The organism is Mammaliicoccus sp. I-M35 (genome assembly GCF_022386455.1).
In the GTDB taxonomy this organism is placed as follows: Bacteria; Bacillota; Bacilli; order Staphylococcales; family Staphylococcaceae; genus Mammaliicoccus; species Mammaliicoccus sciuri_A.
Genome location: NZ_JAJNIL010000009.1, coordinates 57,672 through 148,483 on the forward strand (window position 1 = coordinate 57,672; position 90,812 = coordinate 148,483).

The following is a 90,812-nucleotide window of genomic DNA, read 5'->3' on the forward strand; positions in this document are numbered from 1 at the left end:
TCATTTGAAAAATATTCACAGCTAAATCAAGAAGTAAATTCACATAGAATTATCGGACAAGAGTTTGATAATGTCGCTGTTATATTAGATAGAAGTTTCGAAATTAAGAATAAATCCCTTCAATATAATGGAGGGTATTATCACTACGATCCAGTACAGATGGTATTTCAAAATATAACAAGAACTAGGAAAAAACTAAAATTTATTATTGTAGGTAATATGAATTTATATAAGAATCTAATGAAAATCGTTACAAAAGAGTATTCTTTAGTAATGGATTAGATGTTATGCCTATCTTTAATAAATCCGCATATTATTTATAAACTACTAGTCAAACCCTCTTAATTTATTAGGAGGGTTTTGTCTTTGTGCTTTCAAACGTGTGATATACTTTGTGTGTTGAAATATAGAGTATCTATAGATAGGGTGATTGAGTATGAAATTCACAGAAGTAGAAGTTATCGAACATCTTGTAAAGGCATATAAAGAAGCAGGGAAGCCTACTTACCCTCATGAAAATTTATATCGAGGACGTAATCATAGTATATCAGGTATTGGAGAAGACTTGCTGGGTGCTTATTTGATTAGTAGATTGGAAGGTGTCCAAATCTTTATTGATCAGCCTTTATCTATGATTGATAAATCTTTAAGTACAAGATATCCGGATTTATTAATTTGTGAAGATAATGTAATTAAGAATATACTCGAAGTTAAAATGGATTTAGGATATCAAAGGAAAGATTTTATAAATTATTGTCAAAAGAAAGAAGAGTGGATTTCAAATATCGTAGGAAAACAGTGTGTATTGTCTAGAAAGAGAGAAGACAGAATTCCTATGAATATAGCTGATGATATTAAATTTCATGTCGTGATTTACAGTGAAAACAATGGACCGAAGCGGTTCGATGAAGAAATCAAGCCTATCGTTAATGAAACATGTCCACACATTGAAGTATATGTCTTAACAAGTGGGCAGCACCCTAATTTAGCAGATGTTAATCTCGAAGGTATTAACATTAATAAAGATGAATTTGAAAGACTCGTGAGTGCGTTATAAAAATAGAACATCCATCATAACTCAAAATAAACAGCCTAAGGTTTCGCGACCTTAGGCTGTTTTTTTATATTCTATTCCTACTTATCATTAAATTTTTCTAATATGACTTTAGCTGTTTCACTGACTACTTTGTCGTTTGGTTTATCTGTTTTTCCTTCTTTGTTTGTGAATATAACTAGAACAATTGGTTTTGTTTCACCTTTGGGGTATACAAGAGCAACATCATTTCTTGATGCATAAGTAATCGCTTGTCCGCTCTTATCTGCTACTTTAAAATTCTTTGGTGCACCTTTTTTAATTAAAGTATCCCCACTTTTGTTATTGATCATTAAATCAATTAAGAATGCTTTATTTTCTTTTGATAAACGACCATCGTTGATAAGTTTAATGAGTGTTTTTCCAAAAGCCTTTGGTGTTGATGTATCTTTATTACTCTTTGGGTCATAATTGTTTAATTCAGGTTCCATTCTTGAAGGCTTAGTAGTCTTATCATCTAATGACTGTAGCCTTTTATTGACTTCTTTATAGCCACCTAATTCTTCAATAATCATATTATTAGCAGTATTATCACTGTATAACATCGTTGCTTCGATTAATTTTTTGATCGTGATATCTTTATTGATAAATTTTTCTAGTACAGGTGAGTATGGCACAATGTCTTCTTTACTAACATGAACTTTCTTATTTAATTCATTGTGAGGTGTCTTTTCAAGTAACATCGAACTACTTACGGCTTTGAAAGTTGAAGCATAGGCAAATCTCTTATCTTCATTAAAGGTAATTTCTTCATCAGTTGCAGTATTTAAAGCATAAACACCTACATTAGCATCATATTTATCTTCAACCTTCTTCAAATCTTCCGTTGTCGCATCAGCAGTACTGCAGGCACTGAGCAAAAATATAGATGCGATTATTAATATCAATTTCTTCATTACGTATACCTCCTTAGACTTGGTATATATACTATCATATTAATAATATGATTGTTTTTTCAATCTTCTCTTTTGACTTACACATGCTATACGTGGTATATAATAATCATTGAAACGATTTGTTAAGGAGAGACGACATGGAAGACAAGACGATGGAGGTATTTAAGAGAGGTTCGAAGTTATTAAATATTCTTCAAGACGAGAAGCGTCAACAAATTCTTGTTCTATTATGTAGAGAAGAACAACTAACGGTTAATCAAATTACTGAACGACTTACGATTTCACGTCCTGCTGTATCTCATCATTTGAAATTAATGTATGAAGTGGGCTTGTTGAGTGTCGAGCAAGTTGGATTGGAAAGATATTATCGTTCTGATTTAGACGATGCATTACTGTGGTTGAAAGAACTGACAGCTTCTTTAGAAGAAAATATTAAAAATAAAGAAAAAGCTTAAAAAATTTTAGTCACTATGTTCATATGTTTAAACCTATTGAAATAAGGAATTAATAAATAATAAAAAGGAGCATTCGATATGCAAACAATTTTAGGAAGTAACGGACAAATTGGGCAAGAAATTGCTAAAGAAATTTATAGAAATTATACGAAAGATATACGATTAGTAGGTAGAAAGCCTAAGAAAATTCATGATACAGACGAGTTAGTAGCGGCTGATTTAATGAAATACGAAGATACACTTAAAGCAGTGAAAGGTAGTGAAATAGTCTATTTTGCTGTTGGATTGCCCGCAAATTCAGAAATGTGGGAAGAACGCTTTCCAGTTATTATGGAGAATGTCATTAAAGCATGCCAAGAAACAAACACGAAACTGGCATTCTTTGATAATACGTATATGTATGAGAAAAACGATAACGTACAGGTTGAAGACAGTCCATTTGTACCAGAAGGTCGTAAATCACAAGTACGTGCGGATATAGCTGAAATGTTGTTATCAGCTATGAAAGATCAATCTATTCAGGCTGTTATTGGCCGCGCTCCTGAATTTTATGGACCAGGATTAACGCAAAGCTTTACCAATTCATTAGTATTTAATCGTGTAAAAGCAGGTAAACGTGCATTAGTACCGGTTAATGCATCTGTGTTACGTACACTTATATGGACACCTGATGCAAGTCGTGCCTTAGCATTGCTTGGTAATACACCTGATGCTTATGGAGAAACATGGCATTTACCAACAGACGGTAGTGTGTCTTATAAAGATATTTTGAAAAAAGCAGAGAAAGTCTTAAATAAGAAGATTAAGTATATGACAGTACCAATGTGGGTATTTAAATTAGGTAGTCTATTTAACCAACAAGTTAAAGAACTTACTGAATTATTACCGAGATATAAATATGATAACGTCTTTAAGTCCGATAAATTTAAAGAAAGATTTCCTGATTTTAAAGTGACAACTTATGAAGAAGGCATTAAAAATATTTTAAAAGGAGAATCGTAATATGAAGAAAATCATGATAGTTAATACAAGCGTAGATTATTATGAAGGAACACGTAAACCAACAGGACTGTGGCTAGGTGAACTCGTTCATTTTTATGATTATTTTAATACACAAGATTATCAAATCGATTTATTTAATATAAACGGTGGTGAAACACCCATTGATCCGGTAAGTCTTAATCCACTAATGTTAGATAAAGTAACAAAGGCTTATTATAACGATCATACTTTTATGGAGAAGCTTAAAAACAGTCCATCTATAAGTGAAGCAAATCCTGAAGTATATGATGTCATTTACTTTACCGGCGGACATGGTGTGATGTTTGATTTTCCGCATAATACGTATATTCAAGACGGTGTTAATGAAGTATATCGTCACGGTGGCGTTGTCGCAGCAGTGTGTCATGGCATCGCAGCATTATTAAATGTGAAAGATGAAAACGGCAGATACTTTATCGATCGTAAACAGATCACTGGATTTTCAAATGCAGAAGAAATATTAGCCAATCGTAAACGTCTAGTTCCGTTTATGTTAGAAAGTGAACTTAAAATCCGAGATGCCAAATACAATAAAGCAAAAGTACCATTCAGACCATATGTACAAGTAGACAACAGACTCGTTACAGGACAAAATCCACAATCACCAAAGCAAGTCGCACAAGCCGTTTCACGCATATTGAGTGGAGAAGAGAAGTAGCGCAGGATGACTGAGGTTAGTGTAAGAGTGTGTAGTTGTTGACCATGGTGCAGTGGCAAAAGCGCACGAAGACTGAGAGATATCGTGCGTTAAGGGGTAAAATCAGGCCGTATCGCACGAAGACTACGAGATATCGTGCGCTAAGGGGTAAAATTAGGCTGTATCGCACGAAGACTGAGAGATATCGTGCGCTAAGGGGTAAAATTAGGCTGTATCGCACGAAGACTGCGAGATATCGTGCGTTATGGGGTAAAATCAGGCCGTATCGCACGAAGACTCCAAAGATATCGTGCGTTTATACTACTAAATAAGCTGAGACATTCAACGTGTCTCAGCTTATTTGTATCTGGATTTATTTGTGTATTTTAACGTACTACTTCCACCCCATACCTCCACAAAATTCTTATTGCTTTTCTTAAATACTTGATATAACATATAAAACGTAAATATTACGATTTAGGAAGTTGAGGGAATATAAATGGTGAAAGAATACGATGTATGGTGGCAGAAGGGACAAGAAACAGATGATGACATGGCAAATGATCATGTTGATGGATGGGATAGAACGATTCAATTGATGGATGAAGCTGATGTTAAAGGTAAGACGATATTAGATTTCGGATGTAATCAAGGTGGCTTTCTACGTAGATTATATGACACGATTTCATTTGAATATGGCGTAGGAATGGATTTAGCGAAGTTATCACTTGAGAAAGCGAAAGAATTAAAAGGCAATCGCCCATTGGAATATGTGTTAACAGATAAACCTCAAGATACTAACAGAACTTATGACACAGCAATTAGTACATCTGTACTTTATTTAATTGAGGACATACCTCAACATGCACGTGATTTGAAAGCTGTACTTAAACCCAATGGCGTCTATTATGCGACATTCTCAGATTTAACAAACAATCCGAGTCAGCAATTTATGGAAGACGTGATAAACAAATACGGTGCGACACCGTCTCAAAATCATTCATTAAAACATATTGTAGATAGCTTTGTAGCTGAAGGATTTGAAGTCGCTGTTATTAAGGAACCTGTTCCTGAAGTGATTGATTTAACACATTATAATGACTTTTATTTATCACCAAATGATTATTTACAAACATTATTCCATGAATCATTTTTAGTAAAAGCAACATTGAAAGAAGGCACGAAGTAATGAAGAAGCGGTTATTAATGGTATTGTCAGCAAGTGCTTTACTGACATTAGCGGGATGTTCTAATGAACAGAAAGATAGTAAGCAAGTGACGTTATCACTACCAACAGAAGCGAAAGCAGATAAGTTAGATGCACAAGGATATGAAGCAGCAATGCCTGTTTATAGTGCAGTTTATGAACCTTTAGTAAAGTATGATAAAGACAAAGGCGTAACAGCAGGATTAGCTGAAAAATGGGAAGTAGATAATGAAGGTAAAGTTTATGAATTTCATTTGAAGAAGGATATTAAATTTTCGGATGGTTCTCCTTTTAATGCTGAAGCAGTGAAGTTCTCGATTGAACGTGCAAAAGCAATCAATAAAGATTCGACAGTTGAAACATTAAAGAAATTAGATCAAGTCGTGGTGAAAGATGACCATACCGTGCAAATTAAATTAAAGTCACCATCTAACCAAGTATTGAACGAATTAACGCAAGTACGTCCATTACGTATGATGAGTCCACATGCTGTTGAAGGTGAAAAAGTTGACGGTAAGTTCAAAGAAGCAATTGGTACAGGTGCATTTGTCGTTGATAAGAATGGTAAAGAAAAGACAACATTGAAACCGAATAAACATTTCAACAACGAGCATCCTGTTAAATACAACTTAGCGTTTCAAACAATTGAAGATGGCGATTCTAGAAATTCAGCAGTTCAAAGTGGCACTGTAGATATATCAGGCGGTGCTTTAGGTATGCTGACAGACCAACAAATTAAAGAAGATAAAAAGAATAAATCATTAACGATTGAAGATAAACCGAGTACTGTCAGTCACTTTATGGCATTTAACCCGAATCATAAAGTATTGAAAGAACGTGCGATACGTGAAGCAATCAGCAAAAGCATTAATACGAAAGCTTTATCTGATAAAGAAATGAAAGGTATATTCCAGAAAAATGTTCAATTTGTAAATGATGATAATCAACAAACACATGAATACGATGTTAAATCTGCTGAAAAGTTATTAAAAGATGAAGGATATATTAAAAATAGTGACGGCATGTTTGAAAAAGACGGCAAAGTCTTATCATTGAATTTAGTTATCCAAACGGCAGAGTTCCCGAACTGGAAAGATAAGTCTGAACAAGTACAACAAGATTTGAAGAAAGCCGGCATTAAAGTAAATATTAAAACGTTAGATGCACAAACTTATTACGATACATTATGGACGAAAAAAGATTATGACTTAATCTTCTATAGAACATATTCTGATGCATTAATGCCTTATAACTTTATGAGTTCAGTATTCGAAAATGTTGACGGTAAGTCTGGTGTGTTAGCAAACGATGATACTTTAACAAAACAATTAGATGATTATACAACGAAGATTTCAAGAGATGAACAACAACGCGCATTTGATGATATCTTTAAACATTTTAATCAACAATATTTTGGTGTGCCGATTGCTTATCCAAATGAAACATTTGTCGTAAGTGATAAAGTTAAATCATTTAAATTCACAGGATTAACAGATGCACCAGTTGACTATAAATCGTTGAAAGTGAATGAACAATGATTATAAAGCGAACACTGAAATTACTATCTTATTTAGTAATCAGTTCGTTTATCATCTATGTGTTAGTTGAGAAGACAGCAGGTAATCCGGCCATACTTTATTTACAACGGCATGGTTACACGACAATTACACAAGAGCATATCGAATTAGCGGAGCATAAATTAGGACTAGGACAAAATATATTCTTGAGATATATAGACTGGCTTGGTCATGCACTAACGGGACATCTTGGATATACATTCAGTTCAAACGAACCTGTTACAGATGTCATCTTAGCGTCATTAAGTCCAACATTGATATTAATATCTGTATCAGCCTGTATATTATTATTGTTTGGCTATTCTATTGGATATATTATCGGGTCACATGCAGAAACAAAATATGCTCGAGTAATTCGTGGATTTGCTCAAGTTATGACGTCCATGCCCGAGTATTGGATAGCGATCTTACTCATTTATTATGCAGGCGTGCGTTGGCGATTAGTGCCATTTGTAGGCAGTGATTCTTGGCAACATTTTCTATTACCGATTATAACAATCGTCATAATTGAAGGGTGTCATGTGTTATTAATGACCGCACATCTCATTGAACAAACGTTAGAAAGCGATGCATATCAACTTACAATATTAAGAAAAGTGAAGTTACGTGCACGTATTTATATACAAATAAAAGAAATATTTGCGCCATTAATGACGATATCAGTGAATAGTATGATTCACTTAATCGGTAAAGCCGTTATATTAGAAGTGATATTTAGTATGTCAGGTATCGGTAAGTTGCTGATTACCGCCATTAATCAACGTGATTATCCATTAATTCAAGGTATTGTTGTGATTATTATGGTCTTTATTATGTTGATTAATTATTGGGGAGATTTAATTATTTTGAAAAGTGAACCGAGATTACATATGCAGCGCGTAATGTCTCGTGAAAAGAGGCGTTCATCATGACGAATAAACGATTAAAAATAATAGCGGTTAGTCTAGCAGTAGGTGTTCTCATACTATGCGGTATTTATGTTCAAATGCACGGCAGTGAAACGGATGCACCACTACAATCACCGAGCCTTAAACATTTCTTAGGCACCGATCAATTAGGTAGAGATCTCTTAAATAGGTTAATGCTAGGTTCGGGAGTTACGTTATCTTTATCAGCAGTTGTGATGATTATAAGTGTAAGTATTGGATTAACACTTGGCATGATTGCTGGTATCGAGAGAAAGTGGATGGATAAAGCACTCATGTTTATCGCAGATATGATTTTAGCGATTCCAAGCTTTATTATCGCGCTCGTCGTCTTAAGTTTAATTAGCAATTCAACAGTTGGCCTTATATTGGCGTTAACAATTGCATGGGTAGGGCGCTATTTACGTTACTTTAGAAATTTAACACGTGACATTCAAAAGCGCCCGTTTATTTCTTATGCGGTGTTAAGTGGTAATTCAACCGCACAAACGACCATTACTCATACACTGCCACATTTAATGAGTAATATATTGGCTTTGATAACTGCAGATATCGGTAAAATTATTTTAAGTATTTCAGGTTTAGCGTTTCTTGGTTTAGGCATTAAGCCACCTATACCAGAACTTGGAACGATATTATTTGATGGCAAAGGTTATTTTAACAGTGCACCGTGGCTATTCTTCTTCCCAGGTATGTTGATAGGAGGTTATGCATTATTATTTCAAATGTTGAACAAAAAAATAACTCAGTAAATCGCATTTTAAATGTTCAAGATGTGAGTATTTTTGACGGAGATCATCCGTTAATTCAATCTATTTCACTATCGGTTAATCAAGGTGATTTTCATTGCATAATTGGTGAGAGTGGTAGTGGCAAATCATTGCTGACAAGGACGATATTAAATATGAAACACCGTAAACTTCATTACCTGGGAAATATTGATATTGATTTAAATAAGACGGATGCAGTATTCCAAGATGTGCACAGTAACATGTTTCAAAATATAACTTTGGCGAAACAGTTTAAATATTTATTTGAGGCTAGTCAGTCTAAATTATCAGCTGAAGAACAGTACGAAGAAATTCTAAAGATGATGAAAGTATTTGGTTTAGAAAATGGTGAGGCGTTATGGAATTGTTATCCGTTTGAACTGAGTGGTGGTATGGCACAAAGAGTAGCGTTTATTATGGCACTTATAAGACGTCCGAAGTGTTTAATACTTGATGAACCTACAACGGCACTAGACAAAGAAAACTGTCACAACTTAATGCAATACTTAGGCGATATGTATCGACAAAATGAAATGACAGTCATCTTTGTGACACATGATATTAATTTAGTAAAAGCATATGCGACACATATTAGTATTATGAAGGACGGTCAAATCATTGAGAGTGGCGATAAAGAAACGTTGTTAAATCATCCGAAGCATGAGTATGCTAGAAAGTTAATGTCTATCGCACGTAGGAGAGAAGCGTATGCTTGAAGTAGAGAACTTAACTAAAACGATTAATCATCGGCATATATTAAATGGATTGTCGCTTACTATTGAAGGTCAGAATTTATTGATTAGTGGGAAGAGCGGAAGCGGGAAATCAACGCTCGCTAAAATGATAGCAGGATTAGATTCAAACTATACAGGTTCAATCAAGTTTAATCATCGACCGCAAGAAAGCATACCTCTTAAACAGTGGATGAAGACGATTCAATATGTACCACAATATCAACGAGATACATTAAATCCACGTAAGACAGTTGAATATATTTTAAGAGAGCCACTGAGAAATTATCGTGTTGATAAAGAGGATTATGGGCATAAAATTGAAACCGTACTGGAGCGATGTTTACTACCTAAAAGTATTTTGAAGCAGCGCATTAGTACATTAAGTGGCGGGCAATTCCAGCGAGTATGGATAGCAAAAGCTTTAATCGTAGAACCTGAAGTACTTATATTAGACGAAGCCACGACGAACTTAGACGTTATGAGTGAAGAAACCATTATCCAAATGTTAAAGACATTAGAACAAGTGCAGCTTATCATCATATCTCACGATCCATACGTACTGAATTCATTTGAAGGAATGGAACTTAAGTTAGGTGGGGAATAGTTGGTACTTAAGTAGATGTTATAAGATAGGTATGGGCGCACGAAGACTGAGAGATATCGTGCAGTTGGGGGTCAAAAAGGGCTGTATCGCACGAAGACTGAGAGATATCGTGCGTTATGGGGTGAAAACAGGTCGTATCGCACGAAGACTGAGAGATATCGTGCGTTAAGGGGTGAAATCAGGCAGTATCGCACGAAGACTGAAAGATATCGTGCAGTTGGGGGTCAAATAGGGCTGTAGCGCACGAAGACTGAGAGATATCGTGCGCTAAGGGGTGAAAACAGGTCGTATCGCACGAAGACTGAGAGATATCGTGCAGTTAGGGGTCAAATCAGGCCATATCGCACGAAGACTGCAAAAATATCGTGCGCCAATTTCATACAACCCAGTAATATAGTTAAAAGCCGAGACATCCGTCGTCTCGGCTTTTTAATATTTAAGTATTGATCTCTTCAATTCATTCGACATCAAATTAATAATGATAAATATATATAATATGCCAACTAATGGTGCGTAGAATGTCCACCAGTTTGTTGTTAGCTCATTAGAGTGAAAGCCTAATAAACTGCTTAAGTCATTGATGCTTGGTCGCTCTATTATTTCGCATGCGGGTCCATAGCAAACCTTCGTACCTCCGAAGAATATTTTGAAGAAGGCTAGATGAGTCATGACGAGTAAAGTTTGAAAACATATTCTCAAAAATATGATCAAATATTGAGTTTGTATGTTAGGTAATACATGTTTGATAAATATATGCTTATCGTTAGGACTAATGGTATATGCAGCTTCGATATAATCTTGATTTAATATATATTGGGTTGATTCTTTTATCAGCATAGTTGTTGTCGGTATCATTAAGATTGTCAGAATAGTGATAGTGTAAGTCATTCTAAATTGCATAGTAGTTGTAAAGCCATCTATTGTTTCATATAGCAAAGGTTGCAATAAGATATACGCCAATATAGATTGTGGAATATAAAATAAAGCATTAGAAAAGACACTGTAAATACTTGTTGTCTTCCGATTAAATGCTAAATAAGTTCCAATTACAATTGAACAAAGAACCGATAAACTTGATATGACGATAATAATCAGTAAAGTGATACGATATCCAGATAACACTTCAAATAACATGTTTTTAGAAGCGGCATCCACACCAAACAATGCTTTAAAGCTAGGTGCAAATGGAGAACTTTTCATAATATCCCCATTAGAATTGTATAGAAAGTTCATAGGTTTAGGCGTGATGTTGAGTAAATCAAAATAAATCACACCAACTAGCGTAGGTAAGATAAGTAACGTTAATAGTATATAAAATTTCTTCATGATAACCCTCCCCGTACGCCAGTGAAGGCAAATAATACTTTATGACTCATAAATATGGCGAGAGATACAGGTACATAAATCAATATAAACGTGACAAATAATACTTCTGGAGAGCCATAATCAAATATAAATGATGACAAACCGTGCATGTTAAAGATTCTTTCCAAAAGTAATAAACTTGAAAGCGTGATCCAAATAATGTGTTTAAAATTGATTAGATATGATGCAAACAAATTCCTTAATATGTGTTTAAAATATAACTCTATATTTGATAAACCTTTCGCTCTAGAAAATTCAATATAATCTGCACGAGATACATCATCTAGAATACTACTTAAAAATGTCACACTACTCACTAAAGGTATAATCGATAGCACCAAAATAGGGAATATTAAAGCTTTATCTTCGGAACTATTCGCTACATTAAACAATAGAATATCTGTATATCGATAAAATAATATCACCAATGAAATAGAAAAAGGTATGTAAAAAATATCCGGAATAATAGATAGAACTGTATTAATTTTTAAATACCATTTTTTAATATGATCATTAACATATAGAATGTATGTAAATAATAAAGATACGATAAAAGCTAACAATAGCGCAGCAAACAAAATCACAATAGTATTTATCCAAGGTTCAATAAAGAATGGAAATAAACTACGTTCAACATGTGATATTTTATTTGTAAATATAATATCTTGAGGATGAAATATGTATAAAAACGTCGACTTCAATGCATTAAGATAATTCAAGAAACTAAAACGTTGATCATCAAATAAAGCTGGTAAACACGCTAATAATAAGAACGCAATAATCGTCATGATGAAATTGAATAATTTTCTCATAAGGCATTTACCTACTTTCTAAAATAATATGTATTACTTCTAGTGTAAAATGATACTTATATTTAATTTACATATTTTTGAAGGTAATGACAAGGGTGTATAGAAAGTATTGTTGCTGAGAAGAGAATTAATAAAAGCCACGACGTAATTTGTCATGGCTTTTACTAATCTTCTTTAGACTTTATATACCACGCATCCATAGCGGAGTGGTCTGAACCTGGGAGTGGTTCGTTTAACAGCGTAAATCCAAATTTCTCATATAGGATACATGCTGCTTTTAATTCATGCATTGTTTCTAAATAACATTGTTCATAATGTTCAAAGGCAAAGGATAGTGCTGTTTCCATAAGTTTCTTAGAAAGTCCTAGTCCTTGTGCTTTTGGAATTAAATATAACTTTTGTAATTCGCAAATTTTATCATGTTCGTTAAACGGTGCTATTCCAACGCCACCAACAATTTCTCCGTCAATTTCAGCTACCCAATAGTTCGCATGGTTTAAATTCGCATAATATTGATGAAGATCATTAAGTTGAGGATCATAATAAGCTGACCCAGGAATCGCAAGACCAAGTGATTCTAATGAATTTTGTATAATTTCTTTTACTTTTGCATTATCTTCTTTTTTCATCTCTCGAATAATCATAAAATAACTCCTTCGTTTTGGGCATAATCAGAACTATATTAGGTTAATTTATTTGAAATAATATTAGGACTTATTATATATGAACCCAATCATTTTGCCCAATTATTAGTTGAAATATCTAAATATCAAGACCACAAAAAAGCCGTGACGTTATTTGTCACGGCTTTTGCGTACTTGAGTATTTCTTCTATTTATATAAAGAATAATAACGCCAATTACAACAAAACAATAGATAAGCATTGTATAAATATTTGCCCAACCAACTGTGTTTAGCAGGATAAAACCTAAAGTCATACTCATGTATATTGAGAGGTTTATAAATAACTCTTTAATCTTTTGTCTTCGTGTTATATGAATTTGACTCTCATGAAATTGATATCTTAAATATATACCAACACTGTAGGCAAATAAACATATCATATATGAAATATCATTATGCGTCATATAGACAATTACATCATATATAACATTGATCAAAATAATCCCCAGTACAACCAATATCTCGACCATCTTGTATCACCTAAATATAAGTATAGAATTTGTTAATAGTGTTATTAAGTTAATTATTTGATAATGTTGTATATTGTTAAGCCTAGTACTATAATACTTGCTATTAAAAGTACTATAGATGTGTAGAAATAAAACATGGTACTTTTCATATTGATCACCTCGTGTTATGTTATGATTAGATAAGATTTAGGATAGTACTTATTAGACTAAGTATTGCTGACATTAAGTTGAAAACTTTTATTTCTATGTCTATCCTATCTTGTCTTCTTTTTTTGTTCATTTTTAATATCTACTAACTTACATTTTCTATTAAAATTTATAATGTTATTTGTCACGCCTATCGTGTATTTGAGCATTTCTTCTATTTACATAAAGAATAATAACGCCAACTATGACAAAATAATAAATTATCGTTGTATAAATATTTGCCCAACCAGCTGCATCTAACAGAATATCACCTAAAGATATACTCATGATTATCATGATATTTAAGTATAATTCTTTAACCCTTTGTCTTCGTGTTTTATGTCTTTTACTCTCATGAGTTTGATAGCTTAAATATAAACCTAAGCTAAATAAGATAAGGAGTATCATATATGAAATATCATTATGCGTCATATAGACAATTACATCATAAATGATATTGATTAAAATAATACCCATTACAACCAATAACTCGACCATCTCGTACCACACCCAAATAAAATTTTTGAATTTTTAATAGTTTGTTAGTCTACTTATTTTTATCATCTAATCGATAATATCCTCCTAGTATAAACAATGAGACCGTTAATAAAAGAGTTGGAATTGCAAATAGTAATAAACTTATATAACCTTCCTGAAAACCAACCATTACTGCTACAAAATATAAAATCATTGATATGCTAAAACTAAATGTAAAGTCGAAATATTTCATATTTTTTCTCCTTTTTTTTCCTATATTACCTATATTAACCATAAGTCTTAAAAAGTGTAAACCTATTTTAAAAAGAATATCTTTTAAAATTTTCGGATTTACTCATAAGACATATCCCTATAAAAATATCCTGAACACAACTATCAGTGTTCAGGATTATTAGAAGTATTTATTTTTCTTTAACACCTTTATCATCTGGTTGATCTAATTTGAATTTTTGTGTTTTATCTCCAACTTCTGTTATTAGGTACTCATAGTCACTATATGCAGGTTCATCATAATCATTATCTTCTTCAATTAAATCAATATTACTTAATCCTGCTATTTTCTTGTCATATATTTCAGTAGGGCTAACAACGTTTGATAAATTTACTCCATAGTTCTTAGAAGATTCCTTTGAATATCTATAAATACCATTTTTGCTATCTTCATCAAATGTTTGAGAACCAATATTTATAAATTCGGATTTCGTATTATTTCCTGAACCATCAGTTGTTATATTTATTTTTAATTTATTAAAAGTAGGTTCTTTATATTTAATATTTGATATTTTCTTTAATTCCTTTGTTAAATTAGTAAGTTGTTTTGAGTAAAATTCAACTTCTGGTACGCCTTCAATTTCATATCTTTCAGGATCATAATCATCTTCTTTAGCTCTTTTTTTAGCATTATCTAGGCTATCTTCGACAGATTCAATTTTATCTTTAGTTTCCTTTATTTTATAATCTTTTTCTACATTAAAGCTTTTTTTATCCATTTTTTTAATATAATCAAGTTTTTTATCGTCATCCATTTTTATCATTTTTCCTACATCAGTAGCATACTCATAGCTATCAGAATCTTCATCGCTATAATCACTATATACTGCAATTTTACCGTCTTTACTTACTATGAATTTTGTAATTTTAGAGTCTTTTCCTAACTCTGCTGAATCGTCAGAACTATTTTCCACTAAGTATGAAATAGTCTCTTTTTTGTCATTCATAACATCGCTGAATTTGACTTCTTTTTCCTCAGTAGCCTTTCCGCAACCAGCTAATGTAAATACTAATAATCCAATTACTGTTAATATTTTCTTCATCCTAAAGTCCCCCATGTTAATATGCTTCACTATGCAAAATAAGATTGCCTTTAATATATTTTTCTAAGTCATTAAAACTATTGATAGAATAAAAATCGTTTACATTCATTTGAAAATAGTTAGTATAATTTATACTTACTTTACAGTCACCGGATTTTAAATCGGTTATTTCACAGTTACAATAATGTGTACTTACGTTTAAATCGATTGGTATAGGGTCATTAATGATATTTTTTAATTGATTTCCTAATTTATCACTGTTATATATAAAATCATTAATTGATTTTACTAAATCATAAGCATCATATCCGTTAAAAGTTTTTAGCCCTTTAAGACTATCAATTTCTGAGTACCCTCTTAATACTTCCACTACTTTTTTATCAACAGCTGATTCACTAGGAGGTTCCACATCTTCAAATTGTTCATTAAATGTTTCATTAAGTTCGTCATTCTCATTGAAATCCATTTCTTTATTAATTTGGTATAAAAACTTCAAAAATTTAAAAGCTATTATAGTAAGTATTACTATAATAATTAGAAGAACAATAATGATGTTATAAAACCCATATAAATCATTTGTAAAGAAATCCACAATTAACAATTCAATAATCTCCATTTCACTAATCGATTTTTTTGAACTTCATATTATCAATAATGAGCTTATCGTCTTGATAATCTACTTTAGCTTTTTCTCCATCAATATCCGCTTTTAAATTGCCATCTTTATCTTCTTCAATTTTACCTTTTAAAGTTAGACCACTTTGTGTAATTTCAAAAACATTGTCCTTTATTTCTACTTGATAACCTTCATTTTTAGTATCCTCCCAATTACCTTGAATTTTATCTTTTGTACTTCCACAAGCTGATAAAATTAAGGCGAACAATAGTATAGGAATTAATAATTTTTTCATTTTTTCATCTCCTGTATAACATATAAATATTAAATGATTTTTTACAATGTAATGCTACCATAGATGTCTTTTTACACTCAATACTTTATTTTTTGATTATTTTTATATTAGAATATTTTTTTAATGAAACTTTTTATATTATAAATACTTTTGTTATTAGACATAAATTAGAATATGAATCTGTAGTTTGATAAAATAAAAAATGAATAAAGAAACATTTGTAAAATGTAGAAAAAGGCGGATTATATGAGAGAGGGCTTTTAAATTTAATTGTTCCAAATAATGAGGATGAAAATTAAGAGTACTTTTCGATATATAAATAAAGTAATGAATAGAGGAGGAACTCTTATGAATGTTGGTGTTTTTGTAATTGTTCTTATTTTTTGTATAGTATTACCAACTATAATGATGGCTAAAAATAAGAAGGAATAGAAGATGTATTTTGATGTTGTGAGTCTTATTGAAGTTTTAATTAATGTAGATTTGAATAGGTGATGAATATGGATAAAATCATATACATATTTAAAATAGGATTAATTTCATTTTTAATCATTTGTACGTTTAGGTATATTTTCCCTTACCCAGAAAGTACTCTTGGGATTATTATTTATTCTTTCTGTTTAGGGATTTCAGTAAGTATCGTTTCTTTATTTTTATTAAATAGTCCACCTAAGAGAAAAAAATAAGTTCAAAAAACACCCTAATGAACTAGGGTGTTTTTGAGTAGTTGGTTATTGATATTTATTTTTCATTTTTAAAACTTTAACAAGTAAATATATCGCATTTACTCCTGCTATTATAGCTAATACGATAGACAAAGTTAAACTTTCTATTGGCATTGTAAAAATTATAGCGAATAGAAGAATAATATTTAACACCGTTGCCATAGTAAAATCATTATTTAAACTGTTCTCTTTTTTCATAATCGTTCCTCCTTGTTTTTTTAATTAGACTACTAAGATTTATTGTTTTATTTAATCAGTGTGATAATGTTTAGTATTCCAAAATACAAAGATTAAAAAAAGTACTGTAAAGATAGTAAACGAAGTATCTAAATGATCTTGATTCATTTGTTTATATGCAAAAATTGCTAAAAATATTGATAAAATCATTTGTAGAGTGAACAAAGACCACTTCAAAAAACCATTCTTTTTTTTATCAAACTTTAACACAATGACGTACCTCCATAAAAATTTCTACCGTTTATTGATGTCTATTTTCTATATGTTTTTGCTCAATAATATTACCTTCAGCATCTTTTTTTACGATATCTTCGCCTTTCGTTGTGTATGTACCAAGTATTTCACCGTGTTCATTACGATAGTTAACGTACCAATTACCGTTATCGTCCTTTCTCACGATATCTATTAAATATTTACTTTTTCCTATTGGTTCTCCTTCAAAATCAGAAATCATGCCATACACTTGTGATCTAAAGTGTGCTTCTGTTCCTGGGTTTTCTTGATCTTCAAACGCTTCTATTGTTTTATGGTCTGGATGTTCTTTCTTTATTTCAATTTTATTTGCGACTTCTTCAAGTGATGTATAATTTTTATTTTTATCGTATAAGTCTTGAAGGTTATATTCATTACCTGTTTTTAATAAATCTTTGTATATTAATACAGCTTGAGTTCCACCGACATATATTTTATCTTTACTCAAACCAACTACAGTTGCAAAGCTACCTTTGGCTGGATATACAGTATAGAATTTCATACCATTTGGTGCGTCTTGGATATTTTTTTCTTCTATTAACAATAGTTTATGTAGTTTCTTTTTTTGTTTTTCACCTTGAGAAAATTGTTCAAAAACACCAGTTAATACTTCATCTTTCGTTACGATATATTCTCCATCTTTATCAGCAAAAAAGGCTAAAGCTAACTTTGTCTTATCTGAAACTTCATTAACATCTGATTTTACATTTTCAACTTGTTTAGGTTTATCTTCATGAGCTTTATTTTCATTCTTTGATTGGTTATTTTCATTTTCTTGTGAATCAGCCTAAGAGTTATCTTTATCTTTTTGCGTACGCTCATTTTTAGAACTATCATTCTGCTTACTTTCAGTTTTAGTACTTTCATCCTTTTGATGAGCAGTTGATTTTTCTTTATCACTACTACACGCAGCACATAATAGTACTAAAATACTTGTTACGACCATTAATTTCTTCATATTGAATAACCCTCCTTTGTTTGAGTGAGTTACCTAAAATAAAAAGAATAAAGTTATCTATATTATGTATAACTATTTTAGCAAAAAGAGTATGTTGTAATAAACCCTAAATTTTCCAAATTATAGTAGGTTAAAATAAAACAACCTGAACTTCAGTAAATAAGTTCAGGTTGTTTATCATCATATGAAAGCTACTATCTTAGTCATTTGAGTCATTTCCCAGGCAATAATGTATCATTTATTCTCCGTCATTATTAATAGATGCATGTAACGTTTCTTCTGGGTAGTCATCTTTTTTAATTTTGATTGTATTATCGTCAATATACGTTATTATCAGTTTACTATTTTTAAGTACTGGGTTACTTACTTCATGAAGTTTTGATTCTGGTGTTTTTGCTATAACAGCTTCAATAGACTGATCATCAATTTTTTTAATTTGATATCCTTCACTACTATCATCTTCAAGTAAATTTTTATAATGCCCGTCATACATAATGCTTTGTCCATCAATTACAAACGTTGGATAATGTCTATCTTCTTCACCGTATTGCCATATGTGGTCAATTTCAGTTATCTTTCCATAAGCATTCGTACTCTTATATAACAATTTTTCCAATTGTTCTTCTTCTTTCTTAGATACTACATAATTTTTATCATATTCATGTTTATATAAATCTTCATCTTTATCTACATCTTCATCGTCTTCTGAAGATGAGTCTACTGTATTTGCTTCTTGCCATTCCTTTTCGTATTCTTCATCTATACTGCTGACTTTATTATTTGATTCCGAATTATTTTTCTTTTCTTGTTGTGAATTAGAAGTGTTATTTTCTTTAGACTTTTCATCACTTTTACTATCAGAACCACAAGCAGCCAATAAAATAATTACCCCTAAACAAATACTTAATAATTTTTTCATATTCTTATTTTCCTCTTATAGTTTTAATTTCATTTGTTGCTTCTCTCCTTATTTTTTCGTTGTTTTCATTTATATATCCAGGTATTAAACATGCATCGACAATAATCCATATTAAAGATGGAATAAAAAATGTCATCCAACCAGTGAGTAGTGTTAATAGAAGTAAACCAACAGCTGAACCTGTTTTTTCTAGATAGAAACGGTGTGCACCAAATCCTCCTAGAAGTATTAAAAGAATATAAGCAATGCCTGTTTTTTTACCTTTGTTTGCTACTTGAGATTCTATATAAGTTTTTTCTTCTAAATTCATAATTATTCTCCTTTATTTATATAACTTTTTTCGTTATTTTTATTTTTTACTTTTATTCTTTAGTCAACTCTACTTCTCCATCGCCGTTACCATATCCGACTGGACTATCGATGATGAGTTTGTCTCCTTTGACTTTATAATTAAGTTGTAGATCTTGACCGTCTTCCATTTTAAATGTCATGACTTTTTCATCTGCATTGACTTTTCCGTCTAAGGTTCCGTCATTTGCACCTATGCCAAATAGTCCGCCTGATTCTAGTGCATCCATATGTAATGATGCTTCACCAGTCTCACTATTTGCAGTAATACTAAAATCTTTATTTGAGTAAGTACCATCTACATTCTTTCCACATGCTGCTAATAATAGAACTAATACAAGACAAACGCCTAATAAATTCTTCATAAATCATTCTCCTTTGTATGTGTGTTTTATTTTGTCTAAACGGTTTATAAAGGCATCGATATAAGCTTGTGGACCTAACATGCGTGCGAGTGGTGCTAGTTGATATGCTATGTAATAGGAGTCTAGTTCTGTACATGATACTAAGACGATAATTTTATTATCTTTGTATTCTAAGATTTCTTTGATTGAAAATTGCTGTTTAAACTGATCCCAAATAGATACGTCTATTACAAATTTAACAGGTTGTAAGTTGGGTACATTTTCATATGTAGAAGCTTCTAAAATATATACTGATTTAATATCTTGAACTTTAACGGTATGAATTTTAGCTTCATACTCATAAGTTAACCAGTAATCATAGTGCATATACATAAGAGACAATGGCTTTACAACCAACTTTTCATCTAATTCAATACGAACTTTTAACCCTTTCGTAATACATTCTTGCAAATTCATTAAATGAATACCTGGTAGTGGTTCGGAACGTAAATTAAAGTGATTCAAAACACTTTTTAGAATGTATTTATCTTCAATACGGTTAAGCGAAATATTATCTAAGAAAAGGTTATAAACACTTTTGTGCAACATAGGTGTTAAGCTTTTGATTTTAATTAATAGACTTAACAGTGCTAAGCTATCGGCTGAATATGAACCATTTGAAAGAACGTATCCATCTAGGGAACGACTATAAACGATTTTAGTATTCTTGTTATTCCAATAATCACTCTCATAGAAAAACATATTTAAATCATTAATATCCCTTTGTATCGATTTTTCTCCAACATTAGCAATATTGCTAAACTCTGACTTGTTCACAACATCCCCGTTTAATAGACGCGTGAGTAATGATAATACACGAGTGGCTTTGTCCAACTTAATCAACTCCTGATGTATAATATATATATTTAAATGGACATTATAAGTCCATTTTTCAACTTTATTCAAAATTCACTTCTATTTTTATTTATTTATATTGGTATATAAAGTTTATATAATTATTATATTAAATGTGCAAGCTGAAAAAGTGAATATTATGAGGATAGAGAAAATTTTTAATATATATAAAATGTAAAATATTATTAAAACAAAACAATATCCGGACATTTTAGTTCGTAAAATAACATTTAATTAATATAGTAAAGGGCTAATAATTGTAATAAAATGTAAATGTAAAAATGCTTAAAAGAGGATTAACATGAAAGCAGTGTAATGTTATTTTTATTTGGTATATTTAATTTAAATTCTTTATCTTTTACACTATTCAATTTAGTAAGTTCAAAAAGTGATTATAGATTCTTTCTATTAATTTTATTTATGAAGGAGTTAAGTGTATGAATAATTATAAAGTCGTGGCGATGCGTCTAAATGATAAAAAAGTACTATATGATAAGGGCAATAAAGACAAAAATGATTATGGACTGGGTAATGCTCTATTTTTAAATTATGTTTTAGATTTGCTTAAATATAAAAAGATTAAACTACAAGCAAGTGTGAAAATTAGTGAATTTATTTCTAAAACTTCTAGAAAAGATAAAGTGTTTTTAGAAGAAGGGAAAGAAATTACGATATATAAGTTATTACAATTAGTCATTAATCTTAATTGTAATGCAGCTGTATTGGCTATCGCAGAACATCTAGATCCTACTAGAAATAATCCTGCTATCAAAGTGAAAGTGAAGCGAGATGAGTATGATTTAGAAAAGCAGGTTGCTATAAATATTAGTGGTAGAAAGATGAAAAATAAGCCTCAATCTTATACGATAGAAGATCTTTTGAAGATTGGAGAAAAAATGTTTGGCCAATATGAAAAAGATTTTAAATTATATAATAGTTCATTAGTTGATTATCGTGGCACTGTTTATGAAAATCCAAGTTTCATAGATACTGATGATCGTGTCGTATGCAACTACTTATTTGGGTCACATGATAATAGTGGGATTGTCTTAACTAACATTAATAATGAGCGTGTGTTACTAGCTGTAATGGGTGCAGATAACGCGTTTCATAGAGATTTCTTACTGAAAGAAGCAATGGACGAAATTCAATTCGATATTAAAGCGCCTAAATTAGAAGTTGAAACATTCACAGGTGAAAAAGAAATTAATTTTTTAGGTGATACATACTTTGGAGAATTTTATACAGAACGTCGAAAAAAACGCAATCAAGAAGATGCATTAATGCGTTATGGTTATGATCATTCATTGAAGCATTTAAAGACATTCTTTAATCCAAATGGATATAACATTATCAATTTTGAAGCAGTATTTACTGAAGAAGGTGAAGTATCAAATTTAGAAGGTGCGAAACCATTTTTATTATGGGCAAATGAAGAGAAAACATTAAATGCATTAAAGTCATTAAATTTAAATGCTGTTTCTTTAGGAAACAATCATGCGATGTATTTCGGACTTAATCGTTTAAAACAGACTATTGAAGGCTTTAAAAATAACGATTTAAAAGTATTTGGTGCTGGTCTGAACTCTAAAGAAGCTTTAGCACCGATACATTTAAATATAAATAATAGAAATGTATATATTTATAATGGCTATTGGTATCGCAAAATTGCATATCGTAAATTTGATTTTTACGCTATTGGTCATGATGCAGGTGTGGCACCATTATATTTAATAAATGAAGAAATTCGAAGAAAGAAACAAGAAGATCCTAATTGTTTTATCATCGTACAACCACATTGGGGCGTTGATTTTAAACAAATTTTACCGTATCAAGTTGAGAATGCAGAACAATTAATTCATAGTGGTTGCGATTTAATACTTGGACACGGTCCTCATACGATTCAAAAATTAAGAAGGTATAACAACACAGTGATTGTTTATAGTATGGGAAATGGGATTTTTAATAGTAACGGTGAATTTGATAAACATGATGCATTACCATATGGTTTCTTAACAAAATTGAAGTTTCTTGAAAATGATGAAATTAAACTTAGATTAGTGCCATTCTACGCAAATAATTTGGATACTTTTTGGTGTCCTGATTATGTGAATGATGAACAATTTAAAGAAATAGTAGAATTTATTGCTGAAGGTAAAGAATATATTGAAACAGACTGGGAAAATCGAGCATTTGAAATAAAAATTAAATAAGAGAGGATTTTGTTTATGAAAGTAGGATTATTACGAGAAAAGCATAAAAAAGGTGTGCTTGGAAGAACACTAACATATATAAGTAATTTTTATAATATAGACTTTTTTGTATTTACTTATGATGATGTTGATCTTGAAAATGAGACAATTGATGGTTTGTTTTTTGAAGATGGACAATGGGTAAAAAAGCGTACAGAATTTCCTGATATAGTGGATAATGTACCGATGGATAAACGAAAATATCCTGAAATATTTAAAGCTTTAAAGAAGAAAGCTATATTTACAACACCAGGTTTAGGGTCTAAATCATTTATTTTTAATAAGATGCAAGAAAGTAAAAGATTTGAAGATTTAATTATTCCAACTGATGAAGTGGCTTCTTATGATGATTTAAAAAATCATCTACAAAAGTATAAAAAAATTGTATTAAAGCCGACTCTTGGCAGTAAAGGTAGAAATATATTTGTTCTGAATCAAAGCGATGAAAAAATCGATGTTCTAAACGATGATAAAAGTTGGACAATTGAAATTGATGAGCTACAAACTTTTTATAATGAGAATATAAGCGAAGAGAAGTACGTTGCGCAACCTTTCATAAAATCACAAACAATTGAAAATAACCCATTTGATATTCGACTTCATGTGAGAAAAAATCAAAAAGGTCAATGGGAAAAAGTTGAAATCTATCCACGCATAGGTGTAGGTAAAAATATCACATCAAATGTAAGTCAAGGCGGTGGTGTAGCAATGTTAACACCATTTTTAGAACATAATTTCGAGAAGAATTGGAAAGATATAAGGATTGAACTCAATAATTTATGTAAAACGATTCCGCTCAATTTTGAGAAGCTTTATAATTTCGATATTGATGCATTAGGTATAGATATTGGTATAGAACCTGACGGAAAAATATGGCTGTTTGAGGTTAATACGTTCCCAGGACAGCATTTCTTCTATGCTAGAGATTCTGAAGTGAGAGTGGCTTATTATAGATATTTATTAGATTTAAAAAATAAAAAATAATACAACTTCAATTCATTTCCCAGGCAATATTTTTCCATTAATTAAGAGATAAAGATTTAAAATAAATAATTTAGAAAAATTCATATTTCACCCGAGTTACTTTGCAACAATTATGTAAAATTACTTGATATGATATAAGTATAAATATTATAGGAGTGATTCGGATGATTAAGTATAGTGAATTTGAAGGCAAAACGGTTCTAATTACGGGTGCGTCTTCGGGTATTGGTAAGGCTACTGCTTTAAAATTTGCTGAAAATGGTGCCAATATTGTAATTGGTGATGTCGATGAACGTTCTGAACAAACGGTTCAAGAAATCAAAGACAAAAATAGTAATGCCATTTTCGTAAAAACAGATGTTTCACAACCTGACCAAGTGAAAAATTTAGTCGATAAAGCAGTTGAAACATTTGGCAGTTTAGATCATGCATTTAATAATGCGGGTATTCTAAATAAACCAAATAAATTTGCTGATATCGATGTTGAAACTTTTGATAAAGTATTAGATGTAGACGTTAAAGGTGTCTTCTTATCTATGAAATATGAAATTCCACAAATGCTTGAAAACGGTGGAACAATTGTAAACACAGCTTCTGTAGCTGGATTGATTGCAGACCCTGAAATGGGACCATATGTTGCAGCTAAACATGCTGTAGTAGGTATGACAAAATCAGCAGGATTCGATTACGGTGAAAGTGGCGTTAGAATTAATGCAATTGCTCCAGGACTAACAGAAACAGAAATGACAAAATCTTGGAAAGACGATCCAGAGAAATGGCAACAAATGATATCAGGCGTCCCAATGGCTAAAGCAGCACAACCTGAAGATATCGCAGAAATGGTATTATTCCTATCTTCAGACGCAGCCAAATTCATGACAGCACAAGTTTATCTCGCAGACGGCGGACAAACAGCACACTAAATGAAGTTGAATATATTGATTAAATGACAGAAGTCTCGATAAGAGGCTTCTGTTTTTTTATGGATAGAAAGTCTTATCCTACTGTAAATTCTTTACATAATGTCATTGATAATGATTATCAACTAGGTTATCATATTATTGTAAGTTTCTATAAAAAAGTAATATTAACATTAAAAAGATAAATATATTCATTGTAGTAATGAAATGTTATATAAAAAGAGGTGAATTATTTATTTTTTAAATCGTAATGATTATGCTTATAGATTCAAAATTTTAACAGACGGGGAGTTAGATTATGAATAAATTATCAGTTAAAGATTTAATTACAGTAGGTATTTTTACAGCGATATATTTAGTAGTGTTCTTTGTTACGTTTATGATTGGTTACATACCATTTTTAATACCGTTTGTAGGATTCATTTGTGCGATTGTATGCGGTATTCCGTTTATTTTATATGTTATGAAGACAGATAAATTTGGCATGGTGACATTGTCTGGAACGATTTTAGGTATTGCTTTTACAGTGATGGGCAGTGGCTTAATTATGATTCCGTTTGGCATTATCTTTGGTTTGATTGGTGACTTCATTATGAAATCTGGTGGATATAAAGAGTGGAAATCTATTGCTTGGGGCTATGCTATTTTCTCGTTATGGATGATGGGATTTGTCGTAAGAATGTTTATTGCAAGAGATCAATACTTTAAAGAGATCGGGAAGTCTTACGGTCAAGATTACGTTGATGTATTAGAATCTATTACACCTTTATGGACATTACCTGTGATGTTTATTTTAACAGTGATTGGTGGTCTTATTGGTGCTTGGTTAGGCAAGAAAATGTTTAGTAAACATTTTAAAAAGGCGGGACTTGTGTGAAGACGGTTGTTGGTTCTTTAAAAGATCATAGGAACATTGTCGCAAAGTTAGACCCTAGAACTAAGATCGCTTTAACGATTACGATAAGTACGATTTTAATATCAAGTGGTAGTTCACAAAGTATTTTAAGAGTATGTTTAACGTTATTTTCACTTGCATTATTATTATCTATTCATAAGATCAGTTTGTTTATTAAATGTGCAGTTACTTTTTTGGTGCTGATAGGCATTCAATATTGGGTTATCCCTTATGCAGAAGGCATGATTAAATTTATTCTGCTCGCATTTGTTGGAATCTTTATGAATATGTTTCCTGGGTTTATCGTTGGCTATTACACGTTATTCTCTACAAAAGTAAGTGAATTTATAGCAGCTATGGAAAAAATGAAATTACCTAGAAATATCATCATTCCAATATCTGTGATTTTTAGATTTTTCCCGACGATTGCTGAGGAATATCGAAATATTAATTATGCTATGAAAATGCGAGGTATAAACTTTTCGAATCATTTTTTTAAAATGATTGAATATAGAATGATTCCGCTTATTATATCTGTTGTTCAAATAGGGAATGATCTTTCTTTTACAGCGATGACTAGAGGGATTGATTCTCCCTTTAAACGGACGAATGTATGCGTCGTGAAATTTAAACTACTTGATATATTGTTACTCATTGTCATGGTGATATTATGGATTATTTATTTTAAGGAGAAGTTGTTTAATGATTAAATTTGATAATGTAACGTTCAACTATGCTTCTTCAGAAGAACCAGCTATTCAAAATGTCTCACTTCAAATTAAACAAGGTGAATTAGTCGTGTTCTGTGGTAAATCAGGTAGCGGGAAGTCTACCATTGCTAAATTGATAAATGGCTTAATACCTAAAGTTCAACATGGAGACATCAGTGGACATGTTTACTTGGATGGACGCAATATATCGGAAATTGAGATGTATCAATTATCACAAATGGTAGGTAGTGTATTTCAAAATCCGAAGACACAATTTTATAACGTTGATACGACAAGTGAGCTTGCATTTAATTTGGAAAATCAAGGTATTGATCAAACGGTCATTATTGAAAAGATAAAAACAGTTATGAACCAGTTTAAGATTGAGCACTTATTGGATCGCAATATATTTGAGTTATCAGGTGGCGAAAAACAAATCATTGCATGTGCGACAGTGCTTATTACTAATCCAGATGTTGTCGTATTAGATGAGCCATCTTCAAATTTAGATATGTATAGCATTAAGAAATTAAAAGAAATGATTTGTTATTTGAAAGAACGTGGTAAAACGGTCGTACTGATTGAACATCGTTTGGACTATATTATGGATGAGGCAGATCGTGTCTTTTATATGGAAGACGGCTCGTTACATGCACGTTATCCAATAGATGCATTTAAATCACTAGATCGTGATGAACTTGAAAGCATGGGTATTCGATACGGACAAGAGGATCGATTACAACATGAGCCACAGTTTGGTGATCATGTCATGGAAATGCATAACTTTACTTATACGTATGACAAATTTAGTAAAGAGAAACAATTAGATGTGAATGAAATAGTCATACCAAAAGGTGAAGTAGTCGCGATTATTGGCGATAACGGAAGCGGTAAATCAACCTTTGCTAAATGTTTATGTGGTTTGCTGAAGGATTTTAAAGGTCATGTGACGTATGACGAGAAGCGACTTAAACAGAAACAATTATTAAAGCAGAGCTATATGGTTTTCCAAGATGTAAACACACAATTATTTACGGAAAGCTTGGAACAAGAATTACAGCTATTAAATGTTCAAGTAACGGAAACACAAGTTGATGACATGTTAGAAAGTATGAATTTGTTAGATAAAAAACATGAACATCCATTGTCACTTTCTGGTGGCGAAAAACAAAGAATGGCCATTGCTACGGCAATATTGAGTGGTAAGGAAATCATTATATTTGATGAACCTACTTCAGGGCTTGATTTATATCATATGAAAAAAGTCGCGAAAATGATTAATGACATCCATGACAAAGGAAAGCAAATCTTTATCATTACACATGATAAATCATTGATATTAGAGATTTGTACATATGTCTTACATTTTGGAGATGGCCGTCTTATTAATCAGTTCGCATTGAATCATCAAGGCATCGATCAATTAAATCATTACTTCGATGTATAAATCGCATCAATGAGAGGAGTCAGTAAAGTATGAACACCGATGAACATTGGATAAAATCATTACTCATATTTGGACAAGATGCTAAATGGAAGATTGTCTTATCTGTTGTATTGTCTATTATTAGTGTGTTTTCAGGATTAGTGCCTTATTGGACGGTATATAAAATCATACTATTAATGATTGATGGAAATACAGAGATGAATCAAGTTATTTATTATATAAGTATCGCAGTAGGTGCTTATGTGATACAGGTTATTTGTTTCGGAAGTTCGACGATGTTATCGCATGTGACAGCTTATGATATTTTATCTAATATTAGAAAGCAATTGGCACATAAATTAATGCGTTTACCTTTAGGTGTAGTAGAATCTAAAAAAATTGGTGAACTTAAAAGTCTATTTGTCGATAAAGTAGAAACGATTGAATTACCGTTAGCGCATATTATTCCAGAAGTAGTAGGTAATTTATTACTGTCTATTTCTATATTTGTTTATATCGTTATTATCGATTGGCGTATGGCTTGTGCCATGTTGATTACGGTGCCGATCGCATTTTTTGCTTTCAAAAAAATAATGTCTGGATATAATGAGACTTACGAAGAACAAATGGCATCGAATAATTACATGAACAGCTCAATTGTTGAATACATTGAAGGTATAGAAGTCATAAAAACATTTAATCAATCTCAAAACTCTTATAAAAAATATAAAGATGCTGTTAGTGCATATAAGACACATACTTTAAATTGGTTTAAAAGTACATGGGGCTATATGAACTTAGGAACTAGTATTCTTCCATCGACTTTTCTAGGTGTGCTACCACTAGGTATGTATTTAATTTCAATTGACCAGTTGAACTATGCAGAATTTTTTATTTGCTTAGTACTGTCTTTAGGTGTTGTCGCACCAATCAAGAACTTTACGAATTATGTTAATCAATTAAAATCAATCCAATATGCGATTACTGAAGTACGCCAAGTATTGAATTTAGAAGAACTTGAAATCTCGAAAGCATTTAAAGAACCTAAAAATCATCAAATCACATTTAATGATGTTGGGTTCTCTTATTCAAATGATAAAGATAACTTAGTATTTAATCATTTGTCGTTTGATATTCCGGAGAAGACTTTTACAGCAATTGTTGGTGCATCTGGTAGTGGTAAGTCTACGATTGCGAAATTATTATCAAGATTCTGGGATGTAACGTCCGGAGAAATTGATATCGGTGGTGTAAATATTAAAGATATTGAACCTAAGAAACTGAACGAATTAGTTGGTTTTGTAGGGCAAGATAACTTCTTATTAAATCTTACGTTTAAAGAAAATATTAAATTAGGTAATCCGGAAGCATCGGATGAAGCGGTTGAAGAAGCGGCTAAATTAGCGCAATGCCATGAATTTATTACGAAATTGCCAGAGGGCTATGATACGAATGTAGGTTCAGTTGGTGATAAATTATCGGGCGGTGAAAAACAACGTGTCACAATAGCGAGAATGATCTTGAAAGATGCACCGATTATTGTATTAGATGAAGCGACAGCTTATGTTGACCCAGATAATGAACAAAAAATTCAAGCTGCATTAAATGCTTTAACTCAAAATAAGACGCTCATTGTGATTGCCCATCGATTATCTACCATTAAACAAGCAAATCAAATTATTGTGTTAGGTCATCAACAAATTCTTGAAAAAGGTGACCATGCAAGATTATTGGATATGAACGGTCACTATAAACAAATGTGGGATATGCACATCGGTGCGAAAGATTGGGGGGTCTCTTCTTAATTTGTAATGCATTCAAATATAAAGGAGGATTAACATGTTTCAGATTACATTTAAGATTTTAAAGTGGGCGACACCTTATAGATCAAGAATGATTTTAGGATTTGTAATGTCATTTATTAATTCTATTTTTATCGCCTTACCAATCTTCTTAGCTGCCCAAGTGTTTAACCGTGTGCTATCTCATAAACAAATTGAAATGTATGAAATTATGAGCGTGTTAGGCATCATGATTTTATTAGTATTAGCAAGATTTGTGACAGCTTATTTAAAGAATAGACTTCAAGAAAGTATCGCCTATGAAATGAGCGCGAAAGAACGTTTAAATATTGGTGATAAACTTAAGAATGTAAGACTAGGGTATTTTGAAGACCATCAAACAAACGAACTCGCAACGGTTGTTACAACAGATTTAACGTTCTTAGAAAATTATGCCATGAAGATGATCGATATTGTCGTAAACGGCTATATATTAATTACTGTATTAATTTTGTCGCTTTTAGTTGTATCTTGGGAAGTGTCACTATTAGCACTTATTGGCGTAGTTCTATCTTTACTTTGTATTCATTTATTAGAAAAGAAAAGCCACCAAAACGCACCTCATTATCATCATGCTCAAAATCAACTTGTTGAAAAAGTGCTAGAAGTCGTTCGAGGTATTCAAGTTATTAAATCATTCTCAAAGGAAAATACAAGTCTACAAAGTTTTAACAAAGCAGTAGATGAAAGTAAACGCGTGAATACAAAAATTGAATTACAATACATACCGTTTAATTTATTACATTTGTTGAGCTTAAAGATTGTTTCTATCGTCATAGTATTAATCGCATGCTTATTATATATTAATCAAAGCATTGATTTACCAACACTCATTATGATTTCAATCTTTTCATTTGTAATATTTGAAAGTGTGGAGAATGTAATCAGTGCAGCACACGTGTTAGAAATGATTGATATGACGTTAAATGATATTGAAGAAATTAAGAATGCACCTATATTAGATGAAACAGGAAGAGATATCGAAATCGATAACTTTGATATTGAATTTGATCATGTCAGCTTCTCGTACGGAGATCACCAAGTGATTAATGATGTGAGCTTTAAAGTAGGGTCGCAAACATCTACAGCAATCATTGGACCGTCAGGAAGCGGTAAGTCTACCCTCTGTAATTTGTTGTTAAGATTTTACGATGTAGACGAAGGTACGATTCGAATAGGCGGTATCGATATTCGAGATATGACACTAAGTACACTGATGTCTCATATTAGTGCCGTGTTTCAAAAAGTCTACTTATTTAATGATACAATAGAAAATAACATTTTATACGGTAAGCCAGATGCAACTAAAGAAGAAGTTATCGCAGCTGCGAAACAAGCATGCTGTCATGACTTCATCATGTCACTACCGGATGGCTATCAAACAATGGTCAATGAGAAAGGGAATAATTTATCTGGTGGAGAAAAACAACGTATATCTATTGCAAGGGCAATATTAAAAGACGCACCAATCATCATACTAGATGAAGCAACTGCGAGTATTGATCCAGAGAACGAACATCTTATACAAAGTGCAATTGATGAATTAAGCAAAGGTAAAACAGTTATCACAATCGCACATAAAATAGGAACAATTAAAAATGCCAATGAAATCATCGTATTAAACGAAGGAGAAATCATACAAAAAGGGGATCACGAAACACTCGTGAATCAATCAGGCACTTATCAGAACTTCATCCAAATCAAGACACAATCAGAAGGTTGGAGATTGTAAGAATAAACCAGTAGCATCCCATATGTGGAATGCTACTGGTTTTGGTGTTTTAGGAGAAAATACATTCCTATTCTATTTAATATAATCAGATTATGTTGCAATAAAAAAATAAGTGTGATAGTATTTATTTAACTTTTAATAGTTGAGTAAACGATTACTCAACTATTAAAAAATATCATTTGAGTAATCGTTTACTCACAAGGAGGGGTTATTTTGAAATTAGCATTATTTCCATCTATGATGTGTGCCGATTTTAAAAATTTAGAAAAAGAAGTTAAAGATTTAGAAGATGCTAATGTAGATGGATTTCACATTGATTTCATGGATGGTCAATTCGTTCCTAATTTTGGCATGGGACTACAAGATTTAAATATTATAAGAAAATTGACTCATAAGATAGTTGATGTGCATTTAATGATAAAAAATCCGGGAGAATACATTGATTTATTTGTCAAAGAGAATGTGGATATTATTTATTTTCATCCTGAAACAGATATGCATCCAGCTAGAACGATTGAAAAAATAAAAAATAATAATATTGAAGCTGGTATCGCAATAAATCCAGATACATCTATTAGTACAATTGAACCACTTTTAAATATTGTGGATAAAGTAATGGTAATGACTGTTAATCCAGGATTCTCAGGACAAAAATATTTAGATTTTGTAAATGAAAAAATTGATGTTTTAACATCTGAAGATTATTCAAAAAAATTTAATTATGAAGTATTTGTTGATGGTGCAATATCGCCACAAAAAGTAAATGAATTAAATAAAAAAGGTGTTAAGGGATTTGTTTTGGGTACTTCAACTTTATTTGGGAAAGATGAATCCTATAACGAGATTATTAACAAATTAAGAAAGGTTGCTAATTAATTATGAAAATTGCTATCGGAAATGATCATGTTGGATTTGAATTAAAGCCAACAATTAAAACATATTTAGAAGAATTAGGTCATGAAGTCATTGATATTGGAACAAATAGTTCAGAAAGAACTAATTATCCTGATTATGGGAAGCAAGTTGCAACTAATGTAATCGAGAAAAAGGCGGATTTAGGTATATTGATTTGTGGTACAGGTGTAGGGATTTCTATAGCTGCTAATAAAGTGAGTGGCATAAGGGCTGTAGTATGCAGTGAACCTTATACTGCTAAATTGTCTAAAGAACATAACAACACGAACATCTTAGCATTTGGCTCACGAGTCATTGGAAGTGAGTTAGCAAAAATGATTGTTAAAGAGTGGCTAGATGCTGAATTTGAAGGTGGACGACATCAAAACAGAATAGACTCAATTAGAGATATTGAAAGTGATTATCTATGCTAAATAGAAGCATTATTATGATTAGACATTGTTACATTTCTTTGTCTGATCGTAATAATTAAATTAAAGATGAAGGTGATGTTATGAATTATAAAGAAATTGCTGATTTTGTATTGGAACAAATAGGTGGAGAAAGTAATATATCATCTGTAACACATTGTGCAACTAGATTACGCTTTAGATTACGCGATGAAACAATTGTTAATGAAAATGCTTTAAATGAATCAGATGATATTATTCAAGCATTTAGTAAAAGTGGTCAATATCAAGTTATTATTGGGACAGAGGTTCCAAAAGTATATAATGAATTAATTAATAATTCTAATTTAGATGAGAGTAAAGAAGAATCTCCAGAAAAAGAAAAAGGTAATTTAGTAGCAAGGTTTTTTAATACAATTTCAAGTATATTTACCCCATTATTACCAGCGTTAGCAGGTGCTGGTATATTAAGAGGTATACTACTTTTGATAGAACAATTGGGTTGGATAGACAATAAATCTGGTACGTATGTTATTTTAACTGCTGCTTCAATGTCTGTCTTTTATTTTTTACCAATTTTGTTAGCGTTTACATCTGCGCAAAGATTTAAAGTGAATCCTTATATTGCAGCAGTTATTGGTGCAGCATTAATTCATCCAGAGCTTATCAATTTATTAGGTGATAGTGGTAACGGGAAGATGACTTCATTTATGGGAATCCCTATTATTTTAATGAATTACTCATCTACTGTTATTCCAGCTATTTTAGCTATATGGGTATATTCATATTTAGAAAAGTTTTTAGAAAAACATATTTGGAAAAGTGTCCAAATTATATTTGTACCACTAATTTCTCTGGTTATAATTGTTCCTATTACAGTTGGACTATTTGGTCCATTTGGCGTGTATGTTGGAGAAGGAATTGCTAATTTAATTAATTGGCTAAGTGAATCTAATGGTTGGATTACTGGATTAATTGTTGGTGGAATTTGGAATGTATTTGTTGTATTTGGTTTACAATGGGCAGTTAATCCAATCATGATAAGTAACATTAGCGCAATGGGATTTGATAAAATTGTTCCATTAACAGGTGCCGCTAATTTCGGTATCGCAGGTGCTGCATTTGCTGTACTTTTAAAATCCAAGAATAAAAAAATGAAATCATTTAGTTTATCAGCTTTACTTTCAATCTTCTTCGCAGGTATCACAGAGCCAGCAATTTACGGTGTTGGAATGAAATTGAAAAGACCATTTATTGGTGCATTAATAGGTGGTGCAGTAGGTGGCGCATACATTGGAGGAATGGGCGTAAAATCTTATGCATTTGTATTTGGTGGATTAACAACTCTACCAGCATTTGTTGGTACTACTTTCGTTCACTATGTTATTGGTTTAGCTATTTGTTTCGTTGTAGGTGCTATCGCAACTTATATGTTAGGGTTTAAAGAGCAAGAATTAGATACTAGTAAAACACAAAATATTAGTAATGAAAAATCAGAGAATACCATCAAAACTGTAGATGTATGTAGTCCGATAAATGGAAAAATAAAAGAACTGAAAGATATTCAAGATGGTGTTTTTTCAGAGGGAATGTTAGGAGAAGGCATAGCAATCATACCTGAAAAAGGAGAAATATATGCTCCAGCTGATGGACAATTGACAACGCTATTTCCAACGAAACATGCCTATGGTCTAACGTTGGATAACGGTGCAGAAATACTTGCACATATTGGAATTAATACAGTAGAATTAAATGGAAAGTATTTTGAAACTTTTGTAGAACAGGGACAAAGAGTAAAGAAAGGTCAATTATTAGCTAAATTTGACATAGATCAAATTGGTAAAGATTATGATATTTCAACCCCTATATTGTTAACAAACAAAGATAATTATAAATTAGAATTAACGAAGCATGATAATAAGGACGTTTCCACAAATGATATACTTTATAAAGTAAGTAAAATATAAGTCCTTATACAAAAGTTTTATAATTGAGGAGTAATTAATTTGGATAAGAAAAACCTTTCCATTAAAGAAATTGCTGAAATAAGCGGTGTATCCGTGGCAACTGTTTCAAGAGTTATAAACCAAAATGGTAGATTCTCTAAAGAAACAGAAAAAAAAGTATTAGAAGTAATTAAAAATAATAATTATAAAACGAATTTAGTAGCTAAAAGTTTGAGAATGAAACAGACGAATACTATTGGTGTAATCGTTCCGGACATAAAAAATGAGTTTTTTGCATCTATAGTTTCTGAAATTGAGGAATATTTTTTTGAAGAAGAAAATTATACAGTATTTATTTGTAACTCAAATGGTGAAAAAGAAAAAGAATTAGATTATTTAGCTAGTTTAGATTCTAAAGGTGTAGATGGTTTAATTTATATTTCTGGTTATGATGATACTTTGCATACCTCGGTAAGAAGAAATATCCCAGTGGTTTGTATAGATAGAAAGCCTAAAGAAAATAATGAGGTAGCAATTATTGAATCAGACAACTTAGATGGTGGTTATCAAGCTACTAGTTTACTTATTGAAAAAGGTTGTAAAAATATTGTCATTTTAAAAAGTGAAAAAGACACTTCTACGAATCTAGATAGATTTGAAGGATATCGAAAGGCTATAGAGGAATCAAGTAATCATCTAAATGAAGAATTAATTATTAGTTTGAAAAAGACACATTTTAATTATGCTAAAGATGCTATAAACAAGTTGATTGAAAAAAATATAAAGTTTGATGGTATATTTGCAATTAATGATTGGTTGGCGTTAGGAGCACTTTATGCTTTGAAAGATAATAACTTTAAAATTCCTGATGAAGTTAAAATTGTCGGATTCGATAATGTTTCAATATCTAAATACAGTTATCCTAATATTACAACAGTAAACCAAAATAAAAAATTAATGGGTCGAACAGCAGCAAAGACGTTATTGGATCTGATTAATAATAAACAAACAAAAAATAAAATCCATACTAAGTTACCTATAGATATTGTCTATAGAGGTACAACTTAAGTAAAAGCTTAATAAATAAGAAAACCAGTAGCATCCCATACGTGGAATGCTACTGGTTTTTGTTTGGGAATGCACGATATCTCGCAGTCTTCGTGCACACTAAGTGAAGTTGAATAGTTAATATAAATGACAGAAGTCTCGATAAGAGATTTCTGTTTTTTGTGGATAGAAAGTCTTATCCTACTGTAAAATCTTTACATAATGTCATTGATAATGATTATCAACTAGGTTATTATATTATTGTAAGTTTCTATAAAAATTTAATAATAACATTAAAAAGATAAATATATTCATTGTAGTAATGAAATGTTATATAAAAAGAGGTGAATTATTTAATTTTTAAATCGTAATGATTACACTTTTGATTAATTTATTTGTTAGTAATCGATATTAAGATATGGCTGTGCTAGTACGAACAGCCGGAATAAACGGTATACCTATTAACAGGAAAGGAGGATGTGTAATTTATTAACTAAGTTACATACTGAGACTATGAAGAATAAAAATCTAACTAAACTTACAAAAATCATGGGGAATTATGTTTATCTGTTTTATGCTTCTATCGCAATATCTATCATTTCAAGTGTAGTGAGTCTTGGCGCTTATTTGAATGTTTATTATGTAGTGAAGGAAATGTTGACTGCAAAAAATGGATTAACTGAGCCAGTTTTTGACAATATGACGCAGTATGGTTGGAATGCAGTATTATATGTGTCGATAGCTTTTGGTTTATATGGTCTTGCACTTTTATTGTCACATATAGTTGCTTTTAACACAGTAGCGAAATATAGAATTCAACTCATTTATCACATGAAATCATTACCGTTAGGATATTTTCAAAAGCATCAAACTGGTAAATTGAGAAAACTTGTAGAAAAAAATACAGAAGAAGTTGAACATTACATAGCCCATCAAGTGCCTGATATGGCACAAGCACTTACGACACCTATAGCGTTTTTAGTACTTATTTTTATTTTTGATTGGAGATTATCACTTGTTTGTCTCATACCGGTCATCATTGGATTTATGTTGCTACGCTTTATGATGGGTGGAGAAAGTGAAAAATTCCTGGAACAATATCAAGCAGCATCTACTAGTATGGGTAATGATGTTGTGGAATATGTTCGAGGTATTTCTGTTGTAAAAGTTTTTGGACAAACAGTATTTTCATTTAAAGTCTTTAACAAGGCTATAGAGAATTATCGAGATTTTACTATAAAATACGCACTTTCAATGAGAAATGCGATGAGTGGTTATATCGTTTGTGTTTATGGAATATTTGCATTCTTAATTCCAGCTGCAATTATCTTCTTTAATTATAAATATAATCAAGTTGATATGTTATTAAGTTATATATTCTTTGCGATTTTCACACCTTTAGTTGCATTTATGTTAATGCGAATTATGGAAAGTTCGTATAAAGCAATGATTATTTTTAATGCAATGGATAATTTAGAATCAACTATTTATAGCGCACAACCTCTACCTACACGTAATAGCTTAAGAATAGACGAAAACTACGACGTAAAATTTGAAAATGTAACATTTACTTATGAAGGTATGACTAATCAAGCCATTCATGAATTAACATTTAAAAGCCCTTCAAACTCTGTCACAGCTATAGTTGGACCCTCTGGAAGTGGGAAATCGACGATATTTAATTTGATTACACGATTTTATGATATTGACGAAGGCAACGTAACCATTGGAGGTATTGATGTACGTGATTTAGAATATGATGATTTAATGTCAAATATTAGTTATGTATTTCAAGAAACAAAATTATTTAAGATGAGTTTGCTTGAAAACATTAGATTTTATCGACCTGATGCAAGTATTGAAGAGGTAGAACGTGCAGTAGACCAAGCACAGTGTCGTGAAATTATAAACAAAATGCCTCAAGGTTTAGAGACAGTATTTGGAACGAAAGGTGTATACCTTTCAGGAGGAGAAATTCAACGTATTGCAATTGCTCGTGCAATATTAAAAGATGCTCCAATTGTACTATTAGATGAAGCTACCGCTTTTAGTGATGCAGAAAATGAATACAAAATACAAAAAGCATTAAATTCAGTAATGAAAGGTAAGACGGTATTAATGATTGCGCATCGACTATCCACAATAACTCATGCGGATCAAATATTAGTAATGGATGCTGGATCTCTTGTCGAAAGAGGAAAACATGATGAGCTGATTGCACTAGATGGCGTCTATGCCAAGATGTATCGAAATTATCAAGAAAGTGTGAGCTGGAAGATAGGAGTGACAGGATGAATATTCAGCAATTATTTTCATTAACTCAACAAGGTAAGAAAGACTTATATAAAACAACGTTCTTAACAACATTACATCAAATCTCAGTTGTGTTGCCCGTTATTTTATTAGTCATGTTGGCTGAGGATATGATTAAACACATTCAAGAGTCACAAGAAGAACCCATTCTACTTTGGGGCTATTTAATTGCTTGTATTATCCTATTAGCCATAATCTTTGTTATTTATTTAGTAACGTACCAACAAATGTATATTAATTCTGGGACAGAATCAGCGAAAATGCGATTGAGAATGGCCGAGAAGTTTCGTAAATTGCCACTATCATATTTAGGAGAAAAAGATTTAAGTGATTTTACAAGTACATTGATGGATGATGTTTCTGTTATAGAGAAACAGTTAACAAGTGATTTTGCAAACTTAGTGTCTGGTATTCTATCTAGTGGTTTTATTACAGTGATATTGGCATTTTATAATTGGCAGATGGCTTTAGCACTCTTCCTATGTATGCCTGTTTCTTTACTTTTTATTATACTTTCGAAATTTGTTACAACACCAACTAATAAGAAAAATAGACAACTCAAACTAAATATTTCTGAAAGTTTGCAAGAGTTCTTTGAGAATATCAAAGTGATTAAATCTTCCAGTCAAAAAGAACAATATATTCAAAAATTAACACATACAATTAAATCTGTAATTCCATGGGCAGTCCTATATGAAGTTCTAGTAGGGATCTTTATCTCTATCTCTTATAACATTTTAAGAGTTGGTTTAGGTATCGTTGTTCTACTTGGAACTTATCTATTAGTACAACAACAGTTGACGGTACTTGGATTTATACTATTTATCTTTGTAGCAGTACGTATTTATGACCCCTTAACGAATTCGTTATACAAAATTGGTGAATTTATTTATTCACTTGTTAGTGCAAGGCGCATTAAAAATATTTTTGAGATTGAAGAACAAGGTGGTTCTTCAAATGTTGAATTAACAAAATTTGATATCGAGTTCCGAAATGTTGCTTTTGGTTATAACGATAAAGAAGTTATCCATGGCGTTTCTTTTACTGCAAAGCAAGGTGAAATCACGGCTTTAGTCGGTCCATCTGGTTGTGGTAAGAGTACATTGGCTAAATTGTCAGCACGCTTTTGGGATACCCATAGTGGAGAAATTTTAATTGATGGTCATAATATTAATGAAATTCATCCAGAAAAATTATTATCTTACTATTCCATTGTATTCCAAGATGTCATCCTTTTTAACGATACAGTATTTAATAACATAAAGGTTGGTAATAGTAATGCAACGGATGAGGAAGTTTATCAAGCTGCCGCAATGGCAAATTGTACGGACTTTATTACACGTTTACCAGATGGATTTGAAACCGTAATTGGAGAGAATGGACAAACTCTATCTGGAGGTGAGCGTCAACGTTTATCGATTGCGAGAGCTTTCTTGAAACAAGCACCAATCGTGTTGTTGGATGAAGCGACTGCATCACTCGATCCTGAAAATGAAATATTGATTCAAAATGCTATAAGTGAATTAATTAAAGATAAAACCGTCATGGTAATTGCACATCGTCTTAAAACGATTGAACACTGTGATCAAATTGTAGTGCTTAAAGAAGGAATAATAGAAGAAAAAGGTAAACATGAACAATTGATGGCAAATGAGCATTTATACCATCATCTTGTATCCCTTCAACGTAAAAGTGGTGATTGGCAAGTAAATGAAGTATAAACAAAAGATTAATTAATTTTTATAATAATAAAACTGAGTCAAATAAGGACTAGTTGAAAAGAAAAGAGTGAGTAAAATGAAGAAAAAAATGAATACGAAAGATTATATTTTTGCCGGTGCTTTTGCTGCAATATATATCGTAATCTTAGTGGCAACTGGCATGCTTTTTGGTCTTAATCCGGTTACGTTCTTATTAACACCTTTAATAGCTGGAATTATTTTAGGGCCAGTATTTATACTTTATATTTCTAAAGTTCCGAAGAGAGGTGCGGTGTTTATTTTAGCTATATTATCTGGATTAACATTGTCATCTTCTACTATAGCACCTTTATTTATTGCTATTGTCGCAGGTATATTAGCTGAAATTGTATTAAAAGACAGAAGTAAATATACTAAGCTCAAAAATATAGTTGCTTATAGTATCTTTAATATTATTGTAGTTGGTCCTTTTACAATGCTAATATTTGCTCGGGATCAATTTATGAAGTCTTCGGAATATTATTATGGAAAAGATTATGTTGAACAATTTTCTGCACTTACACCAAATTGGATTATCCTCGTAATAGTTGCTCTTGCTATTATTGGCGGTATCATTGGAGCAATTATAGGTAATAAATTAAATAAAAAACATTTTGTGAAGGCCGGCATTGTATGAATATGATGAACACTGTAAATGTGCCATTGTATTTTAAAAAAGATGCTTTCGTAGATATTTCACCTATTACAAAAATTATCGTTTTTATTATTTCATCTATAATAATGATGCGAAGTGGATCGATACTGGGAGAATGTATTGTAGGAGGACTAACATCATTATTTTTATTGAATACTAAAGAAATGATGAAGTGTTATCTATTTGTCGTGATATTCTTTGGGACGATTGCTTTAGAAGGAATTGCTGAATTAGTTCATTTAAGTCAAAACTTTTCTTTTATTTTTATAATATTTAATGTTGTTAGAGTATTTTTACCAGCGATTGCAATGTTTTATATTTTAGCAGAAAAAACAACTACTAGTGAATATTTGGCAATGTTTAAAACCATACATATTCCAGATGCTTTTGCAGTCGCTTTTGTAGTAATGTTACGTTTTATTCCAACATTATTAGAGCATTTAAAAAATATACGACAAGCATTGGTTTTTAGAAATATTAATATCGGTCCAATTTACTTTTTGAAACATCCAATCTTATCCATAGAACGATTGGTAGTTCCGATGTTGATTTCATCCGGTAAAGTGATGGAAGAACTCTCGGCAGCTGCAATGACACGTGGATTAGATGTCGGAAGAAAGCGTACGACCATCATCAAATTCCGACTAAATATTGTAGATTATCTTGTGATATTTATAGCTATTGCACTCGTCATTATTTTTAAAGGGGGATGAACGTATGAATGCGATAGATCTTCAAAAGATTAGCGTAACAACATCTGATTCTACTAAAATTATTGATGAGTTTTCACTACAAGTAGCACAAGGTGAGTGTGTCGTTTTATGCGGAGAAAGTGGTTGTGGCAAAACAACGATTACCCGGGTAATAAATGGGTTAATACCTGAATTTTACGTTACCTTAAGGTTGGAAGGTGAAGTAAAGCACTTTGGTGCATCAATTAACGGCCAGACTATTAGTGATATAGCTAAAAATGTTGGTTCTGTATTTCAAAATCCAAAATCTCAATTTTTCAATTTAGATACTTCTAATGAATTGATTTTCGGATGTGAAAATTTAAATTTAACGCGAAAAGAAATTCTAGAGAGAACAGAAGAGACAATAGCTGATTTAAACTTAAAAAATCTAATTAATCGAAGCATATTTGAACTTTCTGGTGGAGAAAAACAACGTGTTGCCTGTGGCTCTATAATTTCTATGAAGCCTAAAATACTGCTTCTTGATGAACCTACTGCTAATTTAGATTATGAATCAATTGAATTATTAAAGATATTACTGACTAGTTTGAAGAAACTTGGCTATACAATTCTACTATCTGAGCATCGGCTATTTTGGTTAAATGGCTTAGCAGATAGATTTATATATTTGAAATCCGGACAACATCAAGCAACTTATACATTTGATGAACTATATGTGAAAAGTGAACAAGAGTTATCTACAATGGGTCTCAGAAGTATGAATATTGATTCTTTATCTAAAAAATTGAACCAATTAACAAATGAAAAATCATGGGAATTATGTCAAATTCAAAGAAATGTTGACGAAGATTCCTCACTATCTATTGAACTTGAAGAAGTAGAAGTATCTTATCACGATAAGACTGTGTTTTGTATTCCTCACCTTCAATTTTCAGGTGGCAGTATTATCGGTGTTATTGGAGAGAATGGTGCAGGAAAAACGACATTTATAAATACATTATTAGGGTTTATCAAGTATAAAGGTGCTATCAAAGAAAATAAACAGATATTAAAGAAGAAAATGTTGAATAAACAAGGATTTATGGTCATGCAGGACGTAAATCAACAATTGTTCTCAAATACACTTTTAAATGAAGTTCGTTTAGGTACAGATGCAACAGAAGAACAAGTACAACAAATCTTAAAGCAATTAGGTTTGTCTCATTTAGAGACGCGGCATCCTGCTTCTCTCTCGGGAGGAGAAAAACAACGTACAGCAGTAGCATCTGCATTGCTATCTGATAAAAAAATCATCGTATTTGATGAACCAACTTCAGGGCTCGATAGAAACTCATTAGATCAATTTTGTAATGAGATAAAGTCACTATCTTCGCCAGATAATATTATTTTTATAGTGACTCATGATATGGAAATGATATTTCAATTAGTAGATTTTGTACTACCTTGTACTAAATATAATCAATAATTTGCTTCATTGTGAAAAGTGGCGGGTAATGATACTAGAATAGTAGAAACAGAGGTGAATAATGATAACATGCAACCTATAATAAATTTATCAGATTTAGAAGAACGTATACCGGAAAATGACGTAGCACGTATAATGAAAACTTAATAAACAATATTTTCTAGGCAGCTTATTCTATATGATCTATAGAGGATAAGTCGCCTAATTTTAATTTAAATACTATTTACCATCATTATTATATTTGATTAATAATATGAATTTTCTAAACTTGCGTATTCATTTTAAAAATGTTACTTTATTTATATCGTTAAATAGTAATGATTACGATTTAGGAAGTGTTTAAATGGAAAAATCAAATAAAGTAGTGATTATTGGTGCGGGTCCTGCTGGTATAGGTATGGCTATTGCATTAATTGAAATGGGATTAGATGATATTCTTATATTAGATAAAGGACAAGTTGGTGAATCTTTTAAAAATTGGCCATTATCAACTCGTTTTATCACACCTTCGTTTACAACAAATGGATTTGGAACACCAGATATTAACGCAATCACACCTCATAGTTCTCCTGCTTTTACTTTTAAAAAAGAACATATTTCAGGTAAAGAGTATGTTCAATATTTAGAAGCACTTGTACAGATTTATAACTTGAAAATTGACCAACATACAAATGTATTAGATGTATCCAATAATATAGCCAAAGACACATATAAAATTTATACAGATCAAGGGACTATTGATGCTGAATATATCTTTGTTGCGACAGGGAATTTTTCATATCCTTATAAACCGTTTAACCATGGTAGACATTATAGTGAGGTTGAGAAATTTTCAGATATAAATGGTGAACTGGCTGTCGTAATTGGTGGTAATGAAAGTGGGTTTGATGCAGCAATCAATTTAGCATTATCCGGTAAAATTGTTGATATTTATACTAATTCTACAAGTTATAAACAAGAAGATGCTGATCCGAGTATTCGACTTTCTCCTTATACACACCAACGATATGAAGAATTAAAGGAACTTGGTTATCCCATACGTATTCATACCGAACATGTGGTGAAAGAAATAGAGTATAAAAATGGTCAATATGTTATTCAATTTAACGGCGTACATGACGATGTGAAAATTTCCGAAGAACCAATACTTGCTACTGGATTTAATCCTGTTCAACATAATCGACTAACCCGAATATTATTTGAAAATGATGGTACAAATTTTATGCTAACTGACGATGATGAATCAACAATTAATCCTAATGTCTTTATGATAGGAGATACGGTTAAGCATCAAGATGTGATTCTTTGTTATATTTACAAATTTAGAACGCGTTTAGCTGTTCTAGCAAAATTAATATGTGATCGAGAAAGCTTTGAAGCAAATGAGGATGCTATTGAGTTCTATCAATCAAATCAAATGTTTTTAGATGATTATACTTGTTGCGATGTGAATTGTTCATGTTAAAAGTTGAATATAATATTAAAAATGGAACTTGTTCACCGATACCAGACGGTGAACATTATATTGTGATTAAGCAGCTAAAAAAACTATCAACAGAACAGAAGTTGCAGTTCAAAAGGTATATCATTCAAAAGCAATTAAAGCTGACTATAGATGAAAACTTTAAACAAAAGATAGATGATCCTGACGAATCAAAATATATTATCTCTGAATTGGATATCTTAAGACAGGAACAAGCGAAACATATCCCTAAAATAAAAGATATGTTTTTAGCTTTTGCTTTAATCATATTAATGTTTATGTTGCCAATATATATTTCATATTATTTATCTCAATATATTCAAAATCATTGGGTAGAGCAGTTTTTAGACTATGTAATACATACTGTTCAATTCGAAGAAAAGGCTTTGAATGAATTATTATTTGGAGATTATGGGTTATTGTCTCTCGGTATATATTCAATCATTTGGGCATTACCCGTTGTCGTTTTCATTAGTATTTCTACAAATATTATTAGTGAAAGTCATTTGAAATCTTATATCGTTTGGTCAATCGATCCAGTTATGACAAAAGTAGGATTAACTGGTTACGATATTGTGCCAGTTATAGAGGGATTTGGTTGTAATTCTGCAGCAGTATTGCGCGCCAATCATGATTGTAGTACTTGTACTAAAAATAACTGTATAAGTATGGTTAGCTTTGGATCATCATGTAGTTATCAAATTGGCGCAACACTTTCACTGTTCAGTGTAATCAATGCCCCATGGTTATTTATTCCTTATTTAATAATCGTATTTATCGGTGGTTTAATACATATTAAACTATGGTCCCCAAAAAGTATGATACCAACTCATTATTTTGTGTTAGATAAAGTTAGAAAGCCTTCAATTAAAGCTGTTTGGAAACAATCCAAACAGACTATTCTGTCATTCTTAGCTCAAGCTTTACCAATATTTATGATGATTTGTGTATGTGCGAGTATCCTTTCTATGACACCTATTTTACTGTGGACTGCAAATATCTTTAATCCAATTTTACAGTTGATGAATGCACCTCAAGAGATGTCAACGGGTATTCTATTCTCAATGATTAGAAAAGATGGTATGTTGTTGTTCAATATGAATCAGGGTTCATTATTGCAAGCAATGCCATTAAAAAGCGTATTCTTATTAGTATTATTTAGTTCAACATTTTCTGCATGTTCTGTAACAATCACTATGATAATTAAAAATTTAGGGTGGAAACAAGGTCTAGGAATTGTCGTAAAACAAATGATAACAGCGACAATTTGCTTATGTATAACTGTATTGATTATGAATTTTTTGGAGGGATTTAATTGATATTATCAGATCAAGATATTAAACAGTCTATTAGTGAAGGTCAAGTGAGTGTTACACCTTATCGAGAACAACTTATAGAACCAGCTTCTATTGATTTAACATTAGGCAATCATTTTCTACTACCCATTTCACCGAAAGATAATGTGCAATCGTTGAAAGATCCTATTCAGTATGATGAAGTTGTTGCCAAAACTTTTACAATACCAGGTAAATCATTTGTATTAGCGACTACACAAGAATATGTGAAACTTTCAAATATGATGACGGGTTTTGTAGAAGGGAGGAGTTCAATTGGCAGAGCGGGTTTATTTATACAGAATGCTGGTTGGGTAGATCCGGGGTTTGAAGGTCATATTACTTTAGAATTATTTAATGCGAATGATTTCTCATTAAAAATTGAAGAAAATCAACGGATATGTCAACTTGTAATAGCACGTACACATTTACCTGCTATTTCTGGGTACAATGGAAAGTATCAAAGACAAGTCAACACAACAGGTAGTAAAGTGTTTATGGATTTTGACAAATATTAAAGGTGGATTTGGTATGGAAATTTTTATCATTACTGGATTTTTAGGAAGCGGGAAGACTTCTTTACTGAATCATTTAATTAAAGATGTCCATAAAGAAGGTAAACGAATTGCTGTCATTATGAATGAGTTTGGTAAGAGGACAGTCGATTCTGAGTTAATTCAGTCAGATGTTACAGTGAATGAAATCATCAATGGCTGTATATGTTGTGAAATGAAAGATGATGTTGCACATCAATTGCATATGTTATATATTGAACAACAACCAGAAATAGTTTTAATTGAATGTAGTGGTATTGCACACCCATTAGAAGTACTAGATGCATGTTTGACACCTGTGCTTTCGTCATTTATAACAATAAGAAGTATCATCGGCATCATAGATATACCGGAATATCAAAAAATAGCAACCTATTCAAAACAAACACAACAACTTATCGATGTTCAACTAAAGTATTGTCAGGATATTATAGTAAATAAGCTTGATTTAATCGATTCGTGTGAGGCAATCAATGTTATTAAATCTATACAAGAACAATATCCAAGAGCAGAAACATTTTCAACAACTTATGGAAAAGTAAGTTATCATCACTTATCTAAAAAAGTTGAAAACATCCCATTTAAGAATCAAAATCAAAATTTTCATAATCATATTTACCATAAATACTACTCAATTGAAAAGCCAGTTCAAATGGAAAAATTCAAATTATGGTTACAGAATTTACCCCAAAAGGTATATCGTGTAAAAGGATTTATAACATTCGAGAATAGTCCTAATAAATATTTAGTTCAAATTTCTAATAGTAATGTGCTTATTGAAAAGTATGATATAGACATAGATGATTATCTAATTTTAATTGGAGAAAAGATAGACGAAGAGAATATCTTTTTTAGTTTATATTGAGGAAGAGAGTACTCACAAAAAAACACTTTTGTAGAAATTCACATTATGTGAATTTAACAAAAGTGTTTTTTATCAAATGGGCCTAACTCAATTAGAAATTTCAAAGCGACAGCTGTTTTTTGATTAGATTATTTGAAAGTACACGATATCTCGAAGTCTTCGTGCGCCAAGGTACTATTTTAGGGCATAACGCACGATATCTCGTAGTCTTCGTGCGCCAGGGCACTATTTCAGGGTATAACGCACGATATCTCGAAGTCTTCGTGCGCCAGGGCACTATTTTAGGGCATAACGCACGATATCTTGTAGTCTTCGTGCGCCAGGGTACTATTTCAGGGTATAACGCACGATATCTTGTAGTCTTCGTGCGCCAGGGCACTATTTCAGGGCATAACGCACGATATCTCGAAGTCTTCGTGCGCCAGGGCACTATTTCAGGGCATAACGCACGATATCTCGAAGTCTTCGTGCGCCTTCACCTCACCGCCTTAGCTCTCTTAACTCACCAAACTCTACCATCCTACACATTCACGACTTCTGTATCTACAACTTTTGTAAATGTTGTTTGATTGATGAGCTCGGTGAGGATGCTATGTTGTGATGGGTGTAGGTTGGGGTGGTCGCGATCATCTATGATTGCCCATCCGCCTGATTCATACACTTCTAATGCATCATCTATTATATTCTGTCGATCACCTATAAACTTTACGTACTCGACTTCTTCTTTACTTGATATATCTTCAACTAAATCTCTAACAACATGACCTACGATTGTGATGCCGGGTCCTGGTATATGTGAGAGTGACTGTACTTTTTCGACGATATTAGATACGTTGCCTGCGATGACCGTTTGTTCTGGTCGTGTTGCACTGAAGATAACGGCTACTGGTATATCGTCTGTTATTTCTGCTTTAATTTCTTTAACTAAAGTTGGTAATCTCTTAACACCCATATAAATGGCGAGCGTGCCACCATTTTTGAGTGTTGTGATATCAATGGATTGTTCTTCATTATCTTTGAAGTGGCCTGTTGTAAATGTAATATTAGTTGAAATGTTGCGTTCTGTTAACCCTCGATTGAGTTCGCTCATCGCAGCTGAAGCGGCTGTTATACCAGGTACGACTTCAAATATAATGTTGTGTGATTTTAATGTGGAAACTTCTTCTGCAAGGCGTCCAAATATTGCTGGATCGCCGCCTTTTAGACGGACGATCGTCTTATTTGTGCGTGATTTTTCGACAAGTAATTGGTTAATATCTTCTTGTTTCATAGATTTATAATAAGGTCGTTTACCAACATGAATCCATTCCGTTTCTGGTGATGAAAATTGTAATACAAATGGATTTACGAGTTGATCGTATAAAATAACATCTGCTCGCTTAATGCATCGTTCTGCTTTTTTAGATAGTAATAAAGGATTTCCTGGACCTGCACCGACTAAATATACTCGAGGTTCTGCGATTATAGACATACGTATATGTCTCCATCGACCACTTCTACAGGATAAGTTGCGACACATCCTTCATCTGGTTCTTGAACTTGACCAGTTGATAAGTCGATTTTTTGGTCATGAAGGGGACAGTATACATAATCTCCGCTCACTGTACCTTCTGATAATGGACCTTGTTTATGAGGACAAACATTATTAATCGCACGAATGTTACCTTCTTCAGTTAAAAATAAACCAATTTGCGTATCTCCAACGATGACTTTCTTACCGATTAATGGTTCAAGATCTGAAATATGCGCGACTCTTACTTTTTCATTTGTTAATGTCATAGTTACACCTTCTCCACTTCAAAAATGTGACGTTTATCTTTATTGAGCACGACTTCATGCCATGGCTCTGTATCGTATGCACGTTTTGCATCCATTATGCGTGCGTATAGTTCATCTTGTTTTTCAGGATCAAGTACAACTGATTTCACTTGATCAAAGCCAAGTCTCTTGAGCCATGGTGCTGTACGTTCTGCATAAATACCTGTTTCACGATAGTATTGCATGTATGCACCACATAGTTTGACAACGTCATCTTCAGTTTCAACAGTTGTCAGTAATTCACCTGCGACGACATCTGTACCACCATTACCACCAATATAAATTTGGAAGCCATTTTCTACACCGATGACACCGAAGTCTTTGACACCTGATTCTACACAACTACGTGGACAACCTGAAACACCCATTTTGAATTTATGTGGTGTGTCGATATATTCAAATGTTTTTTCTAAGCGGATACCTAATTTTGTTGTGAATTGTGTACCAAATCGACAGAATTCTTTACCGACACAACTTTTAACTGAACGTGTCTTCTTACCATAAGCAGATGCTGAACGCATATCTAAATCTTTCCAAATTTGCGGTAATTCTTCTTTTTTAACACCGTATAAACCGATACGTTGTGCACCCGTGATTTTGACTAATGGGATGTTGTATTTCTTCGCTACTTCACCAAGTCGAATCAGTTGATCGGCATCAGTTACACCGCCACGCATTTGTGGGATGACAGAGAATGTGCCGTCTTTTTGAATGTTGGCATGGTAACGTTCGTTCGCAAAGCGTGAAGCTTTTTCATCTTCGTGGTCATGAGGATATACCATGTTTAAATAGTAGTTAATCGCAGGACGGCATTTTGGACAGCCACCTTTATCTTTAAAGTCCAATACGTGTCGAACTTCTTTAGATGTTTTTAAACCTTTCGCTCGAATTTGCGTAACGATTTGATCTCTTGTAAGGCTTGTACATGCACAAATACCTGTTGGCGCTGCAGCAACAAAGTCATCACCAAGTGTATATTCTAAAAGTTCTGCAATTTGACCTTTACACTTACCACATGAGTTACCAGCTTTCGTCACACGTGTGACATCAGCTACAGACGTTAAACCTTGGTCTTTAATCGCTTCAACGATGACACCTTTAGAAATACCGTTACATCCACAGATTGTTTCATCGTTATCCATTTCAGCAACGCTAATCGCATCAACTTCTCCTGCTTTATGAAGAATTGAAACGAGTGTATATTCATCGATTGTATCGCCTTTTTTCATCATATTATAAAAGCGATTGCCTTCTTCTGTATCACCATAAAGTACTGCTCCGACAATCGTCTTATCTTTGACGAAGATTTTCTTATAAATGTTATCGACACCGTTAAAAGTTTCAATACCACGGACACCTTCACTTTCAGTAATCCAACCAGCACTAAATAAATCACAGCCTGATACTTTTAAAGAAGTAAAGGTTGTTGAACCTTTGTAACCTTCAGTTGGAATGCCTGTAATATGATCTGCCAGGACTTTACCTTGGTCGTATAGTGGGGCAACAAGACCGTATACTTTTGAACGGTGTTCTGCACATTCTCCAACTGCGTAAATATCTGGGTCACTCGTACGCATGAAATCGTCTACTACGATACCGCGTCCAATTTCTAATCCAGCGGCACGTGCTTCTTTCGTTACTGGACGAATACCAACTGCCATCACGACCATGTCTGTTGCGATGACACGTCCATCTGATAAACGAATACCTTCAACATGGTTTTCACCAATGATTTCTTGTGTATTGGCTTGTAATTCAAATTTAATACCTTGCTTTTCAAGGTCTGCTTTTAAAAGTTCACCGGCTTTACGATCCAGTTGAACTTCCATCAGCCATTCTGCTAAATGTACGACTGTAACGTCCATACCTTGATCTACAAGACCTCGTGCGCATTCTAGACCGAGTAAACCGCCACCTATAACGATGGCACGTTTTTTAGTCTTAGCTGTTTCTAACATCTTTTCAGTGTCATCGATGGTTCTGAAACCGACAACACCTTCTAGACGAGAACCATCAATTGGTAGTATGAATGAATCAGAACCAGTCGCAATAATCATTTGGTCATATGATACTTTTACCCCATGTTCTGTTTCGACTTGTTTCAGGTCACGATCAATTTTTACAACTTTATCACCTGTTATTAATCGAATGTTATGTTCTTCATACCATTCATAAGTGTTCATAATTGTTTCTTCTTTTGTCATTTTATTTTGAAGAATGTTTGATAACATGATGCGGTTATAGTTTGGATAAGGTTCTTTACCGATGATTGTGATTTCAAAGCGGTCTGGATCACGTTCTAGAATTTCTTCAATTGTACGGACACCAGCCATACCATTACCGATCATTAAAAGTTTTGTTTTACTCATGCATATCCTCCTTCGTTGAATCTAACCATGCTTTAATTTTCGCTGCATAGTGTTGTGTTCGTTGAATATCTTGGCCATGTGAGCTAATGCTGATTGTTAGGCAATTATGTTCAATATCTAAGCTGTTATAAAAGTCGGATTGTTTGCGATCCCCGGTATGATTGACCCATTGAGAGGGTAGGGCGTCTTGAGCAACTCGGTCATTCGTTTCGGGATGGTTTGTTGCGATAATAATTAAATCTGCATGGGCAATATGTTCTCGTTGATAGTCCGCTTGAATAAGGCGAATATGTTTCGTTGGTTGAATCGTATCAAAGTGCTCATGAAATTCACGTGCGATAACATCGATTGAGCAAGGCTCTGATTTCAATTTAGAGAACTTTCTCCATGCAATTTTGCCGCCACCAATGATTACGACATGTTTACCTTTAAGGTTAAGTTGAACTGGATACATCCGGCACCGCCTCACATTCAGCAATTCTTAAATGTACGATGTCTTTTAATAAAGGATGAAAATTAATAGCCGTCGTATATGTGATAGGGTTCGGTAAACCGAGTGATTCTATTTGACGTTTCGACTTGTTTACAAGGAAACCATCATAGAAGAAAAATGGAATAATTAATAATTTACGATGCTTTTTAGCAATTTTCGGTAACGTTTCTTTAAAGCGAAGTTCACCATAGACCATACTTGGGTAACATGGATTTTGAGCCGTTGATAGTTCGCGACAAATGCGTGTAAGTGCAACATCTGGTTCATCAAAGCGTGCATTACCGTGAGCAAGTACGACAATGCCAGTTTCATCATCAATGTCATCTTTATAAGCTTCAAGTTGAGAAGCAACCCAGTTTGTCATAATCGGGTGTGTGCCTAGAGGTTTACTTAATATAAACTGCACGTTCGGGTTATTTTCTTGAAATGATTCATATAACGCTTCGATATCTTCGTAATAATGAGAAGCGGTAAACAATAATAACGGCACAAGATGAATACGAGAATATCCAGCATCAACCGTTTGTTGAATCACTTCATCTAATAAGATTTCTTCACTTTCTAAAAAGGCCACCTCATAATCAATCTCATCACTATTAAAAGTTTGATGAATAAAATTTAATAACGTTTCATTTAACTTTCCCTTTCTCATACCATGAACAACTAAAATCGTCTTTCGCATGACAATCCCTCCTACATCTTTATTCTAAAACAATATAACGAAAGTTTGTGAATTTTTTCTCAAAAAGAAGAAAAATAGGGAATTCCCTATATAATAACGTGAAAAATAATTTGTGCATATGATTTTTTGTAATAACTGACAAAAATATTTTTTAAATTTTCTGATTTGTATAATTATAAATTTTCCTAAACGTGATAGCATGAAATTGTTTATCAAAATAAGCAAAGGGGTCGTGCACATTGGTAAAGGAAAATGATAAGGTAAAGAACGAAGATAGGTCGAACAAAAAGTTTAGTATGCCACATATATATGTGATTTTATTTGTTTTCGGTGTGATTGCAACTATTTCTACATATTTAATTCCATCAGGCGAGTTTGATAGGGTTAAAGGGCCTGAGGGTAGAGAAATGGTAGACGCAGATTCATTCCATTACATAGATTCCGCACCAGTTGGTTTGGTTGATTTTATATCGATTATACCACGAGGTTTAATTGAAGCAGGAGAAATTGTCTTCTTTACACTTATCATCGGTGGGATGTTTATGGTGTTAAGACGTACAGGTATTATTGAAATCGGAGTGGATAAACTTGCACGTCAGTTTATAAATAAAAGTATTTTGATCATTCCAGTGTTAACCACAGTATTTGCAATTATTGCTACATTAATCGGTACAGCAGAGTTGTCACTCGTTTATATTCCGGTTATTATTCCGCTCATTATTGCATTAGGTTATGACTCTATAACTGCTACATCTATTGCATTGTGTGGTACTGTAGTCGGCTTCACGGTCGGTGTGTTAAACCCGATCAATACTGGATTAGCTCAAAAATTATCCGGTATTCCAACATTCTCAGGACTTGGATTACGTTTAGTTATTTTTGTGATTGTACTATTTGTAACGGTATTATTTATTATGAAATACGCTAAAAAAGTTAAAAAAGATCCTTCAATCAGTTTAGTTTATCATGATGATACTGAGAAGCGACATATGTACAAAGATATTACGAATCAAGAACCGCTCGTTGCGACTAAACGACAAAAAATTGGTATTGGTGTCGTGCTCTTATTCTTTATCATTCTTGTATACGGGGTTATTACACAAGGATGGTTTATGGTAGAAATGTCAGGTCTTTTCATAGTTATGGGTATTGTAGTAGGTCTCGTAACTGGATTGAATACGCGTGAAATATGTGAGTCTTTTAATGATGGTTTCAAAGATGTATTAATGGGTGCGATTATTGTAGGGCTCGCACGTTCAATCGCTGTTGTACTTGAAGACGGAAAAATTATGGACAGTATCGTTCATGGATTAGGTTCTGTTATCGATGGAGCAACACCAACAGTAGCAGTAGTCGGTATGTATATCGTGCAAGTGCTGATTAATTTCATTATTTCTTCAGGAAGCGGACAAGCTTTAGTGACAATGCCAATTATGGCACCATTAGCGGATATGTTAGGTATTACTAGACAGACCGCAGTCTTAGCCTTCCAATTAGGAGACGGCTTTACACATGTCTTCTATCCAACTAGTGGATACTTTATGGCAGCATTAGCAATCGGAGGCGTATCATATACAAAATGGATCCGATTCTTCTTCCCACTCTTTATCGTATGGGGTGTCATTTCAATCATTTCACTAATCTTTGCACAGTTGATAGGTTGGTCGTAGGGAGAAGGACTTAGTAGTTAAATTATAAAAGGTAGACATTCAATTTTGAAATTGAATGTCTATTTATGTATGAATAAATGTTCTATCTTATTGGAAAAGTGAATATATAGGGACTGGATATTGCAAGTGAGGTGTGACAAGCAATGTTGGAGCCCTGAATGTTGCAAGTGAGATGCGACAAGCAATGTTGAAGCCTCGAATGTTGCAAGTGAGGTATGACAAGCAACATAGAGTGTCCGTATGTTGCAAGACTGACTAAACAAGCAACATAGAGCCCATCTATTTATCAAGACTGACTAAACAAGATAAATACAGCGTCTCTATTTATCAAGACTCATCAAACAAGATAAATACAACCCTTCTATTTATCAAGACAGCCCAAACAAGATAAATACAGCGTCTCTATTTATCAAGACAGACCAAACAAGATAAATACAACCTCTCTATTTATCAAGACTGTCCAAACAAGATAAATAGGCGCCTTGAATTTATCAAGACAGACCAAACAAGATAAATTCACCCGCCCTATTTCCAACTCCACGCCATCATCCAATAAACAAAAGCAGTAGTGGCCACCACAGCCACTACTGCTTTTTCATATTTACACTTAATCAAATGTAATCATTTCTGACACATATAATGCGATGCGTATGTTTAATGATTGTGATGGGTCTTCGATGTTTGTACCAATAAGATTACTACATTTGTTTATACGATATTTAACGGTATTTCGATGGATATATATTTTCTCTGCTGTCTTGGTAATATCGCACTGATTATCCATATAGACTTTTAATGTTTGTTTTAATTCTAAGTCTTTTTTAGTCTTTGGATAGCTAAGTGGACCGAGTGTATGTTTCACAAATGGTAAAAGTTTCTCTTGTGGTATGAGTTGCAATAATTCTTGTATATCTTTCGAATGGTACTGAGAAATGAACGCTCTCTCATTGTTGAATAAGCCGTTCTCGAATGCTTCGTTTGCTTCGAAAAATGATGAAGGTAATTGCGCGAACTCAGTTACTTCATTGCCGACACCGAAAGAAATTTGGTCTTCGAAATAATCATTGTAGTTGATTTGTAATTGTTTAATCATATCCAGATGATTGTCTTGTTTGTTCTGTATTAAAATGGCGAATCGATCATTACTCGGTAATCGATAAACGCTGATGTATGAGTCGATTTCGGATAATTTATCTGTTAACCATTGAAACGTTAATTGGTGTAGTTCGTTTAAATAATAACTATTTTCTAAATTATTTTTAGCATCTATGCCACAAATGATGATTTGATAATAGTCTGACGGATAGATGTAATATTGTCTTAATAAATCTGCATGTTTTTTAATAGATAATGCTTGTTCACTCTTGTTGTAGACGAGTGACTCGAAGAAGCGGTTAATGTCATTTTTTTCGACTTCTTGAATTTTAGTGTTTTTGTACAAGGCGAAACTAAGCACGCTCACAACTTGTTCGATTGTTAAAAGGCTAAATGGATAAGACAGCTTATTCACTTGAGATACCATTAAGTAATATGGGAAGTACGTGTAACCCAATACTTTAAAGATCACATGGTCTTTATTTTCGAATACTAAGTTATTTTTATCTTGCGAGAGTTCCTCTTGTTGATGTGCAGTGAAATAAGCGACGTGTTCAGATAATAATGACTGACTTTGTCTATAATGATGGCTGATCGCCTCAGGTTTCTTAAACGGATTAAATAATATGATAGGTACACCAAGTAATTTACTCATGCGTTCGATCATATTATCAATGCTGAACCCTTTAATTAGCAGTTGGTTCAGTTCTTGTTGAACTTGTAATGCATAATTTAATTTGCCTGTTTCAGAGTCAGATATAAAGGATGAAATTTCATGCGTAATCTCACCTAAGTTCCAACTTTCAGGAATTTCTATTAACGGAAACTGCAATTCGTCTGCAAAATCAATCACATCTTGGTCAATTTTATGTAAAAATCTTGAGACTTTAATACCAAGACCAGCTGTTTGAATGTCACTCAAGTCTTTAATTAATTTCTTTAAATTCTCCTGATTATCTTGAAAAAGTACGCCCGTTGTTAAGATGAAGGCATTGCTAGAAGTGAAATGTTTAATGTCATTGTTCTCAGTAATGTCTAGACTTGTTACTTCAGAAGATAAATCTCCTTTTCTATTAATTAGCTCTAAACCTTTAAATTGAGGTATAGATAATATTTCGTTTAGAGTTGTCATCATAAGACCTCCCGTTTTTGTTTATCTTTCAATGAAGATTATATAAAAGTGAAAACGATTTTTTAATAAATGAAACCGCTATTTTTTGTCAAAATGTTATGTGTTTTGTTCAAAATGACCAATAATTTTTATTTCTAAAATTTATTATACACAAATTTTGTACGAAACCTATAATTTTAAATTCTATATATGTTAAGAACTACAAAGAAAAACGCTTACATAAGTCTTACACTTGTATATGAAGAGTTCATAGCTAGTTATTAGCTGATTAAGTCAAAGGAGACATATAGAATGGCAAGAGAAGCAAACGAGGTGGCATTAACTCCAGCTGAATTTGAAAAACGTGGCTATAACAAAGATATAATGCCCAAAACGTCAGCACAAAGAAATAATTCGGCATTTAACTTTTTTACATTATGGATGGGTGCCGTTCATAATATACCGAACTATACTGCAGTAGGTGGATTTTTATTAATCGGATTATCACCATTACAAGTTATATTCGCATTAATTTTAAGTTCATTTATTATTGCATTATTATTAGTAGCAAATGGTTATGCTGGTTCTAAATATGGTATACCTTTTGCGATGCAATTGCGTCATACATACGGAGATGTAGGTGCAAAGTTACCAGGTATTCTACGTGGTGTTGTAGCTGGTATTGCTTGGTTTGGACTTCAAACCTTTGCTGGTTCACAAGCACTATTAATCTTATTGAATAAGATTTTCCCTGGATTCGCTGATATCGGAAGCGGTGCGACGATACTAGGTATTTCAATTCCTGGATTAATCGCATTCTTAATATTCTGGGCAATCAGTTTCGCAATTGGATTTGGTGGTGGAGAAATTCTTAATAAATTCACTGCCGTATTAAACCCACTGATTTACATTGTATTTGGTGGTATGGCAATCTGGGGCGTTATGGCTGCAGGAGGCGTTGGCAACATTTTAGATTATGAAATTTCAACGAAGTCTAGTGGGATTATTTACCCAGCGATTTTATCATTTATTTTAATCTTTAATTCATTATTAGGTGTATGGGCAGGACCTGGTGCAAGTGTATCTGACTTTACTCAAAATGCGAAATCTACGAAGACGCAAATTGTTGGTCAAATTTCAGGTATTGTTGTTGCACATATCTTATTCGCGATTGCGAGTGTATTCATTATTATCGGTGGTTCTATTTATTTAGGTCACCAAGAGTGGAACATCTTAACAATCATTAATGAATGGGATAGTTTCTGGGCAATTCTCATATCAACTGGTGTATTATTAATGACAACGATTTCTACAAATGCGACAAGTAATATTATTCCAGCGGCGTATCAATTAAGTGCGCTATTACCGAAATGGATTAATTATCGCCGTGGTGTAGTCATTGCTTCAGTATTGAGTGTTGTGATTATGCCATGGAAAATGATGGAGAACGAGGATAGTATCTTCGTATTCTTAAATGCTATTGGGGCAATACTTGGTCCTGTAGCCGGTGTCATGATTGTACATTTCTATATTGTGTCTAGACGTCACATTGATATAGATAAATTGTATTTTGATTTACGTGTAAAAGATCAAAAAATACCACGCATTAATATTTCAGCATATATCGGAACGATTGCTGGTGTTGTGATTTCATTACTTGGATTCTTACCAGGATTCACAGTGATTTCAGACTTTTCATGGTTTATCGGCTTTATTGTAGCCGGTGGTGTTTATATCATTTTACATTATGTATTTCATGCAGATAAAAGTAAAAAAGAAGGAGTGGCATATAATGAAGTATGATTTAATTATCAAAAATGGTTTAGTTATTTTAGAAGATGGCGCGCAAAAAGTTGAAGTTGGTGTCAAAGACGGGAAAATTGCAGCAATCGGACAAGAATTAGGAGAAGCTGAACAAATTGTTGATGCTAAAAATCAAATCGTTTCACCAGGTATGGTAGATGCTCACGTGCATATTACTGAACCAGGTGGCGGTTACCGTGACGGATGGGAAGGTTACGTGACGGGTACAAATGCAGCTGCTAAAGGTGGAGTGACATCATTCGTTGAAATGCCATTAAACCAAGTACCCGCTACTACAGATAAAGCTTCTATCCAAGCTAAATTTGATGCAGGTAAAGATGAGTTAGCCGTAGATGTTGCAAGTTACGGAGGATTAGTACCTTATAACTTAAACGGCGGTATTCAAGAATTAGATGAAGCGGGCGTTGTTGCTTATAAAGCATTCTTAGCAACTTGTGGTGACCGTACAATCGAAGGTGATTTTGAAAATGTTGATGACTATTCATTATATGAAGGTATGAAACAAATTGCTAAAACGGGAAAAATCTTATCTATCCATTCAGAAAATGCTACAATTACAGATCGTTTAGGTGAAATCGCTAAAGAAAATGGCGAAACAACATTAAGTGCATATGTGGATTCTAGACCAGTATTTACAGAAGTTGAACCAATCCGCAAAATCGTATTATTCGCTAAAGAAACAGGTTGTCGCGTGCATATCGTACACGTTGCTTGTGAAGAAGGCGTTGAAGAAGTAATCAAAGCTCAACAAGAAGGTGTAGATATTACATGTGAAACATGTACACACTACTTATACTTCTATAAAGAAGAGTTAGATTCAATCGGACCAGTTGTTAAATGTTCACCACCAATCCGTGAACAATCTCGATTAGAAGGTATGTGGGATCGCGTATTAAACGGAGACATTAACTTCGTAACATCTGACCATTCACCATGTACGCCAGACTTAAAAGATACTGACAATGCATTCGAAGCATGGGGCGGTATCGCAGGATTACAAAATAACGTAGACGTACTATTTGACGAAGGCGTTCAAAAACGTAATATGTCATTACAAAAATTTGCTGATATTATTGCAACAGCACCAGCAAAACGCTTTGGACTAGATACAAAAGGAAGCATCGCACTAGGAAAAGATGCAGACTTTGTATTTATTAAACCAGAAGCACCATATACATTACAAGCAGAAGACTTAGCATATAGAAATAAAATGAGTCCATATATTGGTCGTGAAATCGGCGCACAAGTTACAAAAACAATATTAAGAGGACAAGAAATTTATGATCAAGAAACAGGCGTAACAGAAGAACGCTTAGGACGCTTTATTTAAGAATTATAAATAAGGAAAGGCAGGGACCATCGTGGTGTCCCTGCCTTTTTTCATGTTGGATGGGGTGGATGGTATGAAGATGTGAGTTAAAGAGGTAATAAACTCACGAGATTGAGAAAGATGTGAGTTAAAGTTGTAGTAAACCCACGAGATTGCAAAACATGTGAGTTAAAGTTGTAATAAACTCACGAGATCGCCAAAGATGTGAGTTAAAGTTGTAGTAAACTCACGAGATCGCCAAAGATGTGAGTTAAAGAGGTAATAAACTCACGAGATCGTGAAACATGTGAGTTAAAGAGATAGTAAACTCACGAGATCGCCAAAGATGTGAGTTAAAGTTGTAGTAAACTCACGAGATCGCCAAAGATGTGAGTTAAAGAGGTAGTAAACTCACAAGATAGCCAAAGATGTGAGTTAAAGCATAAGTAAACTCGCATCTCCGAAAACCCCGCAACCAATCCCCGCAACCAACTCCCAACCAACACCCCCAAAACTCCCTACTCCAACACGGTGTCGAGCTTGGCTAGTTCGATTGTTGTTTGTATGAGGAGGTTAATGCCTTTTTCGATTTGGTCTGCTGTTACGGATTCTTTTGGTGAATGACTAATGCCTTCTTTACATGGTATAAAGATCATACTTGTTGGACATACGGGTGCGATGATCATAGCGTCATGTCCTGCACCACTGTACATATAATTATATGTGTATCCTAATTGCTGACAGTTGTCTTCGTTGATTTGTGCTATTTTATGATTGAAACTGCGTGGTGCATCTTGACCTAAATCTTCCAATTCATAATGTGCATTGCGATTATCTGTTATGCGTTCGATTTGTGATGTGATTTCATCAACGACTTGTTCTCGCACGGCTTCGTTCTTTCCTCTAATATCTATTAAAAGTGTGACTTCTCCTGGTATGGCATTCATTGTATTTGGATATACATTTGCATAACCGACTGTTGTCACAATTCCTTTGTCATGATAAGCACGTCCAATTTCTTCGATTTTTAAAATGATTTCTGCGGATGTTGTCAATGCATCTATTCTCATTGGCATTGGCGTTGAACCTGAATGACTCGTCACGCCTTGAATTTTTAATTTGAAACGATGCGGACCTGCGACATCTGTCACGATGCCGATATCTTTATGTTTCTTCTCTAAAATTGGACCTTGTTCGATGTGTAATTCTAGAAATGCTTTAATATTGTTTCTTTCAAATAATGCTGCTTTACCATGCATGTCTTGAGCGAGTGGTGCGACAATATCATAAAGTACATTCCCGTCGTTATCTTTAATATATTTCATATCTTCTTTCGTCATATTACCCGTGAGATATTTACTACCTAATGTCGCTTCATTAAATCTTGTAGATTCTTCACAAGCAAAAGCAATAATAATAATTGGATGATCCGTTTCTATTTGATGTTTATTTAAATATTCTACAACTTCCAACGCACCAACAACACCAAGTAGTCCGTCATATTGCCCGCCGTCTTTAACCGTATCTATATGAGAACCTAATACGACTGGTTTAAGGTCTGGATTTTTACCTTCTCGACGCGCAATAACATTTCCGAAGAAATCAAAGTAGACGTCTAAACCAGCTTTTTGGCAAAGCATTGAGAATTTAAGTGCTGCTACACGTTCTGAATGTGTAAAAGCAATTCGGTTAATACCACCATTTTCAGGATTACGCGCAAATTGATTAAATGTTTCTAGATTTTCCATGACATTTTGAATGTTCATCATTTATCCCCCTTGAACTAAGTTTGATGATTGACTTAAAAATTGTACGGCTTGTTTATACAGTGAAATACTTGTTGGTGTTACGTCACGATCAAAATCATGTTGGTCTAAATCGAGCGTCTCTAATTGACTATGTTCTATTTGTCGGTGAATATGTTCACTTTCACTATACGGAACATCTGGATCCCCTTTGCAATGTACAATAAAAGTCGGTGGAAATTGTTTTAATTCTTTAGGTGAAATATTATACGCACTTGCTGTAGAAGATTGAATACCTAAATAAGATAACCATTTCGCTTGGCCACGTACATATAAATAAATCGGATATCTCGTTTGTAATGAGCCAAAAGTTAATGGATTAGGTTGTATAAGCTGATTTAATATCGCTGGTGTAATTTGAGTTGATAAAGCTTGGTATTGTGCGTTCGGTCTTAAAAATGCAGGAACATGTACACGTGAATAGCCATAAAAATCAATAATGCCTGCAACTTCGCGATAACGAGCAACCATTAAACTTAAGAATCCACCCGCTGAACGACCAAACGTATAGATTGGTAATGCCTCATATAAGGCACTGATTTCATCATATTGAGCTAATGCATCTGAGATAATCGTATCAATCGGGCTTTCCGGTGCCAATCGATAAGAAACGAGTACAAGATGGTAGGACTCTGTCAAAATATCTATATACGCTTGTGGTAAGTCATCACGTTGACCAAAAATTAACCCGCCACCATGAAAGTATATGATAGCCCCTTGAGGATTTTCATTTTTAGATTCGATGATGGTATAAGGTAATTGAAAACCATCATTTGATAAACACATTGAATGATTTTGAGTCAAAACAACTCAGCCTCCTAGAAGATATATTTTCCTAATCATAGTATCTCAAATTAAATTTAGGTCGTATTTGTATAAAACATATAAAAGTTAAGCTAATTATTGTATGTTTTGTGAATGATAACAAAAATGTAACCGCTTATAATAGTAAGTGACATGAAAAGGAGATGAATTATATGGACATCCGTTCTTCTTTCGAAGCGCTAGATAAACAGTTTACTTCATTTGGAGGTTTGACAGGTGGCGGTATTACACGCTTACTTTATTCAAAAGAATGGTCAGACGCTGTTCGCGCATTAAAAGAAACATTAGATAAAGAAGGATTTGAAGCACAATTCGATGACATTGGTAACTTAAGAGGTCGTATAGAAGGTAGTAAATACCCAGAAGAAACGATTATGTCTGGTTCTCATATAGATACAGTTGTTGAAGGTGGCCATTTAGATGGTCAATTCGGTGTATTAGCAGCACTTGTAGCGATGCAATCATTGAAAGCAGAATACGGACAACCATTACGTTCTTTAGAAATTTTAGCTTTAGCAGAAGAAGAAGGCAGTCGCTTCCCATTTGCATTCTGGGGTAGTAAGAACTTCTTCAACTTAGCAGGTAAAGACGATGTAGATACAATTGCTGATGCTGAAGGTGTTCAATTTAAAGATGCAATGCGTGAAGTAGGATTTGATTATCGTACTGAAGACAATGACTACAGTCGTATTAAAGCATTTATCGAAGTTCATATTGAACAAGGAAAAGTGTTAGAAACAGAACAAAAATCAATTGGTGTCGTTAACGGTATCGTTGGACAAAAACGTTATACAGTTAATTTAAAAGGTGAAGCAAACCATGCAGGTACGACACCAATGGGCTTAAGAAAAGATGCTGTCATCGCATTTAGTAAAATCGCGACACAATTGACAGAACGTGCAAGAGAATTAGGAGATCCATTAGTATTAACATTTGGTCGCGTCGACCCAGTACCAAATACCGTAAATGTTGTGCCAGGTGAAGTGACATTCTCAATCGATTGTCGTCACATTGACCAAGATGCATTAAATCAATTCGCTGAAGAAATTGATGCATGTATTAAACGCGTATCTGAAGAAGAAGGAGTTGAACACGATATTGATTTATGGATGGACGAAGCACCAACATTAATGAATGAAGATTTAGTTAAGACAATCGAACACGCTGCTGAAACAGTCGTTGGCAAATCAGATTGGAAACTGATGTCTTCAGGTGCAGGTCACGATTCACAAATCTTCGCACATTATGTACCAACTTCTATGTTGTTTGTACCATCTATAAATGGTGTGAGTCACAACGTTGAAGAAGAAACAAATGTTGAAGATTTAGTAAAAGGTATCGAAGTATTGAAACAAGTCTTATATGAACTTGCTTATCAAGAATAAATAAATTTTAAAAAATAGAGATAGAGAAAAGGAGTATTGATCATGGGTTACATTAATCATAATCAAGGTTATAGAGAAGGACTATTAGAAACACGTTCAGTTATTAAGAAAGACAACTATGCAGTTATTACACCAGACGGCTTAGTAAACAACGTTGTACCAGGTTTCGAAGATTGCGACGTTACAATTTTAGGTTCACCAAGACTAGGTGCTCGCTTTGTAGACTACTTAGTAACATTAAAAAATCAAGGCGGAAATAGACAAGGCTTTGGTGGAGACGGCGTTCAAACATTTATTTACGTTGAATACGGTAAAATCAACGCATACGCAGATGACAAAAAATATGAATTATCAGCTGGTGGATACTTATACGTACCAAGTCACCAAGTAATGACTTTTGAAAACAGCAATCAAAACAATGATAGCCGCGTATTCTTATACAAAAAACGTTACCAACCTTTAGAAGGATTCACACCTGAAGTTGTAACTGGAAATGTGAATGACATGGCTCAAGAACCTTATGAAGGTATGGAAGAAGTTACAATTCTTGATTTATTACCTAAAGAATTAGCTTACGACATGAACATTCATATCTTGTCATTTAAACCAGGTGCTTCACACGGATATATTGAAACACACGTTCAAGAACACGGTGCTTATGTATTAAGTGGTCGCGGTATGTACAACTTAGATAACGAATGGCAACCAGTTGATAAAGGTGATTACATCTTTATGGGCGCTTATGCACCACAAGCAACTTACGCTGTAGGCTTAGACGAACCATTCGCTTATATTTACTCTAAAGATGCAAATAGAGATATCGAAATTTAAGGAAGGTTGTTAAGAATGGCAGAAGAAGGATTAGTATACGTAGAACGTGGAAAGCTGCGCCAGTTATTTAAAGACAAACTGACAAATGCAGGTTTATCTGAACAACATGCTGATAAGACAGCAGATTTGATGATATTTGCAGATGAGCGTGGTATTCATTCACACGGTTCTGTGCGTACACAATATTACGCAGAACGTATTGCAAAAAAAGGATACAATTTGAATCCAGCATTAACATTCACAAAGACAGGTCCATCATCAGGTACTTATTTTGGAGATAATGCAGTTGGTCACTATGTTGCTTATGAAGCAATGGAAGAAGCGATCAAGTTAGCTAAAGAAAGTGGTATCGGCATGGTCGGTATTAAAGAAATGGGCCACAGTGGCGCGATTGGATACTTTGCTGAACAAGCGGCGAAAGAAGGTATGGTCGCTTTAACAGTATGTCAGTCAGATCCAATGGTTGTACCATTTGGTGGTACAGAGCCATACTTCGGTACAAATCCAATTGCTTTTGCAGCGCCACGTAAAAATGGTGAACCGATATTGTTTGATATGGCGACAACCGTGCAAGCTTGGGGAAAAATCCTAGATGCGCGTTCTAAAAATAAATCCATTCCAGATACTTGGGCAGTAGACAAACAAGGCGAGCCAACGACAGATCCATTTGAAGTCGCTGCGTTATTACCAGTCGCTGGTCCTAAAGGTTATGGATTGATGATGATGGTAGATATTCTAGCAGGTAGCTTGTTAGGTTTACCTTTCGGAAAACATGTTACATCAATGTATGAAGATTTAAGTCAGTATCGTAGATTAGGACAATTTCATATCGTCATTAATCCAGCATATTTTGGTGATGAAGAACAATTTTTAACACACGTTTCTGAAATGGTTGATGAACTTCATGATATTAAACCGGCTAAAGGCTTTGATCAAGTTTATTACCCAGGTGAAATTCAAGAAGACGTTAAAAAACGCTACAAAGAAAGTGGCATACCGATTGCCGAAAGTATTTATGAGTATTTAATATCTGATGACATTTATTAAATAGCTGAGAAGAAGTGAAAGAGACAATTGAATGTTATGAATGACGACTGTCGACATTTAATATCGTACGTCTTGAGTACCTTCTTTTTTTACGGCTAAAATCATGATTTTATGTATATAAATTACACTATTCGAGTAATAAGGAGGTTAAGATATGCGTGTTTCAAAGAAAGATTTATTTGATTTAATGAAGAATAAATTAGTTAAAGCGGGCTTAAACGAAGGTGCTGCAGAAGATGTATCAGACGTATTAACATTTGCGGATCATAGAGGTATTCATTCACATGGTGCAGTTCGAGTAGAGTACTATGCTGAGCGAATTGCTAAAGGTGGTATAACAGCCAATCCGAATTATCAATTCGAACAAACGGGATCATCAACAGCTGTATTTGAAGGAGATAATGGTCCTGGTCATCAAGCGGCTAAACAAGCAATGGAAAAAGCAATCGAGATGGCTAAAGAAAATGGTGTTGCTGTTGTTGGTGTTAAGCACATTTCACATAGTGGTGCGTTAGGTTACTTTGTAGAAATGGCAGCTAAAGAGAATATGGTCGGTTTAAGTATGTGCCAATCAGATCCGATGGTTGTGCCATTCGGCGGTACTGAACCATATTTCGGAACAAATCCAATTGCATTTAGTGCACCTTCAAACGATGATCGCATCATTACTTTTGATATGGCAACGACCGTTCAAGCATGGGGTAAAGTGCTAGATGCAAGAGCGAAAAATCAATCCATCCCAGATACATGGGCAGTTGATGCGAATGGTGAACCAACGACAAATGCTAGAGATGTTCATGCACTTGTACCAGTTGCAGGACCTAAAGGATATGGCCTTATGATGATGGTAGATATTCTATCAGGTAGTTTACTAGGCGTACCACATGGTGTACATGTTTCATCTATGTATAAAGATTTAACGAAAGGCCGTGACTTAGGCCAATTACATGTCGTAATTAATCCAGCATTCTTCACAGACTTAGAGCAATTCAAAACAAACATTTCAACAATGCTCGATGAATTAAAAGCACAACCAGCAGCACAAGGATATGGAGAAATTTTCTATCCTGGTGAACGTGGCCGATTACGTAGTGAAAAATACGACGAAGAAGGCATTGAAATTGTTGATGATATATACAACTACTTAGTTTCAGACGATGTGCACTTTGATCGTTATCACGGAAAAAATAGATTTGCAGAATAATAACGGAGGAATAGTATGTTACACACAATTATTAAAGAAAACACTTACCAAGATTCGATTGTATTAATGTTATTATCGAATAAATTATCTGCTATTGATGGTATTAACCAAGTATCCATTATGATGGGAACACCTGCCAATAAAGATATTTTTAAATCTTCAGGATTAGGTACGGATGAACTAGAAGCAGCGAAACCAAACGATATTATTATCGTTGTTGATACAGAAAATGAAGAAAAAGTTGAAGAAGTAAACCAAGAAGTTGAAGCAGAATTGAAAGGGAAAGGTGAAAGCGAAGACCAATCTCAAAAACAAAACGAAGCTTCAAATTGGAACCGCGCATTAGAATTAGCGAACAATCCTAACTTAGCATTAATTTCAATTCCTGGGCAATATGCAGCGATGGAAGCTGAAACAGCATTGAAAAATAATTTGAATGTATTTATGTTCAGCGACAACGTAGCAAAAGAAGACGAAGTACGTTTAAAAGAAATGGCACATGACAAAGGTTTACTTGTAATGGGTCCTGACTGTGGTACAGGTATTATTCACAGTTTACCACTTGCATTCACAAACACTGTAAATGAAGGTGACATCGGTGTTGTAGGTGCTTCAGGTACAGGTATTCAAGAAGTAACAACAATCATTGACCGTGAAGGAAAAGGTGTTACAAATGCTATCGGTACAGGTGGCCGTGACTTATCTACAGAAGTAGGTGCGATTACGATGTTAGACAGTATTAAAGCACTTAATGCAGATCCAAAAGTGAAAGTCATTACAGTTATTTCTAAGCCACCAGCTAAAGAAGTAGAAGAAAAAGTATTGAATTTATTACGTAATATCGAAAAACCAATCGTAACGTTATTCTTAGGTTCTAAACCTGAATATACAGAAACAAACATTTACCACGCTTATACATTAGAAGAAGCGGCACGCGTATCTGTTCAACTTTCAAACGGAGAAACACCTCAATTTAGTACAGCAATTCAATCAGATATTAATATCAAATTTGCTGATAACCAAGATGGCGTTAAAGGTTATTACTCTGGCGGTACGTTAGCTTCTGAAGCAGCAATGTTATTAAAAGATACTTTAGGCGACAATTCAGATGCAGAAACACCAGAAGGCTTTTCATATAAAGGTGGTCACCACGAAATTATCGACTTAGGTGATGATATTTATACACAAGGTAGACCGCACCCTATGATTGACCCATCTAAACGTATCGAAATGTTAGAACAATCTGCAGACGATCCATCAACAGCTATTATTATGTTAGATAACGTAATCGGATACGGAAGTCATGATGACATGGCAAGTGAACTTGCGCCAACGATTCAAAAAGTGTTAGACAAAGCACAATCAGAAGGTCGCAGTTTAGCAGTTCTTGCTACAGTTGTAGGTACTGAGCATGATCACCAAGGTTACGACAAACAAGTCAATATCTTAAAAGAAGCTGGCGCAATCGTATGTGAAACAAACAATCAAATGGTGACGACAGCACTTCATTTACTAGGTAAAGATGTTGAACAACCACAATTAGAAACAAAATCATTCGAAGCAGAATCTGTTGACTTAACAGTTGATGAAAAAGTCTTGAACTTAATTAATATGAAACCAAGTGTGATTAATATCGGATTGAAGAGTTTCACAGAAGCTATCCAAGCTAATGATGCACAAGTTGTTCAGTTTAACTGGCAACCAATCGCAGGTGGCGACGAGAAATTAATGAAAGTACTTCAATTCTTAAACAATTACGAAGGAGAGACAGTATAAAATGGCTTATAAAACAATAGATGAAGCTAACCAAGCAGTCATTGATAAGATGATCGCAGCAGCACCATTTTTAGTAGATGTGGTGCCTGCTAAATCTAAAATTCCAGAACTTAAAGAACATGTATTACTACATGCTGGACCACCAATCAAATATGAAAACATGACAGACCCTATGCAAGGTTCATGTGTCGGTGCGATTTTATTTGAAGGATGGGCTGAGAACGAAGAAGCGGCACGTAAGTTGTTAGAAGAAGGACAAATTACGTTCATTCCTTGTCATCACGTTAACGCTGTTGGACCAATGGGTGGTATTACATCAGCTAACATGCCTGTACTTGTTGTTGAAAATAGAGAATCAGGTAATGAAGCATACTGTCAAATGAACGAAGGTATCGGTGCTGTATTACGTTTCGGTGCTTACAACGAAACAGTTGTAAACCGTCTACACTGGATGAAAGATGTATTAGGTCCAGTATTAAGTAAAGCACTTCAAAAAATGGATGATGGCTTAAACGTTAACGTATTAATCGCTAAAGCAATCGCAATGGGTGATGAATTCCACCAACGTAACATTGCAGCATCATTAGCATTCTTAAAAGAAGTGACACCTATCATTGCGTCATTAGAAGATGTAGAACCTGAGAAACGTACAGAAGTATTACAATTCTTAGCTGATACAGATCAATTCTTCTTAAACATCGCGATGGCTACAGGTAAAGCGATGATGGACGCTGCTCGTCAAATCGAACACGGTACAGTTGTAACAGCAATGTGTCGTAACGGTGAGAACTTCGGTGTACGTATTGCAGGTATGGGTGACGAATGGTTCACAGCACCTGTTAACACACCTCAAGGTTTATATTTCACAGGTTACTCAGCAGATGATGCGAACACAGATATCGGTGACTCAGCGATTACTGAAACAATCGGTGTCGGTGGTATGGCAATGATCGCAGCACCAGCTGTTACAAGATTTGTTGGTACTGGTGGATTTGATGATGCATTACAAATTAGTAATGAAATGACTGAAATTTGTATTGGTGAGAACCCTAACTTTGCGATCCCAACATGGAACTTTAAAGGCGCATGTTTAGGTATCGATGCACGTAAAGTTGTAGAAACAGGCATTACACCTGTTATCAATACAGGTATTGCGCATAAGATTGCTGGTTACGGACAAATTGGTGCAGGTACAGTACATCCACCAATCGAATGTTTCGAAAAAGCAATCACAGCGTATGCTGAAAAGTTAGGATTTAACGCGTGATTCTTCAAGCAACTGCAATAGGACAGGATGCTAAGAAACACTTAGAACAACATAAACAATTTTATGTGCATAGCATATTTAATAAAGGTTTCAATATCGTCAATGAATCGAATGACCTTATCTTTATAGGTACAGATGAAAATGGAACATTTCCTTTTGGTATAGTAGTCGATTCACAAACAAAGCAAAGTTTATTTAACGAAATCGAATTAAATCAACACATTGTAGTGGGTCCTACTGCTATTCAAATAAGTAAGGCATGCCAACTCGTTTGGCATGTTCCAACTTTAAAGGCATCTGACTTTTCGGAACAGACTGATATACAAAAGCTTAAAGAAAATATCGCATCTTATGACTTTGCCATGTATGAGCAAGGCGATTTTAACAAAGAGAAGATGCAACATGTATTAAACGCATTAGAATTTGGAAATGATGAACAAGTTGAGGAACAATACCGATATCTGATTGGTAGAGGACAAGGTTTAACACCATCCGGAGATGATATGCTGACAGGTATTTTATTTATTCATTTTATCCATCCTTTTATTAACAATAATCATTTAGAACGATTAAACATATTGCTGCAATCATCTCTAACCACACTTGTAGGCGAAACATTTTTAAAATGTGCTTTGCAAGGTCAATTTAGTTCAAAAATTTCTAACCTACAACATGATCCATCAATCGCGCGTCTAGACCAACTTTTAAAAGTAGGTTCTTCATCTGGAAGAGACACGTTATATGGCATGTATGTAGCATTAACATTAAGGAGTGAGACGTATGGGTAAGCGAGTTGTACTTGCACTAGGTGGTAATGCGATATTACAACCTAATCAAGAAGCGTCATACGATAATCAATATAACAACGTGATGTCTGCTACACGTAAAATGGCAGAATTGAAGAAACAAGGACATAACATTGTGATTACACACGGTAACGGGCCACAAGTTGGGAATATTATCGCTCAAAACGAAGCGGCGAAAGATATTGTGAACCCACTTCCAATTAACGCATGTAGTGCAGAATCTCAAGGATTTATCGGCTACATGATGGAAGAAGCTATTAAAAATCATTTAAACGATTTAGGTATTAGTAGTGATGTATTAACATTATTAACAATGGTAGAAGTAGATAAAGATGACCAAGCATTTAATAATCCAACTAAACCAATTGGTGTATTTTTCAGTGAAGAAGAAGCTAAAAGATTAGAAAAAGAACATGGGTTTGTCATGGTAGAAGATGCTGGTAGAGGATACCGTCGTGTTGTACCTTCTCCAGAACCACTTGTTATTCATGGCGTAAACCAAATTAAGAAATTAATAAATCAAGCGATTGTGATTTCTTCAGGTGGCGGTGGCATACCTGTTTACCGTGATGAACACGGTGATATTAAAGGTGTAGAAGCTGTTATCGATAAAGACCGTTCTGGTTTGAAACTAGCTCAACAAGTTGAAGCAGATACATTCATGATGTTAACAGACGTACCAAATGTGTGCGTGAACTTCGGGAAAGAAAACGAAGAAAAGCTTCAAACAATATCAGTTGAAGAAGCAAAACAATACGTAGCAGAAGATCAATTTCCAGCAGGAAGTATGTTACCTAAGATAGAAGCGGCAATTCAATTTGCAGAATCAGGTAAAGAAGCTATTATTTGTTCATTAGATGATGCAATCGATGCATTAGAAGGAAAAGCAGGTACACGAATTTTATTAGATCCTTCAGCAAAACCAGTTTCTTGTTAATATGAGGGGTTTGATTGAGTGTAAAAGGAGGTTGTTAGGAATTCTAACGCTCAAGAATGCAAAACAAGATCGTTAGCGGGTCAAAAAATTTAAAAAAAGTAAAAAATAGGTGCGCTAACGCTCAAGAGTGAAAAACAAGATCGTTAGAAATTCTAACGCTCAAGAAAGTGAAACAAGATCGTTAGCGGGTCAAAAAACTCAAAAAAAGCAAAAAATAGGTGCGCTAACGCTCAAGAAATCAAAACAAGATCGTTAGAAATTCTAACGCTCAAGAAACCGAAACAAGATCGTTAGCGAGTCAAAAAACTTAAAAAAAGCTAAAAATAGGTGCGCTAACGCTCAAGAATGCAAAACAAGATCGTTAGAAATTCTAACGCTCAAGAAACTGAAACAAGATCGTTAGCGAGTCAAAAACTCAAAAAAAGCAAAAAATAGGTGCGCTAACGCTCAAGAAACCGAAACAAGATCGTTAGAAATTCTAACGCTCAAGAAAACAAAACAAGATCGTTAGCCGACATACTAAACTTTATAAACCGAAAATAAACCCATCCCCCTATGGCTAACGATCAAGTCACTCAATTTAGCAGCATTGCACTCAATCATATCTCTGATATACTATTAAAAAAGTCTGGGACAAAGTGTTGTTCCAGACTCTCATATTATATACACTTCAATATGAATGAACTATACTAATGTTGCGTTGATGTTTTATAAGAAAATTTTTAGAAATAAGGTGGTATAAGATGATTGAACCCTATAATACACATAGAATTCAAAGAAATTGGGGTATCATAATTGCGATTGTATTTATCGCATCTACGCTACGTGCACCACTAACATCAGTAGGTCCGGTAGTTGATGAAATTAAAGATGTTATGCAAATTAATAACAGCCTTGCTGGTTTTTTAACAACAATACCACTCATTATATTTGCAGTCGTTTCGCCATTAGTATCTAAAGTAACTAAACGTTTGACGATGTCTAATACAATTGTACTTTCAACGATATTAGTAATTATTGCTTTGTACATACGTGTTGCTGGTGGTTTTAATTTATTTATTATTGGTACAGTTCTACTAGGTATTGCGATCGCATTTGGTAATGTTGTATTACCAAGTTATGTGAAATGGTATTTTCCATTACAAATTGGATTAGCAACAGGTATTTATAGTGGGACAATGAACTTTACTGCAGGATTAGGTGGGGGACTAAGTTTCCCAATGTCTCAATCTCCATTAGGATTTAGACTGTCCCTTGCTTTTTGGATCGTACTAGGAATTATCGCATTAATTTTATGGATTCCAAAAGCAAGTAAAGGTGCTAAACTAGAACGCCAAGATAAACTATCAGAAGCACAGAATCAACATACAAAATTGAACATTACGAAATCTAAATTAGCATGGTTAGTAGCCTTAACAATGGGATTCCAATCAATGGTATTCTATACAGTTGTTGCTTGGGTGCCTTCTATATTAGTAGATAGAGGTCTAGATCCATCAACAGCAGGTTATTTACTCATGCTTAACCAATTTTCACAAGTGCCAATGACATTTACATTCCCGATTATTGCGTCTAAATTAAAAGACCAACGTATATTAGTTGTGATCATCACAATGCTATTCTTAGTTGGATTTGGGTTATTCTTTACGCAATCGTTAGTATTACTCGTAATCGGTATTATTATTGCAGGTTTAGGTATGGGTGCATGCTTTAGCTTATGTATGACATTCTTCTCTATACGTGCACGTACAAGTGACGGAAGTATCGCATTATCAGGATTCGGGCAATCTATCGGATATTTAATTGCTGCCATCGGACCATTCTTTATTGGTTATTTACACGATGCGACAGACAGTTGGATATCAGGCATCATCGCCTTAATCGTTATGTCTATTCTGTTCTTTATAGTAGGTTATCCAGCATCTAAAAATAGAGTCGTAGAAGATGAAACGATATAAAAATACAAAAAAGTCTGAGACAAAGTTACTGTCTCAGACTTTTTGTATTGAATTTATTTTAGTACTAAGCTAATAATAAATCTAATTCTTTATTGATGATTCTATAATTTTCATCAGTAAAGTTTGTGAAGTTATACCACTCATTATCATAAAAGATTTTGATATGTTCTTTTAAAATACCTTTTTTAAATTCTTTTTCTTTAATGTTTACAATGTCCAAAGTATAAGAAAACTCTGTGCCTATACCATCTTCTTTGAAAATTAATTTTTTCGACTGTTTGTCTAATTTCAATGTACCAGGTTTATGAACATGTCTAAAATTAAAAACTTTTAATGAGCATTTTGTTGTAATCATAGCCATCACCCTTAAAAATGTAATTTTTTATATAATATGGTAATTATTAGCTAAAATCAACTTATGTAATGAGATTTATAAATAATTAATAGAATCTAAAAAACACTTTCGTCCAATTCATCTATCATGAATTAATACGAAAGTGTTTTATTTTACTTCAACTTGGTGTGACTAGATTTCATTTTGTTCATAATAGTCTAATAATGTCTTGATAGACTCTGCGACATTAAGGTGTTGCTGGCTGTCATGTGATACTAAATATGTTGAGAAGATTGATAAGAATGTTAGGATGTTTTGTTTTTGAACGCCGTAACCCATAATACCAATTCTCCATATTTGTCCTTGTAAATCTCCAAAAGATCCGGCAATTTCTACACCGTAATTTTGTAATAAGCCATTTCTAAATGCATTATCATCGATGCCTTCTGGAATTTTAACGCAAATGACCATTTTCATCTCGTTAGATTCGTCACCGTAAATTTCTAAGCCAAGTGCTTTTAAAGCTGTTTTTAAAGCTTCTTGGTGATAGCTATGTCTTTTCGCACGTGCTTCAATGCCCTCTGATAGTGCTAATTTTAATCCAGTATATAATGCATAAACAGATGTTGTAGATTCTGTGTGATGATTGAGACGTTTAGGGCTCCAGTAGTCTTGTAACTGTGTTAAATCTAAATAGTTACTGCTAATGAAGTGTTCTTTTTCGGTAGATTCATTTGAGCGAATCCCTAATTCTACACGTTTGCGTTTATTAATTTCTTCGCTGAAACGCTCGTTAAACGTAATCGGTGTAATACCTGAAGGAATAGATAGACATTTTTGAGCGCCACCAACGACTGCATCTAGTTCCCATTCATCTACAGGAATAACCATACCTTGATAAGTTGCGACCGCATCTACTACTGAAAAGATGCCTCTTTCTTTACAAGCACGTCCTAATTGATCGATAGGTTGCAATCTTCCTGTTGATGTTTCACCATGTACAATCGCAAGTACTTTAGGTTTATATTCATCTAAAGCTTCAATAATTTCTGCTTGATCAAACACTTCGCCCATCGGTTTATGTATATTGTGGACGATACCTCCTGCACGTGTTACGAGTTCAGTAAATAAATAACCAAATCGACCAATTACAGGTACGAGTACTTCATCACCAGGTTTCACGATATTTGATATAACGGCTTCTAAGCCAGCACGGCTAGTTCCATCAATTGGGAATGCCCATTTATTTTCTGTTAAGAATGACTGACGAATTAATGACATTGTTTCATTCATGATATTTACAAATTCATAATCGAATTGACCGAGTATAGAATTCGACATTGCTTGAGAAACACGTGGATCTACACTTACAGGTCCAGGTGTCATAATTAATCGTTTGTTCACTTTTAAAGTATCCACATTGCTAACCTCTTTTTCTATAAATTTTGTCATTATACATTATATCTTAGATTTTCATACAATTATTCGTCAAAAATGCTGATTATTTTATTACTTTTTGTCAGAATATTACAAAAAAACGCTATGTATTTAGTATACACTTGTAAGACAATATTAAATTAAATCAAAAACAATGGTATGATTAATGAACGAATATTACATAGATAGAAGGGCTTTTGAAAATGTTAAAAATAGCTTTAAAAAGAGCACCAATCGCAATAAGCGGATTGGCATTAGGCATCATGGCATTGAGTAATGTATTTTATCATATTAATTTTAAGACGCTCGGCCTATGTAGCTTTATTATTTCCTGTGCAATAATGTTATTATTTATCATGAAATGGATCATTTATCCTAGTATGTTTCTGAAAGAACTTAAAAATATCCATACATTTGCGATATCACCAACATTTCCTATGACTTTCATGATATTTGCATCCATTATAAAACAGGAATTTGCCGTACAATCTCAGTTGTTAAACGTGCTATGGTATGCAGCCATTTTATTACATATAAGTTTGATTATTATTTTTATAAGTCGCTATGCATTTAGAAATTTTAAATCATGGCCAAACACAAGCTGGTTTGTGATGTTTGTCGGAACAGGGGTTATAAGTGAAACATCAGCAGCATTTAATGAAACACTCGGACATGTATCAACAATCTTTGGAACGGTATGCCTAGTGTTGATTTTAGCGTATGTACTAATCAGCAAGTCGTGGCAAACATATAACCAAGAACAATTTCCGATGGTGATTATTATGAGTGCACCAGCAGCACTATGTTTAAATGGTTATATCTTAAACAATACAAGTTATTCAAATGTATATGTCATCGTCTTATTAATACTTTCCCAAGTGTTGTTTGTATTTACATTAATATTCTTACCGAAAATATTACAAAGAGATTTCAAAGTATCCTTTTCAGCAATGACATTCCCATGGGTAACAACAGCCGCATCACTTTATAATGTCACTCAACACAGTCACGCAAGTAGTAGCATCATTACATTCGGAACAATATTTTCTGTAATTGAAATCACATGGGCAGCAATCATCGTATGCTATGTGTTATATCAATATGTCGTATTCCTAGCAACAAAAGACGTCGAGTATAGTTAGGATGTGGATTTATGGACCGATAAAAATAATTATCGGTCCATATTTCGTATTTCTGTACCGATAAAAAAATTTAACGGTCCATATTTCGCATTTCTGTACCGATAAAAAATAATATCGGTCCATATTTCGTATTTCTGTACCGATAATTCGCTCGTAAACTCTTAAATAGCCAGTTAAAAAGTTTATGTTTGACTATATAGTAACTATACACCTTACCATTATTTGAGTAAGGAGGATTTATCATGAAATTTAATAAATGGTTCTCGTTAATATTGGTTTCTAGTGCGTTATTTTTGATTGTTATAGATATGACAGTTTTATATACTGCTTTACCTACGATAACGTATGAATTAGAAGCGACTGCGTTTCAAAAATTATGGATTGTAAATGCGTATCCGTTAGTTGTTGCAGGGCTCTTACCTGGTTTAGGTACGTTGGGTGATAAAGTAGGGCATAAGAATATGTTTTTATCTGGATTAGTAATCTTTACTTTAGCATCAGTTGTCGCGGCTTTTTCTCCAACATCTGGCACTTTAATTATGGCTAGAGTCATATTGGCTGTTGGTGCAGCAACAATGATGCCGTCAACACTTGCTATTATTAAACAGGTCTTTGATGACAAAAAAGATAGAGCACTTGCGCTAGGTATTTGGTCTTCTATTGCATCAGCAGGTGCTGGTTTAGGACCTTTAATAGGTGGTTTATTATTAACTAAATTTTGGTGGGGATCAGTATTCTTAATTAATGTTCCTATTACGATACTTGTTATTGTCGTTGCTTTTATACAAATTCCTAATATTAAAGGAAACAAAGATAAAAAATGGGACATCACAAGTTCAATTCTGATTATGATAGGGCTTATAGGGACTGTCTACGCTATAAAAGAAATCACAAAAGAAAATCCTTCAATTGTACTGATTATACTGACATTTGTGATTGGATTATGGTCGTTGAAATTATTTATTAATCGACAAAAACGTCTATTAAATCCTTTAATTAGTTTAGATATATTTAAAAATAAATACTTTTTATCAGGTGTGATAGCTGCATTTACATCAGCATCTATATTAATTGGCTTTGAAATGATTTTATCTCAACGATTACAATTAATTTTAAATCTGACACCTTTAAAAGCAGGATTAGTCTTAATGTCGATGGCAGCAGCTGCTTTTATAGGGGCAATTGTACAGGGAAGTATCTTAACACGATTTGATAGCATCAAAATACTCATTTATAACTTACTCATTTCATTAATCGGTATTGTAGGATTCACAGCATTTCTTCACAATGATTTATGGATTCAAATACTGTTCCTTAGCATCGCAGGATTAGGGTTAGGCGGTGCAATGACTGTAGCATCAAATGCAATCATGACAAACGTTGATGACGATAAAGCAGGTATGGCAGCATCAGTAGAAGAAGTTTCATATGAACTGGGAGGCTCAATAGGAATAGCTGCACTTGGTGGCGTATTTTCATTTACTTATACTTATTTAATGGAACGCTCAATGTCGATAGCAGAAATACCAGCAAAAGCAAAAGGTAGTTTTGAAGAAACGATGATCGTAGCAGAAAATTCAAATGGTCTTTTAAAAAGTAAATTACTAGAATTGGGTACAAATGCATTTGATCATGCATATTCATTAATCCTAATCATAACAATCACAATTATCGCTGCAATTATCCTATTATTGTGGAGAATATTAGCAGAAACAGGTAAGAAAATAACATAAAAAAAGACTACTTATTTCCCAGAAAATAGAGGGGTAAGTAGTCTTTTTTAAGTGTTGAAGTGGAATTTTGTATATAACTTTTGTTATTAATTAAAATTGAATAGGTGATGCAGTACTGTGAAGTGTTTCTTTGACTCTATTTAGGTTCTCTAATCCTTGATGTTGTAACCATTCAATGTATTCATTCCAACTTTGAGTGGCGTAAGTTTCAATTCCATCTTTCCAAATAGCTCTACCGCATAAACAACCGTTAAATTCGGAACCTGAATTTTTCGCAAATTTAAGTGTTTCTATGAACTGTTCATTTGAAACACCTCCACTTAAATAGATGAATGGTATTTTTGATAAGTCAGAACATTTTTTATATGATTTTTGTGCATCATCTTTGCTAAATACAGGGTTATAATTTTCATATATATCATAACCTTCTATATTATATATAGATATTGGTACCTCAACTTTTAAGACATCAACTCCATATATATCCTTAGAGAATTCCGACATAAAGTATTCAACGATTGCAGGTTTCACTTTAGCAAATTCTGTACTTTTAGCATCTAATCCTTCATGACTATATGCAACTGGTTCTAGAATAAATAATATATCATTTTGTTTACATTCGTCTCCCACGCGTTTTATGAAAGTTTTCTTAATTTCATTAATCTCAGTTTCTTCATTATGATCATAATATACGAGTAGTTTAATTGCATCGGAACCATTGTTTGCTAAATCTTGAATCGCATAAAAATCTACCAAGTTAGGCAATCTTCCTTTTTCCTTTGCTTCATAACCTGTTTTTTCATAAGCCATTATAAGGCCGATTTTATCGTTTAATTTTTTAGCAGCATCCCATCCAAATTCAGGATCAAGTAAAAGTGATGAAGATTCATTACCTAATATTTGAGCTACACCTTCTTTGAATTCACTAATGCTTTTATCATAAGATTTTTGACTGTTAAAGTTCTGAATCATTTTACCTAATGAGCCACGCTGATCCATAGCTGTTGCAAAAATAATGTTATTCTCATCAGTTATATTTTGTAATCCTCTTTGTTTACCTTCTGTTAAAATCATGAAAATGCCCCCTAAATTTGTTTGATTTTAATTTCATTTATAAAATACTGAATTTCTTTACTATCTATATTCGGATACCAATGCAAACAGTTTGAGAGTGAATAACTGCAAGCTTCAATTAAAGTTTCTTCTAAATCTGCTTTATCTGTTAATTTTTTTGCAAGTATACCTAAAAAAATGTCCCCTGAAGCTATAGGATTTATTGCTTTTATTTTTGGTTGATCAACTTTGTAAATAACATCGTCAAATTTTGCAATAATCCCCTTACTACCCAAAGTAACGATTAAATTATTTGTTAGTGAATATTGTTTGATAAAGCTAATCATATCGTCTTCCGAATAATCTTTATTTTCTCCTATTAATTCTAAAAACTCTTCGTCATTTATTTTTACTAACCAAGGTTTTGATTGAATACCACATTTTAGAGCGTCAGCACTACTATCTAGAAAACATTTAATGTTTTTCTCTTGAAGCTTTAATATAAGAGATTTATAGAATTCAGCGGAAACGCCAATTGGTAAGGAACCAGAGAAAATGACTATATCATTTGGTTTTGTTTGGTCTAATATTTTTTGTGTAAAAATATTGAGTTCTTCATTCTGTATTTCAGGTCCTTGTTCATATACCTGATAAGTGTTGTTTTCATTTTCATTAATAACAATAGAACAAACACGATTATTTTCAGATATGTGTGTTACTTCAACGTTTACTTGGTTATCACTAATCATTTTTTGTAAAGAATGACCAATATATCCACCAAGTAAAGTATGTACTTTGTAATCTGTGTAGTTAAGATGGAAAAATGGTCGTATAACATTAAAGCCTTTTCCACCTAATACATCCCTTACACTGTTGGGTCTAATAATCGTATTAGGCTCAAAAGAGGAAACAAATATTGATCGATCTAATGCTGGATTAGGACATATTACATGAATCATATACTAATACTCCTTTCTCATTTATTTAAGGTAATAGTAATTCAAAAGCCAAAATAATGCAAACTTTAATTTTGCTTTTTTGTTTAAATGCAAAAAAATAGTTGCAATTTAAAAAGATATGATTTATTATGAATGCAAGCGATTACAAGGAGGTGTAGTTTATGGCTAGACACGAAAGGCAAAATGAAATATTAAAAATGTTACGTGAAACTAGGACGGTAAAAATAACTAAACTGGCAAACTACTTCGAGGTGACAAGGGAAACAATTAGAAAAGATTTATATGATCTAGAAGAAGAAGGTTTAATTGAAAAAGTACATGGTGGCGCGATTTTGAGTAAAGCAAACAATGAAACTGATTATTTTAATAGAAAAACTGAGAATGATGATGAAAAAAGAATAATTGCTAAAGAAGCTGCCAAGATAATTGAAAATGGGGATACATTATATGTTGATTATGGCACGACAACTTCTTATTTTGTAAATGAAATAATGAATAAAAAGAACCTTACAATTATTACGGCATCAATACCATTGGCTTCAGAATTAGTTGATTATACAGATTTTGACGTTATTTTATTAGGTGGAATTGTTAGAAAGAATGAAAAATCATTATATGGACCAATTACCCAAGAAATAATTTCGAATTTATATGTTGATTATGGAATTTATAGTGGAAGTGGTTTTGATGTTCAAAGAGGTCTGAGTAATTTTCATATGGGAGAATCTAAAGTTTCTAAGGAAATGATTTCACATTGTAAACGCAAAATTTTATTAGTGGATTATTCAAAATTCCATACGACTTCGATGAATAAAATTGCTAATGTGAGTGATTTCGATTATATCGTTACCGATGATAAGACACCTTCTCATATAGTAGAAGACCTTGAGAAAGAAGTTAAGAATGTAATTGTTACTCATTTGAAAGGTGATAAAGACTATGAATAATGTCGTAGAAAAAGAACTGATATTTTTCAATTATAAAGCTAGTAATTATGAAGATATTTTAGAAGTACTAGGTAATAAAGCTATAGAGGTAGGAATTGCAAAATCAAATTACGTTGAAGGTTTAAAAAATAGAGAAATTGAGTTTGCAACTGGTGTCCCTGTTGAACCTATAGGTGTTGCTATACCACATACGGATTCAAGCTATGTGAATGATAATAAAGTTGCTGTTATGACTTTAGAAGAACCAGTTAAATTCAATCTAATGGGCGGCTCAAGTGAGGACACTATTGATGTTAAATTGGTTATACTTTTGAGTTTTAAAGATGGAAAGAATCATATCTCAGCTTTGCAAAATATTATTGAAAAAATACAAGATGAAAAATTTGTTGAATCATTAATAAATGCACAATCGAAAGAAGAATTATACAAATTAGCTGAAGGAAATTTAAATCAAATTTTATAGGAGGAATTTATTATGAAAAAAGTATTAGTAGCATGTGGTGGAGCAGTAGCAACTTCGACGGTAGCAGCAAATAAAATTAAAGATTTATTAAAGAAAGAGAATATTCAAGCTGATGTACAACAATGTAGAGTGAGTGAATTATCATCAAAAGCTCAAAATGTAGACTTAATTGTTACAACAGCAAAAGTAGATAGGGATTATGGAGTACCAGTTATACACGGTATTGCATTTATATCTGGTGTAGGTATTGATAAAACAAATGAACAAATTATTGACGCACTAAAATAAATAGAACTTGGGGGTGTTAAAATATGGCAGTAATTGAATATATTCTTGATCTTGGTCCAACAGTAATGTTGCCCCTTGTCATATTCATTATTGGTTTAATTTTGAGACAAGGCATAGGGAAGTCTCTACGTTCAGGTATTACTGTAGGTGTAGGATTTGTAGGTGTTAACTTAGTTATTAGTTTGTTAACAGATAATCTAGGACCAGCTGCTCAAGAAATGGCAGAAAGGTTTAATTTAGGATTATCAGTTGTAGATGTAGGTTGGCCAGGAGCTTCTCCAATGGCTTGGTCTTCTGTAATAGGAACAGTAGCAATACCAGTTGCCATTTTAGTAAATGTGATTATGTTAGCAACAAAAATGACTAGAGTTGTTAATGTAGATATTTGGAATATTTGGCATATGACTTTTACCGGAGCTATATTGTACACAGCAACAGGTAGTTTCTGGATTGGTATTGTTGGAGTAGTTATTCATTCTGCATTTGTATATAAACTTGGTGATTGGTTTGCGCCAGTTACTAAAAATCATTTTGGTTTAGAAGGTATTGCAATACCTCATGGAAGTGGCGCATGGTCAGCTCCATTTGCTGTTGTGATAGATTCGATTATTGATCGTATTCCTAAAGTAAGAAAAATTAATTTTAATTCAAATAAGATAGAAGAAAAATTTGGCGTAATCGGTGAACCAGTTATTATTGGTGCATTTCTAGGTGTTGTTATAGGTGTGTTAGCAGGGTATTCTTCACAAGAAGTATTACAACTTGCGATTCAAATGTCTGCTGTTATGGTACTTATGCCAACAGTTGTGAAATTTATTATGGAAGGTTTAATGCCAATCGCTGACGCAGCTCGTGAAATTCTAGATAAGAGATTTCAAGGCAAAGATTTCTATATTGGTTTAGATCCAGCGTTGCTACTTGGTAATTCTCAAGTAGTAGCAGCAAGTTTATTATTTGTTCCTTTAACTTTAGTAATAGCTGTTTTATTACCAGGAAATGAAGTATTACCATTTGGTGATTTGGCAACGATAGGTTTCTTTATTTCAATGGCTGTTGGTGTCCATAAAGGTAATTTATTTAGAACTTTAATTTCAGGTATATTTATTATGGCTATCACAATTTGGATTGCGAATATGACAATTGATATTCATACAAAATTAGCAAAAGATGTTGGTTCTCTTGGAGACAAAGGACAAGTTATATCACTTGATCAAGGCGGTAGTCCAATTACATTTATACTACGTGAACTTGTATCCTTAGAAAACGCATTGCCATTACTTATAATAGGCTTGTTATATGTACTTTCTGTCATATTTACTTACTTTAAATTTAAAAAAGGAAAAATCTATCCAGATCATGAAATGGAAGGTGAACATTAATGAAATCATTATCACTAGTTGATGAAGAGAAATTTGAAATAATAGAGAAAAATATTCCTGAAATTAATGAGAACCAAGTATTAATTAAAGTAGCATATTGTGGTGTTTGCGGTTCAGATTTAGACAGATACTTCAAAGGAAAGGTTCACTTTTTCCCAATTACGTTAGGGCATGAATTTTCAGGAACAATTGAGAAAGTCGGTACAGGTGTTAAGAATTTTAATATTGATGATCGTGTTACCGCTGCACCTATTGTTCCATGTGGTAAATGTGAGTACTGTGAAAGAGGAGAATTTGCACATTGTACACATTATAGTTTTATTGGGTCAAGACAAGATGGTGCAATGGCAGAGTATGTAGCTGTAAATGCAGAGAATGTAATAAAGGTTCCAGATAAAGTGACATTAAAAGAAGCGGCTTTAATAGAGCCACTTACTGTAGCATTACACGGTGTTGAAAGAATTAACATGCATGCAGGTAGTAATGTATTGATATTTGGAGCAGGTACTATTGGAATGATGACTTTGCTTTCTGTTAAAGCATTGGGAGTAGGAAATGTAACAGTAGTGGATCTTAACTCTGAAAAACTCATTAAAGCACAAAAACTTGGTGCTGATACAGTTATTAACCCACTAGAAATAGATTTATCAGAGTATTTCCGAGAGCATGATAACCCTGAAATAGTATTCGAAACAGCAGGAGCAAGCCAAACACAATTACAAAGTATAGAGTTTGTTAAGCATTTAGGTAAAGTTGTATTTATTGGAACAGCAACAAAAAATGTGAACTTTGATCCAAAACTGTTTGAACAAATACTTAGGAAAGAAATTATTGTTACAGGATCTTGGATGTCATACTCAGCTCCATTTCCAGGTTATGAATGGACAGCTGGTTTAAATTACTTATCGCAAGGTAAAATAGATGTAAAACCTTTAATTAGTGAAGTCTTTACTTTAGAAGATAAAAGTAAACCATTTGATAGAATGATTGATAAAGAGTTACCTTCAATTAAGTACTTATATGAAATAAAATAAGTAATATAGGTAATAAAAACATCAATGCGTAAGATTTATTTCCAAGGAAATGGTGAGGTAAGTAGTATGTTTTGATGTTAAGAATAATGACTTACGTAATAATATAGTTTATTGATTTCTCGAAAAATCAATAAAAAATAGCCGTTTATGCTCGACCATAAACGACTAATGAAATATAGCATAGACTATACGCCTTAATTTTTACACTCAGCCGACCTTCCAAAGTTGCTGAGTGTTTTTTAATACTTAAATAATACCATGGGTGTATTTTGTTATCAAGAATAAAAGGTGACACTTAGATGTCATATTATATGTTTCACTTACCCCAACAACTCCTGTACAACAGCTACCATGTCATCGTGTATAACGATGTTTGCTGTAGCATCATAAGGTGTTTCGTCTTTGTTTATAATGACGAGATTTTGTCCTTCGAAGTTTGAGATCAGTCCTGCTGCGGGTTGTACGAGTAGGGATGAACCGAGTACTACGAGTGTGTCTGCTTCTCTTATTTTGTTTAATGCTTTGAATATTGTGTCTTGATCTAGCATTTCACCGTATAATACGATGTCTGGTCTAATGGTATGATCACATGATTCGCAATGGTGTAAGTGGTTATCAATAACATAAGATTTAGTATATGTTTGATGGCATTTCGTACAATAAAATCGATTTAAAGTGCCGTGCAATTCGTCTGTTTTTAGACTGCCGGCATTGCTATGAAGTCCATCTATATTCTGTGTGATGACACCGAGTGAACGATGGTCTTTTTCGAGTTGGGCTATCCATTGATGTACGATATTCGGTTGTTTATCGGTGAAGAGTAAATATTGAAAACAAAAGTCCATAAATCCTTCTGGGTCACTTTGTAAATAATCAGTGCTTAATAAATATTCAGGGGAATAGCCGTTTTCTGAGATTTGATCATATAATCCACCGAGTGAGCGGAAGTCAAGTATACCACTAGCAACCGAAATACCTGCTCCCGTAAAAAATGTAATATTTTGAGATGAATCAATGATGTTTTTAAGTTGTTGAATTTGTGTATTCACGTTTATCACTCCGGTTATAATGAATTACTTTTCTAAGTATTTAGGGAAGAATTCTGTATATAAATCAATAAATTTAAGATAGGCATCTTTAGATACATGTTCATCTACTTGATGCGCTTGGTCTACTGTACCAGGACCGTACATTATAAATGAGAAGTTCTCATCTTTAGAAACTAATAAATCAGATGCGTCGGTAACACCTGGCGATGCTTCAGTTGGAAGTGTTGTGTTTAAATGTTTTTCTCCCATTTTTACAGCTAACTCGATCAATGAATTTTGACCAGTTGTGTAAACAGGTGGTCTAGACATATACGTATCAATTTCAATATCTGTTTTATCTGTTTCTATTTGTTTTAAAATTTCATTGAAATATGAAATGAATTGATCATTATCATGTTCGGGAATCGTACGTATATTGAATTCCGACTCTGCATGTTCAGGAATTGAGTTAACTTGGTTACCACCATTGAAAATAGTCGCATTCATAATTGGTTCGCCAAGTAGTTTATTGGTTTGATTGAATTTCGTAAAGCCTTCATCTGCTTTATAAATAAATTTTACAAGCGGTGAAATGGCATTAAATCCAAGATGTGGCATTGAGCTGTGTGATGCTTTTCCTCGAGAAGTGATGCGAATATCCATTGAGCCTTTATGTGCATAAATAATTCTATCTTGGGAAGGTTCAGCAATAACGAGTGCTTCTACATCATCCATATATCCTTTGTCGTGAAATGCTTTTGCACCTTCACCAGCAATTTCTTCACCAGCCGTTGCAAGTAGACGGATTCTACCATGCTTTAATAAACCTTGATCATGTATGTCTATCATGCTGATAACAAGCGCAGCTAATCCAGACTTCATATCAGCAGAGCCACGACCAAATAAATTACCATCTACTTCAGTTAGTTTAAACGGATCATATGTCCATTTACTTTCATCACCAGCAGAAACGACATCCATATGTCCAGAAATACCTAGAATAGGACCATTTTCACCAATTTCAGCAACTAAATTTGCACGCGTTTCACTAATTTTAATGATTTCGGATTCGATGTTATGGTCTGCTAATAATTTCTGTAAGTACTCACATACTTCAATTTCATTATCATTAACAGATCGAATACTTACTATATCTCCTAAAATGTCTACTTTCTCTTGATCAGTAAATATACTCATAACCAAAACTCCATTTCTATATAGTTTTTATCTCAATTACTATTATATAGCTGAAATCTTATACTTTGAAATTAAACACATTGAGGAGATGGAGATATGTGAGTGAAGGATTTGATGAAAGTCGTGGCTTAATGTGTGAGTAAAGCCAAGAGAAAGCTGAAGTCATGGCTTAAGTACTGAATAAAGCCAAGAGATGGCTGAAGTCGTGGCTTAAGTACTGAATAAAGCCAAGAGATGGCTGAAGTCGTGGCTTAATGTGTGAGTAAAGCCAAGAGATAGCCGAAGTCGTGGCTTAATGTGTGAGTAAAGCCAAGAGATAGCCGAAGTCGTGGCTTAAGTGCAGAGTAAAGCCAAGAGATGGCTGAAGTCGTGGCTTAATGTGTGAGTAAAGCCAAGAGATGGCTCAAGTCTTGGCTTAAGTTATGAATAAAGCCAAGAGATGAGTAAAGTCATGGCTTAATGTGTGAGTAAAGCCAAGAGATTATAAAAGATGTGAGTTAAAGGCTGAACAAACTCACATCTTTCCCAAATATAAACTTCTAGACAAACTGAATTATTACATTACTATCAGCATCATCTTACTTTCGATACCATTCTTTAGCATTTTGATAAAATATTTTATGAGCTGCGGCTTCGTCAAATGTATCTTGAACGAGTTGGATATCTTCAGAAGTAAAGCGTTTAGGTGCACGTGTTGATGGTAAATCTGTACCAAACATTAGTGCATCTGGATTAGCATGATAAATTTCTTTCAATGTATCTTGTACATTTAAATCAACTCTACTGAAACCTGTTGCTTTTACATGAACGCCTTTGTCGACTAATCTTAAAAGGTTTGGAAGACCTTCCTTAGACAGACCGAGGTGATCAATGGATACGGCTGGTAAAGATAATATCGTTTCTTCAATGTCTGGTAAATTTTTTGAATCAATATACAATTCACTGTGCCATCCTACTAAGTCATGTACACGTTTCGCGAAATCACTTAAATGTGCTAAGTCCTCTGATCCACCACGTTTAACATTAAATCTTAAAGCACGAACGCCTTTGTCATTCAAAGAAACAATTTCTTCATCTGAAACACTATAAGGCAATTGGGTCACTCCACAGAATTTAGGACCTAAGTCACTTAGTGCTTTAAGTAAATATTGTTGATCAAACCCTTGAAAAGAACCGGATACAATTGCACCACCAGCAATATTCATATTTTGTGTTTCTTCTTGATAATCCTCAGTTAGATAACTCGGTGGCATATAGCCGTTATTCTCTTTTACTTCATAATTAAAATCAATAATATGAAAATGTGCATCAAAAATCTTCATCAAAAATTCCCCCTTTTAAAATCACTATACTATACGAGAAACAAGTTAAATAATATCAATTCATTATGATAGGTTATTTGGAAACGTTATAGAAAAACATCACAATTGTTGTTTTTAAAATATAAAATCATTAAAGAAGTTAATTTGTAAATAAAAACGTTTATAAAATAAGTTTGACAAAACTAGTAATGATAACATTTTAAAAAATATTTTAAAATTTTTTCAAAAATAACTACCATTAGTTAGGTATAAATAGTATAATATGTAAACTTGAGTGAAACATAATTAACAACAGAATATTTATAAATAGTGAAGGGAAAAAGAAAGATGAGAAAAATAAAACGGGATCTTAAATTTTCTATTAGAAAGTTCAAAGTAGGTATTGGTTCAGTTGCAATCGGGGCGATATTTTTAATCTCTAGTAATGGAGAAGTAGAAGCAGCTAAACTTACGAACGAAAGCCAAACGACAATTAAGGGTACAGAGCAACAAGAAAGTAAACAAGAAGAAGTAACGGGAACAAAACAGGGAAATGAACAGACGATACAAGATACAGAGCAAGTAGAAACAAAAGAAGTACCAGAAGTGCAAGAATCTGAAGTTCAAGAACCGGTAGCAGAAGAGTCGCAAGAAACAGAAGAATCACAGCAAGTTGAAACGGCTGCTACTAAAGAAATAGAAACGACAGATGTTAATGAAAAACAAGAAGCACCAAAAGAACAAGAACCAAAAGAAACGCTTAATGAAGAAACAGAAGTGTCAGAACCAAAGGGAACTGAAACAAAAGAAACAATTACAGATACAAAACAGGGAACAGAAGAACAAAATTCATCTCAAGTAAGTAATAAACAAGAAGTACAAGAACCTAAACAAAAGCAATCAGAAACACCAGTAAGTAAAGAACAAGAAGTTTCTGAAACAACAAAACCGGAAAAGTCAGAAACAAACACTCAAGTAAGCAATACAACTCAACCTGAAGTGACAGAAACGAAGACTACTAAAAAGGTCGCAAGTGTTAAAGCGAATACGCAAAGTATGAAAGTAGCTAATGTAGCTGCTACAAACGCAGATAAATCTAACACATCAACAGTAACAAAAGATAATTTCACAGATTATTTCAAGTTAAACGGGGATGCAAAGTACGATAAAAATACTGGCATAGTAACTCTAACTACAGATGAACCAAGTAAAAAAGGTAGTTTTTCTTTAAATAGTAAAATTGATATGTCCCAAAGCTTTAAATTAAAAGGGAAAGTAAATTTAGGGAATAAGAATGCAGCTAATAAAGGTGCTGATGGAATCGGTATTGTATTCCATCCAAATTCGATTAACGATATAGGTTCATATGGTGGAGGACTTGGTATCGGCGGACTGCCTAAAGCATTTGGATTTAAGTTAGATACTTGGTATAACGGATCGGGAGAAGCTACATTTGTACCAGACCCTGAAGAATTTGGTAAAAATCGTACAAAAACAATGGGGGCATTCGTATCTACAGATAAAAGCAACATGGCAGTTACAGATGAAGATACAATGCAATTTGTTGGTGGACCAATTCAAAATAAATTTACTGATATATTAGTCGAATATGACGGTAAAACAAAAATAATGAAAATTACGTATACAGATACTCAAAATAAGTCTTACGATTTCATTAAAGATATGACTGAATATATCGATCCTAATCAAAGTTATACGCTAGCTTTATCAGGGTCTACAGGTGCATACACAAACAGACAAGAATTCCAAATTACCGAATTTACATATGTAGCAAGAGGTGTTGCTAATGTGAAATATGTAGATAAAGATACAGGAAAAGAAATAGCACCTGCGATTGAGTATGAAGGTGATATTAAAGGGAAAGCAACAATAGATAATAAAAAGAATGCTTTATATAATCAGGGGTATGATTTTGTAAATGTGACAGCATCGTATGAAACTCAATTTGATAGACAAACAGATACAGTAACGTTTACAACAAGTGGTCAAAATATTGTATATTACTTTGTTAAAGCAAACGGACAAGTTATTTCTAAGTATGTAGATGAGAATGGAAACAAAATTCAAGAACCAACAACTTTAAAAGGCAAAGTAGGAGAAGACTATAGTTCGACACATCCAAGCGAAATAGAAGGATATGATTATTTAAGAACAGAAGGCAACCCAACGGGAGAATATTCAAGAGATAATCAAACAGTGACGTACGTGTATCAAAAAGCAGACGGTCATGTAACAGTGAGATATGTAGATGAGAATGGAAACAAAATTCAAGAACCAACAACTTTAAATGGCAAAGTGGGAGAAGATTATAGTTCAACACATCCAGAGCAAATCAATGAATACAATTATCTAGAAACAGAAGGTACCCCAGAGGGTAAATATTCGAGAGACAATCAAACAGTGACGTACGTGTATCAAAAAGCAGACGGTCATGTAACGGTAAGATATGTAGATGAGAATGGTAATTCGGTACAACCAGATACAGTATTGAATGGCAAAGTAGGAGAAGACTATAGTTCGACACATCCAAGCGAAATAGAAGGATATGATTATTTAAGAACAGAAGGCAACCCAGATGGTGAATATTTAAGAGACAATCAAACAGTGACGTATGTGTATCAAAAAGCAGACGGTCATGTAACAGTAAGATATGTGGATGAGAATGGAAACAAAATTCAAGATCCAACAACTTTGAATGGCAAAGTGGGAGAAGATTATAGTTCGACACATCCAACTCAGATTAATGAATACAATTATCTAGAAACAGAAGGTAACCCAGAGGGTAAATATTCGAGAGACAATCAAACAGTGACGTACGTGTATAAAAAAGCAGACGGTCATGTAACAGTGAGATATGTGGATGAGAATGGAAACCCAGTACAACCAGACACAGTATTGAATGGCAAAGTAGGAGAAGACTACACTTCAACGCATCCAGAACAAATCAATGAATACAATTATTTAGGAACAGAAGGTAATCCAACGGGAGAATATTTAAGAGATAATCAAACAGTGACATATGTGTATAAAAAAGCAGACGGTCATGTAACGGTGAGATATGTAGATGAGAATGGCAACTCAGTACAACCAGATACAGTATTGAATGGCAAAGTAGGAGAAGATTATAGTTCAACACATCCAGAGCAAATCAATGAGTACAATTATCTAGAAACAGAAGGCAACCCAACGGGAGAATATTCAAGAGATAATCAAACAGTGACGTACGTGTATCAAAAAGCAGACGGTC

General features: G+C 33.3%; 84 protein-coding genes (1 of these 84 only partly in view). 54 read left to right on the plus strand and 30 right to left on the minus strand.

What is annotated here, in order from left to right; translation table 11 throughout:
• Both LQ679_RS10915 and LQ679_RS10920 read left to right on the plus strand, forming a co-directional pair.
• Positions 1-282 carry the end of an ATP-binding protein gene (locus tag LQ679_RS10915; RefSeq protein WP_239762749.1) on the plus strand. 1,203 nt of this gene lie to the left of the window's left edge, so the window shows 282 of its 1,485 coding nt (coding positions 1,204-1,485); the start codon falls outside the window, past its left edge; it ends in the stop codon at positions 280-282.
• Positions 283-436: 154 nt separating this feature from the next.
• On the plus strand, positions 437-1,057 hold the full coding sequence (locus LQ679_RS10920; RefSeq protein WP_239762754.1) for a hypothetical protein: 621 nt from the start codon (positions 437-439) through the stop codon (positions 1,055-1,057).
• A 77-nt stretch (positions 1,058-1,134) separates the two neighbouring features.
• Here the strand turns inward: LQ679_RS10920 and bla are convergent, their stop codons facing one another.
• Positions 1,135-1,989: a BlaZ-like penicillin-hydrolyzing class A beta-lactamase gene (bla, locus tag LQ679_RS10925; protein WP_239762757.1), complete on the minus strand. Its 855-nt coding sequence runs from the start codon at positions 1,987-1,989 to the stop codon at positions 1,135-1,137.
• Between the two features lie 137 nt (positions 1,990-2,126).
• On the opposite strand from bla, the gene LQ679_RS10930 reads away from it, so the two are divergent.
• From LQ679_RS10930 to LQ679_RS10970, 9 genes are all read left to right on the plus strand, one after another.
• The gene (locus LQ679_RS10930) at positions 2,127-2,444 is read left to right on the plus strand and encodes an ArsR/SmtB family transcription factor (RefSeq protein WP_037589651.1); all 318 of its coding nucleotides are present in this window, start codon (positions 2,127-2,129) and stop codon (positions 2,442-2,444) included.
• 78 nt (positions 2,445-2,522) lie between these two features.
• Positions 2,523-3,446 (plus strand): NAD-dependent epimerase/dehydratase family protein, encoded by a 924-nt coding sequence (locus tag LQ679_RS10935; RefSeq protein ID WP_239762759.1) that lies wholly within the window; start codon positions 2,523-2,525, stop codon positions 3,444-3,446.
• 1 nt (position 3,447) lies between these two features.
• Positions 3,448-4,143: a type 1 glutamine amidotransferase domain-containing protein gene (locus LQ679_RS10940; RefSeq protein ID WP_239762762.1), complete on the plus strand. Its 696-nt coding sequence runs from the start codon at positions 3,448-3,450 to the stop codon at positions 4,141-4,143.
• 478 nt (positions 4,144-4,621) lie between these two features.
• A complete protein-coding gene (locus LQ679_RS10945; RefSeq protein ID WP_239762765.1) occupies positions 4,622-5,311 on the plus strand; it encodes a class I SAM-dependent methyltransferase in 690 nt (229 codons plus the stop codon).
• A complete protein-coding gene (locus LQ679_RS10950) occupies positions 5,311-6,867 on the plus strand; it encodes an ABC transporter substrate-binding protein (protein WP_239762767.1) in 1,557 nt (518 codons plus the stop codon). The genes LQ679_RS10945 and LQ679_RS10950 overlap by 1 nt, the downstream gene beginning before the upstream one ends.
• Positions 6,867-7,817: an ABC transporter permease gene (locus LQ679_RS10955; protein ID WP_239762915.1), complete on the plus strand. Its 951-nt coding sequence runs from the start codon at positions 6,867-6,869 to the stop codon at positions 7,815-7,817. Before LQ679_RS10950 ends, LQ679_RS10955 begins: the two co-directional genes overlap by 1 nt.
• Positions 7,814-8,584, plus strand: a complete 771-nt coding sequence (locus tag LQ679_RS10960; RefSeq protein ID WP_239762770.1) for an ABC transporter permease — start codon at positions 7,814-7,816, stop codon at positions 8,582-8,584. Before LQ679_RS10955 ends, LQ679_RS10960 begins: the two co-directional genes overlap by 4 nt.
• A complete protein-coding gene (locus LQ679_RS10965; protein WP_239762918.1) occupies positions 8,551-9,318 on the plus strand; it encodes an ATP-binding cassette domain-containing protein in 768 nt (255 codons plus the stop codon). The genes LQ679_RS10960 and LQ679_RS10965 overlap by 34 nt, the downstream gene beginning before the upstream one ends.
• On the plus strand, positions 9,311-9,940 hold the full coding sequence (locus tag LQ679_RS10970) for an ABC transporter ATP-binding protein (protein ID WP_239762778.1): 630 nt from the start codon (positions 9,311-9,313) through the stop codon (positions 9,938-9,940). Before LQ679_RS10965 ends, LQ679_RS10970 begins: the two co-directional genes overlap by 8 nt.
• A gap of 429 nt (positions 9,941-10,369) precedes the next feature.
• On the opposite strand, the gene LQ679_RS10975 is transcribed toward LQ679_RS10970, so the two are convergent.
• The 14 genes from LQ679_RS10975 to LQ679_RS11040 form a co-directional block, all read right to left on the minus strand.
• Positions 10,370-11,266, minus strand: a complete 897-nt coding sequence (locus tag LQ679_RS10975; protein WP_239762781.1) for an ABC transporter permease subunit — start codon at positions 11,264-11,266, stop codon at positions 10,370-10,372.
• The gene (locus LQ679_RS10980) at positions 11,263-12,117 is read right to left on the minus strand and encodes an ABC transporter permease family protein (RefSeq protein WP_239762785.1); all 855 of its coding nucleotides are present in this window, start codon (positions 12,115-12,117) and stop codon (positions 11,263-11,265) included. Before LQ679_RS10980 ends, LQ679_RS10975 begins: the two co-directional genes overlap by 4 nt.
• 164 nt (positions 12,118-12,281) lie before the next feature.
• The gene (locus LQ679_RS10985; protein WP_239762787.1) at positions 12,282-12,761 is read right to left on the minus strand and encodes a GNAT family N-acetyltransferase; all 480 of its coding nucleotides are present in this window, start codon (positions 12,759-12,761) and stop codon (positions 12,282-12,284) included.
• 834 nt (positions 12,762-13,595) lie between these two features.
• The gene (locus LQ679_RS10990; RefSeq protein WP_239762790.1) at positions 13,596-13,955 is read right to left on the minus strand and encodes a hypothetical protein; all 360 of its coding nucleotides are present in this window, start codon (positions 13,953-13,955) and stop codon (positions 13,596-13,598) included.
• A gap of 401 nt (positions 13,956-14,356) precedes the next feature.
• Positions 14,357-15,268, minus strand: a complete 912-nt coding sequence (locus LQ679_RS10995) for a hypothetical protein (RefSeq protein WP_239762793.1) — start codon at positions 15,266-15,268, stop codon at positions 14,357-14,359.
• A gap of 16 nt (positions 15,269-15,284) precedes the next feature.
• Positions 15,285-15,734 carry a hypothetical protein gene (locus tag LQ679_RS11000; protein ID WP_239739936.1) on the minus strand — a complete coding sequence of 150 codons (450 nt, stop codon included), beginning with the start codon at positions 15,732-15,734 and terminating at the stop codon, positions 15,285-15,287.
• 154 nt (positions 15,735-15,888) lie between these two features.
• Positions 15,889-16,179 (minus strand): LptF/LptG permease family protein, encoded by a 291-nt coding sequence (locus LQ679_RS11005; RefSeq protein ID WP_204188515.1) that lies wholly within the window; start codon positions 16,177-16,179, stop codon positions 15,889-15,891.
• A gap of 731 nt (positions 16,180-16,910) precedes the next feature.
• A complete protein-coding gene (locus LQ679_RS11010; protein WP_196307744.1) occupies positions 16,911-17,102 on the minus strand; it encodes a hypothetical protein in 192 nt (63 codons plus the stop codon).
• A gap of 280 nt (positions 17,103-17,382) precedes the next feature.
• The gene (locus LQ679_RS11015; RefSeq protein WP_239762796.1) at positions 17,383-17,937 is read right to left on the minus strand and encodes a hypothetical protein; all 555 of its coding nucleotides are present in this window, start codon (positions 17,935-17,937) and stop codon (positions 17,383-17,385) included.
• Between the two features lie 243 nt (positions 17,938-18,180).
• Entirely contained in the window at positions 18,181-18,351 is a 171-nt protein-coding gene (locus LQ679_RS11020; protein WP_239762800.1) for a hypothetical protein, read from the minus strand.
• A gap of 238 nt (positions 18,352-18,589) precedes the next feature.
• Entirely contained in the window at positions 18,590-19,270 is a 681-nt protein-coding gene (locus tag LQ679_RS11025; RefSeq protein WP_239762805.1) for a hypothetical protein, read from the minus strand.
• 4 nt (positions 19,271-19,274) lie between these two features.
• On the minus strand, positions 19,275-19,580 hold the full coding sequence (locus LQ679_RS11030) for a TM2 domain-containing protein (RefSeq protein ID WP_204253150.1): 306 nt from the start codon (positions 19,578-19,580) through the stop codon (positions 19,275-19,277).
• 52 nt (positions 19,581-19,632) lie between these two features.
• Positions 19,633-19,983 (minus strand): hypothetical protein, encoded by a 351-nt coding sequence (locus tag LQ679_RS11035; RefSeq protein ID WP_037589628.1) that lies wholly within the window; start codon positions 19,981-19,983, stop codon positions 19,633-19,635.
• A 3-nt stretch (positions 19,984-19,986) separates the two neighbouring features.
• Complete coding sequence (locus tag LQ679_RS11040; RefSeq protein WP_239762808.1) at positions 19,987-20,856, minus strand: hypothetical protein; 870 nt, start codon at positions 20,854-20,856, stop codon at positions 19,987-19,989.
• A gap of 458 nt (positions 20,857-21,314) precedes the next feature.
• Between LQ679_RS11040 and LQ679_RS11045 the strand changes: the two genes are divergently transcribed.
• The 22 genes from LQ679_RS11045 (at position 21,315) to LQ679_RS11145 (ending at position 47,037) form a co-directional block, all read left to right on the plus strand.
• Positions 21,315-23,090, plus strand: coding sequence for a CapA family protein (locus LQ679_RS11045; protein ID WP_239762810.1), 1,776 nt, complete (start codon positions 21,315-21,317; stop codon positions 23,088-23,090).
• Positions 23,091-23,105: 15 nt separating this feature from the next.
• On the plus strand, positions 23,106-24,113 hold the full coding sequence (locus LQ679_RS11050; RefSeq protein WP_126477138.1) for a YheC/YheD family protein: 1,008 nt from the start codon (positions 23,106-23,108) through the stop codon (positions 24,111-24,113).
• 164 nt (positions 24,114-24,277) lie between these two features.
• Positions 24,278-25,036 carry an SDR family NAD(P)-dependent oxidoreductase gene (locus LQ679_RS11055; RefSeq protein ID WP_126477139.1) on the plus strand — a complete coding sequence of 253 codons (759 nt, stop codon included), beginning with the start codon at positions 24,278-24,280 and terminating at the stop codon, positions 25,034-25,036.
• A gap of 59 nt (positions 25,037-25,095) precedes the next feature.
• Complete coding sequence (locus LQ679_RS14835) at positions 25,096-25,218, plus strand: hypothetical protein (RefSeq protein WP_275589930.1); 123 nt, start codon at positions 25,096-25,098, stop codon at positions 25,216-25,218.
• 113 nt (positions 25,219-25,331) lie between these two features.
• Positions 25,332-25,910 (plus strand): MptD family putative ECF transporter S component, encoded by a 579-nt coding sequence (locus LQ679_RS11060; protein ID WP_204253152.1) that lies wholly within the window; start codon positions 25,332-25,334, stop codon positions 25,908-25,910.
• Positions 25,907-26,638 (plus strand): energy-coupling factor transporter transmembrane component T, encoded by a 732-nt coding sequence (locus tag LQ679_RS11065; RefSeq protein WP_239762813.1) that lies wholly within the window; start codon positions 25,907-25,909, stop codon positions 26,636-26,638. The genes LQ679_RS11060 and LQ679_RS11065 overlap by 4 nt, the downstream gene beginning before the upstream one ends.
• Positions 26,631-28,085 carry an ABC transporter ATP-binding protein gene (locus tag LQ679_RS11070; RefSeq protein WP_239762822.1) on the plus strand — a complete coding sequence of 485 codons (1,455 nt, stop codon included), beginning with the start codon at positions 26,631-26,633 and terminating at the stop codon, positions 28,083-28,085. The genes LQ679_RS11065 and LQ679_RS11070 overlap by 8 nt, the downstream gene beginning before the upstream one ends.
• A 29-nt stretch (positions 28,086-28,114) precedes the next feature.
• Positions 28,115-29,869 carry an ABC transporter ATP-binding protein gene (locus LQ679_RS11075; RefSeq protein WP_239762824.1) on the plus strand — a complete coding sequence of 585 codons (1,755 nt, stop codon included), beginning with the start codon at positions 28,115-28,117 and terminating at the stop codon, positions 29,867-29,869.
• A gap of 34 nt (positions 29,870-29,903) precedes the next feature.
• Complete coding sequence (locus LQ679_RS11080) at positions 29,904-31,637, plus strand: ABC transporter ATP-binding protein (RefSeq protein WP_239762826.1); 1,734 nt, start codon at positions 29,904-29,906, stop codon at positions 31,635-31,637.
• Between the two features lie 210 nt (positions 31,638-31,847).
• The gene (locus LQ679_RS11085) at positions 31,848-32,513 is read left to right on the plus strand and encodes a ribulose-phosphate 3-epimerase (protein WP_239762921.1); all 666 of its coding nucleotides are present in this window, start codon (positions 31,848-31,850) and stop codon (positions 32,511-32,513) included.
• A 2-nt stretch (positions 32,514-32,515) separates the two neighbouring features.
• A complete protein-coding gene (rpiB, locus tag LQ679_RS11090; RefSeq protein ID WP_239762828.1) occupies positions 32,516-32,965 on the plus strand; it encodes a ribose 5-phosphate isomerase B in 450 nt (149 codons plus the stop codon).
• An 80-nt stretch (positions 32,966-33,045) separates the two neighbouring features.
• The gene (locus LQ679_RS11095) at positions 33,046-34,908 is read left to right on the plus strand and encodes a beta-glucoside-specific PTS transporter subunit IIABC (RefSeq protein WP_239762831.1); all 1,863 of its coding nucleotides are present in this window, start codon (positions 33,046-33,048) and stop codon (positions 34,906-34,908) included.
• 39 nt (positions 34,909-34,947) lie between these two features.
• Positions 34,948-35,955, plus strand: coding sequence for a LacI family DNA-binding transcriptional regulator (locus LQ679_RS11100; RefSeq protein WP_239762834.1), 1,008 nt, complete (start codon positions 34,948-34,950; stop codon positions 35,953-35,955).
• A 492-nt stretch (positions 35,956-36,447) separates the two neighbouring features.
• On the plus strand, positions 36,448-38,229 hold the full coding sequence (locus tag LQ679_RS11105; protein ID WP_239762836.1) for an ABC transporter ATP-binding protein: 1,782 nt from the start codon (positions 36,448-36,450) through the stop codon (positions 38,227-38,229).
• Positions 38,226-39,968 carry an ABC transporter ATP-binding protein gene (locus LQ679_RS11110; RefSeq protein ID WP_239762838.1) on the plus strand — a complete coding sequence of 581 codons (1,743 nt, stop codon included), beginning with the start codon at positions 38,226-38,228 and terminating at the stop codon, positions 39,966-39,968. The genes LQ679_RS11105 and LQ679_RS11110 overlap by 4 nt, the downstream gene beginning before the upstream one ends.
• Positions 39,969-40,044: 76 nt before the next feature.
• The gene (locus tag LQ679_RS11115; protein ID WP_196307735.1) at positions 40,045-40,623 is read left to right on the plus strand and encodes an MptD family putative ECF transporter S component; all 579 of its coding nucleotides are present in this window, start codon (positions 40,045-40,047) and stop codon (positions 40,621-40,623) included.
• Between the two features lie 5 nt (positions 40,624-40,628).
• The gene (locus tag LQ679_RS11120) at positions 40,629-41,354 is read left to right on the plus strand and encodes an energy-coupling factor transporter transmembrane component T (protein ID WP_275589935.1); all 726 of its coding nucleotides are present in this window, start codon (positions 40,629-40,631) and stop codon (positions 41,352-41,354) included.
• A 4-nt stretch (positions 41,355-41,358) separates the two neighbouring features.
• Positions 41,359-42,801 (plus strand): ABC transporter ATP-binding protein, encoded by a 1,443-nt coding sequence (locus LQ679_RS11125; protein ID WP_239762841.1) that lies wholly within the window; start codon positions 41,359-41,361, stop codon positions 42,799-42,801.
• A gap of 343 nt (positions 42,802-43,144) precedes the next feature.
• Positions 43,145-44,266: an NAD(P)/FAD-dependent oxidoreductase gene (locus LQ679_RS11130; protein WP_239762844.1), complete on the plus strand. Its 1,122-nt coding sequence runs from the start codon at positions 43,145-43,147 to the stop codon at positions 44,264-44,266.
• Positions 44,260-45,603, plus strand: coding sequence for a nucleoside recognition domain-containing protein (locus LQ679_RS11135; protein WP_239762847.1), 1,344 nt, complete (start codon positions 44,260-44,262; stop codon positions 45,601-45,603). The genes LQ679_RS11130 and LQ679_RS11135 overlap by 7 nt, the downstream gene beginning before the upstream one ends.
• The gene (dcd, locus tag LQ679_RS11140; protein WP_204253159.1) at positions 45,600-46,136 is read left to right on the plus strand and encodes a dCTP deaminase; all 537 of its coding nucleotides are present in this window, start codon (positions 45,600-45,602) and stop codon (positions 46,134-46,136) included. Before LQ679_RS11135 ends, dcd begins: the two co-directional genes overlap by 4 nt.
• A gap of 13 nt (positions 46,137-46,149) precedes the next feature.
• Positions 46,150-47,037 carry a CobW family GTP-binding protein gene (locus tag LQ679_RS11145; RefSeq protein WP_239762850.1) on the plus strand — a complete coding sequence of 296 codons (888 nt, stop codon included), beginning with the start codon at positions 46,150-46,152 and terminating at the stop codon, positions 47,035-47,037.
• Positions 47,038-47,557: 520 nt separating this feature from the next.
• On the opposite strand, the gene cobA is transcribed toward LQ679_RS11145, so the two are convergent.
• Genes cobA through LQ679_RS11170 form a run of 5 tightly spaced genes read right to left on the minus strand, consistent with a single transcriptional unit; the run spans position 47,558 to position 52,399 of the window.
• Positions 47,558-48,508 (minus strand): uroporphyrinogen-III C-methyltransferase, encoded by a 951-nt coding sequence (cobA, locus tag LQ679_RS11150; protein ID WP_239762853.1) that lies wholly within the window; start codon positions 48,506-48,508, stop codon positions 47,558-47,560.
• The gene (gene nirD, locus LQ679_RS11155; protein WP_037590293.1) at positions 48,499-48,816 is read right to left on the minus strand and encodes a nitrite reductase small subunit NirD; all 318 of its coding nucleotides are present in this window, start codon (positions 48,814-48,816) and stop codon (positions 48,499-48,501) included. The genes cobA and nirD overlap by 10 nt, the downstream gene beginning before the upstream one ends.
• A gap of 2 nt (positions 48,817-48,818) precedes the next feature.
• On the minus strand, positions 48,819-51,224 hold the full coding sequence (nirB, locus tag LQ679_RS11160) for a nitrite reductase large subunit NirB (protein WP_239762856.1): 2,406 nt from the start codon (positions 51,222-51,224) through the stop codon (positions 48,819-48,821).
• Positions 51,217-51,678 (minus strand): precorrin-2 dehydrogenase/sirohydrochlorin ferrochelatase family protein, encoded by a 462-nt coding sequence (locus LQ679_RS11165; RefSeq protein ID WP_239762859.1) that lies wholly within the window; start codon positions 51,676-51,678, stop codon positions 51,217-51,219. Before LQ679_RS11165 ends, nirB begins: the two co-directional genes overlap by 8 nt.
• Positions 51,659-52,399: a sirohydrochlorin chelatase gene (locus LQ679_RS11170; RefSeq protein WP_239762862.1), complete on the minus strand. Its 741-nt coding sequence runs from the start codon at positions 52,397-52,399 to the stop codon at positions 51,659-51,661. The genes LQ679_RS11165 and LQ679_RS11170 overlap by 20 nt, the downstream gene beginning before the upstream one ends.
• 296 nt (positions 52,400-52,695) lie before the next feature.
• Between LQ679_RS11170 and LQ679_RS11175 the strand changes: the two genes are divergently transcribed.
• A complete protein-coding gene (locus LQ679_RS11175) occupies positions 52,696-54,069 on the plus strand; it encodes a YfcC family protein (protein ID WP_204255612.1) in 1,374 nt (457 codons plus the stop codon).
• Between the two features lie 607 nt (positions 54,070-54,676).
• Here the strand turns inward: LQ679_RS11175 and LQ679_RS11180 are convergent.
• Positions 54,677-56,296, minus strand: coding sequence for a PucR family transcriptional regulator (locus LQ679_RS11180; protein WP_239762869.1), 1,620 nt, complete (start codon positions 56,294-56,296; stop codon positions 54,677-54,679).
• A gap of 291 nt (positions 56,297-56,587) precedes the next feature.
• On the opposite strand from LQ679_RS11180, the gene allW reads away from it, so the two are divergent.
• The gene (gene allW, locus LQ679_RS11185) at positions 56,588-58,078 is read left to right on the plus strand and encodes an allantoin permease (protein ID WP_239748769.1); all 1,491 of its coding nucleotides are present in this window, start codon (positions 56,588-56,590) and stop codon (positions 58,076-58,078) included.
• Positions 58,068-59,429 carry an allantoinase AllB gene (allB, locus tag LQ679_RS11190; protein ID WP_126477155.1) on the plus strand — a complete coding sequence of 454 codons (1,362 nt, stop codon included), beginning with the start codon at positions 58,068-58,070 and terminating at the stop codon, positions 59,427-59,429. Before allW ends, allB begins: the two co-directional genes overlap by 11 nt.
• A gap of 497 nt (positions 59,430-59,926) precedes the next feature.
• On the opposite strand, the gene LQ679_RS11195 is transcribed toward allB, so the two are convergent.
• Both LQ679_RS11195 and LQ679_RS11200 read right to left on the minus strand, forming a co-directional pair.
• Positions 59,927-61,174, minus strand: coding sequence for a Zn-dependent hydrolase (locus tag LQ679_RS11195; protein ID WP_239739985.1), 1,248 nt, complete (start codon positions 61,172-61,174; stop codon positions 59,927-59,929).
• Between the two features lie 3 nt (positions 61,175-61,177).
• Positions 61,178-62,017 carry an alpha/beta hydrolase gene (locus LQ679_RS11200; protein ID WP_239762871.1) on the minus strand — a complete coding sequence of 280 codons (840 nt, stop codon included), beginning with the start codon at positions 62,015-62,017 and terminating at the stop codon, positions 61,178-61,180.
• Positions 62,018-62,190: 173 nt separating this feature from the next.
• Here LQ679_RS11200 and allC point away from each other — a divergent pair, with 173 nt between their 5' ends.
• The 10 genes from allC to LQ679_RS11245 all read left to right on the plus strand — a co-directional run bounded on the left by allC (position 62,191) and on the right by LQ679_RS11245 (position 73,249).
• Positions 62,191-63,423 (plus strand): allantoate deiminase, encoded by a 1,233-nt coding sequence (gene allC / locus LQ679_RS11205; RefSeq protein WP_204258783.1) that lies wholly within the window; start codon positions 62,191-62,193, stop codon positions 63,421-63,423.
• 42 nt (positions 63,424-63,465) lie between these two features.
• Positions 63,466-64,254 (plus strand): (S)-ureidoglycine aminohydrolase, encoded by a 789-nt coding sequence (allE, locus tag LQ679_RS11210; protein WP_204258782.1) that lies wholly within the window; start codon positions 63,466-63,468, stop codon positions 64,252-64,254.
• 15 nt (positions 64,255-64,269) lie between these two features.
• Positions 64,270-65,301, plus strand: coding sequence for an ureidoglycolate dehydrogenase (gene allD / locus LQ679_RS11215; protein WP_037590278.1), 1,032 nt, complete (start codon positions 64,270-64,272; stop codon positions 65,299-65,301).
• Positions 65,302-65,455: 154 nt separating this feature from the next.
• Positions 65,456-66,505: an ureidoglycolate dehydrogenase gene (allD, locus tag LQ679_RS11220; protein WP_239762875.1), complete on the plus strand. Its 1,050-nt coding sequence runs from the start codon at positions 65,456-65,458 to the stop codon at positions 66,503-66,505.
• Between the two features lie 15 nt (positions 66,506-66,520).
• The gene (gene fdrA / locus LQ679_RS11225; RefSeq protein WP_204254915.1) at positions 66,521-68,281 is read left to right on the plus strand and encodes an acyl-CoA synthetase FdrA; all 1,761 of its coding nucleotides are present in this window, start codon (positions 66,521-66,523) and stop codon (positions 68,279-68,281) included.
• Between the two features lies 1 nt (position 68,282).
• Entirely contained in the window at positions 68,283-69,548 is a 1,266-nt protein-coding gene (locus LQ679_RS11230) for a YlbE family protein (RefSeq protein WP_049320214.1), read from the plus strand.
• Positions 69,545-70,336 (plus strand): oxamate carbamoyltransferase subunit AllH family protein, encoded by a 792-nt coding sequence (locus LQ679_RS14900; protein ID WP_204188493.1) that lies wholly within the window; start codon positions 69,545-69,547, stop codon positions 70,334-70,336. Before LQ679_RS11230 ends, LQ679_RS14900 begins: the two co-directional genes overlap by 4 nt.
• The gene (arcC, locus tag LQ679_RS11240; protein WP_107576585.1) at positions 70,329-71,291 is read left to right on the plus strand and encodes a carbamate kinase; all 963 of its coding nucleotides are present in this window, start codon (positions 70,329-70,331) and stop codon (positions 71,289-71,291) included. Before LQ679_RS14900 ends, arcC begins: the two co-directional genes overlap by 8 nt.
• Before the next feature lie 127 nt (positions 71,292-71,418).
• Positions 71,419-71,547 carry a hypothetical protein gene (locus LQ679_RS14845; protein WP_275589931.1) on the plus strand — a complete coding sequence of 43 codons (129 nt, stop codon included), beginning with the start codon at positions 71,419-71,421 and terminating at the stop codon, positions 71,545-71,547.
• Positions 71,548-72,034: 487 nt separating this feature from the next.
• Complete coding sequence (locus LQ679_RS11245; protein ID WP_126477162.1) at positions 72,035-73,249, plus strand: CynX/NimT family MFS transporter; 1,215 nt, start codon at positions 72,035-72,037, stop codon at positions 73,247-73,249.
• Between the two features lie 64 nt (positions 73,250-73,313).
• Here LQ679_RS11245 and LQ679_RS11250 read toward each other — a convergent pair whose 3' ends face one another.
• Together LQ679_RS11250 and LQ679_RS11255 are read right to left on the minus strand one after the other, a co-directional pair.
• Positions 73,314-73,604, minus strand: coding sequence for a hypothetical protein (locus LQ679_RS11250; protein WP_037590268.1), 291 nt, complete (start codon positions 73,602-73,604; stop codon positions 73,314-73,316).
• 171 nt (positions 73,605-73,775) lie between these two features.
• Positions 73,776-75,002 (minus strand): pyridoxal-phosphate-dependent aminotransferase family protein, encoded by a 1,227-nt coding sequence (locus tag LQ679_RS11255; protein WP_126477163.1) that lies wholly within the window; start codon positions 75,000-75,002, stop codon positions 73,776-73,778.
• Positions 75,003-75,223: 221 nt separating this feature from the next.
• Here LQ679_RS11255 and LQ679_RS11260 point away from each other — a divergent pair, with 221 nt between their 5' ends.
• Together LQ679_RS11260 and LQ679_RS11265 are read left to right on the plus strand one after the other, a co-directional pair.
• Positions 75,224-76,162 carry a TDT family transporter gene (locus LQ679_RS11260; protein ID WP_239762876.1) on the plus strand — a complete coding sequence of 313 codons (939 nt, stop codon included), beginning with the start codon at positions 75,224-75,226 and terminating at the stop codon, positions 76,160-76,162.
• 242 nt (positions 76,163-76,404) lie between these two features.
• Positions 76,405-77,895 (plus strand): MFS transporter, encoded by a 1,491-nt coding sequence (locus LQ679_RS11265; protein WP_239762879.1) that lies wholly within the window; start codon positions 76,405-76,407, stop codon positions 77,893-77,895.
• A 90-nt stretch (positions 77,896-77,985) separates the two neighbouring features.
• Here LQ679_RS11265 and LQ679_RS11270 read toward each other — a convergent pair whose 3' ends face one another.
• Both LQ679_RS11270 and LQ679_RS11275 read right to left on the minus strand, forming a co-directional pair.
• Positions 77,986-78,969 carry a tagatose 1,6-diphosphate aldolase gene (locus tag LQ679_RS11270; protein WP_239762894.1) on the minus strand — a complete coding sequence of 328 codons (984 nt, stop codon included), beginning with the start codon at positions 78,967-78,969 and terminating at the stop codon, positions 77,986-77,988.
• Between the two features lie 11 nt (positions 78,970-78,980).
• Complete coding sequence (locus LQ679_RS11275) at positions 78,981-79,907, minus strand: 1-phosphofructokinase family hexose kinase (RefSeq protein ID WP_239762899.1); 927 nt, start codon at positions 79,905-79,907, stop codon at positions 78,981-78,983.
• Between the two features lie 161 nt (positions 79,908-80,068).
• Between LQ679_RS11275 and LQ679_RS11280 the strand changes: the two genes are divergently transcribed.
• Genes LQ679_RS11280 through LQ679_RS11300 form a run of 5 tightly spaced genes read left to right on the plus strand, consistent with a single transcriptional unit; the run spans position 80,069 to position 84,018 of the window.
• Complete coding sequence (locus tag LQ679_RS11280; RefSeq protein ID WP_232173986.1) at positions 80,069-80,854, plus strand: DeoR/GlpR family DNA-binding transcription regulator; 786 nt, start codon at positions 80,069-80,071, stop codon at positions 80,852-80,854.
• Positions 80,847-81,317: a PTS sugar transporter subunit IIA gene (locus LQ679_RS11285; protein WP_232173985.1), complete on the plus strand. Its 471-nt coding sequence runs from the start codon at positions 80,847-80,849 to the stop codon at positions 81,315-81,317. The genes LQ679_RS11280 and LQ679_RS11285 overlap by 8 nt, the downstream gene beginning before the upstream one ends.
• A 12-nt stretch (positions 81,318-81,329) precedes the next feature.
• The gene (gene gatB, locus LQ679_RS11290; protein ID WP_232173984.1) at positions 81,330-81,605 is read left to right on the plus strand and encodes a PTS galactitol transporter subunit IIB; all 276 of its coding nucleotides are present in this window, start codon (positions 81,330-81,332) and stop codon (positions 81,603-81,605) included.
• Between the two features lie 23 nt (positions 81,606-81,628).
• Positions 81,629-82,984, plus strand: coding sequence for a PTS galactitol transporter subunit IIC (locus LQ679_RS11295; protein WP_239762901.1), 1,356 nt, complete (start codon positions 81,629-81,631; stop codon positions 82,982-82,984).
• Positions 82,984-84,018: a galactitol-1-phosphate 5-dehydrogenase gene (locus LQ679_RS11300; protein WP_239762904.1), complete on the plus strand. Its 1,035-nt coding sequence runs from the start codon at positions 82,984-82,986 to the stop codon at positions 84,016-84,018. The genes LQ679_RS11295 and LQ679_RS11300 overlap by 1 nt, the downstream gene beginning before the upstream one ends.
• Before the next feature lie 320 nt (positions 84,019-84,338).
• On the opposite strand, the gene LQ679_RS11305 is transcribed toward LQ679_RS11300, so the two are convergent.
• The 3 genes from LQ679_RS11305 to LQ679_RS11315 all read right to left on the minus strand — a co-directional run bounded on the left by LQ679_RS11305 (position 84,339) and on the right by LQ679_RS11315 (position 87,565).
• Positions 84,339-85,067 carry an NAD-dependent protein deacylase gene (locus LQ679_RS11305; RefSeq protein WP_239762907.1) on the minus strand — a complete coding sequence of 243 codons (729 nt, stop codon included), beginning with the start codon at positions 85,065-85,067 and terminating at the stop codon, positions 84,339-84,341.
• A gap of 24 nt (positions 85,068-85,091) precedes the next feature.
• Complete coding sequence (locus LQ679_RS11310; protein WP_239762910.1) at positions 85,092-86,243, minus strand: ArgE/DapE family deacylase; 1,152 nt, start codon at positions 86,241-86,243, stop codon at positions 85,092-85,094.
• A 578-nt stretch (positions 86,244-86,821) separates the two neighbouring features.
• On the minus strand, positions 86,822-87,565 hold the full coding sequence (locus LQ679_RS11315; protein WP_037590256.1) for an amidohydrolase family protein: 744 nt from the start codon (positions 87,563-87,565) through the stop codon (positions 86,822-86,824).
• A gap of 327 nt (positions 87,566-87,892) precedes the next feature.
• On the opposite strand from LQ679_RS11315, the gene LQ679_RS11320 reads away from it, so the two are divergent.
• Positions 87,893-90,812, plus strand: a 2,920-nt coding sequence (locus LQ679_RS11320) for a MucBP domain-containing protein (protein WP_239762912.1), incomplete at its 3' end; no start/stop codon positions are given.

Bases quoted from the DNA above. Each gene is read 5' to 3' on its own strand.
- LQ679_RS10920 (WP_239762754.1), top strand. From the start codon at position 437: ATGAAATTCACAGAAGTAGAAGTTATCGAACATCTTGTAAAGGCATAT.
- bla (WP_239762757.1), bottom strand. From the start codon at position 1,989: ATGAAGAAATTGATATTAATAATCGCATCTATATTTTTGCTCAGTGCC.
- LQ679_RS10930 (WP_037589651.1), top strand. From the start codon at position 2,127: ATGGAAGACAAGACGATGGAGGTATTTAAGAGAGGTTCGAAGTTATTA.
- LQ679_RS10935 (WP_239762759.1), top strand. From the start codon at position 2,523: ATGCAAACAATTTTAGGAAGTAACGGACAAATTGGGCAAGAAATTGCT.
- LQ679_RS10940 (WP_239762762.1), top strand. From the start codon at position 3,448: ATGAAGAAAATCATGATAGTTAATACAAGCGTAGATTATTATGAAGGA.
- LQ679_RS10945 (WP_239762765.1), top strand. From the start codon at position 4,622: ATGGTGAAAGAATACGATGTATGGTGGCAGAAGGGACAAGAAACAGAT.
- LQ679_RS10950 (WP_239762767.1), top strand. From the start codon at position 5,311: ATGAAGAAGCGGTTATTAATGGTATTGTCAGCAAGTGCTTTACTGACA.
- LQ679_RS10960 (WP_239762770.1), top strand. From the start codon at position 7,814: ATGACGAATAAACGATTAAAAATAATAGCGGTTAGTCTAGCAGTAGGT.
- LQ679_RS10970 (WP_239762778.1), top strand. From the start codon at position 9,311: ATGCTTGAAGTAGAGAACTTAACTAAAACGATTAATCATCGGCATATA.
- LQ679_RS10975 (WP_239762781.1), bottom strand. From the start codon at position 11,266: ATGAAGAAATTTTATATACTATTAACGTTACTTATCTTACCTACGCTA.
- LQ679_RS10980 (WP_239762785.1), bottom strand. From the start codon at position 12,117: ATGAGAAAATTATTCAATTTCATCATGACGATTATTGCGTTCTTATTA.
- LQ679_RS10985 (WP_239762787.1), bottom strand. From the start codon at position 12,761: ATGATTATTCGAGAGATGAAAAAAGAAGATAATGCAAAAGTAAAAGAA.
- LQ679_RS10990 (WP_239762790.1), bottom strand. From the start codon at position 13,955: ATGGTCGAGTTATTGGTTGTAATGGGTATTATTTTAATCAATATCATT.
- LQ679_RS10995 (WP_239762793.1), bottom strand. From the start codon at position 15,268: ATGAAGAAAATATTAACAGTAATTGGATTATTAGTATTTACATTAGCT.
- LQ679_RS11000 (WP_239739936.1), bottom strand. From the start codon at position 15,734: ATGGATTTCAATGAGAATGACGAACTTAATGAAACATTTAATGAACAA.
- LQ679_RS11005 (WP_204188515.1), bottom strand. From the start codon at position 16,179: ATGAAAAAATTATTAATTCCTATACTATTGTTCGCCTTAATTTTATCA.
- LQ679_RS11010 (WP_196307744.1), bottom strand. From the start codon at position 17,102: ATGAAAAAAGAGAACAGTTTAAATAATGATTTTACTATGGCAACGGTG.
- LQ679_RS11020 (WP_239762800.1), bottom strand. From the start codon at position 18,351: ATGAAGAAATTAATGGTCGTAACAAGTATTTTAGTACTATTATGTGCT.
- LQ679_RS11025 (WP_239762805.1), bottom strand. From the start codon at position 19,270: ATGAAAAAATTATTAAGTATTTGTTTAGGGGTAATTATTTTATTGGCT.
- LQ679_RS11030 (WP_204253150.1), bottom strand. From the start codon at position 19,580: ATGAATTTAGAAGAAAAAACTTATATAGAATCTCAAGTAGCAAACAAA.
- LQ679_RS11035 (WP_037589628.1), bottom strand. From the start codon at position 19,983: ATGAAGAATTTATTAGGCGTTTGTCTTGTATTAGTTCTATTATTAGCA.
- LQ679_RS11045 (WP_239762810.1), top strand. From the start codon at position 21,315: ATGAATAATTATAAAGTCGTGGCGATGCGTCTAAATGATAAAAAAGTA.
- LQ679_RS11050 (WP_126477138.1), top strand. From the start codon at position 23,106: ATGAAAGTAGGATTATTACGAGAAAAGCATAAAAAAGGTGTGCTTGGA.
- LQ679_RS11055 (WP_126477139.1), top strand. From the start codon at position 24,278: ATGATTAAGTATAGTGAATTTGAAGGCAAAACGGTTCTAATTACGGGT.
- LQ679_RS14835 (WP_275589930.1), top strand. From the start codon at position 25,096: ATGGATAGAAAGTCTTATCCTACTGTAAATTCTTTACATAATGTCATT.
- LQ679_RS11060 (WP_204253152.1), top strand. From the start codon at position 25,332: ATGAATAAATTATCAGTTAAAGATTTAATTACAGTAGGTATTTTTACA.
- LQ679_RS11070 (WP_239762822.1), top strand. From the start codon at position 26,631: ATGATTAAATTTGATAATGTAACGTTCAACTATGCTTCTTCAGAAGAA.
- LQ679_RS11075 (WP_239762824.1), top strand. From the start codon at position 28,115: ATGAACACCGATGAACATTGGATAAAATCATTACTCATATTTGGACAA.
- LQ679_RS11080 (WP_239762826.1), top strand. From the start codon at position 29,904: ATGTTTCAGATTACATTTAAGATTTTAAAGTGGGCGACACCTTATAGA.
- rpiB (WP_239762828.1), top strand. From the start codon at position 32,516: ATGAAAATTGCTATCGGAAATGATCATGTTGGATTTGAATTAAAGCCA.
- LQ679_RS11095 (WP_239762831.1), top strand. From the start codon at position 33,046: ATGAATTATAAAGAAATTGCTGATTTTGTATTGGAACAAATAGGTGGA.
- LQ679_RS11105 (WP_239762836.1), top strand. From the start codon at position 36,448: ATGAAGAATAAAAATCTAACTAAACTTACAAAAATCATGGGGAATTAT.
- LQ679_RS11110 (WP_239762838.1), top strand. From the start codon at position 38,226: ATGAATATTCAGCAATTATTTTCATTAACTCAACAAGGTAAGAAAGAC.
- LQ679_RS11115 (WP_196307735.1), top strand. From the start codon at position 40,045: ATGAAGAAAAAAATGAATACGAAAGATTATATTTTTGCCGGTGCTTTT.
- LQ679_RS11120 (WP_275589935.1), top strand. From the start codon at position 40,629: ATGAACACTGTAAATGTGCCATTGTATTTTAAAAAAGATGCTTTCGTA.
- LQ679_RS11125 (WP_239762841.1), top strand. From the start codon at position 41,359: ATGAATGCGATAGATCTTCAAAAGATTAGCGTAACAACATCTGATTCT.
- LQ679_RS11130 (WP_239762844.1), top strand. From the start codon at position 43,145: ATGGAAAAATCAAATAAAGTAGTGATTATTGGTGCGGGTCCTGCTGGT.
- LQ679_RS11135 (WP_239762847.1), top strand. From the start codon at position 44,260: ATGTTAAAAGTTGAATATAATATTAAAAATGGAACTTGTTCACCGATA.
- LQ679_RS11145 (WP_239762850.1), top strand. From the start codon at position 46,150: ATGGAAATTTTTATCATTACTGGATTTTTAGGAAGCGGGAAGACTTCT.
- cobA (WP_239762853.1), bottom strand. From the start codon at position 48,508: ATGTCTATAATCGCAGAACCTCGAGTATATTTAGTCGGTGCAGGTCCA.
- nirD (WP_037590293.1), bottom strand. From the start codon at position 48,816: ATGACATTAACAAATGAAAAAGTAAGAGTCGCGCATATTTCAGATCTT.
- nirB (WP_239762856.1), bottom strand. From the start codon at position 51,224: ATGAGTAAAACAAAACTTTTAATGATCGGTAATGGTATGGCTGGTGTC.
- LQ679_RS11165 (WP_239762859.1), bottom strand. From the start codon at position 51,678: ATGTATCCAGTTCAACTTAACCTTAAAGGTAAACATGTCGTAATCATT.
- LQ679_RS11170 (WP_239762862.1), bottom strand. From the start codon at position 52,399: ATGCGAAAGACGATTTTAGTTGTTCATGGTATGAGAAAGGGAAAGTTA.
- LQ679_RS11175 (WP_204255612.1), top strand. From the start codon at position 52,696: ATGCCACATATATATGTGATTTTATTTGTTTTCGGTGTGATTGCAACT.
- LQ679_RS11180 (WP_239762869.1), bottom strand. From the start codon at position 56,296: ATGACAACTCTAAACGAAATATTATCTATACCTCAATTTAAAGGTTTA.
- allW (WP_239748769.1), top strand. From the start codon at position 56,588: ATGGCAAGAGAAGCAAACGAGGTGGCATTAACTCCAGCTGAATTTGAA.
- allB (WP_126477155.1), top strand. From the start codon at position 58,068: ATGAAGTATGATTTAATTATCAAAAATGGTTTAGTTATTTTAGAAGAT.
- LQ679_RS11195 (WP_239739985.1), bottom strand. From the start codon at position 61,174: ATGAACATTCAAAATGTCATGGAAAATCTAGAAACATTTAATCAATTT.
- allC (WP_204258783.1), top strand. From the start codon at position 62,191: ATGGACATCCGTTCTTCTTTCGAAGCGCTAGATAAACAGTTTACTTCA.
- allE (WP_204258782.1), top strand. From the start codon at position 63,466: ATGGGTTACATTAATCATAATCAAGGTTATAGAGAAGGACTATTAGAA.
- allD (WP_037590278.1), top strand. From the start codon at position 64,270: ATGGCAGAAGAAGGATTAGTATACGTAGAACGTGGAAAGCTGCGCCAG.
- allD (WP_239762875.1), top strand. From the start codon at position 65,456: ATGCGTGTTTCAAAGAAAGATTTATTTGATTTAATGAAGAATAAATTA.
- fdrA (WP_204254915.1), top strand. From the start codon at position 66,521: ATGTTACACACAATTATTAAAGAAAACACTTACCAAGATTCGATTGTA.
- LQ679_RS11230 (WP_049320214.1), top strand. From the start codon at position 68,283: ATGGCTTATAAAACAATAGATGAAGCTAACCAAGCAGTCATTGATAAG.
- arcC (WP_107576585.1), top strand. From the start codon at position 70,329: ATGGGTAAGCGAGTTGTACTTGCACTAGGTGGTAATGCGATATTACAA.
- LQ679_RS11245 (WP_126477162.1), top strand. From the start codon at position 72,035: ATGATTGAACCCTATAATACACATAGAATTCAAAGAAATTGGGGTATC.
- LQ679_RS11250 (WP_037590268.1), bottom strand. From the start codon at position 73,604: ATGATTACAACAAAATGCTCATTAAAAGTTTTTAATTTTAGACATGTT.
- LQ679_RS11260 (WP_239762876.1), top strand. From the start codon at position 75,224: ATGTTAAAAATAGCTTTAAAAAGAGCACCAATCGCAATAAGCGGATTG.
- LQ679_RS11265 (WP_239762879.1), top strand. From the start codon at position 76,405: ATGAAATTTAATAAATGGTTCTCGTTAATATTGGTTTCTAGTGCGTTA.
- LQ679_RS11270 (WP_239762894.1), bottom strand. From the start codon at position 78,969: ATGATTTTAACAGAAGGTAAACAAAGAGGATTACAAAATATAACTGAT.
- LQ679_RS11275 (WP_239762899.1), bottom strand. From the start codon at position 79,907: ATGATTCATGTAATATGTCCTAATCCAGCATTAGATCGATCAATATTT.
- LQ679_RS11280 (WP_232173986.1), top strand. From the start codon at position 80,069: ATGGCTAGACACGAAAGGCAAAATGAAATATTAAAAATGTTACGTGAA.
- LQ679_RS11285 (WP_232173985.1), top strand. From the start codon at position 80,847: ATGAATAATGTCGTAGAAAAAGAACTGATATTTTTCAATTATAAAGCT.
- gatB (WP_232173984.1), top strand. From the start codon at position 81,330: ATGAAAAAAGTATTAGTAGCATGTGGTGGAGCAGTAGCAACTTCGACG.
- LQ679_RS11295 (WP_239762901.1), top strand. From the start codon at position 81,629: ATGGCAGTAATTGAATATATTCTTGATCTTGGTCCAACAGTAATGTTG.
- LQ679_RS11300 (WP_239762904.1), top strand. From the start codon at position 82,984: ATGAAATCATTATCACTAGTTGATGAAGAGAAATTTGAAATAATAGAG.
- LQ679_RS11310 (WP_239762910.1), bottom strand. From the start codon at position 86,243: ATGAGTATATTTACTGATCAAGAGAAAGTAGACATTTTAGGAGATATA.
- LQ679_RS11315 (WP_037590256.1), bottom strand. From the start codon at position 87,565: ATGAAGATTTTTGATGCACATTTTCATATTATTGATTTTAATTATGAA.